Source organism: Candidatus Vicinibacter affinis, assembly GCA_016714365.1.
GTDB classification, from domain to species: Bacteria; Bacteroidota; Bacteroidia; order Chitinophagales; family Saprospiraceae; genus Vicinibacter; species Vicinibacter affinis.
The window spans coordinates 3031430-3146772 of sequence record JADJNH010000005.1 but is presented as its reverse complement, the minus strand read 5'-3'; the positions used below and the strand labels follow the sequence as shown (position 1 = coordinate 3146772).

Annotated in this window: 93 protein-coding genes and 3 tRNA genes (2 of these 96 running past the window's edge); 57 read left to right on the top strand and 39 right to left on the bottom strand. The window is 36.9% G+C overall.

Going from position 1 to position 115343, the window contains the following annotated elements; translation table 11 throughout:
- From IPJ53_12525 to IPJ53_12490, 8 genes are all read left to right on the top strand, one after another.
- Positions 1–577: the 3' end of a TCR/Tet family MFS transporter gene (locus IPJ53_12525; protein MBK7799926.1), read on the top strand. 647 nt of this gene lie to the left of the window's left edge; the window shows 577 of its 1224 coding nt (coding positions 648–1224); its start codon lies off the left edge, out of view; its stop codon occupies positions 575–577.
- A gap of 23 nt (positions 578–600) precedes the next feature.
- A complete protein-coding gene (locus tag IPJ53_12520) occupies positions 601–3030 on the top strand; it encodes a hypothetical protein (protein ID MBK7799925.1) in 2430 nt (809 codons plus the stop codon).
- A gap of 92 nt (positions 3031–3122) precedes the next feature.
- Positions 3123–4760 (top strand): PKD domain-containing protein, encoded by a 1638-nt coding sequence (locus IPJ53_12515; GenBank protein ID MBK7799924.1) that lies wholly within the window; start codon positions 3123–3125, stop codon positions 4758–4760.
- Between the two features lie 126 nt (positions 4761–4886).
- Positions 4887–6674: an ATP-binding cassette domain-containing protein gene (locus IPJ53_12510; GenBank protein MBK7799923.1), complete on the top strand. Its 1788-nt coding sequence runs from the start codon at positions 4887–4889 to the stop codon at positions 6672–6674.
- 72 nt (positions 6675–6746) lie between these two features.
- Positions 6747–7376, top strand: a complete 630-nt coding sequence (locus tag IPJ53_12505) for a hypothetical protein (protein MBK7799922.1) — start codon at positions 6747–6749, stop codon at positions 7374–7376.
- A gap of 9 nt (positions 7377–7385) precedes the next feature.
- Positions 7386–8390, top strand: coding sequence for a UDP-N-acetylmuramate dehydrogenase (murB, locus tag IPJ53_12500; GenBank protein ID MBK7799921.1), 1005 nt, complete (start codon positions 7386–7388; stop codon positions 8388–8390).
- Positions 8391–8592: 202 nt separating this feature from the next.
- Positions 8593–12420, top strand: a complete 3828-nt coding sequence (locus tag IPJ53_12495) for a T9SS type A sorting domain-containing protein (GenBank protein ID MBK7799920.1) — start codon at positions 8593–8595, stop codon at positions 12418–12420.
- 4 nt (positions 12421–12424) lie between these two features.
- The gene (locus tag IPJ53_12490) at positions 12425–14518 is read left to right on the top strand and encodes a PQQ-dependent sugar dehydrogenase (GenBank protein MBK7799919.1); all 2094 of its coding nucleotides are present in this window, start codon (positions 12425–12427) and stop codon (positions 14516–14518) included.
- A 288-nt stretch (positions 14519–14806) separates the two neighbouring features.
- Here the strand turns inward: IPJ53_12490 and IPJ53_12485 are convergent, their stop codons facing one another.
- Together IPJ53_12485 and IPJ53_12480 are read right to left on the bottom strand one after the other, a co-directional pair.
- Positions 14807–15754, bottom strand: a complete 948-nt coding sequence (locus tag IPJ53_12485) for a nitronate monooxygenase (protein ID MBK7799918.1) — start codon at positions 15752–15754, stop codon at positions 14807–14809.
- 14 nt (positions 15755–15768) lie between these two features.
- Positions 15769–16758 carry a ketoacyl-ACP synthase III gene (locus tag IPJ53_12480; GenBank protein MBK7799917.1) on the bottom strand — a complete coding sequence of 330 codons (990 nt, stop codon included), beginning with the start codon at positions 16756–16758 and terminating at the stop codon, positions 15769–15771.
- 259 nt (positions 16759–17017) lie between these two features.
- Here IPJ53_12480 and IPJ53_12475 point away from each other — a divergent pair, with 259 nt between their 5' ends.
- The 3 genes from IPJ53_12475 to IPJ53_12465 all read left to right on the top strand — a co-directional run bounded on the left by IPJ53_12475 (position 17018) and on the right by IPJ53_12465 (position 22988).
- A complete protein-coding gene (locus IPJ53_12475) occupies positions 17018–17839 on the top strand; it encodes a thioredoxin family protein (protein MBK7799916.1) in 822 nt (273 codons plus the stop codon).
- Positions 17839–19071: an imidazolonepropionase gene (locus tag IPJ53_12470; GenBank protein MBK7799915.1), complete on the top strand. Its 1233-nt coding sequence runs from the start codon at positions 17839–17841 to the stop codon at positions 19069–19071. The genes IPJ53_12475 and IPJ53_12470 overlap by 1 nt, the downstream gene beginning before the upstream one ends.
- Before the next feature lie 179 nt (positions 19072–19250).
- The gene (locus IPJ53_12465; GenBank protein MBK7799914.1) at positions 19251–22988 is read left to right on the top strand and encodes a gliding motility-associated C-terminal domain-containing protein; all 3738 of its coding nucleotides are present in this window, start codon (positions 19251–19253) and stop codon (positions 22986–22988) included.
- Between the two features lie 208 nt (positions 22989–23196).
- Here IPJ53_12465 and IPJ53_12460 read toward each other — a convergent pair whose 3' ends face one another.
- Entirely contained in the window at positions 23197–24402 is a 1206-nt protein-coding gene (locus IPJ53_12460; GenBank protein MBK7799913.1) for a gliding motility-associated C-terminal domain-containing protein, read from the bottom strand.
- Between the two features lie 95 nt (positions 24403–24497).
- Between IPJ53_12460 and tatC the strand changes: the two genes are divergently transcribed.
- Together tatC and IPJ53_12450 are read left to right on the top strand one after the other, a co-directional pair.
- Entirely contained in the window at positions 24498–25349 is an 852-nt protein-coding gene (gene tatC / locus IPJ53_12455) for a twin-arginine translocase subunit TatC (protein ID MBK7799912.1), read from the top strand.
- A 4-nt stretch (positions 25350–25353) separates the two neighbouring features.
- Entirely contained in the window at positions 25354–25806 is a 453-nt protein-coding gene (locus IPJ53_12450) for a hypothetical protein (protein MBK7799911.1), read from the top strand.
- 13 nt (positions 25807–25819) lie between these two features.
- Here IPJ53_12450 and IPJ53_12445 read toward each other — a convergent pair whose 3' ends face one another.
- The gene (locus tag IPJ53_12445) at positions 25820–27385 is read right to left on the bottom strand and encodes a PglZ domain-containing protein (protein ID MBK7799910.1); all 1566 of its coding nucleotides are present in this window, start codon (positions 27383–27385) and stop codon (positions 25820–25822) included.
- 150 nt (positions 27386–27535) lie between these two features.
- On the opposite strand from IPJ53_12445, the gene IPJ53_12440 reads away from it, so the two are divergent.
- Both IPJ53_12440 and IPJ53_12435 read left to right on the top strand, forming a co-directional pair.
- Positions 27536–28726, top strand: coding sequence for an HD domain-containing protein (locus tag IPJ53_12440; GenBank protein ID MBK7799909.1), 1191 nt, complete (start codon positions 27536–27538; stop codon positions 28724–28726).
- Positions 28727–28919: 193 nt separating this feature from the next.
- Entirely contained in the window at positions 28920–30206 is a 1287-nt protein-coding gene (locus tag IPJ53_12435) for a serine hydroxymethyltransferase (GenBank protein MBK7799908.1), read from the top strand.
- On the opposite strand, the gene IPJ53_12430 is transcribed toward IPJ53_12435, so the two are convergent.
- The 6 genes from IPJ53_12430 to IPJ53_12405 all read right to left on the bottom strand — a co-directional run bounded on the left by IPJ53_12430 (position 30183) and on the right by IPJ53_12405 (position 35131).
- Positions 30183–30956 carry a tRNA pseudouridine synthase A gene (locus IPJ53_12430; GenBank protein ID MBK7799907.1) on the bottom strand — a complete coding sequence of 258 codons (774 nt, stop codon included), beginning with the start codon at positions 30954–30956 and terminating at the stop codon, positions 30183–30185. The genes IPJ53_12435 and IPJ53_12430 overlap by 24 nt on opposite strands.
- Before the next feature lie 83 nt (positions 30957–31039).
- On the bottom strand, positions 31040–31405 hold the full coding sequence (locus IPJ53_12425) for a DoxX family protein (GenBank protein ID MBK7799906.1): 366 nt from the start codon (positions 31403–31405) through the stop codon (positions 31040–31042).
- 177 nt (positions 31406–31582) lie between these two features.
- Positions 31583–32821, bottom strand: coding sequence for an ATP-dependent Clp protease ATP-binding subunit ClpX (clpX, locus tag IPJ53_12420; protein MBK7799905.1), 1239 nt, complete (start codon positions 32819–32821; stop codon positions 31583–31585).
- A gap of 1 nt (position 32822) precedes the next feature.
- Complete coding sequence (locus IPJ53_12415; protein ID MBK7799904.1) at positions 32823–33512, bottom strand: ATP-dependent Clp protease proteolytic subunit; 690 nt, start codon at positions 33510–33512, stop codon at positions 32823–32825.
- Positions 33513–33558: 46 nt separating this feature from the next.
- Positions 33559–34971, bottom strand: coding sequence for a hypothetical protein (locus tag IPJ53_12410; protein MBK7799903.1), 1413 nt, complete (start codon positions 34969–34971; stop codon positions 33559–33561).
- Between the two features lie 78 nt (positions 34972–35049).
- Positions 35050–35131, bottom strand: a tRNA-Leu gene (locus tag IPJ53_12405).
- A gap of 232 nt (positions 35132–35363) precedes the next feature.
- Between IPJ53_12405 and IPJ53_12400 the strand changes: the two genes are divergently transcribed.
- The 10 genes from IPJ53_12400 to IPJ53_12355 all read left to right on the top strand — a co-directional run bounded on the left by IPJ53_12400 (position 35364) and on the right by IPJ53_12355 (position 47712).
- Positions 35364–37601, top strand: a complete 2238-nt coding sequence (locus IPJ53_12400) for a bifunctional (p)ppGpp synthetase/guanosine-3',5'-bis(diphosphate) 3'-pyrophosphohydrolase (GenBank protein ID MBK7799902.1) — start codon at positions 35364–35366, stop codon at positions 37599–37601.
- A 67-nt stretch (positions 37602–37668) separates the two neighbouring features.
- On the top strand, positions 37669–38247 hold the full coding sequence (locus IPJ53_12395; protein ID MBK7799901.1) for an acyltransferase: 579 nt from the start codon (positions 37669–37671) through the stop codon (positions 38245–38247).
- A gap of 435 nt (positions 38248–38682) precedes the next feature.
- Positions 38683–39780, top strand: a complete 1098-nt coding sequence (locus IPJ53_12390; GenBank protein MBK7799900.1) for a hypothetical protein — start codon at positions 38683–38685, stop codon at positions 39778–39780.
- Between the two features lies 1 nt (position 39781).
- The gene (locus IPJ53_12385) at positions 39782–41248 is read left to right on the top strand and encodes a sigma 54-interacting transcriptional regulator (protein MBK7799899.1); all 1467 of its coding nucleotides are present in this window, start codon (positions 39782–39784) and stop codon (positions 41246–41248) included.
- A 560-nt stretch (positions 41249–41808) separates the two neighbouring features.
- A complete protein-coding gene (locus tag IPJ53_12380) occupies positions 41809–43089 on the top strand; it encodes a T9SS type A sorting domain-containing protein (protein ID MBK7799898.1) in 1281 nt (426 codons plus the stop codon).
- A gap of 19 nt (positions 43090–43108) precedes the next feature.
- Positions 43109–43924: a hypothetical protein gene (locus IPJ53_12375; GenBank protein MBK7799897.1), complete on the top strand. Its 816-nt coding sequence runs from the start codon at positions 43109–43111 to the stop codon at positions 43922–43924.
- 42 nt (positions 43925–43966) lie between these two features.
- Positions 43967–44839, top strand: a complete 873-nt coding sequence (locus IPJ53_12370; protein MBK7799896.1) for a hypothetical protein — start codon at positions 43967–43969, stop codon at positions 44837–44839.
- Between the two features lie 112 nt (positions 44840–44951).
- Positions 44952–46679, top strand: coding sequence for a hypothetical protein (locus tag IPJ53_12365; protein ID MBK7799895.1), 1728 nt, complete (start codon positions 44952–44954; stop codon positions 46677–46679).
- 489 nt (positions 46680–47168) lie between these two features.
- Positions 47169–47480 carry a hypothetical protein gene (locus tag IPJ53_12360; protein MBK7799894.1) on the top strand — a complete coding sequence of 104 codons (312 nt, stop codon included), beginning with the start codon at positions 47169–47171 and terminating at the stop codon, positions 47478–47480.
- Positions 47481–47529: 49 nt separating this feature from the next.
- Entirely contained in the window at positions 47530–47712 is a 183-nt protein-coding gene (locus IPJ53_12355) for a hypothetical protein (protein MBK7799893.1), read from the top strand.
- A 70-nt stretch (positions 47713–47782) separates the two neighbouring features.
- Here the strand turns inward: IPJ53_12355 and IPJ53_12350 are convergent, their stop codons facing one another.
- From IPJ53_12350 to mqnE, 8 genes are all read right to left on the bottom strand, one after another.
- A complete protein-coding gene (locus IPJ53_12350; protein ID MBK7799892.1) occupies positions 47783–48406 on the bottom strand; it encodes a LysE family transporter in 624 nt (207 codons plus the stop codon).
- Positions 48390–49970 (bottom strand): GH3 auxin-responsive promoter family protein, encoded by a 1581-nt coding sequence (locus tag IPJ53_12345; GenBank protein ID MBK7799891.1) that lies wholly within the window; start codon positions 49968–49970, stop codon positions 48390–48392. The genes IPJ53_12350 and IPJ53_12345 overlap by 17 nt, the downstream gene beginning before the upstream one ends.
- A gap of 586 nt (positions 49971–50556) precedes the next feature.
- Positions 50557–50631 (bottom strand) — tRNA-Pro (locus tag IPJ53_12340).
- A gap of 227 nt (positions 50632–50858) precedes the next feature.
- Positions 50859–50950 (bottom strand) — tRNA-Ser (locus IPJ53_12335).
- A 1633-nt stretch (positions 50951–52583) separates the two neighbouring features.
- On the bottom strand, positions 52584–53993 hold the full coding sequence (gene dnaA / locus IPJ53_12330) for a chromosomal replication initiator protein DnaA (protein ID MBK7799890.1): 1410 nt from the start codon (positions 53991–53993) through the stop codon (positions 52584–52586).
- Positions 53994–54199: 206 nt separating this feature from the next.
- A complete protein-coding gene (locus IPJ53_12325) occupies positions 54200–54961 on the bottom strand; it encodes a menaquinone biosynthesis protein (protein MBK7799889.1) in 762 nt (253 codons plus the stop codon).
- Entirely contained in the window at positions 54951–55568 is a 618-nt protein-coding gene (locus IPJ53_12320; GenBank protein MBK7799888.1) for a histidine phosphatase family protein, read from the bottom strand. Before IPJ53_12320 ends, IPJ53_12325 begins: the two co-directional genes overlap by 11 nt.
- Before the next feature lie 3 nt (positions 55569–55571).
- Positions 55572–56765: an aminofutalosine synthase MqnE gene (gene mqnE / locus IPJ53_12315; GenBank protein MBK7799887.1), complete on the bottom strand. Its 1194-nt coding sequence runs from the start codon at positions 56763–56765 to the stop codon at positions 55572–55574.
- Positions 56766–56893: 128 nt separating this feature from the next.
- On the opposite strand from mqnE, the gene IPJ53_12310 reads away from it, so the two are divergent.
- From IPJ53_12310 to prmA, 7 genes are all read left to right on the top strand, one after another.
- Entirely contained in the window at positions 56894–57781 is an 888-nt protein-coding gene (locus IPJ53_12310) for a glycosyltransferase family 2 protein (protein ID MBK7799886.1), read from the top strand.
- Positions 57782–57929: 148 nt separating this feature from the next.
- Positions 57930–60755: a TonB-dependent receptor gene (locus IPJ53_12305; protein ID MBK7799885.1), complete on the top strand. Its 2826-nt coding sequence runs from the start codon at positions 57930–57932 to the stop codon at positions 60753–60755.
- Positions 60756–60784: 29 nt separating this feature from the next.
- Complete coding sequence (locus IPJ53_12300) at positions 60785–62374, top strand: T9SS type A sorting domain-containing protein (protein ID MBK7799884.1); 1590 nt, start codon at positions 60785–60787, stop codon at positions 62372–62374.
- Between the two features lie 169 nt (positions 62375–62543).
- Positions 62544–63527 (top strand): aldo/keto reductase, encoded by a 984-nt coding sequence (locus IPJ53_12295; GenBank protein ID MBK7799883.1) that lies wholly within the window; start codon positions 62544–62546, stop codon positions 63525–63527.
- A 32-nt stretch (positions 63528–63559) separates the two neighbouring features.
- Positions 63560–64777 (top strand): T9SS type A sorting domain-containing protein, encoded by a 1218-nt coding sequence (locus IPJ53_12290; GenBank protein ID MBK7799882.1) that lies wholly within the window; start codon positions 63560–63562, stop codon positions 64775–64777.
- Between the two features lie 52 nt (positions 64778–64829).
- A complete protein-coding gene (locus IPJ53_12285; GenBank protein ID MBK7799881.1) occupies positions 64830–65714 on the top strand; it encodes a bifunctional 5,10-methylenetetrahydrofolate dehydrogenase/5,10-methenyltetrahydrofolate cyclohydrolase in 885 nt (294 codons plus the stop codon).
- A 10-nt stretch (positions 65715–65724) separates the two neighbouring features.
- The gene (prmA, locus tag IPJ53_12280; GenBank protein MBK7799880.1) at positions 65725–66552 is read left to right on the top strand and encodes a 50S ribosomal protein L11 methyltransferase; all 828 of its coding nucleotides are present in this window, start codon (positions 65725–65727) and stop codon (positions 66550–66552) included.
- A 16-nt stretch (positions 66553–66568) separates the two neighbouring features.
- Here the strand turns inward: prmA and maf are convergent, their stop codons facing one another.
- The 6 genes from maf to icd form a co-directional block, all read right to left on the bottom strand.
- A complete protein-coding gene (gene maf, locus IPJ53_12275) occupies positions 66569–67171 on the bottom strand; it encodes a septum formation protein Maf (protein ID MBK7799879.1) in 603 nt (200 codons plus the stop codon).
- Positions 67164–68057: a UbiA family prenyltransferase gene (locus IPJ53_12270; GenBank protein ID MBK7799878.1), complete on the bottom strand. Its 894-nt coding sequence runs from the start codon at positions 68055–68057 to the stop codon at positions 67164–67166. Before IPJ53_12270 ends, maf begins: the two co-directional genes overlap by 8 nt.
- A 7-nt stretch (positions 68058–68064) precedes the next feature.
- Positions 68065–68559, bottom strand: a complete 495-nt coding sequence (locus IPJ53_12265; protein MBK7799877.1) for an HAD hydrolase family protein — start codon at positions 68557–68559, stop codon at positions 68065–68067.
- A gap of 6 nt (positions 68560–68565) precedes the next feature.
- Positions 68566–68817 (bottom strand): Fe-S cluster assembly protein IscX, encoded by a 252-nt coding sequence (gene iscX, locus IPJ53_12260; protein ID MBK7799876.1) that lies wholly within the window; start codon positions 68815–68817, stop codon positions 68566–68568.
- A gap of 32 nt (positions 68818–68849) precedes the next feature.
- Positions 68850–69191 (bottom strand): 2Fe-2S iron-sulfur cluster binding domain-containing protein, encoded by a 342-nt coding sequence (locus IPJ53_12255; protein ID MBK7799875.1) that lies wholly within the window; start codon positions 69189–69191, stop codon positions 68850–68852.
- A gap of 103 nt (positions 69192–69294) precedes the next feature.
- Entirely contained in the window at positions 69295–70512 is a 1218-nt protein-coding gene (gene icd, locus IPJ53_12250) for an NADP-dependent isocitrate dehydrogenase (protein MBK7799874.1), read from the bottom strand.
- Between the two features lie 266 nt (positions 70513–70778).
- Between icd and ruvB the strand changes: the two genes are divergently transcribed.
- On the top strand, positions 70779–71804 hold the full coding sequence (gene ruvB / locus IPJ53_12245; GenBank protein ID MBK7799873.1) for a Holliday junction branch migration DNA helicase RuvB: 1026 nt from the start codon (positions 70779–70781) through the stop codon (positions 71802–71804).
- Positions 71805–71978: 174 nt separating this feature from the next.
- Here the strand turns inward: ruvB and IPJ53_12240 are convergent, their stop codons facing one another.
- Genes IPJ53_12240 through IPJ53_12230 form a run of 3 tightly spaced genes read right to left on the bottom strand, consistent with a single transcriptional unit; the run spans position 71979 to position 73974 of the window.
- On the bottom strand, positions 71979–72305 hold the full coding sequence (locus tag IPJ53_12240) for an iron-sulfur cluster assembly accessory protein (protein ID MBK7799872.1): 327 nt from the start codon (positions 72303–72305) through the stop codon (positions 71979–71981).
- Between the two features lie 17 nt (positions 72306–72322).
- The gene (iscU, locus tag IPJ53_12235; GenBank protein MBK7799871.1) at positions 72323–72712 is read right to left on the bottom strand and encodes a Fe-S cluster assembly scaffold IscU; all 390 of its coding nucleotides are present in this window, start codon (positions 72710–72712) and stop codon (positions 72323–72325) included.
- A gap of 41 nt (positions 72713–72753) precedes the next feature.
- Positions 72754–73974 (bottom strand): IscS subfamily cysteine desulfurase, encoded by a 1221-nt coding sequence (locus tag IPJ53_12230; protein ID MBK7799870.1) that lies wholly within the window; start codon positions 73972–73974, stop codon positions 72754–72756.
- A gap of 234 nt (positions 73975–74208) precedes the next feature.
- Between IPJ53_12230 and IPJ53_12225 the strand changes: the two genes are divergently transcribed.
- From IPJ53_12225 to smpB, 9 genes are all read left to right on the top strand, one after another.
- On the top strand, positions 74209–75201 hold the full coding sequence (locus IPJ53_12225) for a methylmalonyl Co-A mutase-associated GTPase MeaB (protein ID MBK7799869.1): 993 nt from the start codon (positions 74209–74211) through the stop codon (positions 75199–75201).
- A gap of 10 nt (positions 75202–75211) precedes the next feature.
- Complete coding sequence (locus IPJ53_12220) at positions 75212–76921, top strand: M23 family metallopeptidase (protein MBK7799868.1); 1710 nt, start codon at positions 75212–75214, stop codon at positions 76919–76921.
- Positions 76922–76934: 13 nt separating this feature from the next.
- Entirely contained in the window at positions 76935–77417 is a 483-nt protein-coding gene (gene bcp, locus IPJ53_12215) for a thioredoxin-dependent thiol peroxidase (GenBank protein MBK7799867.1), read from the top strand.
- Positions 77414–77686, top strand: coding sequence for an acylphosphatase (locus IPJ53_12210; GenBank protein ID MBK7799866.1), 273 nt, complete (start codon positions 77414–77416; stop codon positions 77684–77686). Before bcp ends, IPJ53_12210 begins: the two co-directional genes overlap by 4 nt.
- 70 nt (positions 77687–77756) lie before the next feature.
- Positions 77757–78935: an NADP-dependent malic enzyme gene (locus IPJ53_12205; protein MBK7799865.1), complete on the top strand. Its 1179-nt coding sequence runs from the start codon at positions 77757–77759 to the stop codon at positions 78933–78935.
- Positions 78936–78978: 43 nt separating this feature from the next.
- Entirely contained in the window at positions 78979–80409 is a 1431-nt protein-coding gene (locus IPJ53_12200; GenBank protein MBK7799864.1) for an aldehyde dehydrogenase family protein, read from the top strand.
- A gap of 52 nt (positions 80410–80461) precedes the next feature.
- The gene (locus IPJ53_12195) at positions 80462–82603 is read left to right on the top strand and encodes a DPP IV N-terminal domain-containing protein (protein ID MBK7799863.1); all 2142 of its coding nucleotides are present in this window, start codon (positions 80462–80464) and stop codon (positions 82601–82603) included.
- Positions 82590–83081, top strand: a complete 492-nt coding sequence (locus IPJ53_12190; GenBank protein MBK7799862.1) for a hypothetical protein — start codon at positions 82590–82592, stop codon at positions 83079–83081. Before IPJ53_12195 ends, IPJ53_12190 begins: the two co-directional genes overlap by 14 nt.
- The gene (smpB, locus tag IPJ53_12185; protein ID MBK7799861.1) at positions 83078–83527 is read left to right on the top strand and encodes an SsrA-binding protein SmpB; all 450 of its coding nucleotides are present in this window, start codon (positions 83078–83080) and stop codon (positions 83525–83527) included. The genes IPJ53_12190 and smpB overlap by 4 nt, the downstream gene beginning before the upstream one ends.
- A gap of 51 nt (positions 83528–83578) precedes the next feature.
- Here smpB and IPJ53_12180 read toward each other — a convergent pair whose 3' ends face one another.
- On the bottom strand, positions 83579–85027 hold the full coding sequence (locus tag IPJ53_12180; protein ID MBK7799860.1) for a GWxTD domain-containing protein: 1449 nt from the start codon (positions 85025–85027) through the stop codon (positions 83579–83581).
- Between the two features lies 1 nt (position 85028).
- Complete coding sequence (locus IPJ53_12175) at positions 85029–85382, bottom strand: hypothetical protein (protein MBK7799859.1); 354 nt, start codon at positions 85380–85382, stop codon at positions 85029–85031.
- A 67-nt stretch (positions 85383–85449) separates the two neighbouring features.
- Here IPJ53_12175 and IPJ53_12170 point away from each other — a divergent pair, with 67 nt between their 5' ends.
- Together IPJ53_12170 and IPJ53_12165 are read left to right on the top strand one after the other, a co-directional pair.
- Entirely contained in the window at positions 85450–86295 is an 846-nt protein-coding gene (locus tag IPJ53_12170) for an SDR family NAD(P)-dependent oxidoreductase (GenBank protein ID MBK7799858.1), read from the top strand.
- Positions 86295–87944 carry a M1 family metallopeptidase gene (locus tag IPJ53_12165; GenBank protein ID MBK7799857.1) on the top strand — a complete coding sequence of 550 codons (1650 nt, stop codon included), beginning with the start codon at positions 86295–86297 and terminating at the stop codon, positions 87942–87944. The genes IPJ53_12170 and IPJ53_12165 overlap by 1 nt, the downstream gene beginning before the upstream one ends.
- 107 nt (positions 87945–88051) lie before the next feature.
- On the opposite strand, the gene rplS is transcribed toward IPJ53_12165, so the two are convergent.
- Positions 88052–88405, bottom strand: a complete 354-nt coding sequence (gene rplS, locus IPJ53_12160; GenBank protein ID MBK7799856.1) for a 50S ribosomal protein L19 — start codon at positions 88403–88405, stop codon at positions 88052–88054.
- 243 nt (positions 88406–88648) lie between these two features.
- Positions 88649–90910, bottom strand: coding sequence for a gliding motility-associated C-terminal domain-containing protein (locus tag IPJ53_12155; protein MBK7799855.1), 2262 nt, complete (start codon positions 90908–90910; stop codon positions 88649–88651).
- Between the two features lie 72 nt (positions 90911–90982).
- Here IPJ53_12155 and IPJ53_12150 point away from each other — a divergent pair, with 72 nt between their 5' ends.
- Positions 90983–91576 carry an L-threonylcarbamoyladenylate synthase gene (locus IPJ53_12150; GenBank protein MBK7799854.1) on the top strand — a complete coding sequence of 198 codons (594 nt, stop codon included), beginning with the start codon at positions 90983–90985 and terminating at the stop codon, positions 91574–91576.
- 3 nt (positions 91577–91579) lie between these two features.
- Here the strand turns inward: IPJ53_12150 and IPJ53_12145 are convergent, their stop codons facing one another.
- The 3 genes from IPJ53_12145 to IPJ53_12135 form a co-directional block, all read right to left on the bottom strand.
- Positions 91580–93121, bottom strand: coding sequence for a PDZ domain-containing protein (locus IPJ53_12145; protein ID MBK7799853.1), 1542 nt, complete (start codon positions 93119–93121; stop codon positions 91580–91582).
- A gap of 1 nt (position 93122) precedes the next feature.
- Entirely contained in the window at positions 93123–94586 is a 1464-nt protein-coding gene (locus IPJ53_12140) for a glyceraldehyde-3-phosphate dehydrogenase (GenBank protein ID MBK7799852.1), read from the bottom strand.
- A 148-nt stretch (positions 94587–94734) separates the two neighbouring features.
- On the bottom strand, positions 94735–95604 hold the full coding sequence (locus IPJ53_12135) for a sigma-70 family RNA polymerase sigma factor (protein ID MBK7799851.1): 870 nt from the start codon (positions 95602–95604) through the stop codon (positions 94735–94737).
- Between the two features lie 218 nt (positions 95605–95822).
- On the opposite strand from IPJ53_12135, the gene IPJ53_12130 reads away from it, so the two are divergent.
- The 4 genes from IPJ53_12130 (at position 95823) to lysS (ending at position 101787) form a co-directional block, all read left to right on the top strand.
- Positions 95823–96197, top strand: coding sequence for an activator of HSP90 ATPase 1 family protein (locus IPJ53_12130; protein ID MBK7799850.1), 375 nt, complete (start codon positions 95823–95825; stop codon positions 96195–96197).
- Positions 96198–96275: 78 nt separating this feature from the next.
- The gene (locus IPJ53_12125; protein MBK7799849.1) at positions 96276–98909 is read left to right on the top strand and encodes an AAA family ATPase; all 2634 of its coding nucleotides are present in this window, start codon (positions 96276–96278) and stop codon (positions 98907–98909) included.
- A 72-nt stretch (positions 98910–98981) separates the two neighbouring features.
- Positions 98982–100196 carry a porin gene (locus IPJ53_12120; protein MBK7799848.1) on the top strand — a complete coding sequence of 405 codons (1215 nt, stop codon included), beginning with the start codon at positions 98982–98984 and terminating at the stop codon, positions 100194–100196.
- Between the two features lie 76 nt (positions 100197–100272).
- Positions 100273–101787 carry a lysine--tRNA ligase gene (lysS, locus tag IPJ53_12115; protein MBK7799847.1) on the top strand — a complete coding sequence of 505 codons (1515 nt, stop codon included), beginning with the start codon at positions 100273–100275 and terminating at the stop codon, positions 101785–101787.
- A 60-nt stretch (positions 101788–101847) separates the two neighbouring features.
- Here lysS and IPJ53_12110 read toward each other — a convergent pair whose 3' ends face one another.
- Together IPJ53_12110 and IPJ53_12105 are read right to left on the bottom strand one after the other, a co-directional pair.
- A complete protein-coding gene (locus IPJ53_12110; protein ID MBK7799846.1) occupies positions 101848–102093 on the bottom strand; it encodes a hypothetical protein in 246 nt (81 codons plus the stop codon).
- A gap of 68 nt (positions 102094–102161) precedes the next feature.
- Positions 102162–102719: a GNAT family N-acetyltransferase gene (locus IPJ53_12105; GenBank protein ID MBK7799845.1), complete on the bottom strand. Its 558-nt coding sequence runs from the start codon at positions 102717–102719 to the stop codon at positions 102162–102164.
- 385 nt (positions 102720–103104) lie between these two features.
- Between IPJ53_12105 and IPJ53_12100 the strand changes: the two genes are divergently transcribed.
- Together IPJ53_12100 and IPJ53_12095 are read left to right on the top strand one after the other, a co-directional pair.
- Positions 103105–104079 (top strand): TerC/Alx family metal homeostasis membrane protein, encoded by a 975-nt coding sequence (locus IPJ53_12100; GenBank protein MBK7799844.1) that lies wholly within the window; start codon positions 103105–103107, stop codon positions 104077–104079.
- Between the two features lie 84 nt (positions 104080–104163).
- Positions 104164–104337 carry a hypothetical protein gene (locus IPJ53_12095; protein MBK7799843.1) on the top strand — a complete coding sequence of 58 codons (174 nt, stop codon included), beginning with the start codon at positions 104164–104166 and terminating at the stop codon, positions 104335–104337.
- Between the two features lie 15 nt (positions 104338–104352).
- Here the strand turns inward: IPJ53_12095 and corA are convergent, their stop codons facing one another.
- Entirely contained in the window at positions 104353–105396 is a 1044-nt protein-coding gene (gene corA / locus IPJ53_12090; GenBank protein MBK7799842.1) for a magnesium/cobalt transporter CorA, read from the bottom strand.
- 244 nt (positions 105397–105640) lie between these two features.
- Between corA and IPJ53_12085 the strand changes: the two genes are divergently transcribed.
- The 5 genes from IPJ53_12085 (at position 105641) to IPJ53_12065 (ending at position 110011) form a co-directional block, all read left to right on the top strand.
- The gene (locus IPJ53_12085; GenBank protein ID MBK7799841.1) at positions 105641–106954 is read left to right on the top strand and encodes a hypothetical protein; all 1314 of its coding nucleotides are present in this window, start codon (positions 105641–105643) and stop codon (positions 106952–106954) included.
- Entirely contained in the window at positions 106947–108038 is a 1092-nt protein-coding gene (locus tag IPJ53_12080) for a trypsin-like peptidase domain-containing protein (protein MBK7799840.1), read from the top strand. The genes IPJ53_12085 and IPJ53_12080 overlap by 8 nt, the downstream gene beginning before the upstream one ends.
- A gap of 103 nt (positions 108039–108141) precedes the next feature.
- The gene (locus tag IPJ53_12075; protein MBK7799839.1) at positions 108142–109230 is read left to right on the top strand and encodes a PorP/SprF family type IX secretion system membrane protein; all 1089 of its coding nucleotides are present in this window, start codon (positions 108142–108144) and stop codon (positions 109228–109230) included.
- Between the two features lie 120 nt (positions 109231–109350).
- The gene (locus IPJ53_12070) at positions 109351–109785 is read left to right on the top strand and encodes a polymer-forming cytoskeletal protein (GenBank protein MBK7799838.1); all 435 of its coding nucleotides are present in this window, start codon (positions 109351–109353) and stop codon (positions 109783–109785) included.
- 7 nt (positions 109786–109792) lie between these two features.
- Positions 109793–110011 carry an AtpZ/AtpI family protein gene (locus IPJ53_12065; GenBank protein ID MBK7799837.1) on the top strand — a complete coding sequence of 73 codons (219 nt, stop codon included), beginning with the start codon at positions 109793–109795 and terminating at the stop codon, positions 110009–110011.
- A 411-nt stretch (positions 110012–110422) separates the two neighbouring features.
- Here the strand turns inward: IPJ53_12065 and IPJ53_12060 are convergent, their stop codons facing one another.
- Positions 110423–111193, bottom strand: coding sequence for an enoyl-CoA hydratase/isomerase family protein (locus IPJ53_12060; protein MBK7799836.1), 771 nt, complete (start codon positions 111191–111193; stop codon positions 110423–110425).
- A 118-nt stretch (positions 111194–111311) separates the two neighbouring features.
- Here IPJ53_12060 and IPJ53_12055 point away from each other — a divergent pair, with 118 nt between their 5' ends.
- A complete protein-coding gene (locus tag IPJ53_12055; GenBank protein MBK7799835.1) occupies positions 111312–113702 on the top strand; it encodes a choice-of-anchor B family protein in 2391 nt (796 codons plus the stop codon).
- Positions 113703–114544: 842 nt separating this feature from the next.
- Here the strand turns inward: IPJ53_12055 and IPJ53_12050 are convergent.
- A protein-coding gene (locus tag IPJ53_12050; protein MBK7799834.1) for a PKD domain-containing protein crosses the window boundary here: on the bottom strand, positions 114545–115343 show its 3' end. Its footprint extends 2393 nt past the window's final position; only the last 799 of its 3192 coding nucleotides appear in the window; its start codon lies off the right edge, out of view — the gene reads right to left on this strand; its stop codon occupies positions 114545–114547.

Genomic DNA, 115343 nt, shown 5'->3' with positions numbered 1-115343 from the left:
TATTTTAATTCTTTTTTTAGTGTACCTGGCCCATTATTCGCTACAATCCACCTGGGCTTTTTACACCATGGAAAAATTTAAGTGGGACGCCGTGCACGTCGGTTATTCCCTTGCCTTTGTTGGTTTGATGATGGCGATTGTCCAGGGAGGATTAAGCCGAATTCTAATTCCTAAAATAGGGCCTGTAAATTCAATTTATTTTGGAATGGCAATGGCCATTTTTGGTTATTTTGCTTATGCATTTGCTCCTTCCGGTATCTTTATGTACCTCATCATGGTTCCTTTTTCCTTAAGCGGAATCGCAGGGCCGTCCATTCAAGGTCTGGTGGCAAATCAGGTTCCTCCAAACGCACAGGGTGAACTGCAAGGAGGATTGACGTCTTTGATGAGCGTTACGGCTATTTTTGGTCCGTTGTTAATGACTTTTCTATTTAATTATTTTACAAAACCTAACAGTTATTTTAATTTTCCGGGGGCTTCCTTTTTTATGTCTTTTTTATTGACTTCAATTGCTTTAATTTTGGTAATACCCCCTTTAAAAAATATTAAATCGAATATTAAATCTGCCCTCCATTAATTTAATCTTTTTAACCACTTCAAATGAAATTATTTCAAGTATTGTTTTTTACTTTTTGTTTTGGAAGTTTGTTGGCCCAACCATTGATTCATGAATATTCCTGTCATCATTCATCACAGCTCAATTTAAAACACGAGCCTACACTTCAGGAACTGCAATTGATCGAGAACTCAAATAAAAGAAGCGACTCAATCAACATTCTTAATTATTCCATTTACATTGATGTTACAGATGTAAGAAACAAAAGTATCACAGCTCATACTACAGTCAATTTCAAAACAAAATTACCGGAACTTGAATGGATCATTTTAGATCTTAAAGATCTTGTCGTAGATTCTATTTATTACAAAGGCAGAAAATTGAATTTTTCTTACAGCGACCAATTGATTCAAGCTTATTTTGGTGAAAAACTGCCGGCAGAATTTGCTGCTTCCATTGATGTATTCTATCATGGGGTGCCATCCAGAGATCCTGTTTGGGGAGGGTTTTACTTTGCAGATCCTTACATTTACAATCTTGGTATTGGATTATCCTCTACACCACCAAATTATGGTAAAGTTTGGTTTCCTTGTTTTGATAATTTTGTGGAGAGAACTACTTATGATTATTATGTTACTTCCTTATCTCCGGCTCGTGCATATTGCGTCGGAACCTTTATTTCTGAGGATTCATTGACTGATAACAGAATTTACAGACATTACAGCATGAAGGATGAAATTCCTACTTATTTATCCAGTATTGCAGTTTCAGAATATGTGACAGAAAAATTAAATCATCAGGGTGTATTTGGAAATGTCCCAATAGAGTTGATCGCACGCAAAGCAGAAATGAATCAGATGAAAACTCAATTTGATAAATTGCCGAAGGCCATTGATGCATTCGAATTTTGGTTTGGTCCTTATCGTTTTGAAAGGGTTGGTTTTGTAGCAACCACACAAGGTGCAATGGAACATCCAACCAATACGGCCTATCCAGTCGGAACCATTACGGGAGGGGATCTTACACAAAATGAAAGATTGTTTGCCCATGAGTTTGGTCACCAATGGTGGGGGAATCTGACCACCCTGGACGATGCCCGTGATATGTGGATCAAAGAAGGTAATGCAGAGTACAGCGCTCATTTATTTTTCGAATTTGTCTATGGCCGGGAGCGCTTTGTTAAAGTGGTCAAGGAAAATCTGGCCAACATAATTTTTAATGCACACTTGAACGATGGAGATTATCTTCCATTATCCCCAATGCCATATGAAAGCACTTATGGAACGCACACCTACAGAAAAGGTGCTGCCATGATTCATAACTTAAGGGGATATCTTGGTGATTCAACTTACCGAAATGTATGCCATGTAATTTTTGACAGCTTAAGTGGCAGTTCAATGAATGCTTTTCAATTTAGAGATTTTCTAAGCAGGAACAGTGGAATGGACATGACTAATTTTTTCAATGACCACATTTTTAATAGAGGGTATTGCGCTTTTTATGTGGATAGTTTTGAATTCAAAACTGTGAATGGAAAAAATTATGCAGAAGTAAATATCAAACAGAAAGGACATCATGCAGATCATATTTTTACTGAAGCGCCTTTGAAAATTAGTTTTTATGATCGCAAATTAAATAGATTCGAAAATTCATTGATTCTTAGCGGATCATCTTCCTGGAGGACCATTGAATTACCGGATAACTTTCAGGCCGCATTTATCTTACTGAATGATGGCCAGCAATTGAACCTCGCAAGTTTGCAGGATCAGACAATTGTAAGTAAAACCGGAGGAATAAGCTTAAGTGGTTCGGGGATGTCTCCCAATGTTGCAGAAATTACGGACAGTGCTTTTGTTCACATCGTGCATCATCTTGTAGGACCATCTGCTGAATGGAAACTGGACAATGTCTTAAAAATTTCTTCTAACCATTTCTGGCAAGTAAATACCGTTCCATTTGGAAAATTGAAATTGACCGGTAGACTGGATTATAACGGATCCAATGCCCAGGGTTTGGACTCGGATATTATTTACACCTCAGAGGACAGTGTCATACTTGTTTACAGAAAAGATTGGACTGAGCCTTGGAGAGAATACTCGGACTATACCAGATTAAAAGTAACTCCAAATGATCGCAGAGGATTTATGAGATTAGATGTTTTAATACCGGGAGAGTATGCACTGGCGAATGGGTATTCTTCATTGACTCGAATTACAGATGAAAAATTACATAAATTGGAAATTTACCCTAATCCGGCACACGGATTTGTTCATGTAAAGCTTCCTGAGCAATCTGGCATCGTCGCACTTCAAATGGTCGACAATCAAGCGAGGCTAATCAGAACCATTTCAGTGGAGGAGCAACTCACTGCAAAAACTTTTGAAATTTTGAATTATCAACCAGGCCAATATCAACTCTTGGCATTGGATAAGACAGGCTTAACCATTGGATGTACACAATTGGAAATTCATTAGATATAAGCGCTTTCTGTTCAAAGTATTAGAAAGAATTGTTTATTTGAATTATATTTGTATCCTAAGTTCACAAAAACTTACAAAAATTATTTATGAAAAATTTTCTCCCAGTTTTTTTTCTTTTAATGATATGGCCGCTATTAGGCTTTTCCCAGCCAGGTAGTACCGGTTTTAAAATTTTTGGCACTGTTTATAACACAGACAAAGAGATAGTTCCGGGTTGGGATGTTTTGATTACCGGAGAGCAAAATGTTGCCTGGAAAATCAGGACAGATAAAAATGGATTCTATTCACAGGTTGTTCCCTTTTCCAAAGACCCTTCGTTTGTATATTTGATTCAGGTTATTGACCCTTGTTCCCGCCCTGCACTGGTTCAAAAAGCAAATGGTGCCAATGGGTCTGAGCAGCACGATTTTATCATTTGCAAACAAAGTGCTCCAAACCCTTGCAAAATTGAGTTTACCTTTAAGCAGGTAGCCAACGAATTATGGGTGGAATTTATCGCTCAACCACAATTACGGGATGCTAAGTATTATTGGGATTTTGGTGATGGCCAAAGTGGCGAAGGCTCTTCCATTAAGCACCAATATGCCAGTTCTGGTTCCTATAAGGTAAGCCTGAAAGTTTCATCACCGGCTTGTCTTGGAAGTGTGACTAAGGAAATTGAAGTTAAATTATTGACTGCCCCACCACCCAATCCACCAAAGACAAGTTATGAAGCACATTGTTGTGGAGCCATTCAGATTCTACCGGCCCCTGTTACAACCAATTCAGGAGCGAATACTTATAAATTTTATGCAAAAGGTGACTTTAAAATTATCAATGTTGAGTGGAACTTTGGGGATGGTGAATTTGGAAAAGGCTTGGAGGTAGTACATACGTACAAAACTCCGGGTAAATATAAAGTCACTGCGCTGATCATAGGCGAAGAATGTAAGGTTGAATTAAATGTATGGGTAATCATAAATCAGAAGGTGAGTCCACCATCACCTTGTAATTATGATTTCGGTTATAAGACAAGTGGCTTGGATGCATATTTTAATTTTAATTCACGAGTAGTACCTGATAAAATTCTTTGGACTTTCGGGGATGGAAACAGTTCAAGTGATTTGAACCCAAAGCATACATACGGACAGCCAGGGGAGTATAAGGTTACTTTAGAGATTGTAGTGAAGGGTGAATATTGTAAAATAGAAAAAATCATAAAAGTTGGGAATGGTCTTGCGCCTTGTCCATTTGATTTTGATTTTTCTGTGGATCAATTGGTGGTAAAATTCAAACCCACTTTCCAGCAGAAATATGAAAGCTTGGTTTGGTATTTTGGAGACAGGACCGAATCCAAGGAAGAGTTTCCCGTTCATACTTACGCAAATGAAGGTCTATATCAAGTGACCCTCGTGGCTTATTTTAACGGAGTGCCGTGCAAAGTTACAAAGGATATCAAAATCTCTAAATTTCAGAATCCACCAGTTGGAATTGCCATAATTGATGTCAATCCAAATCCAGTGGATGAAAATATGATGATAAAAATCAAAAGTGACTCAAAGGTTTCTGTTACGCTCACAGTGGCAGATGTAACGGGAGTAAATCTTAAGAAAATTCCGGTTGCGCTTGAAGTAGGTGAAAATCTGGTAGACTGGAATGTTGCAGAACTCGCCACAGGGACTTACCTGATTTATTTGTATCATGAAAATACAATTGTATCAAGATATAAGTTTCAGAAAAATTAACTTATTCATTACCACATTTAGATACAGAAGAGCCGTTCCCAGTGAATGGCTCTTTTGTTTTGTAAGTATCAAAGAAGTAATCTTGACGTTTAGAACTCTTTTGGGATTGGCTTGTTGAAAGATATCATGGCAGAAAAAAATAAAATCACTAAAGAAGGTTTTTTAAAAGCCTATCGTATTCTTCGGTTTATCAAACCTTACAAATGGTCCTTCATATTAGGAATGGGTTGTCTGGTGGTGTCCAGCTCTATGTTCATGGTTTTTCCCGCCGCAGCAGGTGAAATGGCCAATACAGCCATTGGTAAAGGAACTTGGAATTTGAAAGTGTCTCAATTCGGATTATTATTTTTGGTAATTCTAATCATTCAGGGAATTTTGTCCTATTTCAGAACACTTTTTTTTGCCAGAGTAAGTGAGAGAGGAATAGCAGATGTACGAAAAGCTTTATACCAAAAATTAATCACACAGAATATTTCTTTTTTTGAAAGTCAAAGAGTTGGTGAATTGACCAGCAGGATCACAGCGGATGTTGAACAATTGCAAAGTGCTTTTTCCATCACCTTGGCTGAGTTTATTCGCCAGATTGTTATATTGGTTTTTGGAGTAATCATTATAGCCTGGATGGCACCTCATCTTTCCTTGATTATGTTGCTGACTTTTCCGGTAATAGTCATTAGTTCAATGTGGTTCGGTCGTTACATCAGGTCTCTTTCAAAAAAGAGGCAAGACAGTCTTGCTTCCACCAACATCATTGTAGAGGAAAGTTTTCAGTCATTTTCAACGGTAAAAGCATTTACAAATGAAAATTATGAAATCAACAGATACAGTAAATCAATCATGGAAATGGTAGACATCTCCATGGAATATGCCAAGATGCGTGGGGTGTTTTTTATATTTATAATTACGGTCCTGTTCGGGGGATTATTCTTTATCCTTTGGCGTGGAGCTTTGATGGTACAGGCTGGAGAAATGCAAGCAGGGGATCTGTTTTCATTCATCATTTATACCGGTATCATAGGAGGAGCCATAGCCGGTTTGGGAAATTTATATTCCACATTGGCGGGATCCATCGGCGCGACCGAAAGAATTCAGGACATCATAGGAAGGGAAGTTGAAATTACAGATCAGCAATTACGGGAAAATCCCACTGTTAAATTGCGCGGGAAGATAGAGTTCATGAACATTGACTTTTCATATCCTTCACGGACCGATGTGGAAGTACTTAAAGAAATTAACTTCAAAGTAGATCAAGGTCAAAGAATTGCATTGGTAGGTCAAAGTGGTGCAGGTAAATCAACAATTATACAACTCTTAATGAGGTTTTATGAACCGTCATCTGGAGAGATATTTATCGACGACAAACCAATTGAATATTATGACTTGCTGGCGTATAGAAAAAATATTGCAATAGTGCCACAGGAAATTCTACTTTTTGGTGGGACCATAAAGGAAAATATTCTTTACGGAAAACCATCTGCATCTGATGAGGAAGTGATTCAGGCAGCCAGGCTCTCTAATTCACTGGAATTCATCCAATCCTTTCCGGATAAATTTAATACCATTGTTGGAGAAAGAGGGATCAAATTAAGTGGAGGACAAAAACAACGCATTGCAATTGCCAGAGCGATCCTCCGCGATCCGGCCATCCTCATATTAGATGAAGCTACCTCTTCACTGGATTCTGAATCAGAAAAAGTGGTGCAAGATGCTCTGGATCGCCTTATGCTGAATCGAACCTCCATCATCATTGCGCATCGATTATCAACCGTCCGGGAGGCAGATTGCATTTATGTAATTAAGGAGGGAAGCATAGTAGAATCCGGCAAACATTTGGAATTGTTGGATTTGCCAAATGGCATTTACCGTAATTTGGTCAGCCTACAACTAGAACCTGATAATGCACAGGCGAATTAACTGAATTGATTTTTCAATTCAGGATTATTCCAGTACAGGTTTTAATATATCTTTAGCCAAAATTTGAATCACTTGAAAAGGCTCTTATTTAATGTCTTGGTAGGTATCTTTTATTGGTCAGTGACTTGTAGCGCTCAGTGGTCTTCCTCCATGGTATTGGGTATGGATTTTTACCAACAATACAAAAATCCGGAACACGTTTCTGACCAGGGATCAAGCCGGTCATCAGGAGCTGCAATCCTTGCAATACCTTTTGGAATCCAAGTTTCTTATGGAAAAAATAATGCTTCAATTGCCTTGGAAGCAGGTGCCAACTTTGCGCCTTTGGCCATCGATGTAAATGAATTTAAAGGATTTGGCGCAGTTTCTTTTCCGCTGATGGCCAAATTTAATGCCGGAGCATTGACAGGTATTAGCAAAAACAGACTGATAGGATATTCAATTGGTGGAGGCATTCAGTTTAACAGAACTGAACTTTTTGGTCTGAATGAAAAATTTAAAGAAATAAAAAGAAGTATATTCCCTACTTATGTCGGCGAACTTGGAGTCGGAGGTGGAGTGGGTGGATTTAACTTAATACTTTTTTTAAGAATTGGATTTAACCAGGCAAATGCATTTTCTTTAAACACTGGAATTGTTACCAAGACAAATTTATTTAAATCCAAAACTGCTAATAACAATAAAACTCTTCATCAAAGTTAAAATTAAACCATGCCAACTGCAATTTCTTTGAAAGAATTTAACTCCTTTCAGCTAGAATCCTACGGAAAAGAAATCCACTTTATAAAATCTGAATCAGACTTGATTCCATTCTTTGGAAGAAATCCAAATGATTACTACATCCTCGGAGAAGGAAGTAACGTATTGATGATGTCAGAAATTAATAAAGTAATCTTAAAAAATGATATAAGAGGAATCGAAATTATTCACGAAAGTCCTGAAGATGTAACCTTACGCATTGGGGCAGGAGAAAATTGGCACGAATTTGTTCTGTGGGCCCTTGCGCATAATTACTTTGGGATTGAAAATCTGAGCCTGATACCAGGCAGTGTTGGCGCAGCACCGGTCCAGAATATTGGTGCTTATGGTGCGGAATTATCAGAAGTGTTTGTGCGTTTGGAGGGACTTCATCTGAAGGACGGAAAAAAAATGTCCTTAAATAAAATTGGTTGCGCATTGGGTTATCGGGACAGCATTTTTAAACATGATTTAAAAGGATTTTTTTTCATCAGTTACATACATTTAAAGCTCTCAAAAATTCCAAGGCCAAGGATTGATTATGGTGATTTAAAAAATTATTTTGCATCGAAAGGTACCCTAAATCCTACCCCTGAAGAGATAAGTCTTGCAGTCATTGAGATAAGGAAGAATAAATTGCCTGATCCCAAAATACTCGGAAACTCCGGAAGTTTTTTTAAGAATAAAATAATCACCCCATCTGAATTTGAAGCCCTTCAGGGACGTTTTCCCGATATGCCTTTCTATGCACAGGAAAACGGTGATTATAAGATTCCGAGCGCATGGTTGATTGAAACTTGTGGTTTTAAAGGAAAGAAATCAGGAGACGTTGGGTGTCATGACAAGCAGGCGCTCGTTTTAATAAACTATGGCACTGCCAAAGGGGAACAGATTTTAGCATTTTCAGAGGAGATTATGCAGGCTGTTTTGCAACGATTTGGAATTCAACTGGAAAGAGAAGTAAACATTTTATCCTAAAGGGAAGGATTTTTACATAATAATTATCTTATATATTGTTTGTCAAAGTTATACGGATAATATTTTTATTTAATATCAAAAATTATTACGTTATTCAAAGAGAAAAGATTATTTTTATATTGTAATCTATTGAATTATCCAATTTTGGTTTCGATATTTTGTAAAAAGATTTCTATTATTTTGGATAAAATAACAACCTGACATGTCAATTCTCTTTTATCTGGTCAGCTTTTTTACTGTGACCGTTGCTTCAGTACAACCTTCTCCAGCCACTTGTGCCTGCAGCAGGATGGCAGACTCACTTGTGTTGGTGAAATTATTTGAATCTACCAATGGCGCAAACTGGAGCATCAAATGGAATTTTAATCAGGGAATCGAAAATTGGTATGGCATTAATTTGGACGGGATGGGTTGTGTCAGAAACATTAGTTTGAGCGACAACAACCTGAAAGGTAACCTTCCTCCTGAATTGGGCTTGCTGACCAATCTGAAAGTACTAAACCTATTCAACAATCAATTGACAGGAACTATTCCGGTCAGTCTGGGAGGATTAAGTCTGCTTGAAGAATTGAATTTAGAAAATAACCAATTCACCGGATCCATCCCATCCAGTTTTTCCGGATTATTTTCACTCAAGCTGGCGTCTTTTTCCAGCAATAATTTATCAGGAAATTTCCCTTTGGTACTCACAGACATCACAACTTTAAATCAATTGCGGTTGTCCGATAATTTTTTTACGGGAACTATTCCGCCTGGTATTTCTAAATGGAATCAAATTAATTTAATTGATTTCAGCAATAATCAGTTTTCCGGAAATTTACCACCAAACATTAGTTTGATTAGAACCTTAAAGGAATTATACCTCTCCAATAATAATTTTAGCGGAGAACTGCCGGGGTCTATGTCTCTGCTCACAAACCTTCGTAATATTTGGTTAAATAACAACCAATTTTCCGGATTGGTCCCGGATCTGACCCTCGCTCCGTTATTAAGCCTGCGGTTGGAATACAACCACTTTGCGGACATTCCGGATTACAGTGGTTTACGCACATGGGGGAATAGTGAACCTTTTGGATTGGTGATCCATCACAACAATTTTACTTTTGAGGATCTGATTCCATTGCAGAAATTACCAAAGAATTTTTACTTCGATTTTAAACCTCAGAATCCGATTCCTTTGGATTCAATCATTTTTGTTCCTAAGGCAGCAAATTTCAATATCAGATTGTTTACCGACCCACAAATTCTGGATAATAATTACAAATGGTTTAAGGATACAGCGGTCGTATTTATCACCAATCAGAATTATTATCCATTAATTAACATGATGGAAGAAGATGAGGGGTATTACTCAGGATCTGTAACCAACAATGCCATCGCAGAATTTGATATAAAAATATCAAAAACACGAGTAGTATTTACACTCCCTGGCAGATGTGACAATCCCCCAAGTGGTAGATTTTGTGAGGAGGCACCACATTTTTGCAATACACAGGATTTACACAATTATTGTGGAAGTTTCCGTTCTCCGGATACCAGCAACCAAAATAAATTTATTTGCGACAGCACCGGTAGCTTGGAGAATCCTGTTTGGATTTCTTTCACGGCTCCAACGGACAGCATTGTATTGGAAATATTTCCCATGGCCTGCGAAGAAATCAACGTGAACGGAGAACCATTCAATGGACTTCAGGCAGCTATATACAAGGCCTGTGAATTCACTGGTGACAGAATACTGTATTGTGAGTCCGAGTGCCGAAACGGGCCATTTCTTCTCGGAGGAGGGGGCTTCGTAAAAGGGGACCGATACCTTTTGCTGTTAGATGGTTGTAAGGGTAATTTTTGCAATTATCTTGTGAAAGTAGTTAAAGGAAAAGCAAATCTAAACTTAAGCATTACAGGAGGTGTATCCGGCATCAGAGCATTTTGCCCCGATACACTTGAACATTTGTTTTCCATCAGTCCGGTGTTTGGTGCAACTTCATATAGTTGGTACCTGAATGATACTTTAAATCAAGTCACTTCTGACACTGTTGTTCGGCTAAAAAATCTAAATTCAGGTATCTTTAAAATTGCAGCACGAGCTACCAATGAATGCGATACTACAGATGAAATATTTACAACATTTCAGATATTCCCTAAGTTGATCGTAGCATCCAAAGAAATTAAAAAGTTTTTTAATGATTCAGTTTTTCAGGTGAATTTTACCATTCAGGGTGGGACCAAGCCATATAAAGTGAACAAAGGCTCTGGCGTGATAGACAGTATTTCCGGAAAGTTTGTTTCGGATTTTATTTTATGCAATTCATCTTATCAAATTGAAATTATTGACCGGAGAGGATGTATCACTCAAATCTCAGGATTTGAAAATTGCAACTGCACTTCTTCAGCTGGTAATTTACCAAATGACACCATGAGATTGTGTGAAAGTCAAAACCTTATTGGGAAAACACTTGGTAATGAGAAAAAGGATTCTGGTGATGCTGCAATTTTTATTTTGTATACTAATTTTCAAAATCCAGTTGGAAGTATCGTAAAGACAAGTAAAAATGGAGTTTTCCCTTTTGATCCGATCAACTTTAAATTCAACACTCCTTATTACCTCGCTCATGCAATAAGCCGAACAAATAGTCAGGGAAATATTAATCTGCTTCATCCATGTTTGAATTTGTCTAACTCCCAGGTAATTTATTTTTTCCCAAGACCAATTGTATCAGCAGGTGGGGATAGAACTTTCTGTGGACTTGCTGGAAATTTAAATGCAAGTGGCAATTTTGTCAAGGGTAACTGGCGTTTAGTTTCTGGTCCGGGAAATGCTGCTATTCAAAATAAAGACAGCTCTTTTTCTATTGTAAGGGTAGATACTCTTGGTACCTATACTTTTGCATTTGATGGTCAAAGCCTCTATTGCCCTCGGACTGACGAAGTCAAAATGCAATTCCTCGATTCAATTAAGTTTAGTATCATGGGAGCTCCTTTCCATTGCGCAGGGCAGATAACTAATTTAGATGCGGGGATTGGTTTTAATTCTTATTCCTGGTCAAATGGAGACACTACAAGAATTGTAAAGGTTACCATGCCGGGTAATTATTGTGTAACAATTACTGACGCCAATGGATGTGCAGGTGTATCATGTCTGGAAGTAGTTCCATCCATTGCACCTGAAGCAACTTTAAGTGCACCTGATTCGCTGTGTACAGGTGTTGCCGGTATGATACGTGTAAATGAAAATTTTTCATCTTACATCTGGAGTACCGGAAGTAATAATCAAGTCCTGCAAATTGACTCAGGAGGAATTTATTGCGTAACCGTCACTGCAGAGAATGGTTGTAAGGATACTTCTTGTGTGCAAGTCACCGCTTTACCAAGGACTTTAAAAGTATTGTCAGATTCCGCTTGTTATGATACCGATTATGTATTTGGTTCAAAACCTTACAAAGTTCCGGGCAATTATGAAATAATCTATCCCGGTGCAGGGAAAGCAGGTTGTGACAGCATCATACGTTTAAATCTGTCTTCATACCCCTTGATTGAAATTCAAGACTCCCTCATTAAACATGACAAGGGCACAGGAAATGGATCTATCTCTGTAACACTCAAGGGTGGAGTGGGTGCTTATCGCTATTTGTGGAATACCGGAGATCGAACTTCCAGCATTAACAATCTACTTTCCGGAACCTATGTACTTACTGTCAGGGATGAGAAAAATTGCGTTCGAATTTTTAGATTTACAGTTCGTTTAGAAACTTCTACTGTTGATATTTCAAGTGATAACGAATTGATCGTTTTCCCAAATCCATCAGGTCTTGGTCAGGAAATTTATTGGCAATCTAATGTTCCTTTTTCTCAAGCAGAAATTGAAGTTTTCAAACCGGATGGTTCTTTAATTTATGCAGAGAGATTTTTACAAGTTCATGAATTAACCACTTACCTCCTAAATAATAAATTTAATTCTGGGATTTATCTGTTGCGGTTGAAATCAACTGACGGATATCGTAGAATAAAAAAACTGGTGATTTTAAATAGATAAAAAAATGATAAGATTTATTATTGGAATGCTCTTACTGATACATCCTTTGGTTTCTGTTTTTTCACAAAATGCAATCAAGCTTACCAAATTAACAGGCGGACTTTCAATTCCGGTGTACTTGTGTCATGCCGGCGACGACCGGCTTTTCGTCCTCGAGAAAGCAGGAAAAATTAGAATTCTGAACAACGGTGTGCTTTCACCAATTCCATTTTTAGACTTAGTAAGTAAAGTAAACGCCCGTGGCAACGAACAAGGTTTACTGGGATTGGCATTTCACCCCGACTATAAAACTAATGGTTTGTTCTATGTGAATTACATCAATAAAATTTCAGTTGGACAAACAGTGATTGCTGAGTACAAAGTAATGCCAAATAACCCCAACAAGGCGGATAGCTTAAGTGAACGCATTTTGTTGACCATTGATCAGCCCTTTTCAAACCACAACGGAGGATGTATGCATTTTGGAAAAGATGGCTACCTATACATTGGAATGGGCGATGGTGGCAATGGTGGAGATCCTCAAAATCATGGTCAGAATCCCAAAAGTTTGTTGGGCAAAATGTTGAGAATTGAAATTGGAACAAGTTCAACTTATCAGATTCCATCAAGCAATCCTTTCGTGAATGATCCAAATGTTTTGGATGAAATATGGGCGCTAGGTGTTCGGAATCCCTGGAGATTTAGTTTTGATAAATTGACCGGAGATCTGTGGATTGGTGATGTTGGTCAGGGCAACTGGGAAGAAGTTGATTTTGAAGAAAGTGGTTCAGGAGGTGGTAGAAATTATGGGTGGAGATGTTATGAAGGAAATAAAGATTTCAATACAAGTGGATGCAGTCCAAAAAACACCATAACTTTTCCGGTGCATGAATATTTTTCAGATGAAAACAATTTGGGCTGTTCTGTGACGGGAGGTTATGTTTATCGTGGCAATAAGTATCCTTCTCTGTATGGTACCTATATTTATGGAGATTATTGCAGCGGATACATTTGGGGAATTGACCAAAAACCGGGAAGAATTTTTGAAAACAAAACGCTTTATAAGTTTAACAGAAGTCAAATTTCATCCTTTGGAGAAGGGGTGGATGGTGAATTATATTTGATTGCAATAGCAGAAGGTGCTGTCTATAGAATTGGGGATACTTGCAATTTACCTGCGGTACAATTTACTGTCAAGAATCCGATTTGTGCAGACAGTAAGGATGGGCAAATTATTATTGCCAATCAGAATCCTTCATTTTCATATTTATGGAATACAGGTGACAGCAGTGCAGTGCTGGATGGTCTTGGTGCAGGAAACTATTCAGTAACATTATCAGATGGTCTCTGCAGGGTAGAGGGGACCATAGAACTTAAAAGCCCAAAACCGGATACTGCATGCCTTACGCCAATTTTTGTCAATGAAATATGCGAGAACGATTCTGCTGTTTTGATTGCGTGTGATGCAATAACTGCTGCCAGTTATATATGGAAAAAGGACAGCATAATTATAAGAGACAAGGACAGTAAAAGAATTTACGTGAATGCTTCCGGAAATTATTCAGTCCAATTTATAGACACCAACGGATGCATCTCTTTTTCATCCGGAGAAATAGAAATTATTGTACATCCTGTTCCGGACAAACCTTTAATTATTCAGATCGGCGATACTTTATTTGCCCCCTCAGGTTATAATTCTTACCGTTGGTTCCTGAACGAACAACTGCTCGGAGGAAGTACGAACAATCAATGGATTGTAACTCAGAAAGGAAGTTATCGTGTGAGTGTAGTCGATACCAACAATTGTGAATCTTTGCTTTCTGATCCGTTGTTTGTTGTTCCATTGAGTATAAATGAATTGAATGAAAAGTCAATTTTATTATTTTCCTATGGTGACAATCATCATTTTATTTGTCAACTAAAATCAGGCCTTGATTTTCCGCTTATATACCATTTATTGGATGCCACCGGAAAGCCAATAAAACCCGAAGTTAAATTGCTTGAAGCGGTGCAACATTTTTATTTTGAGATGCAACAGGAGCCCTCAGGGATTTATTTTCTCAATGTTGTGGATCGTAATGGCAAACTACTGGGAAGTGTGAAAGTGTTAAGGAATTAAATTGGTTTCTATAGTTTTAAACTTGCAAAAATATTTTTATAAAATTTGATCTTGATTTAACCAAATCCTGTTTAGCTATAATTTTAATGATCAAGCCGATCTAAAAATTGAATAAAGATTTAGGTTATGTTATGCTTTAAGAAATTATCAAATTTCTTGGCTGATTAATTCTCAGTACATTTCGCTTCCAATTTTATTTCTGATGAAGTTCTAAATTGAATTGACTGGTTTAACCATTCAGATACTTGATCTCTGGTCAAAGTAGGAATCAAAAATATTCCGAACAGATTATAAGCCTTTAACCATTCTGTGGATGATTTCCTTAACCGGCAAAATATCGTGGATGAAATCAATGGTAGGACCGGCACACCAGACATTTTGGTAACTTGCAGAAAATGCAGCTTTGGATAATTTATTCATACCCTGTCTGTAGACAAGAATCTTGAACCATTTTTTTAAAGTCTTATTTTGACTCAAAATTCGCTCCAACCAGTTTTGACGTGTTCCAATTTTTTGGACATAGGGGGTATTGATGACAGTGCAAGGCACCCCGCTCAGTTTTGTGGTTTTAACAATATCTTTGGAGCTGTATTCGACGCAGGCATTTTTGTATTCAACACTGACAGGAGACTCGACTGAGGCGATAAATGGGGTGCCCACTGAAACACCACAGGCCCCCAGAGACAACATTTTTTTTATGCCTTCTGCATTTCCAACACCTCCTGCACTGATGATGGGAATGTCAGGAAAGGCTTTGGTCAGTTGAGGAATAAAATCTTCAGGTTTCAAAATTCCGCAATGTCCCCCTGCTTGGTTATTCACAGCGATGAGTGCATCAGGACGTAAAGCAGCCGCTTTATGAGCATATTCCATGTCTGATACATCACAAAAAACTTTGATGCCCAATGGTCGGCAAGCAGCAATAACAGAAGAGGGACTTCCAAGTGAAGTAATGATGAAAGGGACTTGGTATTCAAGACAAGTCTTAAGTTGTTGGGGAAGTTTATAATTAGACCGGTTTACAATCAGATTTATGCCATACGGTTTATTGGTGGATTTTAATTCATCTAAGGCAAGTCGAAAATCTTGATCGTTTCGAAAATTGAGTGCTGGTATAACCCCGGTAATTCCTCCTTCAATTGCGGACTTCACCATAGCCACATTAGACACTAAAAACATGGGTGCCATTATAACCGGGAATTGGATTCCGAGCATCATGGTAAGTCTGGTTTCCATAAAATTTAATTAAACTAATAAGCCCATTTGAGGTAGGTAGTTCCCCAGGTAAATCCTCCGCCAAATGCAGTCAAGAGAATGTTGTCTCCTTTTTTCAGTTTGGATTCCCATTCCCATAAACACAAGGGCAGTGTCCCGGAGGTGGTGTTTCCGTATTTGTGAATATTGATCATGACTTTTTCAGGATCAAAATTAAGGGCATCAGCGACGCCATTGATAATGCGAATATTGGCTTGATGAGGAACCAGCCAATCTATTTGATCGATGGTAAGTTCGTTCCTTTCAAGAACACGCTTGATGGTATCTACCATTCCGGTAATGGCTGCTTTGAACACCGTCTTACCTTCCTGATAAACGTAATGTTCACCCTTTGCCACTGTCTCTGCACTTGCCGGCCGGAGTGACCCTCCTGCTTTCATATGCAGATACTCGCGACCCGATCCATCGCCTCTGAAAATACTGTCAATGATACCATTTCCTTCTTCATCAGGTTCCAATAATACCGCTCCTCCACCATCACCAAAAATAATGCAGGTGGCCCGATCTGTATAATCAATGATGGAGGACATGACATCCATTCCAATTACAATGACTTTCTTATAGGTCCCTGATTCAATGAATTTGGACCCCGTTGTCAAACCATACAAAAATCCGGAACAAGCAGCATGGATGTCAAATCCAAAAGCATTTTTTATTCCGACTTTGTCGCAAATTGTATTTGCAGTATCCGGAAAAACCATGTCGCCGGTAATACAACAACAAATAACAAGTTCTATCTCATCTGCCGAGGTGTTGGTTTTCTTTAACAACTTTTCCACCATGATTTTTCCCATATCGGAGGCGCCTTTACCGGGTTCTTTTAAAATGTGGCGCTCTTTTATACCTGTTCTGGACGTGATCCATTCATCCGTGGTATCTACCATTTTTTCCAGCTCTGCATTGGTAAGGATGTAATCCGGAACATAGCCCTGGATTCCTTTGATGGCTGCACGTCTCTTCTGCATGGTTAGAATTTGGGCGCAAAGATAACGAATGTAGGAGAATTGTTTGGATGAGTTGTCTGGAACCAATGGACTTGTTTGGAATGGAAAATGATTCTTTTCTAAATATATTAATTAATTTAATAACATATAAATAATAGTAAATCAATTATTTAAATATATTTAAAATATGTTATTTCTTATTATTTTGTCTTTTGGCATGTGATTTGTGATTGTATGGTTGTTTGTAATCAACATTATACAAATTATAAAAATTTATAATATGAAATCTTCCCACATGCATTCGTTTTTGTTCATCTTGTCGCTCGTCTTCTTCACAAACTTGCAGCTACACGCCACCGTTTTCTTTGAAGGAAGCCTCCAGGCAGCTAAAGAAAAGGCAAAAAATGAAAATAAGATGCTCATGCTTAAGTTTGGTGCAAAATGGTGCCTGCCTTGTCGTTTTATGGACAACAATGTTTTTACAGATGACCAGATCATCGAGGTGCTGTCAAAAAATTCAGTGTCTATGGACATTGACATTGAGGATGCCAATGGCTTAATCTTAAAAGAAAAGTTCAATGTAAAATTATTGCCCACCATGTTGGTTTTCCATCCGGATGGCAGAATAATCGACCGGCGTGAAGAATCTCTTAATGTCGAAAAATTTGGTGATTGGATCAACGATTTAGTGGATGAATACAACATTAATCCCATCTCAATTAATCATGAAGTTAAAGTTAATTCCAAGGTTTTGGATGAAGAAGCCTATTTCGCTCAACGGGAAAAAAACACCGCTGCAACAAATGAGGGAGAGTCAATTCTAAAAGAAGAGGCAGAACCTGCTTCCAGCTATGGTCTTACCGGTCAATTCTACATACAAACAGGTGCTTTTAACCGTTTTGAAAATGCTCAGTCAGAAGCTACCAGACTAGACAAAATATTTAATCAGGATGCAAGCATTATCGAAGAACAATTGCAAAGTGGAAAGACAATTTTTAAAATTGCGCTCGGTTCTTTTATCACGGAAGAAGAAGCCAATTTATTCCTGCAGAATTTGGAAAAGCACGCCATCAAAGGTTTGATTCGAAAAATTGAATATTAATGGCTTCAGATTTTATCGTAAAAAACATCGGTGAATTACTGATGTGCAGTTCAGTTCCTGTTCCGTTCAAAAGGGGACAGGAAATGTCTGTTTTACCCAGCATAGAAAATGCCTGGCTTAAAGTGAAGGATGGTCAAATTGTAGACTTTGGTTCAATGACATCCTTTGAATCTGTAAATGTTCAAGAGCTTGATGCCGAAGGGGCAATCGTCTTCCCAACATTTGTAGATTGTCACACGCACTTGGTTTTTGCGGAGACCAGAGAGCAAGAATTTGTGGATCGCATAAAGGGTTTGACGTATCAGGAAATCAGTGCACGGGGTGGGGGAATACTCAACTCCGCACTTAAATTGGCTGCCCTTTCAGAAGAAGAACTTTTCCAAAGATCAAAAACCAGACTTGAATTTGCCATGAGTCTTGGCACCGGAGCCATTGAAATTAAAAGCGGGTATGGACTTTCTTACGAACAGGAAATTAAAATTCTACGCGTAATCAAACGCCTAAAAGAAGAATTGAAACTCCCCATCCGAGCAACTTTTTTAGGCGCACATTCTTATCCTTTGGAATACAGATCAAACCACCAGGGATATATAGATATTCTGATTAATGAAATGCTGCCTTACATAGCTGCAAATAAACTGGCAGATTATTGTGATGTGTTTTGCGAACAAGGTTTTTTTAGTCCTGTAGAAACGGAACAAATTCTTTTGGCTGCATTGAAGTTTGGGATTAAACCCAGAATTCATACCAACCAATTTACTCATTCAGGGGGGATAGATATAGCTTTGAAACATCATGCCATTTCCGTTGACCATTTGGAAGTCCTGAATGATCATGAAATCCAACAATTGCTTTCCTCTCAGACCATCCCTGTTTGTTTACCGGCGGCCGCTTTTTTTATGAACCTTGAATTTCCACCCGCCAGGAAAATGATTGAATCCGGACTAGGGGTAGCCATTGCGACTGATTACAATCCCGGAACTTCGCCCAGCCCTGATCCCACGCTAAGCTTTGCTTTGTCCTGTATTAAGATGCGTTTATTACCGGAAGAAGTGTTAACAGCCATGACCATAAATGCCGCACATGCTCTTGAACTTCAAGATAAAGTAGGGAGTATAGAAAAAGGGAAACTTGCCCACTTCATTATTGCAAAACCCGGAGTATCTTTGGCTCAGATTCCATACGGAATTTCGTCAAACTGGATAAACCGCATTATTTTCGGAAGGATTTAACTGTTTTTCAAACGCATTACAGAATATTAATGCTCTTAATGCGTTGTTAAGGTAACCTTTCCCTATTCGCTTCAAGCTTAGTTATTATATCTTTGCCAAATTGAATTCGTAAAACGATGCGTCTTAACCGTTTATATCTCTCCCCTGCGATTATTTTGATCCTGACGTTCACGTCAATCTTGTCTGGATTTAATACTTTGAATGCCCAACAGGACAGTTGTGTTTTAGTTGACATGGTTACCAAAAATGGAGACAAGGGCGCTGAAGTATGCATTGAAGTAAGATTTTATAACTTCAAAGACATCAGTGCTTTTCAGTTTTCCATCAACTACGATCCCAAGGTTGTAGAACCAACCAGCATTCGAAATCTGAACCCAGCACTTGTAGGATTCGGGCAAACCAATGTCAGAATAGACCTTGCAAAAGCAGCCATTATTAGTTTGTGGGATGATCCGAATGCCCAAGGGCAGACACTTCCGGATGGTTCTGTTTTGTTTGAGATTTGCTTTAAATTGATAGGTGCTCCGGGAGCATGTTCTCCTGTTTTTATGTCCAATAGACCTACCCAAATTGAGTTTCTTAAGAAAATAGGCGTAGACGATGTTACCTATTGCTTTGGCGATAAAGATCCTTCTGATCAAATAAAGATTCAGGTACCAACAGGCCTTTGTGTGATCCAAAGTGCTTGCGGGACCTTGAATAATACCGGATCCATTACACTTAAAGCATGGGGCGGCCAGGCTCCCTACACGATAACTTCTCCCAATGCTCCCAATGGCAATGGTGTTTTAAATATGGGTGGCGATTGTCTGATCGTCAATAATTTGCCATCCGGTACTTATGATTTCAATGTAAAAGATGCCACCGGCAAGGATACCAATCTGATTATTCAGGTTTTATCCGCACCTTCCATCATTATAAGAAACGACATCACATATACTCGTGAACCTAGTTGTTACAACAAAAATGATGGTCGTATAGGCCTCATTCTAAGTGGGGGAGTTGGAAATTTATTCGTAGGTATCCAACCCATTAACTCCTACGGCAAAACAAGGGAAACAGGACTTTATGCAGGAAAATATACCATTACGGTATCGGACAGTTTTGGCTGCACGGCTACTTTGGATACCTTCTTAAGGGCGGATTCGCTTTTTGCAAACATTGCAATAGACAAAGAATCCACCTGCTCTGGTTCGTGTGATGGTCAGGTTACTGTAACTGCCCGAGGGGGTACACCTTTTTTGGGTGGCAGATATAACTACATCTGGCCCTCAAATCCAGCCGCTAATTGTTTGCCCGGGGTAAGTTGTACAAACAATATGGTATGTGATTCTCAAATTGTTATTATTCAGGATAGACATAAATACATACTTAATTCCTATGGTTGTTCGGATACATTAAGATTTGCTGTAGCCAGTTCCGGACAATTATCAGATTCGGTAATCATCGACAGTGTCCGATGTTTTGGTGAAGCAAATGGCAGAATAACTGTTTTTGCAAAATCCCAGGGAAAATTAAATTTTCCTCTGACCTTCAGATTGATCAATAGCGGGGGAAATCCCATTCCTGGCGGAGTTACAAATCTTGACCAATACACCAGTCCCGGCTTAGCTGCGGGTACTTATTTTCTCAACATTACGGACAGTGTTGGATGTATGTTTGATGATACTTTAATTGTGTATCAACCAGATCTTTTGGAAATCATCGAAAATTCCTTGGATACCACAGAATCATGTAATCCTGGAATGGACGCCCTGATCGACCTGCGGGGATTTGGAGGCACTTTAGCTTATCAGTTTTTATGGGATTTTCAGGGATCGCGCACTCCCAGGCTTACAAACCTTGGTGCAGGTACATACACAGTAACCCTTACGGATGCTAAAGGATGCACGGCATCTAAAATGTATTCCATTACAAAACCTGCAGGACCAAGTATTACGGGATTTAACAATGTGGATGTAGTTTGTCCGGGTGATTCTTCTGGTTGTGTCGAAGTACTTTTTACTCAGGGTTCTTCAGCAGTAAGCTCATTTCAATGGAATGTACCGGGTAATTCAGCAAGGCTTTGCCGGTTGCCAGCAGGAAATTATACAGTTACCATCACAGATCAAAATGGCTGCAGCGATACAGCAACTACTTCAATTAACTTATCCGGAAATCCAATCACCATTGATTCAGTTGTTTTGCAAAACCCATCTTGTCCGGGCAAGTCGGATGGACTCATCATTGTGTTTGCAAGAGGTGGTTCAGGTTTACTACAATATAGTTGGAACATCGGCGGAAATTCACAAGTGAATACCAATCTGAAGGCAGGACAATATATTGTTACAATAGATGATATAGGAGGCTGTCCTCCTTTGATGGATACTTTTGCGCTGATTGATCCTCCTCGTCCCCAAATTCAAATTTCAGGACTTGTGAGCCCTTCTTGTTTTGGTTCTGCTTCATGCGACGGGCAAGCCATCGTAACAGTGACTACCATGGATACTTTGGTTACCATCAACTGGTCGAGTGGAGAACAAATACTGTACAATTCAAATCAAAGAATTTTCAGAGATACAGCAATGGCTTTGTGTTCCGGCCAACAGTTTGCAATTATTTCCATTAACAACCTTTGTTCCGATACCATTTATTTTAATGTGCCTTCTGCCGTGCCGATCACCATTGATTCCAATAAATTAGTACTTACTCCGCCAAGTTGTTACGGGTTGCGCGATGGTAGAATTAATGTAGATGCAAAGGGCGGTATGGGGCCTTATACTTTTAATTGGGTGAACAGTGGGACATCGGGTCCTATCTTGGCAGGAATTGGTGATGGCTACTATTATGTGAATATTACAGACAGTAAAGGATGCGTGCACCTGGATTCAATTAGATTGAGACAACCTGACTCCATCAAAGTTCAGGTAATACAAGGATCAACCTTAGACGTTACCTGTGCGGGGTTGAACGATGGCAGAATTACCACTGTATGGAGTGGTGGTGCCAAAGGAAAAGGAAGATTTGTTTGGTCTCCAAACGCAGGACAGGATTCAGTTCTTACTGGCTTGTCTGCCGGTACATACACCTTGACAGTCATTGATGCCAACAATTGCACCGGCACAATATCTCATACCATAATGGAACCTCCTCCGATTGCTGCAGTCTTTATGCCAATTGATACACCTTTTTGTGCAGATGACCAACAGCTGTTTACTGTCTTATCTGCCTCCGGAGGTGCGGGCCCTCAATACAGGTTTACCATCCAAAATGGTGCGCCCAATCAAATAGGAGAACTGGTTCCATTATTTTCTGGAGTATATACTGTCTCTGTGTATGATAAAAATGGATGTAAAATCGATACGACTATTGTAATTCCCAATCCTTATAACAACCTTTCTGTTGAATTTGGACAAGATTTTGATACGATTCAACTTGGAGACAGTGTCAGACTAATTGGTAAAATTAATTCCCAGGCACGCATCGATTCTATTATCTGGACGCCCAGAAATGTGGTAAGCACTCCTGATTCTGAAGTGAGTTTTGTTTCGCCAAAGATCAACACCATGTTTACTTTGGTGGTTGTTGACGAGAACGGCTGCACGGCCAGTGATAAAATAACCGTCATCGTAGAGAACAATAGAAAGCTTTTTGTGCCCAACATCATGAGTCCCAACAATGATGGGGTGAATGATTATTTTGATATTACTGCCGGCCCGGATGTCGATAAAATTGAATTTGTTGAAATTTATGATCGCTGGGGAGCTAACCTTTATCACCTTGAGAATCCAAATATCAGTGGTGGCATCGTAAGTACCTGGGATGGAACATTTAAATCAAAACCCATGAACCCCGGCGTTTATGTTTATTCAGTCGGAGTGCTGTTCAAAGATGGATACAGACTGGTTTATCGAGGAGATTTAACCATTGTACGGTAATATTTATACAAGGGTGTGTTCTAAAGTACATTCAAGTTGGATGGCTTCTCATTGTTCAGTGCAACCAGAAAGCTACTGTAAGTAGATAACCCTTCAGCAAAGTTCACTTTCATTCAAATGCATGATCGTAGTCTATTGAAGTTTGCCGAACTGCTTAGCGACTATTTTTGAAAACATTTCTACTCAATAAATTCTGGAATTCCAGGATTTACTTGAGCAAAAACAATGCTCCTTTAGATTGGTACTTTTCACCTTTGCATTGATAGGAAATTCGATAGTAATAACTACCGGGATTTAACGGCTTATTTTTATAAGTTCCGTCCCATTTGACTTCTGGGTTTTCAGTATGAAAAATGATGGAACCATTTCGATCCAGAATATCAAAAGTGAACAATTTCTCAATTAGGTAATAATTACTGATACCAAAACCTTCATTTAATCCATCCTGATTGGGCGTAAACGCACTTGGAAATCTTATTTCTGCACATTGCAGCTTTTCCCTGTCAACTACTCTCACCAGGACAGTATCGGTGATGCTACATCCTGTTATGTCAAATCTTGCCTGGTATTTGGTTTCGACAACAGGGGAAGCCAGCGGCGAGGGAATTGAAGCGTTGTCAAGAGAAACTGAAGGCGTCCAGTTGATGTTTCCGGGACAGTTACTCACTGAACGAAGAAGAAATTGATCACCCAAAAAAATTAATGTATCTTTTGTCAGTATTTTTTGTTGTGGAATGTATGAGGAAAGAACGGCTGGTCCATTGAAACCGTAGTTAGCAAGAATTATATTGTCTATTTTGCCACGAGTACTTACCAGATTTGAAGGAACGCATCCAGACCCATTAATGGTAAGCGGAAATTTGTTTTCCAGATTGATAAGGTTGGGTGCAATTTCACGGTCCTTTTCAATCCCATTTACAAACACCCTGAAATCAATTCCATTTTTGCTTAAGCATACGGTTTGCCAACAACTGGTTGGGTCTGCTTTTGCCTCCAGAAAAATATTTTCATCGATTCCTTCGCGAACATTGAACTGAAAGATCGAGTCTTTCGACCGATAGCTAATGCGTAGATTGGTATCTGCGTTGCATTGGGCCGCCTTGCTGAACAGATCCATCTCTCCGCTAAATATTCCAGGTAGAAATGAAAAGCAAAGGGAATAGTCATTCCTAAAAAATGAATCCAATGAAACGGGAAATTCTATTCGCTGTCCATCAAGAATCAATGCTTCATCTTCTATTCCGCAATCGCAATTTAAGGGTACTGAATTCTTCAAGTCTCCGGCGTTTGGTAGATTTGCTGCCAAGACGCAGTTCTTAAAATCATATTTGACCAACACTTGCTGGGCATTCAGATTGAACTGTGCATGCAACAACCCGATGAATAGGTAGAAAAAACTTGCGTACTTTATCATAAGCCAAAGTTAAGGCAAATATTATTATCCCGGGGTCTGACCCTTTCATTAAAAACTCACTTATCTTTGCACGTTGATTAAAAACCGCTTTCAGCATGTTAAGTAAAATATTAGCCAGGCCCAAGAATCCGGAACAAGAACAGGCTGAAATGAGTTTTTTGGATCATTTTGATGCATTGAGAAAGCATTTGTTTCGGGCATCATTTTATGTCATTACTGCATCAGTGCTGGTTTTTTTTCAAAAAAAGTTTATTTTTGATACCATCATATTGGGCCCTACCAGATCTGATTTTCCAACTTTTAGATTTTTTTGCTGGCTGTCTGAATGGACCTGTTTCAAGGTTATTCCACCACAGATTTTTACGAGAGAATTATCAGAACAACTTACGGTGCATTTGATGGTTAGTTTTTTTCTGGGAATGATCATTTCTTTCCCATTATTAGTACGAGAGATTTGGCTTTTTGTTAAACCAGGATTGTACGAAAAAGAGCGTAGGGCGACAAGAGGAGTCGTAGAAGTTTGTTCATTACTTTTTCTTACAGGAGTAGTTTTTGGGTATTTCATAATTGCACCATTCTCAATAAGTTTCTTGTCCTCTTATCAAGTAAGTGAATCAATTCAGGCTTCAGCGACCCTGAGTTCTATTGTGGATTCCATGATCATGTTTACCATGTCCACCGGCTTGGTTTTCGAACTGCCTATGGGTGTTTATTTTTTGGCAAAATTGGGAATTATGGGGCCCCAATTTATGAGAACCTATCGCAGGCATGCAATAGTGGTAATCACCATTGTTGCGGCTATAATTACGCCACCGGATGTAACATCTATGATTTTAGTTGCTCTTCCGTTATGTCTCTTATATGAAGTCAGTATCATTGTTGCTAAAAGAGTTTATCCTAAAGAAACGGAAGTAACAAGTTACTCCGACAATTACACTAATCATTGATACTATGAACAGGATTTCATCAAATGCTACTTTGTTTTTTGTGATTTTTTTACCGACTTTTTGGTTGGTTTTTTTTGGAAGTCTGGGTTTAGGTTTGTGGATGAGTTCTGCAGAGGACATCAGTTTTACTTCTGCTTCTTTACTTAAAATTGTTTACCTTATTTTGTTTTTGGGATTTGGTACCATTATCTACTTCACTTTGCTTCGGCTTAAGAGAATTGAAATAGATTCCAATTATCTGTACATTACGAATTACTTAAAAACAATTAAAGTACCCTTCAGTGAAGTAAATGACCTTCATGTTAAATCACTTTTTTTTAGATCAGTAGGAAGGATTACATTTAATTACAAAACCTTTTTTGGCAAAAAGATTTATTTTTTATGCAACTCAGAACATTATGATTTTTTAAGGGCACAGGTTGAAAAAGTCACCCAAAAAAATAATTCACCCGAATAAAGAATTCCTTCTGCTAAGTGATCACTTTACTCTTTAGTCGAATGATTGGACAGATCATTTCTTCCATTGAAATTCCACCATGTTGGAAAGTGTTTTTGTAGTAATTCAGAAAGTGACCATAATTGTTTGGATACAGGAAATATCCCCTGTCTTTCGCAAAAATAAACGTAGACGATAAATTGGGTCTTGGCAGACCAACCATTTGAGGTTCTCTTATTTCCAGCACTTCCTTCTTATCATAACTTAAATTCTTTCCAACCTTATACCGAAGATTGGAAGTAGTTTCTTTATCAGCAAGTACTCGTATAGGATCCTGAACTCTAATGGTACCATGATCTGTTGTGATGATCAATTGCACCGGCAGTTCAGCAATCTTCTGCAAGGCAGCCCATAAAGGGGAATGAAGAAACCAACTTTTAGTCAACGAGCGATAGGCAATTTCATCCGATGCAAGCTCTTTCAATACTTCCATTTCTGTTCTTGCATGTGAAAGCATGTCTATAAAATTGTACACAATAACGGTCAATTCATTATTCAATAAATTGATAGACTGATCTAGCAATTGCTTGGCCTTTGTGGTATTCGTAATTTTAATATATTCATGCTTGATGTCCCGTCTAATCAATCTTTTTATTTGTGAACTCATGAGCTCAGGTTCCTTAAGATTTTTACCGCCTTCATCATTGTCGTTTAACCACCAATCAGGATAAAGCTTTTCAATTTCCGATGGTAACATGCCTGCAAATATTGAATTTCGACTGTATTGCGTAGTCGTTGGCAAAATGCTGTAGAAATAATCTTCCTCTTCAATTCTGAATTTTTCAGAAATAATAGGTTCAATAATTCTCCATTGATCATATCTAAGATTATCCAGCAAAATGAAAAAAGTGGGCAACTTGTCATTCAAATGCTTAAATACTTTATTCGCCATTAGATTGTGCGACATGGTAGGGGCGTCGGCATCTTTTTTAAACCAGGAAGTGTAAGTATTTAATATAAATTTTGAAAATTCTACATTTGCTTCCTTTTTTTGTTGGTTCATGATGTCCTGAATGTGCGGATCATTGGATTGGTCTAATTTAAGCTCCCAGTGAATTAACTTTTTGTAGAGATCTACCCAACTAGCATAATTCTGTTTTTCGGAAATTTCCATAAACAGTTGACGAAAAGCAATCTGATAATCTAGACTGTTTTTTTCAGAAACCAACCGCTTGTTGTCAATCAATTTTTTAATCGTCAAGAGCAATTGGTTTGGATTTACAGGTTTGATCAGATAATCAGCAATTTGACTACCGATCGCTTCCTCCATAATATTCTCAGCCTCGTTTTTAGTCACCATGACAACCGGCATCAAATAACCTTTCGCTTTTATTTGAGTCAGTGTCTCAAGGCCTGAGATACCCGGCATCGATTCATCCAGAAAAATGATATCGTAGTTTGGATCTTCTTTAAGATGTTCCAATGCATCAAATCCGTTTGAGAGCGTTTTAATATTGTAACCCTTTTTTTCCAAAAAGAAAATCTGAGGTTTTAAATGCTCCATCTCATCATCAGCCCATAAAATTTTGATCTTGTCCATGTTTTATTATATATGTGCGGTATGCTGGTTAAATAGAATTAAATAATATGATGTATTTGGTATAGTTCACGAATTTAGGCATCTTTGACAAGCAATGCTTGAGGTTGATGCAAGCAGAATCTTACCAACTCTAAATTATAAAAGAAACAATTGTCATCAATTAAGATTTTCAACGATCCGGTATATGGTTTTATTACAGTACCCAGAGGTATTATACTTAATTTAATAGAACATCCTTATTTTCAGAGACTGCAAAGGATCAAACAACTTGGGTTGTCTCATTACATTTATCCGGGCGCAGTTCACTCCAGATTTCATCATGCGTTGGGTGCCTATCATCTCATGACCAGCGCATTGCACAATTTGAGATTAAAAGGTGTTCCCATCAGTAAAGAAGAATTTGAGGCTGCTCAAATTGCCATTCTCTTACATGATATTGGTCATGGACCATTTTCTCACGTGTTGGAACACACGATAGTACCGGTTCCTCATGAAGAAATGACGGTGATGATGATGGAAGAACTGAATCTTGAGTTTGATGGAGCTTTGGATCTTGCCATTAAACTGTTCAGGAATGAGTATTCAAGACCTTTTTTACAGCAGTTAATCAGCAGTCAATTGGATATGGATCGCTTAGATTACCTGAATAGGGATAGTTTTTTTACCGGTGTAGCGGAAGGAGTCATTGGCTATGATCGGTTGATTCTGATGATGGACGTTGTAGACAATCAGTTAGTAATTGAAGAGAAAGCTATTTTTTCAATTGAGAAATTTCTAACGTCCAGGAAAATTATGTACCTCCAGGTATACATGCATAAAACAGCCCTGGCAGCAGAAAGTATGCTGATTTTATTTTTGGATTTGGTAAGAAAATCAACAGACAAACCTTTTGTTTCTCCGGCTTTGAATTATTTCTTGGAAAACTCAGCATTTGACACTACTATACAAGGTCGGAAAAAATTAATTGAAAACTATACCAACATTGATGATGTGGATATTTGGTTTCTTTTGAAAACTTGTTTGAATTCAAAATTTTCAAATATTCAAAATCTGGCAAAAGGACTTATTAATCGTAGGCTGTTTAAAATCCGTATTCAGGATGGACCTTTGGAAAATCACCCGTTAGAAACTGGAGCAGATAGTAAAGATTTTCTTTCGTCTAATAATCTTGCATTGCAGACAAGACAAGATTCTTTTGAATTCATTCCTTACAATCAACACGATGGTGAGATTCTGATCAAAACCAAGGAAGGGGAACTGGTCCCTTTTTCAAATATTCCCAATATGCAGCACTTGCAGACATCAGTAAAAAAATATTTTATGATAATGCCTCAGTTTTAATTTGGTATTGATTTTCTTGGTTTTAGTATATTAAATGTTCTAAATGTATTTGTTTTCAATTAAACAGGATTGGTCTGAATAAATATTTTTCACGACAATCTTTCATGGATGATCAACTACTTTTTTAACATTAGCACCTACTTTTTCAAACAGATTAAAGATAATCTTTTACTTTTGGTTGAACAAATCAACTATGGTACTGAAGGATAAACAAGTCGAGTCATTGCTTTACAAAGAGCTCCACAGACAAAGACATGGCATTGAGTTAATCGCATCGGAGAATTTTGCAAGTCTGCAGGTAGTTCAGTCAATGGGCTCCTGGCTCACCAATAAATATGCAGAAGGTTATCCCGGAAAAAGATATTATGGAGGCTGCGAAGTGGTGGATGAAGTGGAAGACTTGGCCAGAACCAGACTTTGTAAACTTTTTGGGGCAGAATACGCCAATGTTCAACCCCATTCTGGCGCACAGGCCAACGCGGCTGTTCAAATTGCCCTGCTAAATCCCGGTGACACCATAATGGGCCTAAATCTTGCTCATGGCGGGCATCTTACCCATGGCTCACCGGTTAATATGAGTGGAAAGTATTACAAGGTTGTTAGCTACGGGGTGGAAGAGGAGACCGGCAGAGTTAATATGGAAACTGTACGAGAAACCGCTCTCGCCAATAAACCAAAGCTCATTATTTGTGGGGCATCCGCCTATTCCAGAGACTGGGATTACAAGGCTTTTAGAGCCATTGCGGATGAAGTGGGCGCAATTCTAATGGCGGATGTAGCTCATCCTGCTGGATTAATAGCCAGCAAATTGCTCAACGATCCAATACCTCATTGTCATATTGTTACTTCTACTACACATAAAACTTTACGAGGCCCTAGAGGTGGAATTATTCTTATGGGGAAGGACATTCCCAATCTCATTGGTAAAACTGATAAAAAGGGAAAGCTGTTACCTTTTTCTTCCATATTAAATAGTGGAGTTTTTCCGGGTACTCAGGGTGGCCCGTTAGAACATATAATAGCAGCAAAGGCAATTGCTTTTGGAGAAGCGCTAGAGCCGACCTTTAAGACTTATTCACAACAAGTCATCAGCAATGCACAGGCATTTGCAAAAACATTTTTAGAACTCGGATACCAGATTGTGTCTGGAGGAACAGACAATCATTTGTTCCTGTTGGATCTTAGAAATAAAGGCGTTACAGGTAAAGAGGCTGAAGAGTTATGGATACGTGCAGATATTACCACCAATAAAAATATGATTCCATTCGACCCTCAACCACCCATGACGACGTCAGGGATTAGGTTGGGAACACCTGCCATGACTTCCAGAGGTTTTAAAGAAAATGAATTTGTCCAGGTGGCTCATTGGATGGATGAAATATTATCTAAAAAGTCTGATGCAGGATTTATTGAAAAGCTCAAAGTTGAGATTAATAAATTTATGAAGGACTATCCATTATATCCCGAAATCAATCCATAATGATTTAACAGCTTCCGGATAATCTACCTCCACTAAAGTAAGTCCTTGGGCAGGCACACTCCAGCTTTTATCTATTTGTTTTTTAGCCTGGATCTGAGCACCAATGGTGTCGAGACTGATTTTCTCCAATGAATAATTCAAACAAGATCCAACAATCAGCCGCACCATGCCACGAACAAATCTATTCGCTGCAATGTGATATTCAAAAACTCCGGGCTCAGGATTGAGCCATTTGGATTCATGTATTTGACATTCAAAATGATTCAGCCCTGAATTCGATTTGGTAAAAGCAGAAAAATCATTCGTTTGTAAAATCAGCGCGGCAACTTCTTCCAACCTATCCAGTTGAATACGACTTTCATGTAAAAATTGATAGCAATAATTTCGGTGAAATGGATTTTTTCGGGTCCTTAATCTGTAAATGTATTTTCTTCTATTTGCATCAAATCTGGAATGAAAATTTTCCCCTGTTCTAAAAATTCTATTGACGGAAATGTTCCAGGGTAAAAGTGAATTAAGGTGGTACAATTTTATTTTCTCCTGCAGGGATTCTTCCATTTCCGTATGTAAGTAAAATTGACTGGCATGCACTCCGGTGTCCGTTCTTCCACAACCGATCACATCTATTTTTATGCCAGAGAGTATACTTAACTTTTCTTCGATAACTTGCTGAACAGTGCCGCCGCCGGTTTGTTTTTGCCAACCAAAATAAGACGTACCATCGTAGGAAATTTCTAAACCGATTTTCAATTTATTTTTATTGCAAGATTAGTCATTAATAAAATAAAAAGGAGCAGAAAAATCTGCTCCTTTTCTTTGAATGAATTTATAATTTAACCGATAATTGAGTTGTCTTTTGCTACTGAATGTGCATACATAAGAGCAGCACCGGCCAATGAAAGATCTTTTAAAAACATCGAGGTGGCAGGTTGTTCCTGATTTGTAAAACCTCCTAAGTGCAACAAAAACACAAACAGGAATAACATCACAGCAAGTAACACTGCTGCCAGCTTATCGTACTTTCCAAGAAAAACACTGATGGCAAATAAAATTAAACATGTGCCTGTTAAGTAGATGATTATTTTCCCTCCGAAAGGGGCCATACCTGCCATGGCATCCGCTCCTAGAAAATGAAAAACCCCAAAGACCAACATGGGGATGGCAAAAAGATATTTGCCTAATCCGGTAATTGCTTGCATAATTTTGATTTTTAAATGTTTGAAGAAATAATTTTATGCAATATATGGATAAGTCAAAATATATACTATGTTAACTGAGTTAATTTTAAATATAAAATTATATATATATAATATTAATAATATATATATCTTTGAAAAAACATAAAGTGAAGGATGATTTGGCGCTTTCAAGGTTGCCTAGGCAGACCTTTTGCTTTGGGATCGATCCAATTGATGATGCACAAAATTACCATTGATGACTAATTTTTGAGCTGATTCCTCACTAGGTAAATCAAACATGGCATCCCGCAAAATGGATTCACAAATAGTCCTCAGACCTCTGGCACCCAATTTATGTTCGATCGCATAATCTGCAATCAGTTCCAGGGCATCCTGTGTAAACTCCAACTCAATTTGATCCAGGGCCATTAATCGGCTGTATTGTTTCAGCAATGCATTCTTGGGTTTGGTCAAGATTTCAATAAATGCAGCTTTATCCAGTTCTTCCAAATAGGCCAGCACAGGTAATCGGCCCAAAAGTTCGGGGATGATACCGAATTTTTTCAAATCCTGATGAGTCACATGACTGATGAGGTGATCTTTAATGTTTTCATTATCCGCAGTCTGCTGATAACCGATGACATTGGTATTCAGCCTTCTTGAAATAATCCGGTCCAACCCATCAAATGCCCCGCCACAAATAAAAAGAATATTGCGGGTATTGACTTTTAAGAACTGTTGTTCAGGATGCTTTCTCCCTCCGGCAGGGGGGACATTTACATCTGCTCCTTCAAGAATTTTAAGCATGGCTTGCTGCACACCTTCTCCGGAGACATCACGTGTAATGGATGCGTTTTCTCCTTTGCGAGCAATCTTATCCATTTCATCAATATAAATGATGCCGCGTTCTGCGGTTTCAATATCATAGTTGCATGACTGGAGCAGTCTGCTCAGCATTCCCTCCACATCTTCTCCTACATAGCCCGCTTCTGTAAAGGAGGTAGCATCTACAATGGCAAATGGCACATCAAGAAGTTTTGCGAGGCTCTTGGCCATGAGTGTTTTACCCGAACCGGTGGGGCCGACAAACAATACATTTGATTTTTCTATTTCAACATCATCTTGCCCGGTAATGCTGAGTCTTTTATAATGGTTGTATACCGCGACGGAAAGGATTTTTTTAGCAGCTTCCTGTCCGATTACATATTGATCTAAAAATTCTTTAACACGTCTTGGATTAAAATTTTTCGGAAGGGAAAATTTCTTTTTCTTTCCCTTGCCAGGACTGCCTAATTCTTCTTCAATAATTTTATTTGCCTGCATCGCACAGGATTCACAAATGGCCACTTCATCACCCTGCACCAGAACCAATACTTCCTTGCGTTCTCTTCCGCAAAAGGAACAGGTTTGTTCCTTTTCTTTAACCGATTTAGCCATTTTATTTAGCTTTGGTTCTGACTAACACTTCATCTACAATTCCATAAGCTTTTGCCTCTTCAGCAGACATCCAATTGTCACGATCGCAATCACTTTCAATGCGTTCTGCAGATTGCCCTGTATGATGAGCCATAATTTCGTACAACTCTTTCTTCATGGATTTGATAAGGTTGTAGGAAATTTCCATGTCTGTAAATTGTCCTTGCATACCGCCCGATGGCTGATGAATCATGACCCTGCTGTGTTTAAGGCAGGTTCTCTTTCCTTTAGTGCCTGCACAAAGTAATACGGCACCCATGGAGGCCGCCAATCCGGTACATATAGTGGCAACATCCGGATTAACATATTGCATGGTATCATAGATCCCTAATCCATCAATTACGGATCCTCCGGGACTGTTTAAATACATTTGTATATCTCGCCTGGCATCCACAGAATCTAAAAATAAAAGCTGGGCTTGAATGACATTGGCTACATAATCATTCACAGGAACCCCCATAAAAATGATCCGGTCCATCATCAGACGGGAAAAAACATCCATTCCAACAATATTCATGGACCTTTCTTCAATTACAGTAGGCGTAAATCCTGTAATATTGGGGATGCTGTTATGCATATATTTTTCCAAGTGCATGGATGAAAGTCCCATGTGTTTGGTAGCAAATTTCTGAAATTCATCTTTAGGAAACATAGTTTATGGCTGTTTAATAATTTATAAAAAAAATTCTCGACAATGATCAATGCTCATGCTCGTGATGATGTTCATGGTGCTCATGATTGTGCTCATTCAGTTTTTTAACCAACGATCTGAAATCTTCCAGACTAATTTCTTTTTCAGTGATGGTTGCATGATCTCGTAACCATTGAAAGGTTTTATCATTCAAGGCATTGGTATAAAATTCATTGGCTTTTTCTTTATCCTTCAAAGTGTTGGCCGCAATGTCTTTCCATTGGTCATCAGAGAAATTAAGTCCCGGATAGGAAGATTTGAACTGATTAATGACTGCATCTACCAAATCTTCATAATGGATTTGTATTTGCTGATTTTGGATAACATTGTTGCGAATCATCTGCCAACTCAGGCCTTCTTTAAAATGTATCAAGTCGTGATCAAACTGACTCTTGGATTTTTTCGACCACTCTTCAAAACTGAGCGACAACCACTTTTTTAAAAAGTCATCAGGAAAATGAAGATTTAATTCGGCGTTCAATTTTTTGATCAATTCAATTTCAACAATTTTATCACATTCCTTTTCATAGTAAGCGGATAAATTCTTCTTGAGTTCAGAACGCAAATCATCTTCAGACTGAATGGTGTGATTAGGGCCAAATGCCTTTGCATACAAGTCAGGTCCTAACTCTGCAGCCTGCTTCCTTGAAATTTTACTGATCTGGCCTTCAAACATATCTTCGAATGCACGATCGTCTTTATCTTCCAGTTTTAGAAAATATTTTCGGATGGTTTTTTCATCCAGATTTTTTTCAACACTTCTGATGTTAAATCTGATTAATTCTTCAACGTTTTTGCCTGTAAGTTCATCCAGCACCTCATCAGCGAGGGTGTCATCAACCATCAGGGAGAAACTTGTATTGATTCCATCCTGCTTGGCCTGACCATCCAGTAACTCAGTAGCATTTAACTCTATCAAGTCACCCCTTACGATAGGTCCTTTAATTTCACTGAGCGTCCCATATTGGTTTTTCAAATGGCTAAGCTCGTCCTCCACCACCGCATCTTCAAGAATTATTTTGTTTTTATCCAATTGGATTTTTGACAAAGCTCCGGCAACATCCGCCTCAGGGGCAATGCCAACTTCAAAGAAGAATTCATGGTTGGTAACAGTTCCATCCGCAGGACTGCTCAATTCTGGAAGTGGAAGTAAATCTCCGAGAAATTGCGTGTTGTTCTCTTTCTGATATTTTTCAATCAGCTCATTTACCATTTTATTCAATACCTCCGCTTCGATACCGGGTCCGTAAAGTTTCTTGACTACACTCTCTGGAACGGCACCATGGCGAAAGCCTTTAATATGGGCTGTCTTGCGTATCTTTTTAAGCTCTTCCTGGACTTTAGGAAAGTAATCTCCCTGTTCAATGGAAATTTGCAACTGCCCATGCTGAGGGGCTAATGTCTTCAGACTAATATTCATGAAGTATTGATTAGTAAACTAAATAAAGGATTGACCACTAAAATTGTTCTAAGAAAAAGAACAATAGATTGAAGAAAGTGCGGATGGAGGGGGTCGAACCCACACACCTTTCGGCACTAGATCCTAAGTCTAGCGTGTCTGCCAGTTTCACCACATCCGCAAAACGCCGCAAAGATAAACGGATTCCCGAAAACTTCCAAGAATAACATTTTAATATTTAAGGATTTTTATTTGACCAACTAAGTAGCCAAGCTATTGACGTAATCTATTGTAAATTAATATTATAAATATATATTATTATCTTAATGTAAAAAAAATTATTACATTTTTATGCAAATGGGATACTTTAATTGTTAATCACACAGAAATTATTAGATTTGCTTTCGCACCGTATGTTATCAACCGATTCTACATCCATAGCACCCTACGCCTGGCCTGAGGAAGACCAGTTACTCATCAAAGCCGCTTACCGCCGGCTGCTGCGTGCAATTAGAAGTGCAAATATCACCACTGAAGAAAAACAAGAAATCAGAAGAGCTTTTGAGCTCGCTTTTGCAGCACATGGGGATCAAAGAAGAAAATCAGGAGAACCCTACATTACCCACCCGCTGGAAGTAGCCAGAATCTGTTTTGAAGAACTGGGTTTAGGTTATAAATCAATTATTGCTGCTCTGCTCCATGATGTAGTGGAAGATACTCCGGTGACACTCCATCAGGTTAATGAATTGTTTGGGCCAAAGATTTCAAGGATAGTAGATGGACTTACCAAACTGGATGGACTCTACAATGTGGAGTCTCCTCAGGCAGAAAATTTCAAAAAAGTTCTAAGCACACTGGTCGATGACGTCAGGGTGATTCTGATAAAAATGGCCGACAGACTTCACAATCTGCGCACCATTGATGGAATGCCAAAACACAAACAGCTGAAAATAGCTGCTGAAACTTCCTACATCTATGCACCGTTGGCTCATAGATTGGGCCTGTACAATGTCAAATCTGAGTTTCAGGACATCTGTGTCAAAATAACCGAGCCTGATTTATATCGCGACATCACTTCTAAACTCAAGGACACACACAAAGAGCGAAATAAATTCATCAATGAATTTATCAAACCGCTTAAAATGAAACTTGACCAATTGGAAATGCCATACAAGATTTACGGCAGACCAAAGTCCATTTCCTCCATCGCCAATAAAATCAAAACCAAGAAAGTAAATTTTGAGGAGATATTTGACTTGTTTGCGGTGCGCATTGTGGTGGATTGTCCAAAGGAAAAAGAAAAGTCAGTTTGCTGGCAAATCTATTCCATCGTTACGGATGTGCACAAACCTATTCCTGAACGACTCAGGGATTGGATAACTACTCCAAAATCCAATGGCTATGAGTCATTGCATACTACTGTAATTGGCCCGGGCGGAAAATATGTGGAGATTCAAATCCGAAGTGCCCGCATGGATGACATAGCAGAAAAAGGTTATGCCTCTCATTGGAAATATAAAGGGGTCGCAGATATTCATGGAATTTACGATCATTGGTTCAACACAATTAAGGATATGTTGGAAACTCCTCACAACGATGCAATGGAGTTTCTGCATGATTTTAAAGCCAATCTTTACGGCGAAGAAGTTTATATCTACACTCCGAACGGAGACATGAAAGTGCTACCAAAAGGCGCAACAGCCCTGGATTTTGCTTTCAGCATTCACAGTGATCTGGGTGTAAAAGCAAGTGCCTGTAAAATCAACAATAAACTGGTTCCATTGGGATATGTTTTGACCAGTGGAGATCAGGTAACCGTGATAACAAATTCCAAGCAAAAGCCAACAGAGGATTGGTTAAAAATGGTTACTACCGGAAAAGCCAAATCCAGAATCCGATCTGCATTGAAGGAAGAACAAAAAATTCTGGGTGAGTACGGGAAGGAAATATTGGATAGAAAATTTAAGAATTTAAAAATTTCACTGGAGGAAAATATCGATATACTTTTAAAAACTTTTGGTTTTAAAAATAAACTGGACCTCTTTGCAGCAGTTGCCACCCAACAATTGGAATGGTCCTCCATGATTAAAAATTTCAATATTGAAGGTGCCAAACTCACTTTAATTAAACCTGTTGATAAAGATGCTGTACGGGAAGAGAAGGAAGAAACAATTGAAAAACATCACCATGAACCTGGTCGGTTGTTGATCAACAACGAGCCTGCTGATCATTATCAATATACTCTTGCCAATTGTTGTAATCCTGTCCAGGGTGATGATATTTTTGCTTATGTAACGGCTAACAGCGGAATGAAAATTCACCGCATCAATTGCCCGAATGCAGAAAACCTCATGGTAAATTATGGTTACAGAATATTAAAAGCAGAATGGACCTCAGTGTCTGGATCTCGTTATACCGTTGATTTGAACATAACCGGAATAGATGATGGTCCGGGGGTAATTGAAAGACTCACTCATAACATCTCAAGTATTTTGGGGGTCAACATCAAATCCTTTAGCATTGCAGGCCATGAGGGTACTTTTGAAGGAAAAGTAGGACTTATTGTGTCCAACAAAGATCAAATCAACCAGATTATTCAATCACTTAGTCAACTGCCCGGTATTTCAAATGTGTCAAGGGTAATACATTAGAATGTAAGCTTGATTAGAAATAAAGTATAAGGCTTGCCGAAATAAATATGAATACTAGAATGAACCAATGTTGAAGAATTTGTTTAAATTTTTATTGTCAAATTTATACTTATTAAAAATTCGATTTTTCGCATTTTTTCTTGGTGTGGAGTATGTGGTTAGAAAATTAGAATCCTGTCCTAAATATTTTGTTCCCATACTTTTGATGAACTATGGAGCAAAACTTGGGAAGAAAATACATTTTAAGGGTTATTACAGGATGGACAATGTTACGGGAGATGAATCTGCAACCAATGATTTCTCAAATCTTTCAATTGGAGATCGATGCGTAATCGGTAAAGGTGTTTTCTTTGACCTTGTCGATAAAATTTATCTGGAAAGCGAGGTTGGAATTGGAGCACATTCTATGTTGATGACGCACATGGATCTTGGTCAAATGCCTATGTCAGCTCTTTACCCCAGAAAAACAGGCCCCATTGTCATACGAGAAGGAACCTTTCTGGGTGCGCATGTACTCGTGTTGCATGGAGTAGAAATAGGGCGATGTTGCATAGTGGCTGCGGGTTCTGTTGTCACCAAAAGTTTTCCTGACTACAGTCTGATTGCAGGAGTCCCTGCCAGATTGGTCCGTGTCCTGGAACATTAAATAATTTCATTTTATTTTTTTTTACCAACAAACATCTCGTTTGGTTTCTCTAAATATTTTTTAATAATTTTGGATTTGATAACCAATTAATGACATTAACCAGGTTTAAAATTCACCCTGAAAGGTAATTTTTAGATTAATTATTTACCGAATTCAACTCAATGAATTAATCACTCCTACATTATAATTATAAAGGGTAATCATTTTTTTAAAATTGAATTCTGAAGATTTTAAAGCAATATCTACTTTAAGAAATACTTATTTTAAATTTGAACGATTTCCTGACCTGCATGTTGCAAGCATGATAATTTTGGAATCAAATTATTAGATGAGCATTGCAGTGCTATATTTTAATGTCGTCGGACATTTATTGGGCACAAAATGATTTTATTTGCGAGTTTCTGAACAATTGTAACAGATCTAAGTTTATGTTGCATGATTGGTTCTAGATTTACTCAATTCACTCCGGAAGAAGACAAGAGGACTGTCTTTGAGAAGCTCCTGGACTTATTTCTGGAAATCATGGTATACACCGCCGGAGATGTGGAGGAGACTTTTGAATGGATGGAACAGATTGATCGGGAGCATAAAATAACTACACCTGATTACACTTTGGAGGATTTTAGAAGGGATTTGGAAAGACAGGCTTTTGTTTTGCCTGCAGCTGATGGGAAGGGAACAGAGTTGGGGCCAAAATCAGAAAGACTCATCAGACAAAAAGCCCTGGATCAGATATTCGGAGTGTTGAAAAAAGATAAAAAGGGTGGGCATAATTCTAAACACGTAGGGAATGGCGGCGACTTGACGGAGGACAGAAGGCCTTATCAATTTGGTGATTCACTACAAACAATAGATTTTAATTCCAGCATCAAAAATGCTCAGATTAGAAACGGGTTGGAAGATTTCAATCTGGAGGAAAACGATCTTGAAGTGCATGAAGTAGAGCATAAAAGCCAAATGGCAACAGTGCTCATGATTGACATTTCACACTCCATGATTTTGTATGGAGAAGACCGCATTACGCCTGCTAAGAAAGTGGCCATGGCATTGGCAGAATTAATTACCACCCGATATCCTAAAGACAGTTTGGATGTAGTTGTTTTTGGAAATGATGCCTGGCAAATTCAAATTAAAGACTTGCCTTACTTGTCAGTCGGACCTTATCACACCAATACAGTCGCCGGACTTGAATTAGCGATGGAATTGCTGCGTAAAAGAAAAACCAGGAACCGACAGATATTTATGATTACAGATGGAAAACCAACCTGTATCAAATTGAGTAATGGAAAATATTACCAGAACAGTGCAGGACATGATCCTAAAATAATTAATAAAACCATTAACCTGGGGATACAATGTAAAAAATTGAATATTCCGGTGACCACATTTATGATTGCACAGGATCCATATCTTCAAAAATTTGTAGAGGAGTTTACAGAAGCCAATCAGGGGAAAGCCTTTTACTCAGGGTTGCAAGGATTGGGGCAATATATTTTTGCCGATTACCAAAACAGTAAAAAAAGAAAAAATTAATATGCAGCATAAGATTCACACATTTGGAGAATTGAAAGCATCAGGATACAAATCCAAATCTGTTAAACAAGAATTGAGAGATAATTTGATCCAAAAATTATCAACAGGAGAAACTATTTTCGAAGGAATACAAGGTTATGAAGATACGGTGATTCCCTCTTTGGAAAGAGCCATTTTAAGTGGACACAACATAAATTTTTTAGGACTTCGTGGTCAGGCTAAAACTAAAATGGCCAGACTAATGGTAAGGCTTTTGGATGAGTACATTCCGGTAGTAAAGGGTTCAGAAATAAATGACGACCCTTTTCAACCATTGTCCAGGTATGCTCGTACGCTTATTCATGAGTTGGGTGATGAAACCCCGATTTCATGGTTGCACCGTGATGATAGATACACAGAAAAATTGGCGACTCCAGATGTAAACATTGCAGACCTGATCGGGGACATCGATCCAATAAAGGCTGCCAATCAAAAATTAAATTATTCAAGTGAAGAGGCCATTCACTTTGGGCTTATTCCAAGATCAAACAGAGGAATTTTTGTGATCAACGAATTACCCGATTTGCAACCGAGAATTCAAGTGTCGCTTTTTAATATTCTTCAGGAGGGGGATGTGCAGATTCGTGGATTCAAGTTAAGATTTCCGTTGGATGTGCAATTTATCTTTACTGCCAACCCGGAAGATTATACAAGTAGGGGAGCGATCATCACACCTTTAAAAGACAGAATCCAGGCGCAGATATTTACTCATTATCCGGATACCATTGAAATTGCAAGACAAATCACTCAACAAGAAGTAAAATTGTCTCAGGGCCAGGAGAAAATTAAAGTCCCACATTTAATTGAAAATCTGATTGAACAAATAGCCTTCGAAGCACGTGAGAGTGAATACGTAGATGAGAAAAGCGGCGTATCCGCTAGATTGGCGATTTCTGCTTATGAGAGTGTCGTGAGTGCTGCTGAATTGAGAATGCTGCAATCACATGAAAGCAAAGCGTCTGTGCGTATTGGTGATTTAATGGCCGCCATTCCTGCCATTGTAGGCAAAATAGAAATGGTTTATGAAGGAGAGCAGGAGGGCGCTGAGGCGGTCGCACACAAACTCATTCGCCTGGCAATGAAGAGCATGGCAACTGAATATTTTAATGGAATTGATCAGCTGCAACGTAAATCCCCGGTAGAAGCCAAGAAAAAATACAAAGACATCATCTCTTGGTTTGAAGAAGGAAATGCAGTAGACCTTTTTTACAACAACACAGAAGTCCAATATAAAAAAGAACTTTCCAGAGTTCAGGGATTAAAAGAAGCGGTCCAGGATGCAGTAAAAATTTCTAAAGAATCAGAGTTGTTGATGATGGAATATCTTTTATACATTCTCTCTGAGTACGGCCTCATCGATTGGAAAATTATCAGAGGCTCCAGCAGGTTTCAGGATTACCTGTTTTCGGCTTTGAAAGGTTTAGGGTAATTTTTTTTTTAGAAAGTTAAATTTTAAAAGCAAAATCTAATTAGAGTTTTGAAATCATGAGAAATGCCTGCTGTAGCGAGTATTGAAAAGCTTTATTCTGAATTAGATTTATAATTCGGAAATTTAGTATTGTGATTTAATTTTTATGCTTCACTAATAATTTAGTTTGTTAAGAATTTTTCGTTACTATGTTGACGTTTTATTTTGTATAAAATTTAAATTACATATTTTTTTTACCAAAAGAATGTGTAAATGATTTTATTTAAAAAACAAATTTAATTTTAATTCTAATTAATTAGAAAAGTTGAAGCTACTGTAAATTTTTACTATTTATCAGAGATTTTGGTTATTGCATATTAAGTGAGTCATATTGATGTGGGAAGTAATATGGGGAAATTTATTTTTGGAAGCATTTTGTGCTTTCTCAATTTTTGATTTGCAAAACAAATCAAGGCATTTATGTAACTAATAACTACAATTGTGTAACTTCTTGATAAATACGGAAGGTACCTTTGGAATGCCGAAAAATTCATACAGTTTATGAATAGGCTTATTCCAAAATGAAAGAATTGTTACTTGTCTTAGTCTTTTTTATTTCAACTTTATTGGGCAATGCTCAAGGTAACAGAGTCTTTTCAAAAGGAGAAATGACCAACTTCGGCATTATGGATATTTCTGCGGTTAATGGGATTGCATGGAGTACTGAAAGATTAGCCATTCCCGGTTATTTCAGTGTATTTGACACTGCGAATTTTATTGGATGTACCGATGACGCTAACATAGACGGTTACATTAAAAAATATGGGAATACTCCATTTATATTTCCCGTTGGAACTGGAAAAGATATTCGAACACTTGAAATTTCTGCGCCATTTGTTACAACAGAAGCATATGCCACAGCGTGGATTCTAGGAGACCCAAGTTACAACCTTGATCCCACTTCACCGTTCGCAGGTAAACACTCAGTGCTTTCTGTTTCTCCTCCTATTGCTGCAATAAGTAAAGATGGCCAATGGGATTGGCAAGTTGGTGATTCATCAAAAATGGGAAGTAATACTTCTGGCACAGGAGCAGGTCTCACCATAATAGTAAGCATTCCCGATATGACTGCATTCGGACAAACACAAAATTTGCGATTGGTAGGCTGGAATGGAATATCTTGGATTGACCTAAGCGCAGCTTCAACCGCAAGTGGTAATACTGAAAACAGTACTCTTCGGGGTACCATGGTAAAAGGAATAACAGCTATTGCGGTGGGCAGTACTGAACCTGCCATTCCATTAACATTACAATTAGCAAACTTCTACGCAACATCATTGAATTGCTTTGCAATATTAAACTGGACTACTTTCCAGGAAATCAATACCGATTTTTTTAGTATAGAACAGAGTTATGATGCTGTTAATTTCTATTTCAAAGCATCAGTTAAGGCTGCTGGTTCATCAACGCAAAATCAGTATAGCATTTCTATGGATCAACCTTCGGGAATAATGTATTACCGTTTAAAAATGATAAATACAGACGGATCGTTTTTGTATTCACCTGTAATTAGCAGCCTAAATAAGTGTAAAGTTGTCGAATATATGATTTTATTTCCAAATCCTGTTGCCACCCATGAAAATATATACATAAATTTTGAAACAGCTTATAGAGGAAGAGCTGATTGTATCCTATTTAATTCCATTGGCCAAAGAATTATGTTGCAATCCATTCATGTGAAAGAAGGCCGAAATCAAGTAAACATAAAACTACTAAACTTTTCTGCTGCTACATATTTCATCATCGTGATAAACGAAAATGGAAAACAGATCGGAAGCACGCAGAAATTTATTATACAATAGGCCTTTAATTGAAAGAAAAGTGAAAAATAATCCAATACATAAGCTGTTATCTATTACAATGTTCATTGTAGTATTAAGTTATTGCTCAAACTTATTTTCTCAAGTTAAAATTGGCGACAATCCAACTGTTATAAACCCCAATTCAGCTGTAGAAATTGAATCTAAAAACAAGGGACTTTTATTGCCAAGACTGTCGCTTTTTTCAACAACTACACCCTCACCTTTAAGTTTCTTCGTAGAGGGAATGTTTGTATATAATCTGTCAACGGTGAATGATATTAACCCAGGCATTTATTACAGTGATGGTTCAAAATGGATAAAGGTAAATGCAGGATCCACCTCTTCAGCTTCTTGGAATCTTTCTGGTAATAGTGGAACAAATGCCACAGAACATTTTTTAGGTACAACCGATCTTTCACCGTTGGTCATTAAAACAAATAACACTGAGCGTTTACGTATAACAGAGGAAGGATGGCTCGGTATAGGGACTTCCACACCTGAAGCCGCATTACACGTAAAAGGCCAACTCATCATTGACAGTATAAATGCTGGCGATCTTACAACCGATAATCTATTGGTAGTTAATCCTGATGCCGGAAGAATTAAATCGGTTCCATCCAGTAGTTTTATTATGGGAGCACTGAAGCGGACAGAAATTGTGTTGAATTCTGGTCAACTTGTTTTTGATACTCCCGATGTTATTACGGACGTCAATAAAATTCTCCTGTTCAGAAATGGAGTAATGATATCCTTTGTTTTCCATAACGTCCAATCGATTATGTCAGAAATACCCTGTGTGCAAGGGGATGAAATGTACATAGTACAATTAAAATAAATTTTACATTAATAAATTAAATTATAAATTAAAAATTAATACATGAAAAAGGTTTTATTTCTCTTCTTATTTGCCATATCCTTAGGATCTATGGTAAATGCTCAAAAGATAGTAACCAAAGTTATTGATAACAAAGGTACTATCAAATGGGTGTTGGACAGTTCAACGGCTGTGATTACTAAATCAGACAGTACAATTTTATTCGTAACTCCTAATCAATTGAGTGATTCGTTGGATTATTTTGTCAGGTATGCAGATACTGCTTCATTGCTTTCTGGGTATATCAATGCAGCCAATAATGGCCTAACCAAAACAGGAAAGCTTGTTCAATTAGGAGGTCCGTTGATTCAACCAACGACCATTGTAACTTCTGCTGCCAATTTTTTAGCCATCACAGGCTTGCAATCTGGGTCTAACACCACCGATAGTGTAATGGTAGTCAATCCAACAACGGGCGAAATTCGTTTCATTTCTGCTGCTTCACTTTTTAATGCCCTTACATTTAGTAATGGTTTAACAAAAACAGGCAACCTAGTAGAATTAGGAGGAGCTTTAACCAAACCGACTACGATATCTACTGATGCGATTAACAATTTGAAAATTACAGGTTTACAAAGCGGTAATTTATCAACAGACAGTCTGGTTGTTTCCGCTCCTGATGGTACGTTACGAAGAGTGACTTCTGAGTCCATTCTGCAAAGTGGAGATCAGAACTTTACGGCAACAACAGGCCAGGCAGTGTATTTAGTAACCAATTTACCAGCCACCGTATCCAAGGTTTGGGTTTTCAGAAACGGTGCAAAGCTATTGGGTACTGCGGATTATTTAACCGCTCCTGGGATATTAACGTTAACACCGGCTATGGCAACATTGGTAGAAACAGGTGATGTCATTGAAGTGCAGTGGGTTAAATAAGGATCTTCATCCGATCAAAGGAAGTTATTCTTGTTTTATTACATTTAAACAATTCTGATACAGTAACTTATTGAATAGTTCAATAAGTTACTGTATTTTCAAATCCAACCAGATGAAAAATATTTGCTTAATTCTCTTTTTGTTTTTTGTGATTGAAAAAAGTTACACACAAGTAGTTATAAATCCGAAAGGGACAAAGGTAGAGGTTGACAGCAGTAAATGGGGAATTATAGGTAATAACATATTCAATAAAAATACTGGAAATATAGGTATTGGTACTTCAAATCCAATGGCACAACTTCACACAACATTGGGTGTCCGATTTGAAGGCATTGGAATAAATACTGCCAATACCAAAATTCTGACAACGGATGTTTCTGGAAATGTTACTACTCGGTTATTTTCCAGCTTTCTAAATGGCAATGCAATTACCTCATTAAATGGTTTGACAACTTCAATCCAAACGTTTGCAATCGGAAATGCAGGTAGCAATTTCAATATTGTTTCTGCTGGGTCTTTACATACTTTTAATTTACCAAATGCTTCAGCGGTTAACAGAGGAGCTTTAACTTCTTTAGATTGGAGTAACTTCAATAGTAAAGAAAATGCATTAACTTTTTCAACTGGTTTGACAAGAATCGGTAATACAATAACGATAAACACGAGTCAGAATATTAACACTTTATCCAATCTTACTTCCAATGGATTAGTTAAGACTTCTGGCGGTACAGGGGCTTTATCTATTGCGACTGTGGGTACAGATTATTCATCAGGAACTGCAACGCTAGGGACAGGCATACTAAAAACCACAACAGGAACAGGAGTCCTTTCCTTGGCTGTTGCAGGAGATTTTCCAATATTAAATCAAAACACATCCGGTAGTGCTGCAACACTTACGACCCCAAGAAATATTTATGGTGGTAGCTTTAATGGAAGTGCAGATCTTATTAATATCATAGCCTCAACTTATGGAGGAACTGGAAATGGATTTACAAAATTTGTAGGACCAGCAGCTTCAGAAAAAACGTTTACCTTACCAAACGTCAGTGCAACAATCTTAACAACTAATGCTGCTGTAACCGCTGCACAAGGTGGAACAGGTATTACAAGCTACACAATTGGAGATATTTTATACGCTGGCACTCCATTAACTTTAAGTAAATTAGCGGGCGTGGCAATAGGAAGCGTTTTGATCTCAGGTGGAATATCAACGGCTCCATCTTGGGGGAAAGTGGGGTTGGCTTCACATGTCTCGGGAGTATTACCGATTGCTAATGGAGGAACAAACTCTTCAACTGCTTTAAATAATAATCGAATAATGATTTCTTCCGGGAATGCAATTATTGAATCGCCAGCATTAACAAATGGACAATTATTAATTGGATCTGGCTTAGCTAATCCTGTTGCAGCAAATCTAACAGCCGGTACTGGCATTGCCATTACCAACGCTGCCGGATCAATTACTATATCTTCCAACACATCCACGATTAGTCAAGTTACAGGTACAAATACATTGAATACCACTAGCAATACGGATGTATCCTTCAGTACACCCATGTCAGTTATTCCAGGAGCAGGAAATTTCTTGGTATTGTTTACAGGCCAAGTATCAAATGACTCTAAATCAAATATTATTATTTCTATTTACAGCAATGGTTCAAAAATAATCCATACAGAAATGGAATCCACATCAAGTTTTGGCGGTGAGATAAATTCACTTGGAACAAATGCATATATAACTAATCTTTTAGCCGGTCAAACCATTGAAATTAAGTGGCATACAGATTCAAATACAGCTTCAATTTCTAATCGAACATTGATAGTTCAAAAGGTTAATTGATTATTTAACTGCAATTAATTTTTGATCTAAAAAAATCGTTTAAAAAAATGGTTGATTAGTTGGCGCAAATGCATCTGCTTAAATAGCAATAAGGTATATTCCAAAAAGACTATACATATCGTCCACCTAATTTGAGTTTTGCACCCATAAGCCATTATTATTAAAAATTTTATTATTTATGTTTAATTTATTCCAAAAAGATACACTTGCTGTAATGAAATCAAAATGCTATAGCCTAAACATTTAATCTCAATATTTTTCCGTTTAGAATTCGAAAAACACGACACGCCTTCAACTAATTGGATGTACGCTAATTCGATAGGTGAGGTTTGTAATGAAGCAGATTTCTTAAAGTCTCCTGTCTCATAAAGTTTTTGAAATATTTATGTATTTAAACCGTTCAACGTAACTGTAAAATTCAACCTTTGTACAGGAATAATAAATTTAACTTCATCAGAGAATGTTGACTGGCAAATTTAAATTAAAGACTTGCCGAACTTGTCTGTCGGGCCTTATCATACCAACACAGTCGCCAGACTTCAATTGGTAATGGAATTGCTGCGTAAAAGAAAAACCAGGAACCGAAAGATATTTATGATTACAGATGGGAAACCAACCTGTATCAAATTTTGTGATGGAAATTATTTTCAAAAAAGTGCAGGTCATGATCCTAAAATAATCAATAAAACCATTAACCTAGAGATGCAATGTAAAAATTTGAATATTCCGGTGACTACATTTATGATTGCACAGGATCTATGCCTCAAGAAATTTGAGGAGGAGTTTCCGGAAGCCAATTAGGGAATAGCCTTTTTCTCAGGGTTTCAAGGTTTTGGGCAATATATTTTTGGTGCCGATTACCAAAATAGTAAAAAAAGAACTTTCCAGGGTTCAGGGATTAAAAGATGCGGTTCAGGATGCTGTAAAAATTTCCAAAGAATCAGAATTGCTGATGATGGAATACCTTTTGTACATTCTCTCTGAATACGGCCTCTTCGATTGGAAAATTATCAGAGGCTCCAGCAGGTTTTAGGACTATCTCTTTTCTGCATTAAAAGGTTTAGGTTAAAAGTCATGCCAGTTAATTAAAAGAAATGTGAATGTCACTTGATCATTACAATAAAATAAATCACATACAAACCAAACAGAATAAGTCCCAAACTTAAAAAGAAATTTAAATAAAATATTATGCTGTGATTCAAAAATTTTGCTAATTTATGAGCTAGATATACCTTTAACAAATCTATTGAAAAAACTGTAATTAATATACTGCAATAAAAGCTTAACGTTTCAAAAGTGTAAGATTTATTATCAAACGATACAGTTGCGTTTATACCGAGCCAAAAAAAGTAAACAAAAGGATTCAAACTATTAAATAAAAATCCTTGAAGCCCTAATGGTAGAGTTTTTCTTGGGATTACTTCATTTTTATCTTCTGGTTTATTCCTTGTTAAAGAACCATTGATTCCGAACCCGACCATAAATGCTCCCCCCAAAAGACCTAATACATTTTTAGAAATTGAGTCAATTATTATTACTTCCATTAGAAATAGACTCAATAAGCAAACCAAAGCATCACTTATACATATACCAGCAGCAAAATAAAACCCATTTTTAAAACCTTTTATAATACTGATTCGGATTAAAGCAAAGAAAACTGGCCCAACCATAAAGGTTAACATTAAACCAATTGCAATTCCTCTTCCAATATTATGATAAAGGTCCATTAGTATTGGTTGTAGGCTCTGAACGAGTCAGATGGTCAAGCCATTTAGAATACTTTTCACTATTTAATACACGGGGAAACTTACCTTGTCCCCCATACTTTCCATGAATTTTCATCCAGCTATAAAATAAGTTTGGGGAACAAAATTTAACTTTGATTTCTTTCAAAGCCGATTGGCGTTCCACTTTATAATCATCATTTAATTCACAAAGAATTTCATCTAGTCTTTCAGAAACAATTTTTTCATCTAGTGAGTAATTAGAACCAAGAAACCACTGATGTGCAAACAAAGTCCCCGAGGATATACCTGTTACAGTGAATTCAGGAATTTCAATTTTAAATTCTTCAGCAATTAATTCTATTGCTTTTTCCATATTTTCCATAGAAAGGTGTTCTCCACAAAGGCTCAAAAAATGCTTAGTTCTACCGGTGACAACAATTTCGCTTTTTTCCTTATTTATTATTCTGATGGTATCACCAATCAAATATCGCCAAACACCCGCGCAAGTACTTAATAATAGGGCATATTCAACTCCTTCCTCAATCTCATCTATCATCATTGTGACAGGGTCTAATTTTAAATCACCATTTTTATTAAAATTATTCGGATTAAATGGAATGAATTCAAAAAAAATGCCACGGTCTGTAACTAGTTTCAAGTTTTCTTTTGGATGGCTTTGGTAAGCAATAAAACCTTCCGATGCTAAATAAGTTTCAATGGTTGTAACCGGTTTCCCAAAAAGCCTTTCTAGATTTTTTCTGTAAGGTTCAATACATACTCCACTATGTATGTAAGCACTTAGATTTGGCCAAATTTCGTGGATGCTATTTAACTTGTAATAGTGAATAATCTTTTCAAGTAATATTTGTATCCAAGAGGGCACACCAACCAATATTCCAATGTCCCACTTATGTGCATTCTTTGTTATTTCCTCTATTTTTTTATCCCAATCAGTAATTTCAGATATCCTTTTACCTGGTTTGTATAAATTTTGAAACCAAAATGGAATTTTTTTTGCTGCAATACCACTGAGATCACCTTCAAAATAATTGCCAATCTTATGTAATTTTGTACTTCCTCCAAGCATCAACCAAGATTTGCTGTAAGTTGTGAATGGTATGGAATCATAATTTATCAATGAGCTCAACTGGTCAATACTGGTTTTTTTTAATGACTTTAACATGCTACCGGTTAGTGGAATCCTTTTACTGCTTGTGCCTGAAGTGCCAGAACTTAATGCAAAATATTTAACTTCACCTGGCCAGCATACATCCGTCTCTCCCTCAATTGATTTGTACCACCAATCATCAAATATTTTATCGTAATCAAATATGGGAACTCTTGATCTAAATTCTTGATACCATCTTGGTGATTGATTAGCTTCTTTATCACAATTATTAAGGATTTCATCAAATTTGTAGAATTCCCCAAATTTTGTTTTTTTAGCACTGTTAATGAGTTTTTTCAATTGTTTATTCTGTCTAGATAAATCTGAATAAAGCATTTTATTAGACCTTGTCCGAAAGGACATCCCTTGTCTGATCAATTCATTGACGATAACCATAATTTTATATATTGGAAAATGGAAAAACTGGAATGATAAGATGGTTATAAATTTTGAAAAAACTCCAATCTATTGATGTTATTAATTTATTCTATTAATTTCAATATTAATATTTCATTAAATATCTGGATAGGCATCCTAATAAAAGTAGACAGAAAAGAATCATACATTAAAGTAATCAGATGGATTTGATTTTGATTGGCAATAATGATGAAAAAAAAGAGTTATGACACAATTCATAACTCCTCATTTTTGGTCGTGGCCGAGGGATGCAGACGCTCTCAGCATAACTAATTTTCAAAATTTTCTCTACACTTGCTGAGATTTCAGCATTCGAACACATGACTTTCCCCAAATAACTTCTTACTTATGTAAAATGAAAAAGTCCTTGCATATCATGCAAAGACTTTTTTGGTCGTGACCGAGGGATGCAGACGCACCAAAGGGTGGTCTGCATGCCGACCGAAGCTTCGGCATTCGAACTCTTGAGGATACCATTGAAATTGGTATAGTTAAAATATTATCAAATGAATTTAATGGCAAAAAAAAAGAGTTATAATTTTCATTATAACTCCTTAACAATCAGTCGGGGCGGAGGGATTCGAACTCTCGACCCCCTGCTCCCAAAGCAGGTGCGCTAACCGGACTGCGCTACGCCCCGAATTTGAAACAACGTTTGGCCAAATCAAGATTTTTACTGTCTAAAGTAAATTTTCAACGACCTACCATTGCCTTTTTGAATTTCCCCGCAATATTAATACTATATAACGGGAGATAACTCGATTTTTAAATATTTTTTAGCAAATAGTCCAATGGGGAACAAAAGCTGGTCAATTTAATTGACTTTTCCTACCGCCATACAGCCTAAATCTAAATTTAGACCGAGATTGGCGGTGAGGGAGGGATTCGAACCCTCGGTACCCTTTTCAAGGTACGACGGTTTAGCAAACCGTTGGTTTCAGCCACTCACCCACCTCACCTATAAATGCTAAAAAATACTATATTTTAAAATAGAAACTCCATTGAGTCCTAAAATGAAAAACGAACAAAAAAGACGAGGACGGTACGACGGTTTAGTCCCCAACTTGTTGGGGATTGGTTTCAGCCACTCACCCACCTCACCTATAAATGCTAAAAAATACTATATTTTAAAATAGAAACTCCATTGAGTCCTAAAATGAAAAACGAACAAAAAAGACGAGGACGGTACGACGGTTTAGTCCCCAACTTGTTGGGGATTGGTTTCAGCCACTCACCCACCTCACCTATAAATACTAAAAAAGTAATATTTTAAAAAACATTAGAACTCCATTGAGTCCCAATTATAAAAAAATCTCTAGCATTAAAATGGGGTACGACGGTTTAGTCCCCAACTCGTTGGGGTTTGGTTTCAGCCACTCACCCACCTCACCTATAAATACTAAAAAAGTAATATTTTGAAAAAGCATCAGAACTCCATTGAGTCCCAATTATAAAAAATTCTTAAGCATTAAAATGGGGTAGGACGGTTTAGTCCCCAACTCGTTGGGGATTGGTTTCAGCCACTCACCCACCTCACCTATAAATACTAAAAAAGTAATATTTTAAAAAACATTAGAACTCCATTGAGTCCCAATTATAAAAAAATCTCTAGCATTAAAATGAGGTAGGACGGTTTAGTCCCCAACTCGTTGGGGATTGGTTTCAGCCACTCACCCACCTCACCTATAAATACTAAAAAAGTAATATTTTAAAAAGCATTAGAACTCCATTGAGTCCAAATTATAAAAAGATCTCTAGCAATAAAATGAGGTAGGACGGTTTAGTCCCCAACTCGTTGGGGATTGGTTTCAGCCACTCACCCACCTCACCTATAAATGCTAAAAAATACTATATTTTAAAATAGAAACTCCATTGAGTCCTAAAATGAAAAACGAACAAAAAAGACGAGGACGGTACGACGGTTTAGTCCCCAACTTGTTGGGGATTGGTTTCAGCCACTCACCCACCTCACCTATAAATACTAAAAAAGTAATATTTTAAAAAGCATTAGAACTCCATTGAGTCCCAATTATAAAAAAATCTCTAGCATTAAAATGGGGTAGGACGGTTTAGTCCCCAACTCGTTGGGGATTGGTTTCAGCCACTCACCCACCTCACCTATAAATACTAAAAAAGTAATATTTTGAAAACATCGGAACTCCATTGAGCCCCAATTATAAAAAATTCTTAAGCATTAAAATGGGGTAGGAAGGTTTAGTCCCCAACTCGTTGGGGATTGGTTTCAGCCACTCACCCACCATATAATGAATAAACATTTTTCCTATTTTATAAACTTACACCTCCTTCGAGATAAAAATAAGGTTCATTTTTAAGGAATAGCTGAAATAATAATAACGACATTCTATTCCACAAAATCAAACAAAAAAGTCAGACTCGCATGCCGATCTGCTGTCAAAAAATGAGTGGCAAAAGTATAAAATTCTTACTACATCACAAAAATTATCGTTGAAATAAGGTAAATGACAGGGCTTTTATTTCAAACTGCGAGCAACGAACTTTACATGTTAACTAATATGTATGTATAACTTCTTAATATTGAGATAGATAATAGTAAAGCAGAAGAAGATAATCCTATTTAAGTCCCAGGCTTTTGATGATGATCTTTTCGAGCTTGTGCGTCAGGTCTTCAAAGTTTTTATCGGTCTGCATCAAGTTTTCAACCGTTTCACAAGAATAGATTACAGTGCTGTGGTCCTTACCACCGAAAGCGTCTCCAATCACCGAGAGTGGCTTATTTGCCAATCTTTTTGAAAAATACATGGACAGTTGTCTTGCTTGGACAATATTGCGTTGTCTGCCTTTACCTTGAATACTGGCAATTGGTATTTTAAGATGTTCAGCAACAATTTTGGTAATGGATTCAATGGTTATTTCTTGTGATACTTTATTTGAAAAACTAGCCAAGATATCTTTCACAAGTTCTACAGTAATTTCCTGAGGATTAAGCGTTGCGTGCAGCTTTAAATTTACCAGCAGTCCTTCAATTTCTCTTATGCTGGTTTTCATGTTGTGGCAAATCAATTCTTTAATATTCTTGGGAAGACTCAGGTCTTTTTCTTCAAGTTTGGACTCGAGAATTGCCATCAAAGTTTCATAATCTGGACTCATGAGTTCGAGTGAAGCTCCCCATTTAAATCTGCTGATCAATCGATCATCTATTTCCTTAAGGTCCTTTGGTGCACGATCAGAACCCATGATTATTTGCTTCTTGTTTTGATGCATTTGATTAAACAAGTGAAAAAATATTTCCTGAGTTCCTGCTTTTCCGGCGAAGTACTGAATGTCATCAATAATGAGGACATCAACAGAATTGAAAAAATTTGAAAAATCAGATATACTGTTATTTCTGATAGACTGAATAAATAGGTTGGTGTACTTATCAGAAGTTAGGTATATGACCTGCAGCTTTGGATATTTTTTTAGAATGGCATTGCCGATGGCTTGCATAAGATGGGTTTTACCCAAACCAACGTCACCAAAGATAACAAGAGGGTTAAACAGATCTCCCGGCTTTTGGCAAATCTGAATACCTGCCTGACGGGCAACGCGGTTGCAATGGCCTTCAATAAAATTTTCGAATTGATAATGAGGATTTAGATTAGAGTCTACATGATGTTTTTTTATTCCAGGTATAACAAATGGGTTTGTAATTCCGGATGGACCACTTTCTTTGGAGTCTTTATGTTCTCCTTTTAACTCCTTTCTTTCAACTCCCGGTTTTTTATAATCGTCTACAGCAATTCGGTATTCAAGTTTTGCCCTTTGACCAAGAGAACCTATCAGAGCCTCTTTTAAAATGCTTAAATAATGGGTTTCCAAATGAGAAAGAAAAAATTCATTTGGAACCTCCAATGTCAATACCTTCCCTTCAAGTTTTACCGGCTTTATGGGAGAGAACCATGTATTGTAATGTTTAGGCGATAAAGACCTGCGCACCGATTCCAGTACCTGGCTCCAAGTAGCAACATGGTCTTGACTCATTATAAATTGGTATATGAAAACAATAAAAACTGAACCAGTTTAGGATATGCTGCAAAAATGTTAAAAAATATTTGGATTCCCTAATATATCTTAGATTTTTACCAAAAACTTGGAATATTAAAATTTAAATATTTGAAAGATCTAAATTTAAATATTAAGTTTAATTAGTATGTGTAATTTTCTAATAAATTATTTAACCTGCCTGCCTAAATGTTAACGGGCAGTGATAGCCCCAACAGTTTGAAGAAATGAGTAAGCGCATCTCTTTTCTTTTGATCAAATTTGTATGAAATATTTTTTGAATAATATTCCTTGAGGCCAAGATTTAAAGGGTAATCTGCTAAGATCTTTTCAAGGTTTTTTTCATTTGAAAGAAAATCTTTTATGCATTGATTAAATGATTGGATCACCTCATTAGGAATTTTAGTTTTACTGACCCATATAGCAAAAGTAAAAGGGTAACCAGTGAGCTCTTTCCAGATTTTTCCAAGGTCATATTTATATCGGTATTTCTTTTCTGCTTCAAAAGCCCGATCTCCAATGATTAAATATCCATCAGCATCTTCGGTTTGTTGACCATTTACCAATAATTGTATCTCTTTGGACGCCCAAAAATGGGTATTCAAAGTGTGCAATAATAAATTTGAAGTTCTTGAATCCGGGTCCTCTTTAATTGTTTTAATGTCCTCAAATTCAAGATCCGAAAAAATACATACCGTTCTGACTTCACCATCACAACCAATACAATATTCTGAAACCAGATGAAGGTTTTCAAATTGATTTAAGGCTCCTATCGGAAGCAGTGCTATTTCAGCATGATCATTTAACAGAGATTCAGCACACTCTTTTGGAGTTCCCGTTTGAATATCAAACTGACTAAGCAAAGGAGAATTTGTAAAAGCATGTATAAATGGAAGCGCATTAAGGTATTCTACCGAAATAAGCCTGTATTTATGATTAGATTCCATTAAGATGTTCAGTATAGTTTTCTTTAATTAATTCCCACGAATGTCCATTGTAAAAACCATGGTATAAACCTGCGTTTGAGTGTTCAATTTCTTCCATTCTGGACAAAGGCCAATTCTTTAATTTGCATACCAGGGCGCGCAAAGTTCTGCCATGAGTACATACAAGTACTCTCTTCGCTTCTCTGCATTCAAGGTCTGCTAGAAATTCAACCAGTCTGGCTTCTAATTTTGCAGCGCTTTCTCCAAATAGGGCACTGGCATGGTAATCTCCGGATTTCCAACTATCAATAATTTTATAGTATTTTATTAAAAGGTCCGGATCACCTTGTTTTCCTTCATGTTCTCCCCAGCAAATTTCTTTTATTCGTGGATCTCTTTCAATAATTCTTTGCTGATGTTCAAAAAATTGGATGGTCTGGTATGCTCTTTGCATGTCCGAGGCAATAACCAGGTCAAAATTTTTATCACAGAAATTTTTATAAAACGACTCACCTTGAATTAATCCCAAGGTATTCAATTCAGAATCTATCCCACTTCCTTGCACAATACCAAGTTTGTTTTGCTCGGTTTCGCCATGCCTGATAAAATATACTTCCTTTGGATACATTTTTTACAAAACGGGTAAATCTAAATATCCTCTGAATTCATTGTCTTCATCAAACTTTGTGTCACTGTAGTCTTTGAGCTCATTGTAAAGTGAATCTCTTTCAATTGGTTTTTTATTGACAGCTTTGATTAATTTAACCAATTCAACAGTTGAGAGTGATGGAGATTGTTCTTCTGACCCTGCCATAGAATAAATTTTTGTAGTGTCATCAATGGTTCCATCAATATCATCTACCCCAAAACTAAGAGCAAGTTGTGCCTGATTTCGTCCCAGCATGGGCCAATAAGCTTTTATATGATCAAAGTTGTCCAGAAAAATTCTCGATATGGCATAATTACGTAAATCTTCAATGATACTTACTTCAGGTAGGTGAGACATTTCGTTGTCCTGGTTGCGGAACTTTAATGGGATAAATGTTTGAAATCCTCCTGTCTTATCCTGGAGCTTTCTTAATCTATCCATGTGGTCAACTCGGTGGGCAAAGGTCTCTATATGCCCATAAAGTATGGTGGCATTAGATTTCATTCCTAACTGATGCCAGATCTCATGAATTCTTAGCCACTCATCAGAACTACATTTTCCACCGGCAATTTTCTCTCTGATTTCTTCATCAAATATTTCAGCCCCACCCCCTGGTAATGAGTCAACTCCTGAGGCCTTTATTTCTGCCATCCCTTCTTCATAAGATAGCTTTGCCTTCTTGAAGATGTAATGATACTCTACAGGGGTAAGAGCTTTAAGGTGCAGCGCTGGCCGATGCTCTTTAACCTCCCTGAATAGCTTGGTGTAAAAAGCCATATCATATTGAGGCATGACTCCTCCTACTACATGAACTTCAGTAACCTCCTTGTTATCAAAAGATCTTATGATATCCATGATTTCCTCATGGGTATATTCCCACCCCTGGCTTCTTTGTTTAATTAACCTGGAGTAAGAACAAAAACTACAAGAGTAAACACAAATATTGGTAGGCTCTACATGAAAATTACGGTTAAAAAAAACTTTGTCTCCATGTCTTCTAGACTTTATCTCGTTTGCCAAAACCCCTAAAAATGAAAGTGATGCATTTTCATAGAGATACTCAGCATCATTTGTAGAAATTCTATTTTCTTCATATACCGCATGGGCAATTTCCACCAATCTTACGTCTTTTTCTGCTTCAACGAGGTGGTCCGGATGATTTTCTATTAGGTTCATTTAATTGATCTAGTGAATGCAAAGTAAACAGTTTTAATTCAAATTGGTTATCAGATTCGGAATTTTTGAACCTTGAAATTATGAAAGCGAATGAGTGGTATTCTGAGAAATTCCTTTACTTTTGAACAGTGATCTCAGGTTTAATAACAGTTTACAATGAAGATGTCAGAAGATTAGTAGCTGACCTTACTTCTGCTTTCCAGACTGCGGACATAGAATTTGAAATCATAGCCTTGGATGACGGATCTCATCCATCTTTTCAGGAAATAAATACAGGCATAGCAAATGAACAAAATATCAGATATGTAATTCTTCCAAAGAACAGTGGACGTTCTGTAGTAAGAAATACATTGGCTGACATGGCTAAATTTCCTTTTTTGCTTTTTTTAGATGGTGACAGTCATTTGATTGATTTTCTTTTCATTCAAAATTATTTACCTTATCTCAATCAAAAAGTGGTGTTATCTGGTGGAAGAATTTACAATCAGTTGCCACCTGAAAGTCATAACTTGCTACTGCATTGGAAATATGGAATTAAAGTAGAATCCAAATCACCTGAAATTCGTAATCTGCATCCTTATCTTTCGTTTCATTCCAACAATTTTATTGTCCCAAAAACCATTATCAAACAATTCCCTTTTGAAGAGTCCTTGCATCATTATGGACATGAAGACTCTTTATGGGCAAAGCTTCTTGAACTGAATGGGATAAGTATTCTGCATCTTGCCAATCCTGTTATCCATTCAGGACTTGATGAGGCTAATAGTTTTCTGAGTAAATCAAATCAGGCAGTTGGGAACCTGCATCACTTGAATAAAATAGGAAAAAAGATAGGAACGCCTCTCGAAATAATGGCACTTAAATTATCTAATTTTAAATTGGATGGTTTATATCTTTTTTTGTACTCCTTTTTTGAAAGATTGATCACCAGAAATTTACTCAGTAGAAATCCATCATTGTTTTTTTTACAATTGATGAAACTTGGAGTGTTTATCCGACATAAACGCGAGAAATAAGTTTTGCGAATTCATTTTTTACATATTAATAAAATATATAATATCTTAATTTCTTCAAACATTTAAAAATTTAAGCCAAAGATTTGGTGGATTCTCTTAATTTTCTCAAATTGCATTAGAAACCAACAATATTCTACAAAACAACCAAATGGCCAATCTGAATAATTTTAAAGTATTAAAATTATATTTAATTTTTATTGGGTTATTAATCAGTTCTATACATGCTCTTCAGGGGCAAAATATCGTTAAAGGGGTTTTGCGCGATTCCAAATCGGGAGAACCCTTGATCGGAGCTACTGTAATCGTCAAAGGGACCTCTGAGGGAACAATTTCTGACTATGAAGGTGCCTTTGTTTTGAAAACTTCGATTCCGCTACCACTGGTCCTCGAATTGCGATACAGTGGCTATGCCACAATTGAATTTCCATATACGGAGGCGAATAAATCTGTGAACATCAGCATGGAAGAAGAATCCATTCAGATTGAAGTAGTAGAAATTACTGGTCAACGAATCAGCGATAAACAAAAATCCTCCCCCCTAACCGTGGAATCAATGGACTTGCTTGCCATAAAAGAAACTCCGGCGGCCAACTTTTATTCCGGCCTGGGAAGCCTCAAAGATGTAGATCTCACCACTGCAAGTCTTGGTTTTACTATTATCAACACAAGAGGATTCAACAGTACCAATCCTGTAAGATCTTTGCAATTGATTGATGGCGTCGATAATCAATCACCTGGTCTTAATTTTTCCCTTGGAAATTTTTTGGGTGCTTCCGAATTAGATGTGTTGAAAGTAGACTTGATTGTTGGAGCCAGTTCCGCTTTCTATGGACCTAATGCGTTTAATGGAGTGATAAGTATGGAAACCAAAAGTCCATTTCTTCATAAAGGTCTTTCTGCTTTTAGTAAAATTGGAGAACGCAATTTGTTTGAAGGTGGGGTGCGTTGGGCAGAATCCTTTCGAAATAAAAAGGGGAAAGATGTTTTTGCCTACAAACTTAACTTTTTCTACTTCAGAGCAAATGATTGGGAGGCAGACAATACAGAACCTGTCTACGAATCTATTTCTAAAAAAAGTAATCCGGGCGGTTATGATGCCGTAAATATTTATGGAGATGAATACCAGTCAGATTTTGATTTCAGAAGTGCACTGATCACATATCCAGGGTTAAACATTTTTCATAGAAAAGGGTATCGAGAGAAAGATTTGGTAGACTACAATTCCTACAATATTAAAACTAATCTGGCTTTGCATTGGAGGTTAAACCCAGGTAGAAGTTTTGATTCACCGGAAATAATTATGTCCTCTGGTTTTGGTGGTGGAACTACCGTGTTCCAAGGAGATAACCGCTTCAGTTTAAAAAATATAAAGTTTTATCAACACCGCTTGGAATTGCAAAAAAAGGATCATTATTTTTTAAGATTTTATGCGACCCATGAAGATGCAGGAGATTCTTATGATCCTTACTTTACTGCTTTGCAATTACAACAAAGATCCAGTAATAATTTTAGTTGGTTGACGGCCTACAGTAATTTTTGGTCCGTGAATATCGCACCAAAGATTAGAGCAATGGAAGGATATCCAAAAATTTCAGATTACCTGGGTAGGCCAAATGAATACAAAACTGCCATTGATAATTTTACAAATGGCATCACTGACTCTTTAGTAGTCTGGCATGCGCAAGCACAAAACGTAGCAAATTTGCCAAATGCCATCATTAAAACAAACGCATACTATCAACCGGGAACAAGTGCATTTGATTCTGCATTTACAGACATAACCACCCGCCTTGCAAATTCTGAAGGAGGAACTAGATTTTATGATCATTCGGCCCTTATTCACAGTCAAGGTGAATATGTTTTTAAAGACCTGCTTACCAACGATTGGATTTCAGATCTTGACATTACCACAGGATTTAGTGGACGCTTATATTTACCTAATTCTAAAGGCTCAATCTTGCTGGATACAGGAAGTGCAGATATCAAAACCCATGAATGGGGAATCTATTTTGGTCCTACCTTTTCCTTTTTGGAAAATAAGTTGAAACTAAATTTAACTGCAAGGATGGATAAGCATCAAAATTTTGATTACTTATTTTCTCCTGCGGCTTCAATAGTGTACCAGCCATCCAAAAATAATTATCTAAGAATTTCATTTTCATCTGCTATCAGAAATCCTACCTTGACAGATCAATATTTGAATTACAACGTTGGCAGGGCAATTCTTCGAGGAAATATTAATGGCATTAATAATCTAATTACAGTTCCTTCATTTGTTGACTTTTTAAACAGCGGTTTAAGAGATACGTTGGTTTATTTTAATGTACCTCCCATAAGACCGGAGCAAGTAAAAACTTTTGAAATGGGATATCGCACTACCTTATTCAACAGTTTGTTTTTGGACATGGGTTACTATTTCAGCAGATATAAGGATTTTATTGGTTATCAATTGGGGGTAGATGCTTTTATTCCTCAGGGATCAGCTTTACCAACTACCGTACAGGCTTATCGTATATCTTCTAATGCAACCGATATAGTCACCTCTCAGGGATTTTCAATTGGAGCCAATTATTTTTTTCGCGAAAAATATGTGCTTAAGGGAAATTATTCCTGGAATGTCTTGAACACTCAGTCAGATGACCCAATTATTCCAGCATTCAATACGCCAGAAAATAAATACAACATCGGATTGAGTGCCAGAGACATGAGTTTGTTTGGATTAAAAAATATCGGATTTAATGTCAACTATAAATGGATTCAGGGATTTCAATTTGAGGGATCACCACAATTTACCGGATTTATATCAAGCTACAATCTTACAGACGCACAAGTAAATTGGAACTGGAAACCAAGAGACCTTACTTTCAAATTAGGCGCTTCAAATGTTTTTAACCAAAAATCATATCAGACATACGGTGGCCCATTAGTGGGTAGGCTTGCTTATTTCAGCATTTTGTATGAATTCAAAAATTAAATTATTTTAGAAAATTTTAAATCAATATTATGAAAAAAAATTACTTTGTATTATTTGCTTTTCTGTTGCAAGTGTCCTTGTCGTTTGCACAGAACAGGTATCTTGATCCAATGTTTGGGGTTCAGAGAACTCCGAATGTGGATTATGGTAAAAACATTGGGATTATTACCGGGGCACCTGCACCGGAAGACTTGAAAGTTGATATTTACACTCCTGTGGGAGACACGAAAACAGATCGGCCTTTAGTGCTCATTGCACATACTGGTAGTTTTCTTCCACCTTTGTACAATGGTCAAATCACTGGGTCACGTTCTGATTCAACTGTAACTGCGACTGCCGCTTATCTTACATCAAGGGGTTTTGTGGTGGGAACATATACGCATAGGTTGGGTTGGCTGCCAACGTCAACAGATCAGAATGTAAGAACCTCTTCCTTATTGCAAGCAGCATACAGAGGTATTCAAGATACGAGATCTTGTATCCGATTTTTCAAAAAATCTGTTGCGGAAGCTGGAAATCCTTATGGAATCGATCCTTCTAAAATTTGTGTTTGGGGTATTGGAACAGGTGGATATTTATCCTTAGGAGCTGGAAGTTTGAATGATTTTGGGGAAGTCATATTGGATAAATTTATCGATACAAAAACCCTGACTCCCTATATTGACAGTACCATACTTGGAAATATTTACGGGACCTCTCAAGCTGCAATCTGTTTGCCGAACCATCCGGGTTATTCATCAGATTTTCAATTGAGTGTTAACATGGGCGGCGCATTAGGAGATTCTACCTGGTTGGATGGGGAAGCTGTTGAGCCAGCCTATGTTGGTGTACATTGTCAGAATGATTTCTTTGCTCCATATTTTGAAGGAGCTGTGATTGTACCTACAACTGGTCAATTTGTGATTTATGCAACCGGAACTAGAAAATGCATTGAATTAGCAAACAAATATGGCAGCAATGATATTTTGAAATCTGTTAATGCGGATCATGATCCTTTAAAGGATTTGATTGCCGCTCAGAAAACCAATAACATTGTTTTGCCTCTTACCATGCAAAGTATCATCCAGGGAACTGATAATTTTTATGGCTTTGATATTCCTTTAATTTACAACAATGCAGTAGTTCCACAAGGCTCTCCATGGGATTGGTGGGATTTGAATACCTTAAAGGCTGTGGTTACAGCTGTCAATGCAGCAAGAGGCACAAATTTTAATGCAGATTCATTACACCTCAGCGGACTTCGGACCAATCCTGATATGTCTTCTGCAAAAGCACGCAGATATTTGGATACAGTTTTTGCATTGGTGATGCCGAGAGTATGTGTGGCTTTAAAATTGGGATGTACTTATGTGGGATTAAAAGAAGTGAATGAAGAAGAAATCGGACTGGTTGTTTTACCAAATCCCGCTCGTGAAAATATGAGATTCGAAACTTCTGATAAAAATCCAATCGAATCAGTGTATTTCTATGATATGGAAGGTCGGTTAATGAAAGCTCATACCAACTTAAATTCAAATCAGGTAAATATTCCGAGACACAATTTAAATGCAGGAATTTATCTTGCTCAAGTTAGAACAAAGGACAAAGTAGTCACTAAACAAGTTGTTTTTCAGGATTAACTTTAATTAAAATTAATTCAATTTGAAAACTGTCCCCGGCACTTGGGGGCAGTTTTTTTATTTTTGATGTTTTGGTGTAATTTTATTTTCTAAGAAAATTTTCAATTTTAATTGCAACAGAACTATGCTTTAATTCATTGTTATGAGTAGTTAAATTAATGATTTACGTATGGAATACAGAAAATTAGGAAAGTCGGGATTGCAGGTAAGTGTATTGTCTTTTGGCAGTTGGCTCACCTTTGCAAAACAAATAGATGAGCAAATTGCAACTGAATTAATGGCCTGTGCGTATGATCAGGGAGTTAATTTCTTTGATAATGCTGAGATCTATGCCAAAGGCCAATCAGAAATTGTGATGGGAAACATTCTGAAAAAAATGAACTGGGATAGAAGTAGTTATTTAGTCTCGAGTAAAGTGTTTTTTGGAGATGGCCGGCAAAAACCAAATCAAACGGGTTTAAGCAGAAAGCATATTTTTGATGCTTGTCACGATGCCCTTCGTAGGTTGCAACTGGAATATTTGGATATGTTTTTTTGCCACCGCCCTGATAAATCTACGCCAATTGAAGAAACAGTATGGGCCATGAACCACCTTATCCAGCAAGGTAAAATCTTGTATTGGGGTACTTCGGAATGGTCTGCCCAGGAAATTATGGAGGCGCATATGGTTGCTCGTTCATTAAATCTCATTGGCCCTACCATGGAACAACCACAATACAATATGTTCACCCGTAATAAAATTGAAGTTGAGTATGCACAAATTTATAAGACTGTTGGGCTAGGAACAACTATTTGGTCTCCACTTGGCTCAGGAATTCTTACAGACAAATACGCTCATTCTGTTCCTCAGGATACCCGGTTATACATGGAAGGATTGGATTGGTTAAGAGAAAGAACCTTGAATGAAACCAATCTTCAGAAAGTCAAACAACTTTCTCTCTTAGCTCATGAACTTGGAATTAGCCTTGCCACCTTAGCAATTTGCTGGGTAATTAAAAATCCAAATGTAAGCACTGCAATATTAGGTGCTTCCAAAATTTCTCAACTTCAGGAAAGTTTAAACTCAATAGCGTTCACACATTTGTTGAACGAAGAAGTATTGTTGAAAATAGAAGATATTTTGGATAACAAACCAATTCCACCTCAATATTGAGATATTAACTATTTTTGATTCAAATTTTAAGTATGAAATTTAATATTTATCTGATTGTCTTTACCTTTTTATCTTTTTGGGCACAAAGTCAAAATTGTGATTATGTAAATCCAAGATATGGAGTGCGAAATGTAAAGAATATTTTCTTAGGCACTGAGCTGGATTATCGCCTGTTACCAGACTCACTTTTTGTAGACATTTATTATCCTGTCGGAGATCCTGAAGCAAAAAGACCTTTGGTAATGTTGTCATTTGGTGGTGGGTTTATTGGCGGAGCAAGACAGGATTTGGCTCCATTGTGTGAAGAATTCGCAAAAAGAGGTTTTGTTGCAGCGACAATAGATTACAGAATTGGGTTTGACGGGATTTCTATATTGGCTACAGATTCGGCAGAAATTCTTAGAGCAGGTTTCCGGGGTGCTCAGGATGGAAAGTCAGCACTCAGATATCTTAAATCACGTCATGTTGAAGATTCAATTGATTTAAATCGTGTTTGGGTCGGAGGAGTCAGCGCAGGTAGTATAGTCGCTCTGGCTACTGCATTTCTTTCCAGAAATGAGGAAAAGCCAAAAGAAGCTGGTATGATAAATTCGGTTGGAGGTAGAATGAGACCTGATCTCGGACCCATTGAAGGAACTCGTTTTATCGGAACCTACGATTCAAAAGTGCAAGGGGTCTTTAATCTTTTTGGAGCATTGCTTAATCCAGAAAATATCGAGCCTGGCAATCAAATTGCAGTGATGTCCTATCATCAGACAGATGATCCAGTAGTTCCTTGTGGTGCTAAAAAACCATATTACGGCACACCTCTTGTCGCCAATAACTATCCAACAGCCTATGGAAGTTGTGTGATTGAACAGAGATTAAAGGATTTGAATGTGGACTCAAAATTACACAAGACTTGGATTTATACGGGGACTGAACATGGAATTCATGATCAGGTGAAGGTTTTAAATTTTTTCTTTGAAGGTGCAAATCCAATCCTATGCAATTTGGTTTCTAAATCAGAGGATATCAAAGAAATTTCAGACATAAACGTGTATCCCAATCCTTTTAACGAGGAAATAATAGTTGATGGGATTTCAGCGGGTTGGAGTTATCAACTTTCAGATCTCACAGGTACTGCATTGATCAATGGAAAATTATCATCATCAAAAAAGATATCAACCACTGGAATAAAAAATGGAATGTATGTATTGACATTCTATGGTCAGAATAAGTTGAAGTCTTTTAAACTTACTAAGATTTAGGGGAGGCATCTCTGGTTTGCTTAATAATATTTTTATCAATCAATAGTGTGTTATGTTGTTATTAGATGGAGTGCAGTTATCGGGTATTATTCGCCAGGAAATTGCGTCAAGGGTCATTGAATTTTGCGGCAATGAAACAAGGCCGCCACATTTAGCCGCTGTGTTAATTGGCGCCAATCCAGCCAGTCAGGCTTATGTTAGAAATAAAATTAAGGCATGTGAGGAAGTGGGGTTTGCTTCTACTTTAATCAAAAAACCTGAGAATACTTCCCAGGATCAATTAATTGAACTCATTCAGGGATTAAATAACAATCATGATATAGATGGCTATATCGTGCAATTGCCTTTGCCCAGACACATTGATGAAGAGGCAATAAATCTGGCTATTGATCCTTTAAAGGATGTTGACGGTTTTCATCCGAATAATTTTGGAAGAATGGCCTTGGGAATGCCTACTTTTCTCCCGGCAACACCTAAAGGTATCATGATGATGCTGGATCGTTACCAGGTAGAGACGGAAGGAAAGCATTGCGTTGTTTTGGGTAGAAGCAATATTGTTGGAACTCCAATTTCATTGTTGATGTCCAAGAAAACAAAACCAGGCAACGCAACAGTTACAATTGCTCATAGCCGCACACATAATATTAAGGAACTGACTCTTTCCGCGGATATTATTATTGTGGCATTGGGAATTCCACGATTCCTGAAAGCGGATATGGTCAAACCCGGCACAGTGGTTATAGATGTCGGAATCAATAAAATTGAAGATGCCAATTCCCCAAAAGGTTACAGATTAGTGGGTGATGTGGATTTTGAAAATGTGAGTCCTCTTTGTGCCGCCATTACTCCGGTGCCTGGAGGCGTAGGCCCTATGACAATTACTGCATTACTAGACAATACCTGGAAGGCTTTTAAAAAGACTGATTTTAATGCGTAATTAACCGTGAATGGATAAATATTTAGGTTTTGTGGTATACACTCCTGCCGAAAACCAGGACACATTGATAGCAGATCTTTACGAACTTGGATTTGAAGCCTTCATAGAGGAAGAGAATCAGGTTCAAGCATTTATTTCCATGGAAGATTGGGACGACGAAAAGGCTCTGTTAATTTCAGATTATTTATCTGAATCCAGGTGCAAATATCAAATTATTCAACATGATCCTCAGGATTGGAATGCAGTTTGGGAATCCAATTTTAAAGACATTATAATTAAAGATAAACTCCACATACGGGCAGATTTTCATCCGGCTAAAACAGATATTGAAGAAGAGTTATTGATTGCTCCAAAAATGGCTTTTGGAACCGGCCATCATTCCACCACCTTTATGATTTTAAATTGGATGACGGATCAAAATTTTCGAGGTCAATCTGTCTTAGACTTTGGTTGTGGCACTGGAATTTTGGGGATTTATGCAAAGAAAAAGGAGTGTCAAAAATTGGTTATGGTGGATATTGAAGAACAAGCCATTGAAAATTCTAAAGAGAATGCCAAATTAAATAATGTCATAATAGATTCAATCTTTTTAGGGTCAGTGGAGCAGGTTAAAGGAATGAAATTTGACTTAATTTTGGCAAACATCACCAGGAACATTCTTCAAGAAACTTTGCCCACACTTTCATCTTTACTAAATTCCAAAGGTTTGATTATAGTGTCTGGATTTCTTATTCAGGACAAGGAATTTATGGAACAACTTCTCAAAAATAATGGATTGACTCCAAAAGAAACTTTTACTGATAAGGATTGGGTATCTATACTAGCAAGCAGCAATTGAATGACTGAATTTTTATTCATTCAAAACTTATAGCATTGTCAAAATTACGCAAGGCTTCATATACCAGATCTGTCGGTAGACCCATGATATTAGCATAAGAGCCCTCAATATTTGAAATTTTACAAAGGCCTATCCACTCTTGGACGGCATACGATCCTGCCTTATCATATGGTTTGTATTTGTTAATGTACCATCGCACTTCCGAATCAATAAGTTCACGAAAACTGACAAGGGATTTTCCTGTAAAAATCAATTCTTTGTATTTGTCTCTTAAACAAACTCCTGTGTAAACAATATGGGTTTTCCCTGATAAGTGTGCCAACATTCGATAGGCGTCATTAAAATCTATGGGCTTATTGAATATTTTATCTCCAAGCACAACAACAGAATCAGCCGTCAACAGTATTTCATCTTCCTGTATAAAATTTTGTGCCGCATTTGCTTTTTTTTCAGCAATGTAGGAAGCCACTGATTCTACTGAAAGTTCACTTGGAAAAGATTCGTCAATGTCAATAGGTTTGACATCAAACCAAAATCCGGCTTCTTCCAATAGTTGCTTTCTCCTTGGCGAACCAGAAGCAAGTACTAACTTTCTGCGATTGACATAAAGATTATCCATGGTAAAGGGTTAAAAAATACAACAAACCAATGATCATATATAGTTTTGACAGCCCACTTAGTATTTTATAATTCCAACCAATTTTAGTGTATGGTAAAGTGATTAAAATAACTGCTGGAATTGAAGTTAATATAGTACTAAGTAAATTTACTTCTATTAAAATAAATGTTATAGCCAATTGTGATGTAATTAAAACGGTAGATATTATGCGGGTTTTAGTCTCCCCAAAATGAATTGCAGTAGTTTGACAACCTTGTAAGTGATCGCCTGATAGGTCTTCTAAATCTTTTACTACTTCACGATATAAATTTATTCCAAATGAAAATAAACCCATGAGAAGTATATTTTTATAGTCTATCAGAAAGCTTAAAAATGTTTGATCTGATTTTAAAGACAATTCATTCCTGAAAGCAAATGGAATAATTAGGATCACCCCTGAGGTAAAAATGGAAACAAAAACATTTCCTGCCAAGGGCGTACATTTAAGCTTATAAGAATATAGCCAAAGTAAAAAAACGATTAATGGATAAATTAAATATTCTGTAAATGAATTTAAACGTACAGACAAAAGTAGTGCAATTAAATTTCCGGACAGCACCAGAACTACATAAGCTATTTGTCCATCTCTGAAAGATATTTTATTCCCAATTATCTTTTTACCAGCCTTGTTGTGATCATCAGATATTTCATCAAATAGATCATTTACAATAAATCCTCCGGCAGCAAGAAGCACAGTACAAAAAATAAGTAAGGCTACATTGATATAGGTATTGAGGTTGAATTCAATGCCGGAATTTCCTCTGCTTAAGTATAAAAATACAAGAATCTGAGTGATCGTAATGATGGACAGGTTTTTCCAACGACATAGGTTTAGCCAGGTGTCCATTTATTTATTACCATAAATTTTTTGCCTCAAGGATTTTTTCTACAAAATCCCTCACGCATCCTTCTCCACCATTGTAGGGTGAAATGTATTGGGCAATTTTAATTACCTCAGGGACTGAGTCTTTTGGACATGCGCCAAGGTTCGAAGTCTTCATACAGTCAATATCAAGAATGTCGTCACCCATGTATGCACATTCGGTTAATTTTACATTCCAATCTTCAAGCAGTTTTATCATGACTGGAAGTTTTTCTTCAATACCCAAATGGACATCGGTAACGCCCAAAACCTCCATTCTTTTTTTTGTGCCTATTGATTTTCCACCGGAAATGATACCAATTTTAATACCAGCTTGTATGGCTCTTTTCACTGCATACCCATCTCTCACATTCATGGTACGCAAAAATTGACCATCCTCAGTAACTAATATTTTATTGTCAGTAAACACTCCATCAATATCAAATACGATGGCTTTAATTTCCCGAAAAGCCGCTAAGTAATCCATGCTCGGTCAAGATTTTTGATTGCCTCGCCACTCATACACCCATTTCGCCTGAATTTGCTCTAGATGGGCTTCTGTGCATTCTTCTCTTTTACCGACAAAATTTGGGATTTCAAGAACCCACTCAATCAACTCAGTAAATCTAATTCTGTAAATTTTACTTTCAGAATATTCTGTACCAAAACGTTCGAACAAGGCCATCGCAATATCTTCATGATCTGACCAATAAATTGGCATATTTTCTATTTCCTTAAAAGACATATCTGATTTATATTAAGTGAAATGTAGAATTCTTAATGCTCATGACCAATAATCCTTTTTTGATCAGGAATTTCGACCTCTATTGTTGCCAAATCATCTAAGATGATGCATTGACATGCCAATCTGGATTCCAGTTTTGGATTAATGGCCCGATCAATAAAATCTTCTTCTTTCTCTGAGATTTCTTCCAGAAATTGATCGCCTTGCTGGATGTAAATGTGGCAAGTCGAGCAGGCACAAACACCACCACAATTATGGTTGAGATGAATGTCGTAATCTTCTGTTAGTTCCAATATGGATTTATCTACAGCAGTAACCTCCACAACTTTAGAGGGTAAACTTTTGTCTTCGAAATTAAAAATTATTTTTGCCATAAGTGATCAACAGCTTATAAACGCATTATGGCTGCTGAGGTTCAATCTTTTTTCTAGAATGATTTACAATGGTTACTATTTATAAAAATATATTTATAAACAATTACATATTGGCAATAATCTCATCTCCAAATTCTGAGCACTTCAACAAGGTGGCGCCCTCCATTAATCTGTGAAAATCATAAGTGACGCGCTTATTTGCAATGGCCTTCTCCAAACCGTCTACGATTAATTTTGCAGCTTCGTTCCAACCCAAATGCTCAAACATCATAACACCTGATAAAATTACGGAACTTGGATTTACTTTATCTTGACCGGCATATTTTGGTGCAGTGCCGTGAGTAGCTTCGAAAATAGAATGCCCGGTAATGTAATTTATGTTGGCTCCCGGTGCGATTCCAATTCCTCCTACCTGGGCAGCAAGGGCATCTGAAATATAATCACCATTGAGATTGAGTGTGGCAATTACATCATATTCTTCAGGACGCAGTAGAATTTGTTGTAGGAAGGCATCTGCGATAACATCTTTAACAATAATGCCATTTGGTAATTTCATCCACGGACCTCCATCAATCAATTCTCCTCCAAACTCCCGCCCAATAAGCTCATAAGCCCAATCCATAAAGCTACCTTCAGTAAACTTCATGATGTTCCCTTTATGAACTATGGTTAAACTTTTTTGGTTTTGAGCTATAGTATATTTGATGGCTGCTCGTACAAGTCGTTCAGTACCTTCTTTTGAAACAGGTTTAATTCCAAATCCTGAAGTTTCAGGAAATCTTACTTTTTTAAATCTCTCTGGAAAATTTGTGGCAAGTAATTCTTTAAATTTTCTGGCATCATCTGTTCCAAATTGAAATTCAATCCCCGCATAAATATCCTCAGTATTCTCCCTGAATATAGTCATGTCAACTTTACCGGGCTCTTTTACCGGGGAAGGAACTCCTTCAAACCACCTAACCGGCCGAATACATGCATATAAATCCAATTGTTGTCTTAATGCAACATTGAGAGATCTGATACCACCTCCCACTGGGGTAGTAAGTGGACCTTTTATAGCCACTAGATATTCATTGATTACATCTAAGGTCTCTTGGGGAAGCCAATTATTAGTCTGCTTAAATGCCTTTTCACCTGCTAAAACTTCCCTCCATTCAATTTTTCTTGTGCCCTGATAAGCTTTTTGAACTGCGGCATCAAAAACCCTTACTGATGCTGCCCAAATATCCGGACCCGTGCCGTCTCCTTCGATAAAGGGTATTACCGGATTGTTTGGTACTGAGAGAATATTGTTTTGACAAGTTATTTTTTGACCACCCATTTGATATCTATTTATTTAATGAAATAATTTAATAATTGCGCCGCAAAAGTACATATTATGATATTCCTGAACAAATTAAAGGGTTCTTGTTTTTAATCTGCTAAACAATATTATATATATATAGTATTATTTAATATATACTTTAATATTTTTCAGATCACTTTGATTTATATTTTGAATTCAATCTCGGCAAATCCTAACTTTTAACCGCCCTGGGACTATCTTTTAAGAGGTCTTCCTTTTAATATATTATCTTTGTTTCTAATATGCGAAATCCGATTCTCGATTCTGATCCAAATCATCTTCAACCCGAAGAAAAGAAAATTGAAAAAGCATTGCGCCCAAAAGGGTTGGGAGAGTTTTCTGGGCAGCCAAAAGTAGTCGAGAATCTCAAAGTTTTTATTCAAGCAGCCAGGCAAAGAAAAGAAGCGCTTGATCATGTATTATTGCATGGTCCCCCTGGATTGGGCAAGACCACGCTTTCTTATATTATAGCCAATGAATTAGAGGCTTCTCTAAAAATGACTTCAGGCCCGGTTCTGGAAAAACCAGGAGATCTTGCAGGATTGCTCACTAATCTCCAGGAAGGGGATGTGCTCTTTATTGATGAAATACATCGGTTGAATACCGTTGTAGAGGAATATCTGTATTCAGCAATGGAAGATTACAAAATTGACATTATGATTGATTCTGGACCTAGTGCCAGATCCGTTCAGTTAAGTCTTCAACCATTTACTTTGGTAGGTGCAACCACGAGATTGGGTCTGCTTACAGCTCCTTTAAGGTCCCGTTTCAGTATCAATTGTCATCTGGATTATTATGACAACAAAACATTACTAAGCATCCTAAGAAGATCTGCAGGAATTTTAGGAATGCAAGTTACAGAAGAAGGTCTACATGAAATTTCAGGCAGAAGCCGTGGCACACCCAGAATTGCAAATGCTTTATTGAGAAGGTTGAGGGATTTTGCACAAATCAAAGGAGATGGTGAGCTTAACTTGGACATCGCTCGTTATGGACTGGAAGCATTGAATGTTGACTCCCATGGCCTTGATGACATGGACAATAGAATTCTCAGTTCAATTATCGAAAAATTCAGTGGTGGACCCGTTGGCTTAACTACCATTGCCACAGCAGTAGGGGAGGAAGCTGGAACCATTGAAGAAGTACACGAGCCTTTTTTAATTATGGAAGGTTTTTTACAAAGAACCCCAAGGGGAAGAATTGCTACACAAAAGGCATATACGCATTTAAGAATTCCTTACATCCAACAACCGGGTAGCTTATTTTAATAAGTCATGATTATTAAATTGGACGAGTTCCATTTAATATATCAAACATGCAATTATGGATTTATCCAAATAAGTTTTCTCATGTACAAACAGTATAATTGAGTGCTCTAAATTTATTGCCATAAATTTATTCACATCATGTTGGGTGTAGAAAAGTAATGTTCAGTTTTTAAATTAAACTGAAAAACTTTCGCCACATCCACAAGTTCTGGCAGCATTCGGATTTGTAAAGTGAAAACCCTTTCCATCCAATCCACCGGAAAATTCTAAGGTGGAGTCAAACAAGTATAGAAAACTTTTTAGGTCGGTAATCACTTTGACTCCTTTGTCTTCAAAAATTTGATCGTTTGGCAATATTTCGTTGTCAAACTCCATATTATAACTAAGTCCACTACAGCCCCCACTGGTTACGGATACTCTGATAAAATGATCCGGACTAAGATTTTCAGAACTCCTTAGTTCTTTAATTTTTTCGAGGGCAGAATCTGCGACATAAATCATGGTAATTTGTTTAAAAATTAAACCAATCCATTTTTAGTTTGATAATCTTTAATTGCACTCTTTATTGCATCTTCTGCCAACACCGAACAGTGAATTTTAACGGGTGGTAATGCCAGTTCTTCAACTATATCCATGTTATCAATCTTCAAGGCATCTTCTAGGTTTTTACCTTTTAACCATTCAGTCGCAAGTGAAGAAGAAGCAATTGCTGACCCACATCCAAATGTCTTGAATTTAGCGTCTTCTATGGTCTGGGTTTCAGGATTGACTTTTATTTGCAGCCTCATGACATCCCCGCATTCAGGAGCTCCAACCAAACCAGTGCCTACAGTTTGGTCATTTTTATCCATTGTGCCAACATTTTTCGGATGCTTAAAGTGATCGAGAACTTTTTCTGAATATGCCATATATTGAAATATTAATGGTTGTTAAATTTTAATTACAATTATTAATGAGATGACCAAATCACAGAACTGAGATCAACTCCTTCTTTATACATTTCCCAAATTGGAGACAAATCTCTCATGTGATTTACCCCATTGCGAATAGCCTCTACTGCAAAGTCGATATCTTCCTCTGTGTTAAAACGTCCAAGACTAAATCTCAGAGAGGAATGTGCCAAATCATCTCCCAAACCAAGTGCTACCAAAACATAACTTGGTTCCAGGGAAGCTGAGGTACAAGCTGAACCTGATGACAGCGCAATGTTTTGGTTGAAGGTCATCATCAATCCTTCTCCTTCCACATGTTTAAATGACATATTCGTAACATGGGGCATTCTATGAGCTACATTGCCATTGATATAGACCTCTTCCAGACTATTTTTTAATGCAGTTTCGAGTCGGTCTCTTAATTTACTAAGGCGTTCTGCATCTTGTTTCATTTCAACACCTGCAATTTCCGCAGCTTTGCCAAATCCAACAATGCCGGGTACGTTTAATGTACCACTTCTCATTCCTCTCTCATGTCCACCCCCATCCATTTGGGCGGTCACTTTTACCCTAGGCTCTTTTCGGCTTACATAAAGTGCACCAACACCTTTCGGTCCATACATTTTGTGCGCAGTAAATGCCATCAGGTGGATTCCGTTATCTCTAGGATTTACAGGAATCTTTCCTACAGCTTGCGTGGCATCAGACATCAACAACACTCCGTGCTTTGCACAGATTGCTCCAATCTCTTTCATAGGTTGGATAACGCCAGTTTCATTATTTGCCCACATGATAGAAACCAGAATGGTTGTAGGCTTAATGGCTGCTTCCAGGGCGGCAAGATCAATTAATCCATCTTCCTGCACTTCCAGATAAGTAATCTCGGCTCCTTTTTTCTCAAGGGCTTTACAGGTATCCAACACCGCTTTATGTTCTGTGGTGGCAGTAATGATATGGTTTCCTTTTCGGCTGTACATCTCAAATACACCTTTTAAAGCCAGATTATCGGCTTCAGTTGCACCCGAAGTAAAAATAATTTCTTTTTCATCTGCTCCAATCAGATGTGCAACTTGTTTTCTAGCCTTGTCAACCGCATCCTCGGCTTCCCAGCCAAAAGGATGACTACGGCTGGCCGCATTGCCATGATGTTCAAAGAAATAAGGCAACATTGCCTCGACTACTCTTGGGTCACAAGGGGTTGTCGAATTATTATCAAGATATACTTTTTTCAAAGACATAGATTCATGTTTGGATTGCCTAACAATTAATTTCAACGTAATGTTCAGAATTTTTTTAGATAACTAAATCATTTTTATAAAAGATTTTTCTGTCAAAAATGTTTCCGGCGATAATATTGCTGGAGAAAACTTACTTTTAAGTTCTATTAAAAGTATTTATAATTGAATTAAGATAATTTATTATATCTAAAGTGTTTGAAATCATATAAATATAAATAGTAAAATTTTACAATATTGGATTTTAGAAAAAACGCAGAGTCTTGGGCTAAAGCCATTATGGAAGGCAACAGGTTGGCCTTGGTAAAGTCAATCACCCTAATGGAATCATTCCGCCCCGAAGATAGAATTCTGGCAAGGCAAATTTTAAACTGTATTAAACCTCCAACTGAAAAGTCTCTCAGGATTGGGGTTACCGGCGCCCCTGGCGTTGGTAAAAGCTCTCTGATTGAAGCTATAGGTTTATTGGAAATAGAATCAGGAAATAGACCGGCAGTGTTAAGCATAGACCCCAGTTCAATGTTGACAAAAGGCAGCATACTGGGGGATAAATCAAGAATGGTGGCATTGTCGACTCATCAAAAAGCTTATGTAAGGCCAAGCTCTGCGGGTGTTTTTCTTGGCGGACTCTCTGGACATACCTATGAGTCTATTCTTTTATGCGAAGCGGCAGGTTTTAACCGGATTTTTATTGAAACCGTCGGTACGGGCCAGTCAGATATTTCCGTTTTTTCCTTATGTGACATTACCATGTTATTGATTCAGCCGGGCTCTGGAGATGACTTACAAGCCATTAAAAAAGGAATTATGGAGTGGGCTGACATTTTCATTGTGACCAAAGATGATGGCGAATTCATCAAAAAATCAACCTTGACTTACAAAGATTTACTGGCTGGCTTGACATTTCAAGCATCTGAAAATGGAATAATTCCCAAAAAAGTACTCAAAGCCTCTGTCCACAACCCAAAAAGCATTGAAGAAATTTGCAGACATATTGAATATTGTTATAATATTTTAATTGCTAATAATCAAATTGTAAACTTAAGGAGTACACACCTGGCTCAATTTTTCACTCTGGAGTGGCCAAGGCTGATACAGGACTATATCATGCAGGATGTAAAAACTATGGAACACATCGATCATTTAACATCCGAAATAGAAAATAGTAAACTAGATCTTGAAAATGCCATCCAAAAGCTAATAAGGTTTATTTTTGCACGGCATTTTTAGACAGTAGGGGATGAAAAAGGGTCTTTGGGTATTTATTTGTTTGTGCTTTGCATTCAGTTCGGATGTCAATTCTCCAATGGAATGTCCGGATGTTAACTTTAGAATTGGGTCGCCGGTTCGCCAAAGAATATCTATGACTGGTAGTTTTGGAGAAATCCGAAACAACCACTTCCATGCCGGCACTGACATTAGATCTAGTCATGGGGCCTCCCCGGATGAATTATTGGCAACTGGCGAAGGTTTCATAAGTAAGATCAAAATTGAAGCAGAGAACTACGGAAAATCCCTCTACATTCAGCATCCCGGTGGCTTTACCACCATGTATGCCCACATCCTTAAGTTTAGGCCTGATATTGACGCTCGCATTAAAATGGAGCAATACAAGCAAGAGAAATTTGAAATTGAATTAAATTTCACTCCATCTGAGTTTCCTGTAAATCAGGGTGATTCAGTTGCATACATGGGCAATACAGGATCCAGCAGAGGAACTCATTTGCATTTTGAACTCAGGACTACCGGAACCAATGAAGTCCTGGATCCGATGGATTATGGTTTGCCGGTAGATGATCTGATTGCACCAATAATCAGGAGAATAAAAATTTACGGATTCAATACCGATGGAGATTTGATCTCAGAAAAAATTTATAACAAATCCCGTTTAACAACAAAGGCTTCTGTGCCTGGCGATATTCTTGCAATTGGGGTGGATGCTTCAGATCATAGTGATAATTCCTGGAACACTACAGGCATTAAATCAATAAAATTGTTCGTTGATGGTGGGCTTTTTTATCACTTTACTACTGACAGATGGTCGCTTGATGATGCATTGTATGTGAACGCTCACATTGACTATAGAAATAAATCCAAATCATTGGGAAACTTTCACCGATGTTTTAAAATTGCCGGTAATAAATTAGGTCTTTATAAAACTATCCAAAATGACGGACTTTTTTACATGACGGACAGTGTCTCTCATGATGTGCGATTGGAAGTATTAGACGCTAAAGGAAATTCTTCTGAAATTAATTTTGAGGTACAAAAATCTAATTATACCATGCCAGTTAAAACAAATCCTCTTCCGGATTTGATAAAATTTGACCAGCCTTATTTTATAAATTTTGGTTCAGCATGTATTAACTTTTTGGAAGGGGCATTTTATGATAATCTTGAATGTAAGTTTGACAGCACTCAAAATTATTCCAAGCTTGCTTACAGTCCTTGGATCGGAATTGTATCTAAGCCTGAACCCGTTCATAAAATATTTGATATCAAGATGAGACCAAATCGGACCATCCCTGATCATTTAAAACCAAAATGTTTCATTGCTGCTAAAAGAGGGAATCAAATTATTAATACAGGGAGAAGCAAGTGGGAGGATGATCAATTGATAAGCAGTTATCGACAATTAACTTATTTTTCCATCATGGTTGATACCATACCTCCTTCAATAATCCCCATTACATTTCGAACAGATATGACTAATAAAAGGTCAATGAGTTTTAAATTATCTGACAATTTAACAACACCAGCCAAAGTCGAAAATTTGAAATACAATGCCTATGTAGATGGGCAATGGGTACTCATGGAATACGATAAAAAATCCCAATCTATTCGCCATGAATTTGAAAGTTGGCTAGGGAAAGGCAAACATGAACTATTGATTTCTGCAGTCGATGAAAGAGGCAATTCAAGAAATTACCATGCTTCGTTCATTCGTTAATTTTTTTAAACCAATGGATTTATTTAAACCAACCTTCTCTATTGAAAGGGGATCCAAACTTCCTGATTTTAAATTGAAAAAACAAGACGGGTCTTGGGTTCATCTTAATCAAATCAATAGCCAATGGTTGGTCCTGTTTTTTTATCCACAGGACAACACCCCCACTTGCACAAAGGAGGCTTGCAATCTAAAAGACAACTACAGCACCTTGAAGGAGCACGGCGTGCTAATTTTAGGAGTAAGTCCGGATGACGAAAAAAGTCATCAAAAATTTATTGCCAAGTATAATTTACCTTATGATCTGGTCGTGGATGAAAATCATAAATTAGCATCTTTTCTTGGGATCTGGGGGCAAAAAAAATTTATGGGTAAAATTTACGACGGTATTCACCGGGTAACTTTAGTATTAAACAGCAAGCATGAACTGCATGATTACATTTATCCGGTAAAGTCTGGAGAACATGCGGACCAAATTTTAAATTGTATTCTGCAATGACCAAAGCCTTGTCCATAAGGGTATATGGAAAAGTGCAGGGAGTTAATTACAGACTTTTTGCCTACAGATTGGCTCAGGAGCTGAATCTAATGGGATGGGTGGAAAATAAGGACGACGGCACTGTACAATTGCATGCCGAAGGAGATGAATCCCAACTCAAAAATTTAGTTGACGGACTTAGAATTGGCCCAACCCAAGCAAGAGTGGATAAGTTGGAATTAAGCCAGATAGATAGCTTTAATTGTCATGAATTCATCATTAAAAAATGACAGATTTGCTTCTTTCAATTTGAAATGCTAATGTGGCAGTATATTTGATCTTTAAACCCAAATTCCATTTATGGATATCTTTCAAAATGCATTAGAACTCCACAAGAAATTAAGAGGGAAACTTTCTGTGGAAAATAGATTTGACGTTTGTTCCAAAGATGATTTATCTCTGGTGTATTCACCTGGCGTTGCAGCTCCTTGTGAGGCTATTCACGCTGATCCTGCATTGGTGTATGACTATACCATTAAAGGGAATACGGTTGCAATTGTATCCGATGGTTCAGCAGTCCTTGGATTGGGGAATATTGGTGCTCACGCAGCTATTCCTGTAATGGAAGGTAAGGCCATGTTGTTTAAAAGATTCGCGGGAATTAATGGCTTTCCAATATGTATTCAAACACAGGATACAGAAGAAATCATTTCCATTGTTAAAAATATATCACCGGTATTCGGAGGCATAAACCTTGAAGACATTTCCTCTCCAAGATGTTTTGAAGTAGAAAAGCGATTACAGGATATAGGAATTCCGGTTTTTCATGACGATCAACATGGGACAGCCATTGTGGTACTTGCTGCCATCATGAATTACTGCAGGCTTACCTCAAGGAAAATGGAAGATTTAAGCATTGTCATCAATGGAGCAGGTGCTGCCGGTATCGCCATAAGCAGGTACCTGGGCAGAAAAGATCCACATACCCCAAATCAAAAAATTGCGAAAGAAATAATTGTCTGTGATTCTACGGGTGTTTTAGCCCCAACAAGAACAGACTTAAATGAATTTAAAATTGAATTATTGTCTTATACCAACCCCAGAGGCATTGAAGGTACAGTTCATGATGCCATCAAAGGCGCAGATGTTTTTATTGGGGTGAGCAAGGCCGGTCTATTGTATCGGGAGGATATTCAAACCATGGCAAAGGACCCACTCATACTTGCCCTAGCCAATCCGGTTCCTGAAATTTTACCGGAAGAAGCTTATGCAGGTGGAGCATTGGTGGTTGGAACTGGAAGATCGGATTTTCCAAATCAAGTAAATAATGTATTGGCTTTTCCTGGGATTTTCCTGGGAGCAATGAGGGCAAGAGCTCCAAGAATAAATTTAGCTATGAAATTTGCCGCTGCGGAAGCAATAGCAAGTGGGATCCAAAATGTTACCAGAGATCAATTGATACCACCAGTGATGGATGAATCAATTGCACTGAAAGTGGCAGATGCTGTCAGTAATATTTGGATCAATCGCAGTAAATAAAGTATTGCTCTAAACTACTTATTATTTACCTTCTCATGAAAGAATGTCAGTAGCAATTTCAAGCACTGTCAACATCTGTTTTATGCACGAAAGCTTTGAATTATTACGAAAATCCTTTTTGACGACTCAAATTCCATCCGTTAAAGAAAGAACGGATGGACTTAAGAGATTAAGAAAAAACATAATCATTTGTCAACAGGAACTGCTTGATGCTTTCACTCAGGATTTCAAGAAATCTTCATTTGAAGTGGATGCCTCGGAAATTCTTATTTGTCTTAGAGAAATAAATAATACCCTTAAGAATTTAAAATATTGGACTCAGGACAAAAAAGTAAATACAGATATTTTATTGTTTGGTACTTCTAATTATATTAGAGTAGAACCCAAAGGAGTGGTCTTAATTATTTCACCTTGGAATTATCCTTTTTTATTAGCATTGTTACCCCTTATTTCTGCTTATTCAGCAGGGAATAAAATAATTGTTAAACCTTCTGAGTATTCACCCGCTGTATCACTAGTTATTCAAAAAATCATTTCCTTGAGCTTTAAAACCAATGAAGTGATTTGTATTTTAGGAGGCGCCGACACTGGAAATGAGTTGGTTTCAATGCCATTTAATCATATTTTTTTTACAGGTTCAAAAAAGGTGGCAGCAAAAATTTTGAATTCGGCTGCCAAAAATTTGACCTCTGTTACACTTGAATTGGGAGGCAAAAGTCCTGCAATTATTGATGATGATTTTAGCTTGAAGTTGGCGGTCGAAAGAATAGCACATGCCAAAATATTAAATGCCGGCCAGACTTGTATAGCCCCGGACTTTGTATTGATACATCATAGTAAGCTAACAGAATTTGTCAGGTTATGGAAGGAGAAACTTACAGAGTGGTTTGGATCGAATATGACAGACCATCCGGACTATTGTGGAATAATACACCAGAATCATTTTAGCAGAATGCTCCAAATGGTGGATAAAAGCATTTCTGAAGGTGCATTACTCTCGGAAGAACTGGAATTCAATACTAAAAACCTGAAAATCAAACCTGCTTTATTATTGAATTCCAAATTCAGTCATGAATCAATGAAAGAGGAAATATTTGGCCCTATACTTCCAATTATTACCTATGAAAACATCGAGACAGAGATCCCTTTTCTTCAAGCCATGGATAGACCTCTAAGCTTGTATATCTTTAGTCATCGAAAAATATTTATCGACAATTTATTAAATAGACTCAGGTCAGGAGGAGTCACTTTAAATAATTGCTTGATTAATTTCTGTGAAATAAGTCTTCCATTTGGAGGAGATCACCAAAGTGGAACTGGATTTACTCATGGCTACTTTGGATTCATGGAATTTATACATCAAAGAGCGGTATCGAAACAAGGATTTTTGCCGTCAACTCTTAAATTATTTTATCCTCCATATACATTTCTCAAAAGCAAATTGTTAAGAATTCTGATTAAATATTTTTCATAGTTTACTTATTATGATGTATAAGAGTTTATACATATTATTTTTTTGCTTTTTCATGAACTCGTTGGTTTCATCGCAGAAGAGAAATCTAACATTGGAAGAAATTTATCAGCAGAAAAAATTCAAGGAAGAAGAAATCATTGGATTTAAGTATATGAATGATGGCTTTTCGTTTTCTCGCCTGGTAAATAATAAAATTATTCGATTCAACATTGAAAATAGAGCCCTGATAGATACGATTTTTGATGGAGATAATATTTTGGATGCCAGAATTAGGGATAGAATATCAGATTACCTTTTTTCTGATGACGAACAAAAAATTTTATTGATTTGTGCTAAAGAACAAATTTACCGACATTCATTTATTTCAGAGGTTTGGGTTTATGATTTGAAGAAGAGGTTGGTTTTTAGAGTTCATCCAAAGGGAAAAATTAAATATCCTTCATTTAATGCTTCAGGTGACAAAATTGCCTTTGTTTTGGAAAATGATATTTACTATCAGGACTTGAATAATGGGTCAGTAGTAAGAGTAACTCATGATGGGTGTACCAACAAAATTATTAATGGGTCTTCGGATTGGGTGTATGAAGAGGAATTTACACTCACAAGGGCTTATGAATGGTCTCCCAATGGGGATCAAATTCTTTATTTAAAATTTGATGAGTCCAAAGTTGAAGAGGTCTATATAGATTATTTTGAGGAAGACTTGTATCCACATAGAAAAAGCCTAAAGTATCCTAAAGTGGGCAGTAAGATTTCTTTGGTAACTGCCTGGAATTTTAATTTAAAAAAAAATAAGGCTACCTCACTAAATTTTGACAATTGGGTTTTGGGTGATTATTATTTACCTCGTATACAATGGCTGCCGGATAATCAAAGGGTTTGTCTCACATTATTGAATCGACCGCAAAACAAATTAGATCTTTTAATAAGTAATGTGTCTGACGGCAAGACAAGTTTACTCTTCAATAGAATCAGTGATTCCTATATTCAACTTGCGAATCCTTTGTATTTTAGTCCTGATTTGAAGTTTTTTTTAATGAGGGATAATAGAGATGGTTACAGCCAATTGTATAAATATGATCTTGATGGAAAATTAGTTGGTCAATTGACTTTTGGTAATAATGAAATCACCAACATCCTGCATACAAATTTTTTGACCAATATGATTTTTTTTCAGAGATCTGAAAATTTGGGAATTGAAAGGAAGATTTACAAATTGAATTTGAATGGAAATGAGCTAAATTGCCTTACCCCTAAATCGGGATTTCATGAAGCAATAATTGGAAAAAATAACAACTGTATTTTAGTCACTAATTCCGATTTTAACGGTCCTCCTCAATATAACATTTTAGATTTAGATGGAAACTATATTTATCATGTAGAAGGTAATGAGCACCTGATTAATGCCATGCAAGAATTTAATATTTCTGAGGTAGAACATCAACTTATTTCAAACAGGAATGGGGACTTGCTGAATTCAATGATGATTAAACCATCCAATTTTGACCCGGACAAAAAATATCCTGTTTTAATGTATGTGTATGGAGCACCAGGTAAGCAGGAAGTGTTAAATAAGTGGAATTCTTTTCGGTATTATTGGTGGTTTCAATTTCTTGCACAACAGGGCTATTTAATATTTTTAGTGGACAATCGTGGAACTCCCGGACGTGGTGATTTGTTCCAGAAGGTATCCTATAAGCAACTAGGGAAGTATGAATTGGAAGATCAAATAGATGCTGTGGGGTACTTGAAGACTAAAAGCTATGTTGACGCCTCAAGAATTGGTATCTTTGGCTGGAGTTATGGAGGGTATATGTCTACGTTATGCATTTTTAAACACAGTGATATTTTTAAAGTGTCCATAGCCGGAGCTCCGGTTAGTAATTGGCAATGGTATAATTGTGTTTATACCGAAAGATATATGGGGACAGTTTCAATTAACAAGCAGTCATATTTGGATAATTCACCTGTTTATTTTACGAATGGCTTAAAAGGTGCTTATTTACTGATTCATGGGTTGGCTGATGACAATGTTCATTTTCAACATTCCGCCGAATTGGTGAATTCTTTAGTTAAAAATAACAAGCAATTTGAATCTTTTTTTTATCCAAATAGCAAACATACCATTGCGAACGGTCAGGCTGCTTTCCATTTGTTTACTAAAATGACACAATTTATTTATGAAAAACTTTAGCAGTTATAGTTTATTGTTTACAGTACTTGGATATTGTTTAAGTGCTGTTTCCTGCAGTTCCTCAAAAGCTGTAGTTGTCAACAAAGTAGAGCCTGACCCAAAGGTTTTAATAGGTGTGTGGCAACTAAAGGATAATCAGATTTTTGAAAAGTGGACACAATTAAGTGTAACTGAGTATCTGGGGGTATCATATGATATGTCTCCGGGTATTGCTGAAATTAATGAGACTATGAGAATTTTCAAGGCGGATAATAATTGGATTTTTGAAGCAAAGACAAAAGAAAATAAATTTCAACCAGTTCAATTTAAGTGGAGTGCTGATCCTGTTTGGCATTTAATGTTTCTCAATGAAAAAAATGAATATCCAAATATAATCAAATATCGTATTTCCGAAGAAGGTTCGCTAAATGCACAGATCAGCAATTTAAATGGAGAAAAGGTAAAAGAATTTATATTTCATAAAGTTATGTTGAAATGAAAGGGCCGGAAATAGTCAACAGAAAGGCATCTCATCTGTTTCAGTTTATTCAAAGCTATGAAGCAGGCATTATGCTCAAAGGAACAGAGGTTAAATCAATTCGAGACGGAAGAGCAAACCTAAGTGATGCTTATTGTATTTTTGAATCGGGTGAATTGTGGATTAAAAATCTACATATTTCAGAATATGATGCCGGAGCCCACAACAATCACGAACCGAAGCGAAGCAGGAAACTTTTATTGAATAAACTCGAGTTAAGAAAGCTTGAAAGGCGTGTTTCCGAAAAAGGTATGGCAATAGTTCCCTATAGAATTTATTTCAGTGAACGAGGAATTACAAAAGTTGAAATTGTACTCGCTACAGGAAAAAAATCCTTCGATAAAAGGGAGTCAATAAAAGAAAAGGACCAAAAAAGGGACATGGACAGAGCAATCAAAAGTCATTAAATTGTAAAATGGGATTACTGAAGTTTATTTTTATTTCGATCCCTAAAGATCTTATTCTTCAAAATACTCTCTCGCTCTTCTGCTGAATGTCCTTTTCACCCCTGTTGCATCAAAAGGGTTTTCACCTTCATATTCATCATTGACTTTTCGGTACAATTCAAGCTCCCATCTTTCGTTCTTTCGCTCTCCATAGGCATTGCAATGAAGCAACCTGTAATTGCTTCCTCCAAGATCAGAATTATAAAAAATGAACTTGACATTATTCTGTCCGGTCTTTTTTATTTTGTCATATTTCCAAATTTCATACGGAAAGGCTCCGCTGTCTTGATCTTCTTTAAATACTTCCAATGGTTTTCCGTACCTTAGGTAAATACGTGCTCTATCCGATTCAAAGCCTCGCCCAAATCCGGATGGAAACATTTGATCAACCTTTTTAACTTCTTCCATATAGCTAACATAGGCAAAATGTGCTGAATCAGGATGGGTTTCATTCCAATATCGGTATAAATAATTTCGTTTTTCCGTCAAACGGTTATTGTTAATTAAATAATCAATAAATCCTTGCTCATTACTCGAAATAATAGGGTAGAGTGATTTTAGTGAAATGTAAACACTGTCATCTGAGAGTTGACTAAAATATTGCTCGTCTTTTTTAGAGGCATAACTTAAATGAATTAATTTATCCCAAAATGGATTGAACCGTTCGAATTCAGTTGAACTCGAATCATAAATAAAATTATTCCTATCCATTAAAAAAACGCTAAGGATATATTTGCCTGAGGGAATTTGGCTTATATCTTTTGTATTCAATATAATGTCTCGCTCTCTATGCTCTTTACGCAAAATCCATTCATCGATCAACAATTTATTTAAGTTACTATCTAAACTATGTAATCTATATTTCAAAAAATAGTTTTCCCTTTTAATTCTATCGGTGTGATAACTCTCTACATATGTAAATAAAATGTTTTGATTCCGGTCAATGAATTGGTAGGGTAAAGGTTCATAATAGAATCCATTTTTTGTATTAACTAAATTTGTGTCTGTAGAGTTATGGCAAATTGAAAATAATTGAAGACTGGATAGTGAAACTTTTTTTTGAAAATCAGGAACCTCCATAAGTGTTATCAGGGTGATTTCTTGTGAGGGGTTTTGGGCATCAAAAACAGTACTCTCCAATTGATAGCTACCAGGAGACAGCGCCCACCTCATGATATGAAGTAGGGGTTTGCGTTGATGGTATCTTGGACTTTCCAGGTGCAATTTTTCGACTTTTATGATCCGTTGACCACTCTTCAATACAAGCGTTAAACCGATGTTGTTCTGGAAACTACTGTCTGGGTAATAAGTGCACTTTAGTCCGGATGTGGGTAAATAATATACTATCTCAGTAAAATGGGCGCCATCAATGTAAAAGTTGTAATGTTTTATATCAGCATTAATCCCTAATGCCTCGTTTATGCTCAATATAATAAACAAAAGGCAATGATGAAATTTCATATTATTCCTTTACCATAGTAAACGAAAATGAAGTCCCTTTGATGGTAGTTTGGAGCGTTAAATTATTGTTTTTTTCAATAATTGCTTCAAACATAATTTTTTCAGGTTGTAACTGGGTAATTGACTTTCTATTTAACTCAAATGGGGTCTGCAATTCTGAACCCATGTAATTAGTAGTAAGGACCTTGTTTTCAAAAATAAAATAAGCGCCATTAAGTGTTTCCGTTTTTTTTAGATCTCTGGAGGCTTGAACAATTTTCCATTTTCCATTTAAAAATTCAACCGACAGAGTTGGCTCAACCTTACATTGGCAGTAAAACAAAGAAAAGAAACATATAACGACAATACGGCCCATATTCTAATAATGATTATCAAAGATATTACTATTTTGGCTTTCTTGGAATTCTTAAGTCATTCTCAATATGCAATCTATTTTAATAACGGGTGTTAGTTCAGGAATTGGGCGATATTTGGCTAATCAGCTGTCCCCTTATTACAAGGTTTATGGAACTGTGCGCAAGGAAGTAGACAGATCCAGGCTTTTAGAGGAGGAGCCTGATATGGAGGTAATTATTATGGATATTTCTGAGCCGACTTCAGTTGAATGGGCGTTTAAACAGCTGGCTTCAAAACTGAAAGGAAATCAGTTGTATGCATTAATAAATAACGGTGGAATTGCCGTCCCAGGCCCTTTAGCCTATCTTCCAATGAGCGAATTTGAACTGCAAATAAATGTAAATGTTATTGGGCAGCTTAGAGTTATTCAAGGGGCATTACCTTTTTTGCTTAATTCTTTGGAAGGGTCAAGGATAATTAATATAAGTTCTGTTTCTGGAATGATAGGTGCTCCATTTTTAGGGGCTTATGTGGCTTCAAAATTCGCTTTGGAAGGAATGACAGATAGTTTAAGAAGGGAATGTGCACTTTTAGGAATTAAAGTGATTTTAATGGAACCAGGCCCAATAAAAACTTTAATATGGCAGAAAAATCTTGGGGTTGCATCAAAATTTGAGAAGACTCCCTTTTACAAATACATTCAAAAAGCCGATGAACTCATCAAAGCCACTGAAGAAAATGCACTACCTTTGTCAGCTATTAAAAAACCAGTGATACATGCACTTCAATCACCACGACCTAAAAATAGATATATAGTTCATAAAAATCCTTTGTTAATTAGACTTGCGGCATATTTTTTGCCCTCCAAATATTTAGATTATTTAGTACTGAGGAATTTAAAATCAGGTAAGAAAAAAATAAGACCCGTGTGATGACAAAAATCTTAATCTATTCAAAGTTGACTTTTCTTACAATAACCACTTTCTTTTTGTTTGAGGTTATTGCAAATGGTCAAAAGTTTACTTTAAAAGATTCATTAAGAGGATCTTTAAGATCAGAAAGAGATTATAATGTTTTGCATTATAATCTGGACATTAAGCTTGATCCTGAGGATAAATTTATCATCGGAAGTAATGAAATTACTTTGCTCAGTAGATCTGCCCTAAAGGAAATACAGATTGATCTTTTCCAAAACATGAAGATTATTAAAATCACTCAAGGAAAGAAATCATTGAAGTACCGAAGAGTATTTGATGCAGTTTTTGTGGAGTGTCCGTTAAATCCTGAGGAAAATGCTAAAATAAAAATTGAATTTGAAGGACATCCTTTGGTTGCTAAAAATGCACCATGGGATGGTGGATTTGTTTGGAAAAGTGACGAGGCTGGCAACCCTTGGGTTGGGGTTGCATGCGAAGGAATCGGGGCAAGCCTTTGGTGGCCAAATAAAGACCATCTTTCAGATGAACCTGAATCCATGGATATTTGGATTACCGTGCCAAAGGACCTTTCGGCTATTTCAAATGGAAGACTTATTGAAACTGAAAAGGTAGGTAAAAAGCACAAGAAATACCATTGGCAGGTAAGTTATCCCATCAACAATTACAATGTGACTTTGTATGTCGGGGATTATGTAAATTTTAATGAAGAGATTACAACCTTAAGTAAAGAGAAGTTGCTCTTAAATTATTATGTGCTTCGCCCTAACCTGGAAAAGGCGAAAGAACATTTCAAACAAACTCCAAAAATACTTGAATCCTTTGAGCATTATTTGGGGCCATATCCATTTATTAAGGACGGGTATGCCTTGGTCGAATCACCATATTTAGGTATGGAACACCAAAGTGCCATTGCTTATGGCAATAAATTTAATCGAGGGTATTTGGGAGGAAGGGTTCCGGAAGAGTTTTCTGTAGATTATATTATACTGCATGAAAGTGCCCATGAATACTGGGGAAACAGTGTGTCTTGTAAAGATCATGCTGAAATGTGGATTCACGAAGGCTTTACCACTTACATGGAAAATCTCTACATAGAATATTATTATGGAAAAGAAGCCGGGCTAAAATATTTGGAATCCAATAAAAAAGCAATCAAAAATGACAAACCACTCTTAGGACCAAAATCGGTTAACTTTACTGAAAATCCTGGGGATATTTATTCAAAAGGGGCGTGGGTTCTTCAATCCTTAAGATATGCAATTGGAAATGACAGTATTTGGTTTGATATTTTAAAAACCTTTTACAATCAACACAAATATGGATTTGCAGAGACGAAAGATTTTGTCGATTTAGTAAATGTTAAAACCCAGCGAGATTTCACCCCTTTCCTGCGTCAATATTTAAAGTACAAAGAGCTCCCTAAATTAGTCTATTCTGTAAGTGTAAGGGATAATTATACTCAAATCAAATACAAATTGGATTGTTTGGAAAGAGAATTTTATGTTCCTATAGAATTCAATCTTGATGGCAAGAAAATCAAATTGGAACCTAAAAACGAGTGGAAATATATTGAATTCAATAGAATTTTCAAGGATGTCAAACCAGTAACCAAGGAAATATTAATTGAAATTGAAAAAGTGTAATTGCAAAAGCAAGACACCTGAAAACGATGTGCTCCAACAATTATTTAAATCTCAATTGCCAATTTACGGCTAGAGTTTAGATCCCGTAATTGAAAATACAGAAAAGCTTATTTTGAAATGTTAGCCTCTTTTATTCTAGCCTTTTTACCAGACAATCCTCTGATGTAGAATAATTTAGCTCTTCTAACATGGCCTTTCTTTACAACCTTAATTTCCACAATGTTTAGTGAGGAAATAGGAAAGATACGCTCTACGCCTACGCCATTAGAAACTTTACGTACAGTAAATGATTTGTTTTTACCTTCTCCACGGATGTTGATGACATCACCCCTAAAATCCTGAATCCTTTCTTTATTACCTTCAATGATCTTGTAACTTATTACAATGGTGTCACCTGATTCAAAACTTGGAATTCGGCTTACGTCAAGTAATTGATCTTCAACATATTTTATCAAATCCATGGCTGCTAATTTTAACTCTTCAAAAAGAGTCGCAAAGTTAATTAAAAAGGGAATATCGAGATAGGAAATCTTTGCAAATTATAAAGATTTTGGACCTTTTTTTAGAGCATTTTGAAACTCCTACTAAAATATTAGTTATTTTAAAAATTTGGAAACCGACAAATTCGGGTATTAAAATATAAATATTAAAAATATTTATATGTATAAATTATTTAAAATTAATACATTAGGCTCATTGTTATGTCATCTGACCACTGTGGCAAAGCCCTTTAGGTAAACCTGCTTCCCTCTTGGCTCTTTATATTGAATAACATATATGTAAACTCCGGGGGGGACAAAATCACCGGAACCATTGACCCTCCCGTTCCATCCGGTTAATGGATCACTTGAATTAAACAATTGCGATCCCCATCTGTCCCATACACTCATTTGAAAACCTTGCATCCCATCTATATACCCGACTCCAATAAATTCTTCATTTTTTCCATCACCATTTGGGGTGAATGCGTTTGGCATAAAAAAAGTAACCTTTGGTTCAACATCAATAAAAATGGTCAAAGTATCCATGCATCCATTTGGTCTGGAGACTATTTGACTGATTTTTTGTACCCCTGTATCCCTAAAAGTGAATTGTGCATTTCGATCAAATAAAATAAAACGATCGTTAATGATATACTTCAAAAATTCTGCACTCTTAGACTGGTCTGTTAGATTAATCTGCTTTTGGAATGAACTGAGAGTTTTGGGGTCGTAATCAAATCCTGCCTCAGGACTTTCAATAACATTTATCCAGTTTGGATAATCAGCCTTGGTATAACAGCCTATAGGCGAGGTGATTTCCAAACGAACAGAATATAATCCTGGATTTTGGAAGAGGTGATTCGGAGAGATTTTTTTACTGGTTTTGCCATCTCCAAAGCTCCAAAGTATGTCATAACTGTCATCAATTGGAACTGATAAGTTTTCAAAAAATACGGACAACGGATTACATCCCGTAAAGTTACTTGGGTTGACAATTAGGAGTGGAGGGACAGGGAAATAAGAAAAATCTTTAACGATAGAATCTTTACAACCACTGATATCACGAACGACCAATTTAGCTGATTTAATTCCCGGAGTAGAAAATGTATAATCGTGATTTTGGATTAAAACTGTTTTGCTTGGTTCAGGCGTCCAGACCCAATCTGTCATCCTACCTGACCCGGTCGTAGATAAATCTGTAAACCTGACGGGACCCGCAATACAGGTGTCATATTGGTAGTCAAAATCAGCATTAATATCCGGTAATATATTAATTGTAATGTCAGCAGAATCAGTACAATCCAACGCCCCCTTGTTCAAGATAAGTTTTCCTGAATAGCTGCCAAGCCCCGGGAAGGTAACGGAAACGTTCTTGGAATTGAATACTTGAGTTTGTCCATTAATTAGAAATTCCCAATCATAGGATTTTATGTTAGATTCTATGGTGCTTTGATTGATGAGATTTACGGTCAGGTCACCACACGAATTTAAAATGAACCGATCATTCGTTTGAACTGAATCTGATTGCATTCTTGCATTTAAGGTATTTTCACAGGTTATTACATTAAATTGAAAATCTCTTCTAACGGTACTCAGGAGAATTCCATTCCTGTATTCTTTAATACAAACTCCAACTACAAATTGACCCAGCGTGTTTGGTGTACCTGTTATAAGTCCGGTTAATGGATTTATACTCACCTGAGGATTACCCCCAAGCGGATTCAACGCTGTAAAAAATGGAGCTCTGAATTGTACAAGACTAAATGGAGGTGGGCATGCATTTGGATTAGGGGTTACGCCATCACAATCTTCCGCCCTGCCACCCGGTCTGCCTTCCGCCGAACCTTGTTTGCCTCCCGCTGAACTCGGTGCACAAAACTCATACGTAATGATATCCCCTTCCTGGTCAAATGCTGAATGATCATAATTTAGAGGTCTTCCCTCACATATAATGATGGGGGGAAAACTTTTAAATCTTGGACTGTTGTTACAAATTTTTTGCGCCTCAGGGCTGATGTCTATTGTGTAAGCGGCCCCCTGGTCTCCAGGATTGATAATATTAGAAATGGTTTCATTCCTGCAACATCTTTGATAGGCTATCGTATAAGTGTTTTGAATGATTGGTAAAGTCGCTGTAAACTCATAAATCCCCTCTTCAACACATACAGACGGAGGAGTGATTATGCACGGATTCTCAGAGAACAACCTTCTGGAAGAATTAAGGGGAACTGAATAAGAGTTTACAAATCGATAGTTATTGGTAGATAATTTTTCATAAATACCAAGCTTTGCGGGATCATCCAAAATGGCACCTTGACTGATACAATCTCGGTAGATCTTCAAAGTGAACTCATAGGTAGCCGTATTGTCATTTAAATTGACCTTTATACATGAATAATAAATCTCGCCCCCAATGATGTGTTTTGCACTCAGAGACCAGAAATTCACCACAAACAAAGCAAGGATCAGATAATATCTACCCATTCGGAATTCGTCATGCACTATAAACGAAAAAAAACTCTTTTTGATTAAGTAAAAATACGTTTTTTTTGCAGAATGATTGACTCTGCGTTTGGCGAACCAATGGAAACTGTTCATGAAATTGACCGGATAGTCAGTATTTTAGATAATGGTGGTCTGGTATTGCTGCCAACTGATACAGTTTGGGGAATTTCTTGTAGGCATGATCATCAACAAGCATTAGAGCGTTTGATTGGCTTAAAACAAAGACCACATGGAATAGGATTTATTTTATTGGTTGATTCAATTGAAATGTTGAAAAAGTATTCACCTCGCATACATCCCAGGGTGGAAACGCTCCTTCAATATCACAAACAACCTTTAACTCTTATTTCTTCCATGGGACAACTTGTACATCCTTTAGTAGCTGCATCTGATGGAACAGTGGCTGTGAGAGTTTGTTACGATCCTTTTTGTTCAGAAATAATATCAAAGCTAGGCGAGCCAATAGTTTCTACAACAGTAAATATCATTGGAAATCCGATCCCTGCTTCATTTAATCAAATTGAATCATTTTGGTTTGACAATACAGATTATGTTTCATTCCACAGAATGAATGATCAAATAAAAAACGCACCCAGTGTTTTGGCGAAGTTTGATGAATCCGGTGAACTGGAATTTATCCGATAATTATCAGTTAAGAGAAATTTCCTTTTTTGCCCTTGCAAAAACAGGATCATTGATAAGTTGAAGATTTTGTGAAGCATTCATCCCAAACAACAATTCTGCTAAAATAAATTTAGATCTTTCCTTCATTTGAAAAAGGCTGTTTGAATTTATTAGTAGTTGATTATTTTTAGATAAATAACCTTCAAGCAACTGATCTGTCTCTTTACTTGTGATATTTTCAACTTTTCCGGCAATTGCAATTTTAAGAGCTTGGTAGTTTGATAGCATTATATTTCTAAGTTGCAGTTGCTCATCATCTGATAATTCAATCATCGAATCATCCTTTTCTACAACCCAATCAGGTGAAAGGCCCATTGCTGAAACATATTTGTTTGATGATCTTCCAAAACTGTCTGCAATAGGATTGAAAGGACTAATCCAATTGGTGATGGAATCTTTGCTGTAGGTATAGTAGGGTTTTTGGATACACCGACCGGAAGGAAGCAGAATTCGTGAAGTTGCTAAAAGAATTTGGGATCCATCAGCCAGATTAAAAGGTTCAAGAACAGTCGCTTTTCCAAAACTAGGAAATCCCAACAGTTTAGCAAGTTTTAATTCCTGTAAAGAGCCTGCTATAATTTCTGCGGAAGAAGCAGTGTGCTCATTTATCAAAATAATAATTTTGTCAAGCTTAAAGAATGGCTTTCCAAGTGAATTAAAGGATTTCTTTTTGCCTTCTCTATTTATAGTTGAAAAAAGTTCAACGTTTCTTACAGGAACAAGTTGGTTTAATATGTCGGCAGCAATATTGAGCAACCCACCTGAATTGTCTCTCAAATCCAAGATTAAACTTTTTCTACCCTGACCGAAAGTATATTTTTCAACTTTATCCATAAATTCCCTGTAGGATCGCTCACCTATAGAGTTAAGTCTTAGGTAAAAAACATTTTGGTCAATTGGAAAAACCGGTCCAAGAGTAGAGCTTTCTAAATTTTCTTTCCTAATTTTTTTGGCTATGACTTCACCAGATCCTTGCTTTTTCCATTTTAGGTCTACTTCAAAAGGATTTGATTTGGTTAAACCCTCCGGACTAAAATCTTCCTCTTTATTTGTGTGCCCATTTATTGATAAAATTTCGTCTCCTGGTTCAATACCTCCAAGCTCTGCCGGACTGTTTTTTAAGACATTATTTGCCATCCAGGTTTCATCAAATTTTATAAAAGATAATCCAATGCCATGATAACCGCCATCCAAATCATCCATATATTCTTGAACCTGGTTTGCAGGTATATATTCTGAATATGGGTCAAGAGCCAAACACAATTGTTGGATCATGTAATCAGATGCTTCATTGATTTTTAAACTATCCACATATTTGGAATCAATGTATGACAACGCATCTGTAATTTTTTGACCGGAGGTGTAGTTTTTTAAATTGGAATCAAAAGACAATTTGTTTTTTTGCTCAGGTAGTTTTAATTTATAACCACCATACATTCCAATTATGGCACAAATTGCCAAAAGTAAGGGCTGATATTTAAAATATGGATGAGCTGATTTTTCCATCCTAATAATATGTGTAGCGTCTAACCTCAGCTACATATTTTGCCAATCTAACTACCTGACAAGTATATCCATACTCATTGTCATACCAGGCGTAAATGGTTACAGTTTTTCCATCATTACTCAAAATGGTGGAAGGTGCATCAATGACAGATGCTACAGTTGATCCCACCGCATTGCTGGATACATACTCGTTGGAACTGGAATATTGCAGTTGCTCAACCAATTCTCCAACCAAAGTTGCTTTTCTAAGCGTAGCAAGAACTTCTTCAAGATTGGTTTCCTTTTCTAGACTTAAATTAAGAATGGCAAGAGACACATTTGGCACGGGAACCCTGACAGCATTGCCAGTTAGTTTTCCTTTGAGGTGGGGCAGTACCTTAGCTACTGCAGATGCAGCTCCAGTACTGGTGATTACCATATTTATGGGAGCTCCGCGACCCCTTCTTGGTTTTTTATGAAAATTATCTAAGAGATTTTGATCACTTGTATAGGCGTGAACGGTTTCTATGTGACCTTTCATAATTCCAAAATTGTGGTCCATAACCTGAATAATGGGAACAATTGCATTCGTTGTACAAGAAGCAGCACAAAAAATATTTTCCTTGTGTGGATCAACAATATCCTGATTTACACCTACCACAATATTGGGAATGTCTTTGCCTGGTGCAGTGAGTATAACTTGTGCAATTCCAGGTCTAAGGTGGGCACTTAATTTTTCTTTAGTGTCCCACATCCCTGTATTGTCAATCAATAGGGCGTTTCTTATTCCGTAATCTTCATAATTTATGTCAGATGGGTCGTTTGCAAAGATCATGTGAATAATATTTCCATTAATCTTAACCAATGATTCCTCATGAAAAACCTCAATGGTTCCGGGAAAATTTCCATGTATTGAATCCGTTTCAAGAAGAGACATTCTTTTTAGAATTTCTTCTTTTCGTTCCTTCATGCTGGGTCTTATAACTATAGCTTTAAGTAATAGTTGCTCTCCACGACCAGTAGAACTAATCAGCCTTCTAGCCACTAATCGCCCAATTCTACCAAAGCCATAAAGAACAACATCACGATGCGGATCCTTATCTTTTTCTCCGCCTATGCCCCCGGAAAGTTTGGATTTGACAAAATCGTCGAGTTTGGAATTTTCATTTTTTTCGGCTTCCCATTCAGCGGCCAATCTTCCAATGTCTATTTTAGACGGATTGAGTTCTGTTGTTTGGTAAATTACTTTTACAATTGAAAGGGTTAACTCAACAGTAATAGGGGTATTGATATAGTTTTTTGAAAATAGGTGAATGTTTATAATTTCAGAAGGTCTGATATCGAAAAGATCTCTTCTGAAAAGCACAATTTCAATGGAACGGTCAAAACGAAGCTCTCCAACAAGTTTGCTCAGTTCCAGGGCTTGTTTTTCCTTTTCACGCCACTCTTGAAGCGCGGATTGATGGTCCAGCGGATTTGAATTCATTTTATAAATTTTCGCAAAGTTGAAAAAAAGAATTCAAGCCAAAGCAAAATGCTTCGAAATATATATAAAAAAATGAAACCTATGTTAAATCAGTAGATGATAATAAGGCAGAAAACAGCAATCTTAGTAAACTAGATAAATTCTAATTTTAGCTCCCTAAATATTGCTTTAATAACTTACTTCTGGTGGTGGAACGTAACTTATTGATTGCCTTATCTTTAATTTGTCTGACTCGCTCCCTTGTCAGACCAAATTTGTCTCCGATGTCTTCTAAAGATTCAGGATGCTCTACCCCTATTCCGAAATATAATTTAATAACATCTGCCTGCCTGTCGGTTAGTGTACCTAATGCACGTTCGATCTCCTTTCTGAGCGAATCCTTATATTCCAGAACAGAATCTGTTGCAGGTGTGCTGTCATTTTCTAATACATCCAGTAATGAATTGTCCTCCCCTTCAACAAATGGAGCATCCATGGACACATGTCGAGCTGCAACCCCTAAGGTAGTCTCAACTTCTTCAGTTGGTATCTCAAGAACGGTGGCTAACTCTTCAGCAGAAGGTTCCCTTTCAAATTCCTGTTCCAGTTCTGAAAAAGCTCGGTTTATTTTATTGAGTGACCCAACCTTATTAAGAGGAAGCCTTACAATTCGGCTTTGTTCAGCCAATGCCTGAAGTATTGATTGACGAATCCACCAAACCGCATAGGATATAAACTTAAAACCTCTCGTTTCGTCAAATCGCTGTGCAGCCTTTATGAGACCAAGGTTCCCTTCATTGATCAAGTCAGAAAGAGAAAGCCCTTGATTTTGGTATTGCTTGGCAACAGAAACCACAAATCGGAGATTTGCTTTGGTCAACTTTTCAAGAGAGATTTGGTCACCTTGTTTAATTTGTTTGGCTAATTCAACTTCCTCTTCTGGAGTGAGAAGGTCAACTTTTCCAATTTCCTGTAAATATTTTTCGAGGGATTGGCTCTCCCGATTTGTAATTGATTTGGTGATTTTTAATTGCCGCATGGATCCTTGTAAGCTTCTAAGTTATTGATAAACAATTAATTGTGTTAATTTTTATCATTTTTCAATTGAAATAAGTCACGAAATTACACCGATTTAGTGATTTTAAGACCATACTCATAAATGAAATCTCAATAAAAAAAGTTCATAAAAACATAAAAAAATAAATAAACCATTTAATATTGCCCGAAATACATCAATCCCACCAATAAAAAATAAACATGGCAAGAGTTCAATTTCAAACAGAATTTATGTTCAAAGCCTCTCCATCGATCATTTATCTGTTTGTTACACAACCGACCACAATCATACGCTGGTTCTGTGATAAGGTGGATAATGTAGGTGACCATTACACTTTTTCATGGGATGGCGACTCTGAAGAAGCAACGTTGGTCATTGACATCGAAGACGAAATGGTTAAATACCAATGGGTAGATCGGGAAGAAGAGTTTCTTCAATTTAGAATTTATAAAACGGACATTACCAATGAAACCATTTTGGAGATTACAGATTTCTGTGATGACGATGAGGTTCAGGAACAAAAAGACATATGGGAGGTTTATATCAAGAAGTTTAAGACTTTTTGTGGGGGATGATTTGATCAAACTTTCACATTTTTGGCTTTATTATTTTCCTTTTTGTTTAGACAACGGGTACTCTAAATTTTAATGTCCATGGAAGAAACTGGTAACCCTCCCGAATCTAAGAAGTATAAATTCAAAGAGCTAAAAGTTTATTCGTCAACTGAATGGCTTGCCGACAATAAGAAGAAGTATCGACAGGTTTTTGATAGGTTTGATGTTACTTACATTTATGCGGAATTGTCCTTTTACAACAAATGGTTCGACCATGATTTTTGGGAAGCCAATTTTGAATTAAAGTGTTTCTGCCTGATAAAATCAAAAAAGGAAGTATGTAATTTGAATTTTAAAAGGAACATCTCCAAGTATGACCATTTGGTTTATATAAGAGAAGGATGGGGAAATAAAAAGGAGGGTTCTTTTTGGAAAAAGGGTACTTATTTTTGGGAAGCATGGGTGGATGGTGAAAAAATTGCCACCAAATATTTTTATGTGGAAGATCCGGGAATGGCACATGATGTCGAGGGGAATCCATATGTTGAGTTGCAAAGTCTCCGACTGTATGAAGGTCCTTTTGATGACATTCCTGAAAATGAACGTACTTATTTCACTTCATTTAATGGCGAAGAAACACGTTACATTTATGCGGAATTGGTATTAAACAATAAATGCAATCAGGCCAATTGGCAATGTGAAGTATTTATTAAATTTCACAATGAGGCCAGAGAACTAAAAGGACAATTAGTCAGGTTAGTCCCCGTTCGTAGAGATGAAGAAAAAATATTCATAACAGCAGGGTGGGGTAGCAATGTGAAGGGATCCTGGTGGGATGGAATCTATACAGTAGAAATCGTATTTATGGAGGAACTACTGGGGATGATGTCTTTTGAAATATTAGATGAATTTGTTGAAGGGGTGCCTATGATTACCTTACCTCATTCAACAGAACCGTTACTGTTACCAGATACCGAAAGTGATTATAAGAATTTTGAGGAGGTTTTGGCTGAGTTGGATAAGATGGTTGGCTTGCAAGAGGTTAAGAAAAAAGTAAGAGAGCATGCACAATACATTCAATTTCTGAAGCTGAGAAAAGAAAAAGGTATTGCAGAAAAAGATCAAATAATTCTCCACACTGTTTTTTTTGGAAATCCCGGAACAGGTAAAACCACCGTTGCAAAAATGATGGGGCAACTTTATAAGAAGATGGGAGTCTTAAGCAAAGGCCATGTCTATGAGGCAGACAGAGCGGAGCTGGTTGGAGAATACATCGGACAGACAGCCCCAAAGGTTAAAGAGGTAATTGAGAAGGCCAGAGGGGGAGTGTTGTTTATTGATGAAGCTTATGCTTTAGCGAGGACAAACGACGATTCTAAAGATTTTGGGAGAGAAGTTATTGAAATCCTGGTAAAGGAAATGTCAAATGGTCCTGGAGACCTTGCCGTAATAATGGCTGGTTATCCAAAAGAAATGCGTTATTTCCTCGATTCTAATCCCGGTCTTAAAAGCAGAATTAAACTTTATTATGAATTTCCTGATTATCTCCCTCAGGAATTGTACCAGATTGCAGATTATGCTGCAAAAGAAAAGGCTCTCCACTTTTTACCTGAAGCTTTAGAAGCATTGCATCATTTAATTTTAAATGCTTACAGAGATCGTGACAACACTTTTGGAAATGCAAGATTTGTCTTTGATTTGGTCGATAAAGCAAAAGTAAATCTCGGTATAAGAATAATTTCGGCTGGTGAGACTGATAATATAGAGGTAAGTAGCTTAAGCGAAGTAAGTCTTCAAGATGTTAAAGGAATACAAATTGAGCCACATAAACAAAAGCCTAAAATACCGGTCGATGCTAAATTACTGGAAGAAGCATTGGCTGAATTGAATTCACTAATAGGAATATCCCAAGTAAAAAAGGATATTTATGATTTAGTACAGATTGTTCAATACTTGCAAAGAGCAGGGAAGGAAGTGCTGAATCAGTTTTTTTTACATACTGTTTTCCTTGGAAATCCCGGGACTGGTAAATCCACGGTAGCCCGCATTTTAGCTAAAATATTTAAAGCTCTTGGTATATTAGAAAGAGGCCATATGGTCGAAACTGACCGACAAGGTTTGGTAGCCGGATACATTGGTCAATCGGCCATCAAGACAGCAGAGAAAGTGGAAGAAGCAATTGGTGGAGTTCTATTTATAGATGAGGCTTACTCTTTGACTCAAAATGCTTCAGCCCAAGGAGATTATGGAGGTGAAGTCATTCAGACATTATTGAAGAGAATGGAAGACCAAAGAGGATTGTTCTTTGTTTTTGTCGCAGGATATACAGAACCGATGGAATTGTTTCTAAAATCCAACCCGGGTTTGAATAGTAGATTTGACAGAATCTTAAAATTCGAGGATTACAATCCTCAGGAATTGATGGATATTTCCATAAAAATGTTTGCTGATCAGAATTTCACTTTGCATCATTTGGCACAAGGTCAGTTGTTGAATTATTTGGAATATATATATGCCACTAAGGATAAATATTTTGGCAATGCCCGTACGGTAAGGACCATAGTTCAGGAGATAATCCGATTTCAGAACATTCGTTTATCCCAAATGTCCACAACAGAATGGGAGGGAGTGGATAGGAATATGATTATGTTGGAAGATCTCAAAGATATACATCCGGAAAATGATCGCAGGAAGGCGTTTGATAAACCCAGATTGGGATTTAGAAAAACTTAATATTCTCTTAATATTAGACTCAATAATTTTGACGCGAAATTGTCATTCAGGCAATTTTATTAAAGTGTTGAAATGAAATACAGATTGCTCTGCACAATCTTATTGTGCACTCTATGGGGCTATTCCTATGCCCAAATGATGGACACTTCTGCAAAACCAGCCGTTAAGCACAGTCCAAAATGGTTTGAATCCATTCAAATACGTGGATATGCACAAGTTAGATACAACCGACTTCTTGAAACTAACCCGGATTTAAAGTGCGAACAATGTGATAAATCATGGGGAGATAATGGAGGCTTCTTTATCCGTCGAATGCGATTAATCTTTTTCGGACAAATACACAAACAGGTTTATTTCTACGTTCAACCTGATTTGGCCAGCAGTGCCAGCACAACAGGTTTGCATTTTGCTCAATTGAGAGACGCTTATTTTGATGTAGGAATTGATCGGGAAAATGAATTCAGGTTCCGAATCGGACAGAGTAAAGTTCCATTTGGGTTTGAGAATATGCAGTCAAGCCAAAATCGACTGCCACTTGATCGCGCCGATGCTTTAAACAGCGCAGTATCTAATGAGCGGGATTTGGGAGTGTTTTTTTATTGGGCACCTAAAAAACAGCGGGAATTGTTTTCTTCTTTGGTGAAGGATGGATTGAAGGGTTCAGGGGATTATGGTGTCTTTGGTTTTGGAGCTTACAATGGACAAACGGCCAATAAACCTGAGTTGAATGACCAGCTCCATTTAGCAGCAAGGGTGAGTTACCCATTTAAAATTAAAGGTCAAATTATTGAGCCTTCCATTCAAGCCTATTCTGGAAAATTTGTAATCCCATCAGACCAGCTTTCCAATGGAGTTAAACGGAACAAGGATTTATCCTATCTTGATCAAAGAATAGCGGGGACTTTAGTTTTGTATTCGAAACCAATAGGGATTCTTGCTGAATACAATTTTGGTAAAGGTCCTGAGTTTAACAAAGAAACAGATTCCATTGAAGTTCGTTCTCTTCAAGGAGGTTTTGTTACCTTGAATTACATGTTTAAAAGTAAAGCACAACTCATCATTCCTTTCCTTAGATATCAATATTATGATGGAGGTAAGAAACACGAAAAAGATGCGAGATCTTATGAGGTGAATGACTTGGAATTTGGAGTTGAATGGCAGCCGGTTAAAAATTTCGAGCTTGTAGCAATGTATACAATTTCAAGAAGAAGATTCGAGGATTTTTCATTACAGGATAATTTTCAGAAAGGAAATTTGCTGAGATTGCAAGCTCAAGTCAATTTTTAAGCGTTTAGAACACAAATTCATTCCGTTTTTTATTTCGACTTAATGAATGTAAATTTGTGCTTTTAAAATATATAACATGCAACATCTCAGTGAACAAGAGATTATTCGGCGACAATATTTAGAGGAAATTCAGGCGATGGGCATCAACCCATATCCCGCAGAGGCTTTTGATGTAAACACTTCCGCTAAAGAAATTAAGGAACATTTTGAATTAAGGCCGGATGATTTTACAGCTGTTAGTTTAGCCGGAAGGATAATGATGAAAAGAGTCATGGGAAAGGCCTCGTTTGCTGAAATCCAAGACAGTTCTGGCAAAATTCAAGCCTATATAAATCGGGATCTCATTTGTCCTGGAGAAAATAAAGATCAGTACAATGTACTTTTTAAAAAGTTGTGCGATATAGGTGATTTTATTGGAGTTAAAGGATATGTTTTCAAAACTCAAACCGGGGAAATCAGTATACACGTTTCAGATTTTTTTTTCCTGGCAAAATCCTTGCACCCATTACCTATTGTGAAAGTTGATTCAGAGGGGAAGGTTCATGATGCATTTCTTGATCCTGAAGCCAGGTATAGAAAACGATATGTAGACCTCATCGTAAATCCACATGTAAAGGAAATATTTACTAAACGCTCTAGGCTAATTGCCAGAATGAGGCAGTATTTTGATGAAAAGGGATGGTTAGAAGTCGAAACTCCGGTTTTACAAAGAATTCATGGAGGGGCAGCCGCCAGACCATTCAGAACTCATCACAACGCATTGGATTTACCACTGTATTTAAGAATAGCCAATGAACTGTACCTGAAAAGGTTAATTGTTGGGGGATTTGATGGAGTTTATGAGTTTGGTAAAATGTTCCGCAACGAAGGGATGGACCGAACACATAATCCGGAATTTACCTCCATGGAAATATATGTAGCATACAAGGATTACCTCTGGATGATGGAAATGGTTGAGCAAATGCTTGACAAAGTAGTTACGGAGGTTAATGGAAGTACGGAGGTCTCAGTAGGAGGAAAAGACATTAGTTTCAAAATGCCTTATCGTAGAATTTCCATGTATGATGCGATTCAAGAGTATGCCGGAATTGATGTGCAGCATTTGTCCGAAGCTGAACTGCTTAACTTCTGCAAGATCAAGCATATTGAAGTAGATGGTACGATGGGTAAAGGCAAATTGATAGATTCGATATTTGGTGAACTCGTAGAACACCATCTTATCCAACCGACCTACATTACTGATTACCCAATCGAAATGACACCTTTGGCAAAAAAGCATCGTAGCAAGGAAGGATTGGTGGAAAGATTTGAACTCTATGTGAATGGAAAAGAAATTGCAAATGCATATTCTGAATTGAATGATCCAATTGACCAACGGATGAGATTTGAAGATCAGTTATCACTTTCTGATCGAGGTGATGAAGAAGCCATGGCGATGGATGAAGAATTTTTGCAAGCCCTTGAATATGGAATGCCACCAACATCCGGTCTTGGAATTGGAATAGATAGACTAACCATGATGCTTACTGGACAAGAAGCCATACAGGAAGTTTTACTTTTTCCACAAATGAAGCCTGAAAAAGGGGTTTAGTTGTCTATATGTTATAATTGATTTGGAGCCATTTGCCTCCATCTCGAAAGAGTAACCGATTTATTTCTTTTTGTTGAATATCGCATTCATGGATATGACTGCCCATGTTCCTTCTAAAACCATAAAGGGGAGTGATTTGATCAAATAGGATGAAATACAAGCTAACAATGCGCCGAAGAAATTAAGTAGAAGGTAGGATTTATCTTTGGTAGAAAGTTTATTGGTTATATTTAAAAAATAGGCCAACAATATGAGGAAAACACCCAATGCGCCAATAAAGTCAGAGTTTGAAAAGAGGCTAACCATCATGATTTATTTTTATTTTGTTCATAGATCAATTTTGATCAATTGAAAATTTCAGAAACTCCTCTAACCTACTGCTTAAATTCATTATAGATTTCCATAAGATTATTTGCACCCAGGTGCCATAAATTTACTTCTTGTTCAAAATTTAGAAATCCAGGTATGCATCGGTAAGATTTTACAAATTCAAATCCTATTTTAGGAAGAATCTTATTGGGCGCCGGATTCAATGAGTATGGTTCACAATATAATCTTACTAATTTGAGATTTTTGAAAAAATATGGAAGGCTAAGCTTTACAAATTCCTCACCATAGCCCTTTTTTCTTTCTGTCTGTGTCCAAATGTGTAAATGCATATATGCTTCTAAACCAAATTCTATTTTATTTACATTACAATGTCCTACCGCTTGACCATTGAGAAGCCAAATAATGCAGTAAGATTTTTTGTGACTATAGTCCATTGAAAGTTGATTAATCAACATTTCTTTCCATTCAGATCTCGAAGGGAACTTTGTCAAATCACATCCCATAGAGCAATAATATTCCGGATCTGACTGAAGCCAATAGTCGGCGATATTATCTACATCTTCAGCAGTGATTTCTCTGACAGAGAGTTTAGAATTAGGCATTTTCTTTTATTTTAAGCAATGTCATATACCTGAACAGTTTAATATATGTGGGGGTTCTTAATGTTGGTTTTCTTTTTTGTCAAAATCGCAACTTTTTATGATCGATTTATTTTAATTCCCACTCAATAAGGAAAACTAGGGGACCTAAATTCGGCATTCGATTAATTTTGAATTTATTTTTTTAACTTCAAATTTAATTTAATTAACCAGGCTTTTAATTTAAATTCATCCCTAATAGGAAAATATTCAATTTTGGTTAAGGTTTAAGTTTAGTAAATCAACCAGAATTATTAAATATGGGTAATGATTAGCTTTTGATAACAAAAGTAGTACAATACAATTGAGTCAAATTCTTGTAATCAATTAAATATATATTTGCACTGCCATGCTGATCTTTTGGTCATATGTAATATTTTTGATTGTAGTTGTATTTTTCGATTACAGGCTTTTTGCAGGTTCTGGGGACGCGAACGGCATTAAAAAAGCCTGGCATTCTATTTTATATTGGTTAGTCATTACCCTTTTTACAATTGGGCTTATAATGATTGCATATGAAAAGGACTGGTTCCAGTCCTACCTATCTCATGATCAAAGTTTGAGTGGTTGGGAGGCAGGGAGTTTGTTCCTTTCAGGTTACCTTGTAGAACAGTCGTTGAGCCTTGATAATATATTTGTAATGGCTTTTCTTTTAAACTATTTTAAGGTGCCTTTACTCTTTCGCCCGGGATTACTAAGTATTGGAATCTGGACAGCTATTTTATTAAGGGGTGTCATGATTGTTATAGGACTTTGGTTAATCCAGTCTATCTCTTGGCTCATTTATCTATTAGGTTTTATATTAATTTATTCAGGCATTAAAATTTACTACACCTCACCTGAGGACCAATCTGATCCTAATAAAAGTTTGTTGATCAAATTGATCCGTCGTTATTTGCCTGTCACAAAAGGTTACTTTGGACAGAGATTTATCGTGAGGAAAATGGGGAAATGGGCATTGACACCACTTTTATTAACACTTGTGGCCATAGAATTAACAGATATTTTATTTGCACTTGATTCAATTCCGGCTATCTTTGCAATTACAACGGATCCCTTCCTGGTATTGTCCTCTAATATTCTAGCCATAGCGAATATGAGGTCATTTTTCACTATTCTTTCAAGAGCCCTTGAGAAATTGGAGTTTATACACCACGCGCTTGCAATTTTGCTGATTTACATAGGAATTAAGATACTCTTGGAAAATTATGTCCATATTTCCGGAAGTCTGAACTTGTTGATCATTTTGATTGTTTTATTAACAGGTGTGGTTTATTCCATTTTACGATCTTCAAAGGCAAAATCAATCAAAAGTGTTAATTAAATTATTGTTAAAGGCACAATAATGTATTACATTTTTTCTTTATATTTGTGAATTATATCCATGAACATTTAACAGGCTTAATCAATGCGTAACATTTTTAAATTAAAAGGCACAAACAAAGAAAACAAGGCACAAGAGAAGACAAAAAAAGAAGAGATGATTGCTAAAGGCAAAGAACAGCATGACAAAGGCAATCATCAGGAAGCTAATCCTGAGTCTGGCTTTTATAACAATGATGAAGATTTGGGATACTGCTAGTCAGGTGTCGGATTTTCATATGATTCTTTTTCGTTTGAAGTAAACTATCAAGCTTACTACAAAGAAGGCTATAGTTATCCACCATACCAAGTATCCATATTTCCATTTTAACTCTGGCATGAATTCAAAATTCATTCCATAGACACCCGTCATGAATAGAATTGGTATTGAAATGGTAGAAATTGCTGCCAACCATTTCATGTCTTTATTTAAGGCCAGGGATGTTTGATTGAGGGCGAGGTCTTTCATACCATTTAGCAGTTCCCTTTGGTTGTCTATGATTTCGATTATTTGAATGATGTGATCTTCAAGATCCCTGAAGAATATCATATTAGATTCTTGAAGAAATTGTGTTTCAGACCTTTTTAACTTACCAATTTCATCTCTAAGCGGATATATATACTTCCTGAACTTCAGCAATGCTCCCCGTATGGTAAATATGTCAAGAATTATATCTTCACCAGGTTTTTGATGAATCCTTTCTTCCAAATTTGCTATCTCCAGGTCAATTGCATCAGTTACTAAAAAATAACAATCTACCAAATAATCCATCAATGCGTAGAATAGGTAGTCAGAATTCTTGCTCCTTATTCTTGAAATCTCAGAGCCCATTCTTTTTCGAATAATGGCAAAACTATCATCCGGATTTTCCTGAAAACTTACCAATACATGTTCTGCAAAAAAGATGGAAATTTGTTCTTTATTGATCGTCTTATTAGAGGGGTCAAATTTTAGATTCTGGACAATTGAAAAAACTCCATTTTCATAAGAGTCTATCTTTGTTCGTTGACTAAGTTCTTGGATATCTTCCAATATAAGACGATGGATATTAAAAGCATCTCCAATTTTTAGTATATACTCTGAATCATGAATTCCCATAACATCAACCCATAAATTTTGATCTTTAGATGGGGTGAATTTCCAAACATCAGAAACTTTTAATTCTGACATTCCGCTTAAGTTGTAGGAAATAAATTGTCCAATGGGTTCATCTAAAGTTTGATTTCTTTCAAAAATTAATGTTCCGGGCGACAAACCTGTCTTTTTTCTTTTGGACATTGGATGAATTTATTTAATCGAATACAAAGCTAAGGAAATATACCTTTTCCAACATGGCTGCAAAATCTTAACAGAAGGGTTTAAAGGCTGGGATATGAATAATCGCTCACATTGAATGATCCAAAGTACTTTGAATAAAGAATTTCATGGGTTCATTTGAAATTTAAACACCTCTTTTCCAGTTAAATACTAATTTTAGGCCGGTAACTTAAAGGGCGTAAAGTTTTTTGGTAAAATTACTTCAATGGGTTTTTTGGATAGAATTTTAGGAGAAACACAAGAAAGAGGCCCAAATTTGTGTTTTGGCAGAGCTACTGACCTGCCAAAGGATAAGGTTCAACTCGATCTGTGGGATAAAGCAAATGAGTCTTTTAATCACGAGGATTATTTTCAATCAATTGAACAATTTTTTAATTACCTGAACAATCCTGAGCTAAAGAATCTGAGTTATCAGAAAGTTTTAGGAGGATTTGAATTTTCTGTAGTCCAGGGATCCAAAATTATTGAGGGGAAAGTGGATAAAAGTTGGCTTCGAGCTGAAGCTAAGATTGCAAAATGTAAAAGCTTGAGTATTGGTTTTCTTAGAAAATTAGTAGAAGCAAACTTCGAGCTCCAATACGGCAGATACAGTTTGGATTCACAGCAAAACCTTTGTATAATTTTTGAAAGTTTCCTCGAAGAGGCATCTCCTTATAAATTGTTTTTTGGTTTGAAAGAAATAGCAGTTAAGGCGGATAAGCAGGATGATTTACTTTTGGATGAATTTTCTGAGCTTGAAGCTATAAATTCTACCCATGTAATCCCTCAAAGTACAGAAGTTAAGGAAGTGAAATACAAATTTTTCAAAGAAGCGCTCAGAAGAGCTCTTGCAATGGAAGATATGGGAAGTCTTAATTTAGACAGATATCCAGGTGCCTTGACTTATATTTATTTACACACACTTTATAAAATTGATTATTTGCTTTGCCCGGAAGGAAAAAGTATGGAAATTATTGAAGAGGCGCACGAAGTATATTTTGATCAAGGTAATTTTGACGCCCATGAAAAGGTGGAAACACTTTCTAAAAGTCTGAAAGAGTTGAATGAAATTGAAAAAGAAAAATTTGGTATTGAATTATACAACGTAAACCACACTTTTGGAATAAATAATACTGTTCCTCATTCGACCATTGCCCAGTTTATTGATACTGAAATGCAAGCGTTGGAATGGTATCTTGCCAACAAGCATGAGAGAATTTGTCAAAATATTTGCTCTTACATTGTTGGATATTGTTTGTTTAGTTTTGCTTTGGCTGAACCTGTTTCGAAGTTATTTCATTTGTTTTATGAAATTGAAGAGCCTGATTTTTTCAAAAACTTAGGATATTCCAGACATTTCGCACCTAAGGAAATTGAAGTCAAGAAATTCGAAACCAGAATAAAATCCTCGGTAAAAGAGATACTTCAAATGGCAGCTCCTAAATATCCAGAAATTAATACTGAGGTAAAACTCAATTTTGACTCAAGAGTAGAACTTTCCATTTCTTTGTTACAGTTGATTAAAGATTTAAATGTATAGCCACTTAAAAGATATAATTGAATTATATAAAGGTGCAGTGATTCAAATAGCCACTCCTTTTTCAATAGGCACTGGTTTTTTCTTAAAGAATGAAAACCTAATCATAACTAATGAACATGTTGTTAGAAATAATAAGGAAGTAGTAATCGACGGAAAAGGGCTTCAAAGAGTAGTAAGTCCGGTGATTTATTTGGATCCCAAATATGACCTTGCGTTTATTAAATCCCCTGAAATACATACATTGGCTGATATACATTTAGGAGACTCAAGTATAGTTGTCGAGGGCGATCAAGTTTTAGCGGTAGGCCACCCCTTTGGATTAAAATACACAGCAACTCAAGGTATTATATCAAATACACTTCATCAGCAGGATGACATTCAATACATCCAACATGATGCTGCTTTGAACCCTGGAAATAGTGGGGGACCACTTGTTAATGTGAATGGAGAAATTATTGGGGTCAATACCTTTATAATTAAGGATGGACAGAATATTGGTTTTTCATTGCCTAGTCAATACTTGTTAGACAGTATCAAAGATTTTAGAAAAGGGGAGAATCCTGTTGCCGTCAGATGTGATTCTTGCTCAAATTTGGTTTTCGAACCCAATAAGGAAAAGAAATATTGCCCATTTTGTGGCGCAAGAATACGGATGATTTCTGAAATCGAGGATTATGAGCCGAAAGGTATAAGGAGGATTCTTGAAGAGTCCATATCAAAACTTGGTTTTGATATTAAGCTAACTAGAAGGGGGCCTTACAATTGGGAAATAATAAAAGGCTCAGCAAAAATTCTATTAAGTTATCATGAAGAATCGGGTATGATTGCAGGTGATGCCTTCCTTGCCAGCTTACCAAAAGAAAATATAAAAGCAATTTATGAATTCATCTTGCAGCAAAATTATTATTTGAAGGGTCTTGTATTAGGGGTGAGGAAAAATGACATAGTTCTTTCGTTCGTCGTATTTGACCAATATTCAAAACAAGAATTTCTTGATAGATTAATTCAAAGGTTGATACAAACTGCGGATGAATTTGATGATTTACTTGTGTCCAACTTTGGAGTTCTAATAACTAAGGATTAGAGTTTTACAAATTATAAAAAAATAAATATGTTTAGAGCGCTTCGAAATGGGAATGTTTTTTGTCAGAATAGCTCTATATTTAACCTTTGCTAAAATAGTAGGTATGCGTAGAATTATACAATTGATTCTTTTTTTAGTTCCATTGAGTGTGTTCACTCAGGACATCCACTTTTCCCAGTTTTATATGTCTCCTTTGAATCTTAATCCCGCCTTAACCGGGGTCATGAACTGTAAAATGAGATTTGTGGCAAATTACAGGAATCAATGGGCTCCTGTTCTTAAATCCAAGTCATTTAATACCTTTAATATGTCCTTTGACCAAAAAATACCGGTAGGAAGGTATGATTACTTTGGCTTTGGAGGAACATTTTGGGGAGATAAGGCTGGATCATTAGATTTTTCGACCATTCAATTTAAACTTTCGGGGTCTTACAGCAAACGAATGGCTGGAACCCGTACTTCTGCCCAATACCTAGTTTTTGGTGCAGATGCCTCTCTAAATCAGAGAAGCATCAATTTTCATAACGCCCTGTGGGGAAATCAGATCACCTCTAGTGGCCCAAATACTAATTTACCCGGAGACCCAACAATTTTTGATCCAGGGTTCTTGTTTGCTGACATGACTATTGGACTCTTGTGGTTCTCTGTATTAGATAAGAACAACAATTATTATTTTGGAGGTTCTTACAGTCACTTGAATGAACCCCTACAGAATAATTCAGTGGATGCACCAGGCAACAATTTTAGTCCGGCACCTTTGTATCCAAAATTGACCGTACATGGTGGAGGTGTATTTGCTTTAGATCGAAAAAATAGCATCGTTCCAGGTATCGTTAGTTTCTTTCAAGGTCCTCATTGGCAGGTTAATGGAGGAACCAGTTTCCGTTTCAATATGAGTAAATCAAGATACGACGAACAATCCTTCCAACTTGGATTATGGGGGCGACTTGCCAATTCAGAAAAGGTAAAAGATGCAACCACGACGCCAGTGACCTATTCCAATGGTGTACTAATGGATGCATTGATACTTTCTACGAGATTTGATTACAATAAATTCGGAGTTGGTTTAAGTTATGACGTGAATGTTTCTGGACTTAGGAAGGCCAGTGCTGCAAATAATTCATTCGAATTTTCATTTATTTACAACATCTGCGGTCCTGAGAAACGTGGAATCTATTGCCCTAACTTCTAATACACTTACAAGATATTTAATATATAAGGAGCATCCATTTTAGGATGCTCTTTCTTTTTGTTGGCGGGTCGATAAGCTGTGGGATTTTTTGTAATTTTATCTTCTCAAAAAGGTAAACTTATGTTTGGAAACAAGAATACACAAGTAAAAGAGCCAATTAAGGGTTCTCCTGGCACACCAACACAGGGTGCGCTCAACAGCCTCGTTATGGGAACCGTAATCGAAGGCACCATAAATGCAGACAATGATATTAGGATTGACGGACTCTTGAAAGGGGTGTTAATTTGTAAGGGCAAGGTGATTATTGGTCCAAAGGGTCAAATTGAAGGTGAGATAAAAGCTCAAAATGCAGTGATTGAAGGCCAATTTAAAGGCAGTTTAATCATTGAGGATCTCTTACAAATCAAAGAAACTGCACATGTGGAAGGAGAAATCAATACGGATAAACTGTCTGTTAGTCCAGGTGCTAAATTCAATGTTGTCAGTAAAATGGCTTCACAGTTTACGGGGAGAAATACACCCCCTCCTGTGCGGTCTGAAGATAATTTGAAGTAATAGCAGAATGCGCCCCGATAAAAGCAGGGTAAACGCTTACCTTAAATATTCTGGTTTGGCCTTCCAATTATTTGGAACAATGGCCATAGGTGCAATAATTGGTAGATGGATTGATCAAAAGATGAGTACGGAAAAACCTTATTTTACATTGCTATCTGTTACCATTTTCTTTATTGCAGCAATGGTGTGGGTCTATGTGGACCTTCAAAAGACAAGATCAGAATGAACAGGACAAAGTTTTTTCTCTTTTTGTTTCTTTGTGTAATCTTTTCTTGGTTGATAGGAAATGTAATGTTTACCATCCAGGAAAAGTCCAAATTCTTTTTAAGTATCCTGAGCGTTTTTTTTATGTTTTTCGGGATAGTTGTTTATGAAATTTCGTCTCGCGCCAGCCAATCGAAAAATCTATATTTGTTTAGTCAAATATTCCTGATTTCAGTATTATTGAAGATCACCTTGTTTGTTTTTATAGTTATTCTGGCGATAAGAAAACTTGGATACGATAAGAAGGAAATTATCATTCCTGCGCTTTTCATATATTTAATCTTTACTATCTATGAAACTTATTTCTTAATGAAGATCAGTCACCAAAAGTTATCTTAATAAATTTTTAAGAGTCTATCAGAAATTAGGATCGTTATGACCTGAAGATAGGTTTTCTTTTTTCAATAAAAGCTGTAATTCCTTCTTTCGCCTCTTCTGATTCCATCATTTTTCCAAACTCAGAAGCTTCAAATTCAAATCCAGGTCCCTCTTGTCGATAATAAGCATTTACTGTTCTTATGATTGCTGCAATTGACTTTGGTCCCTTTTTACTTATTTTTTCAATTAATTCAATTGATTTGGTTAGCTCAAGTCCTGACTCGCAAACTTGATTTACCAACCCTAATGTTAAAGCTTCGTTTGCATTTATCATGTCTCCCGTAAGTAATAATTCCATGGTTTTGGTTTTTCCAATGTACCTGCTCAATCTTTGTGTAGCCCCATAGCCGGGAATAAGTCCGAGATTGAGTTCGGGTTGTCCGAATCGGGCATGTTCTCCTGCAACCCGAAGATGACAACTCATGGCCAATTCACATCCTCCTCCCAGCGCAAATCCATTAATTGCCGCTATCACTGGAATTTCCAGCGCTTCTATAAATGAAAACAGTTTCTGGCCTCTCAATGAAAGAGCCTCTCCCTCTTTTTGACTGATGTTTTGAAACTCTGTAATGTCAGCTCCAGCCACAAATGATTTAGATCCCGCCCCGGTGAGAATAACTCCTTTTATTCCATTGGGCGATTTTTGTATGGAATTAAAAATTTCAGATAAAATATGAATTACATTTTTGTTTAATGCATTTAGACTTGATTCTCTATTGATTGTGATTATTATGATGTTATTATCTGTTCTGCTTAATACTTCCATTTTTGTTTTTTGTCGATCTGCAAAGATGAGCAAGTAATGGCAAATTAAGTTCAAGTGTTGCTTGAATTTTGTCGATTTCCTTGTTTATTTTAAGTAAATTTGCAGTGAAAATTATTTTATGAAATACAGATTTTTCACATTTTTATTTTGCTTTACTTGTTTTTCACTTTTAGCCCAAGATGGTGATCTAAACATGAAGATCGTAGCCCATGTTCCGGTACCAGAGGGAGGCTCGGGGATCTGGCATTTTGTTGATAAAAATAAAATCGAGTACGCCGTCTTTGGAAGTAAAGACGCTGTAATTATTTATAGTTTAGAAGATCCGGCAAAACCTATTGAAAGGTTCAGGTTACCTGGTGTCAATACAATTTGGAGAGAGGTATATATTTATGGGGATTATATTTATGGAGTAAACGATAATCAAGCCAATGGGCTAATTATCATAAATATGAAAAATGCCCCTTTAAACATTACCGGTAAATTTTGGAAGGCAAATATTACTGCGAATGGACAAACCGCTGAACTGAATACTTGTCATACGGTTTTTGTAGACGATAAAGGTAGATTATATTTAAATGGTTGTACACCATGGAGAGGAACACTTATATTTGACATCTCTAAGCAACCTGAAAACCCCCAATATCTTGGGGCTCAAACCAAGAGGTACTGTCATGATAATTTTGGAAGAAATGATACTATTTGGTCAGCTGATGTTTTGGACGGTGTTTTGAGTATTTGGGATATTAAAAATCCCGCGGCTGCGAAAGAGTTAGCTGCAGTCACCACTCCTTTTGCTTTTACACACAATGCCTGGCCCTCTGACGATGGGAAGTTTGTTTTTACTACCGATGAAAGAGACAATGCTTATGTTGCATCTTACGATATACAGGATTTAGCAAATATTAAGTTACTCGACAAATATCGGCCGAAGGATACTGAAGGTAAGGGAGTTATACCTCATAATACCAGATATATAAACGGATATTTGGTAACTTCTTTTTATACAGATGGAGTAAAGATTACGGACGTACATAGACCGGATAATATGGTCGAAGTGGGCAGTGTAGACACCTGGTCTGGTCCGCATGGTGGTTTTAATGGTTGTTGGGGTGTGAGTCCTTTCTTGCCAAGTGGAACCATTGTTGCCTCCGATATTCAAGGTGGACTTTTTGTAATTAAGCCAACTTATGTCAGAGCTTGTTATCTTGAGGGTAAGGTTGTTGACTCGTTGACGGGTTTTCCTATAAACAATGCTACAATTGAAATTTTAGCTCCACGAAAAAATGGAAAGACAAGCGATCTTAAAGGTGAATATAAGACTGGTTACGCTGTGTCAGGGACCTACAGTGTATTATTCAACCATCCAGAATATTTTCCAAAAACCATCAGTGTAGATTTGTTAAATGGCGTAGTGACATTGAAGGATGTAAAGTTAAAACCAAGAAATGTTCTGTTAAATCCAAAAGTCATAGTCAAGGATGCTAAAACTCTGCAAAATATACCCGATGTAAGAGTACTGTTTTCTAATCCCAACAGAGATAAAAATTTTATCACAGACCAAACTGGAACAGTTGATGTTCAAGTTTTTCAAGATACCATTCCTTATGACTTATTTGCAGGAAAGTGGGGCTATCTTCACAAGAAGGTCATTTTCGATTCACAAAATCCAGTTCCTGAAATAACAATTTTGATGAGTAAAGGATACCAAGACGATTTTCTTTTTGACCAAGGTTGGAAAGTTACTTCTACAGCCTCTTCTGGAACATGGACTAGAGGGGAACCCAAAGGAACTTTCCAGGGTGGGGTAGCAGTTGCTCCTGAATTGGACCTGCCAAATGACTTTGGTGTGGAATGTTACATTACCGGTAATGAAGGTTCAACAATATCAGACGATGATATTGACAATGGCGGGACAGTTCTTATTTCTCCTGTAATGAATTTGGTAACCTACAATCAGCCTTTGCTTAGCTATTCAACTTGGTTTGCCAACCAAAGTGGAAGTGGTATTCCCAATGACAAAATGGTGGTAAGGTTAAATAATGGCTCTCAAACTGTGGTGCTAGATGAGATTACCTCTCCTGACCCGAAGTGGACTACCAAGTCAAAAATTGATCTCAAGTCAATGATAACCTTAACAGATAGCATGGTGTTGACAATTGATATTGCCGATGACAATCCAGGGCATGTATTGGAGGGTGCTTTTGATGGGTTTTTAGTTACTGAAGGAAGACCTGTACGTGCCATTGACCTCGTTAATGACAAACTGAACATATCTGCGTATCCTAGTAGATTTAATATTCAAACCACCATTGAATTAAATTTAATGTCTGGGTTAAAAAACAGGAATTTGGAAATTTTTAACCTCAACGGAATTTTGGTAAGTAAAATTCAAGTTCCAGAAGGTGTGCAAAACATTTTCGTTGGTCAGGAATTACAGGCTGGAATGTATTCTGTAAGATTTGTCAGCGAACAAGGAATAAGTAATACAATCAGGATATTAAAATTCTAATTTGAAGCTTTTGCGATAAATTCAACTTTAAAACAAATCCGTTTTATACAGTTATCTTAAATGTTAAAAGGCTTAACGCTTTAAATTCTACATTGTAGCTTATTTTTATTTTAGTAGCCAATATATTATTAAATCATGGTTACGTGATTTCCATTTGAAAGGATCTTTGTAAATTGATTTGAATATAAAAAACCTTTGAGTAATTTCTATTGAATGAATGTTTTATTTCTGAAAGGCCTGAGGGTTTAATACACTTCCACAAACCTTCACAAACCATCACAAACTTTTCTAAATTTAGATTATTAGCGATGTTTGGTTAAGGTCTGATAAGTTTAATTTTAGTGTTTTCCAAGTTCAAGTTTTAAATCTACAAAGTCGAAGGAGAAAGGAGCTTTATTTTTTTTGAGAACATATTTTAGTCAAAGGCACTCTTATAGGAGGTTTCATTTATAGATAGGTGTTTTTAAAAACTTAAAAGGTTATGTACAGAGATTAAATGAATAGGGCGTTGAGATTTATCAGATCTCTGTCGTGAATTGTTCTTTACACTTCTGTAAATGAACCTGAAAATTAAACTTGACGGATTAATGCTGATAAATACCGTTCAGATTAGTTCAGGAATAATGTATTATGGCCAAAGAGTTGATAGACTCCTTACCGGATCTTTAAATGGTTTTAGAATTGTGATTTTTTCGGTGATTAAAAAACGGACAACAATAAAGGACTTTAAGTTTCTGAATGCCAATGCTAAATATGCCCTAGCATCAATTTTGAACAGCTGGTTGTGTAAAATAAAAAAGGCCGCATTTCTGCAGCCTTTTTTAATAATATTTTGAAAGCGATTATTTTGAAATAATCACTTTATGCACTGAATTAAATTGATTGTTTTCCAATCTTACAAAATAGGTTCCTGGTTGAACATCCGAAACATCGATTGTAGTTGTCAGATTGGTAGTTTTTCCAGAAATAATCTTTTGTCCAGTCATATTCACTAAGGAATAATTTGTATTTTCCATGGTTTGAATGTGAAGACTTGAATTCGTAGGGTTAGGGAAAATTTTAGTTTCTAAAATTCCATAAGCCCTTTGAGACATATCTACCTGTATCAGAGCCTCATCATTGGGTAGGGATTTAGGCCCTTTCTTTCCGGGCTTTTTAGGACAAAGTACGGGAGAGAGTACCTCGATGTACTTAACCTTTGTGGCTGAGTTGGTACCATTACTGTTTTTAACTGAAAGTTTCACTGTGTAAGTTCCTGCCATATTGAACCTTACAATTGGGTTTTTAAGATTGGAAACTCCTGGCATACCATTTTCAAACTGCCAATTCCACTCCAAAACGTCAATGGATGATTGATCAGTAAACACTACATTAAGTGGGGCACAACCTCTGATGGTGTCTGCTTTAAAGTTTACTTTTGGAATAAGGTAAACAGCGATAAGTTTGTCGAAAGTATCAATGCCGCATTCATTTTCAGTAATGAGTCTTACATTGAATTCTCCTTCTACACCGTAATTGTGACTTGGGTTTGCTTCAGTACTCGTTTTGTTGTCTCCAAAATCCCAATAGTAATTAGTTGCCTCTGTACTTAAGTTAGTAAAATAGGCAACGAATCCGGTAATACTATTTTGAAACTCTGCA

Coding starts and splice junctions, on each gene's coding strand:
- IPJ53_12520 (MBK7799925.1), top strand. CDS start 601: ATGAAATTATTTCAAGTATTGTTTTTTACTTTTTGTTTTGGAAGTTTG.
- IPJ53_12515 (MBK7799924.1), top strand. CDS start 3,123: ATGAAAAATTTTCTCCCAGTTTTTTTTCTTTTAATGATATGGCCGCTA.
- IPJ53_12510 (MBK7799923.1), top strand. CDS start 4,887: ATGGCAGAAAAAAATAAAATCACTAAAGAAGGTTTTTTAAAAGCCTAT.
- murB (MBK7799921.1), top strand. CDS start 7,386: ATGCCAACTGCAATTTCTTTGAAAGAATTTAACTCCTTTCAGCTAGAA.
- IPJ53_12495 (MBK7799920.1), top strand. CDS start 8,593: ATGTCAATTCTCTTTTATCTGGTCAGCTTTTTTACTGTGACCGTTGCT.
- IPJ53_12490 (MBK7799919.1), top strand. CDS start 12,425: ATGATAAGATTTATTATTGGAATGCTCTTACTGATACATCCTTTGGTT.
- IPJ53_12485 (MBK7799918.1), bottom strand. CDS start 15,754: ATGGAAACCAGACTTACCATGATGCTCGGAATCCAATTCCCGGTTATA.
- IPJ53_12480 (MBK7799917.1), bottom strand. CDS start 16,758: ATGCAGAAGAGACGTGCAGCCATCAAAGGAATCCAGGGCTATGTTCCG.
- IPJ53_12475 (MBK7799916.1), top strand. CDS start 17,018: ATGAAATCTTCCCACATGCATTCGTTTTTGTTCATCTTGTCGCTCGTC.
- IPJ53_12470 (MBK7799915.1), top strand. CDS start 17,839: ATGGCTTCAGATTTTATCGTAAAAAACATCGGTGAATTACTGATGTGC.
- IPJ53_12460 (MBK7799913.1), bottom strand. CDS start 24,402: ATGATAAAGTACGCAAGTTTTTTCTACCTATTCATCGGGTTGTTGCAT.
- tatC (MBK7799912.1), top strand. CDS start 24,498: ATGTTAAGTAAAATATTAGCCAGGCCCAAGAATCCGGAACAAGAACAG.
- IPJ53_12450 (MBK7799911.1), top strand. CDS start 25,354: ATGAACAGGATTTCATCAAATGCTACTTTGTTTTTTGTGATTTTTTTA.
- IPJ53_12445 (MBK7799910.1), bottom strand. CDS start 27,385: ATGGACAAGATCAAAATTTTATGGGCTGATGATGAGATGGAGCATTTA.
- IPJ53_12435 (MBK7799908.1), top strand. CDS start 28,920: ATGGTACTGAAGGATAAACAAGTCGAGTCATTGCTTTACAAAGAGCTC.
- IPJ53_12425 (MBK7799906.1), bottom strand. CDS start 31,405: ATGCAAGCAATTACCGGATTAGGCAAATATCTTTTTGCCATCCCCATG.
- clpX (MBK7799905.1), bottom strand. CDS start 32,821: ATGGCTAAATCGGTTAAAGAAAAGGAACAAACCTGTTCCTTTTGCGGA.
- IPJ53_12415 (MBK7799904.1), bottom strand. CDS start 33,512: ATGTTTCCTAAAGATGAATTTCAGAAATTTGCTACCAAACACATGGGA.
- IPJ53_12410 (MBK7799903.1), bottom strand. CDS start 34,971: ATGAATATTAGTCTGAAGACATTAGCCCCTCAGCATGGGCAGTTGCAA.
- IPJ53_12400 (MBK7799902.1), top strand. CDS start 35,364: ATGTTATCAACCGATTCTACATCCATAGCACCCTACGCCTGGCCTGAG.
- IPJ53_12395 (MBK7799901.1), top strand. CDS start 37,669: ATGTTGAAGAATTTGTTTAAATTTTTATTGTCAAATTTATACTTATTA.
- IPJ53_12390 (MBK7799900.1), top strand. CDS start 38,683: ATGATTGGTTCTAGATTTACTCAATTCACTCCGGAAGAAGACAAGAGG.
- IPJ53_12385 (MBK7799899.1), top strand. CDS start 39,782: ATGCAGCATAAGATTCACACATTTGGAGAATTGAAAGCATCAGGATAC.
- IPJ53_12380 (MBK7799898.1), top strand. CDS start 41,809: ATGAAAGAATTGTTACTTGTCTTAGTCTTTTTTATTTCAACTTTATTG.
- IPJ53_12370 (MBK7799896.1), top strand. CDS start 43,967: ATGAAAAAGGTTTTATTTCTCTTCTTATTTGCCATATCCTTAGGATCT.
- IPJ53_12365 (MBK7799895.1), top strand. CDS start 44,952: ATGAAAAATATTTGCTTAATTCTCTTTTTGTTTTTTGTGATTGAAAAA.
- IPJ53_12350 (MBK7799892.1), bottom strand. CDS start 48,406: ATGGACCTTTATCATAATATTGGAAGAGGAATTGCAATTGGTTTAATG.
- IPJ53_12345 (MBK7799891.1), bottom strand. CDS start 49,970: ATGGTTATCGTCAATGAATTGATCAGACAAGGGATGTCCTTTCGGACA.
- dnaA (MBK7799890.1), bottom strand. CDS start 53,993: ATGAGTCAAGACCATGTTGCTACTTGGAGCCAGGTACTGGAATCGGTG.
- IPJ53_12325 (MBK7799889.1), bottom strand. CDS start 54,961: ATGGAATCTAATCATAAATACAGGCTTATTTCGGTAGAATACCTTAAT.
- IPJ53_12320 (MBK7799888.1), bottom strand. CDS start 55,568: ATGTATCCAAAGGAAGTATATTTTATCAGGCATGGCGAAACCGAGCAA.
- mqnE (MBK7799887.1), bottom strand. CDS start 56,765: ATGAACCTAATAGAAAATCATCCGGACCACCTCGTTGAAGCAGAAAAA.
- IPJ53_12305 (MBK7799885.1), top strand. CDS start 57,930: ATGGCCAATCTGAATAATTTTAAAGTATTAAAATTATATTTAATTTTT.
- IPJ53_12300 (MBK7799884.1), top strand. CDS start 60,785: ATGAAAAAAAATTACTTTGTATTATTTGCTTTTCTGTTGCAAGTGTCC.
- IPJ53_12295 (MBK7799883.1), top strand. CDS start 62,544: ATGGAATACAGAAAATTAGGAAAGTCGGGATTGCAGGTAAGTGTATTG.
- IPJ53_12290 (MBK7799882.1), top strand. CDS start 63,560: ATGAAATTTAATATTTATCTGATTGTCTTTACCTTTTTATCTTTTTGG.
- IPJ53_12285 (MBK7799881.1), top strand. CDS start 64,830: ATGTTGTTATTAGATGGAGTGCAGTTATCGGGTATTATTCGCCAGGAA.
- prmA (MBK7799880.1), top strand. CDS start 65,725: ATGGATAAATATTTAGGTTTTGTGGTATACACTCCTGCCGAAAACCAG.
- maf (MBK7799879.1), bottom strand. CDS start 67,171: ATGGATAATCTTTATGTCAATCGCAGAAAGTTAGTACTTGCTTCTGGT.
- IPJ53_12270 (MBK7799878.1), bottom strand. CDS start 68,057: ATGGACACCTGGCTAAACCTATGTCGTTGGAAAAACCTGTCCATCATT.
- IPJ53_12265 (MBK7799877.1), bottom strand. CDS start 68,559: ATGGATTACTTAGCGGCTTTTCGGGAAATTAAAGCCATCGTATTTGAT.
- iscX (MBK7799876.1), bottom strand. CDS start 68,817: ATGTCTTTTAAGGAAATAGAAAATATGCCAATTTATTGGTCAGATCAT.
- IPJ53_12255 (MBK7799875.1), bottom strand. CDS start 69,191: ATGGCAAAAATAATTTTTAATTTCGAAGACAAAAGTTTACCCTCTAAA.
- icd (MBK7799874.1), bottom strand. CDS start 70,512: ATGGGTGGTCAAAAAATAACTTGTCAAAACAATATTCTCTCAGTACCA.
- ruvB (MBK7799873.1), top strand. CDS start 70,779: ATGCGAAATCCGATTCTCGATTCTGATCCAAATCATCTTCAACCCGAA.
- IPJ53_12240 (MBK7799872.1), bottom strand. CDS start 72,305: ATGATTTATGTCGCAGATTCTGCCCTCGAAAAAATTAAAGAACTAAGG.
- iscU (MBK7799871.1), bottom strand. CDS start 72,712: ATGGCATATTCAGAAAAAGTTCTCGATCACTTTAAGCATCCGAAAAAT.
- IPJ53_12230 (MBK7799870.1), bottom strand. CDS start 73,974: ATGTCTTTGAAAAAAGTATATCTTGATAATAATTCGACAACCCCTTGT.
- IPJ53_12220 (MBK7799868.1), top strand. CDS start 75,212: ATGAAAAAGGGTCTTTGGGTATTTATTTGTTTGTGCTTTGCATTCAGT.
- bcp (MBK7799867.1), top strand. CDS start 76,935: ATGGATTTATTTAAACCAACCTTCTCTATTGAAAGGGGATCCAAACTT.
- IPJ53_12210 (MBK7799866.1), top strand. CDS start 77,414: ATGACCAAAGCCTTGTCCATAAGGGTATATGGAAAAGTGCAGGGAGTT.
- IPJ53_12205 (MBK7799865.1), top strand. CDS start 77,757: ATGGATATCTTTCAAAATGCATTAGAACTCCACAAGAAATTAAGAGGG.
- IPJ53_12200 (MBK7799864.1), top strand. CDS start 78,979: ATGTCAGTAGCAATTTCAAGCACTGTCAACATCTGTTTTATGCACGAA.
- IPJ53_12195 (MBK7799863.1), top strand. CDS start 80,462: ATGAACTCGTTGGTTTCATCGCAGAAGAGAAATCTAACATTGGAAGAA.
- IPJ53_12190 (MBK7799862.1), top strand. CDS start 82,590: ATGAAAAACTTTAGCAGTTATAGTTTATTGTTTACAGTACTTGGATAT.
- smpB (MBK7799861.1), top strand. CDS start 83,078: ATGAAAGGGCCGGAAATAGTCAACAGAAAGGCATCTCATCTGTTTCAG.
- IPJ53_12180 (MBK7799860.1), bottom strand. CDS start 85,027: ATGAAATTTCATCATTGCCTTTTGTTTATTATATTGAGCATAAACGAG.
- IPJ53_12175 (MBK7799859.1), bottom strand. CDS start 85,382: ATGGGCCGTATTGTCGTTATATGTTTCTTTTCTTTGTTTTACTGCCAA.
- IPJ53_12170 (MBK7799858.1), top strand. CDS start 85,450: ATGCAATCTATTTTAATAACGGGTGTTAGTTCAGGAATTGGGCGATAT.
- IPJ53_12165 (MBK7799857.1), top strand. CDS start 86,295: ATGACAAAAATCTTAATCTATTCAAAGTTGACTTTTCTTACAATAACC.
- rplS (MBK7799856.1), bottom strand. CDS start 88,405: ATGGATTTGATAAAATATGTTGAAGATCAATTACTTGACGTAAGCCGA.
- IPJ53_12155 (MBK7799855.1), bottom strand. CDS start 90,910: ATGGGTAGATATTATCTGATCCTTGCTTTGTTTGTGGTGAATTTCTGG.
- IPJ53_12150 (MBK7799854.1), top strand. CDS start 90,983: ATGATTGACTCTGCGTTTGGCGAACCAATGGAAACTGTTCATGAAATT.
- IPJ53_12145 (MBK7799853.1), bottom strand. CDS start 93,121: ATGGAAAAATCAGCTCATCCATATTTTAAATATCAGCCCTTACTTTTG.
- IPJ53_12140 (MBK7799852.1), bottom strand. CDS start 94,586: ATGAATTCAAATCCGCTGGACCATCAATCCGCGCTTCAAGAGTGGCGT.
- IPJ53_12135 (MBK7799851.1), bottom strand. CDS start 95,604: ATGCGGCAATTAAAAATCACCAAATCAATTACAAATCGGGAGAGCCAA.
- IPJ53_12130 (MBK7799850.1), top strand. CDS start 95,823: ATGGCAAGAGTTCAATTTCAAACAGAATTTATGTTCAAAGCCTCTCCA.
- IPJ53_12125 (MBK7799849.1), top strand. CDS start 96,276: ATGGAAGAAACTGGTAACCCTCCCGAATCTAAGAAGTATAAATTCAAA.
- IPJ53_12120 (MBK7799848.1), top strand. CDS start 98,982: ATGAAATACAGATTGCTCTGCACAATCTTATTGTGCACTCTATGGGGC.
- lysS (MBK7799847.1), top strand. CDS start 100,273: ATGCAACATCTCAGTGAACAAGAGATTATTCGGCGACAATATTTAGAG.
- IPJ53_12110 (MBK7799846.1), bottom strand. CDS start 102,093: ATGGTTAGCCTCTTTTCAAACTCTGACTTTATTGGCGCATTGGGTGTT.
- IPJ53_12105 (MBK7799845.1), bottom strand. CDS start 102,719: ATGCCTAATTCTAAACTCTCTGTCAGAGAAATCACTGCTGAAGATGTA.
- IPJ53_12100 (MBK7799844.1), top strand. CDS start 103,105: ATGCTGATCTTTTGGTCATATGTAATATTTTTGATTGTAGTTGTATTT.
- IPJ53_12095 (MBK7799843.1), top strand. CDS start 104,164: ATGCGTAACATTTTTAAATTAAAAGGCACAAACAAAGAAAACAAGGCA.
- corA (MBK7799842.1), bottom strand. CDS start 105,396: ATGTCCAAAAGAAAAAAGACAGGTTTGTCGCCCGGAACATTAATTTTT.
- IPJ53_12085 (MBK7799841.1), top strand. CDS start 105,641: ATGGGTTTTTTGGATAGAATTTTAGGAGAAACACAAGAAAGAGGCCCA.
- IPJ53_12080 (MBK7799840.1), top strand. CDS start 106,947: ATGTATAGCCACTTAAAAGATATAATTGAATTATATAAAGGTGCAGTG.
- IPJ53_12075 (MBK7799839.1), top strand. CDS start 108,142: ATGCGTAGAATTATACAATTGATTCTTTTTTTAGTTCCATTGAGTGTG.
- IPJ53_12070 (MBK7799838.1), top strand. CDS start 109,351: ATGTTTGGAAACAAGAATACACAAGTAAAAGAGCCAATTAAGGGTTCT.
- IPJ53_12065 (MBK7799837.1), top strand. CDS start 109,793: ATGCGCCCCGATAAAAGCAGGGTAAACGCTTACCTTAAATATTCTGGT.
- IPJ53_12060 (MBK7799836.1), bottom strand. CDS start 111,193: ATGGAAGTATTAAGCAGAACAGATAATAACATCATAATAATCACAATC.
- IPJ53_12055 (MBK7799835.1), top strand. CDS start 111,312: ATGAAATACAGATTTTTCACATTTTTATTTTGCTTTACTTGTTTTTCA.